Annotated in this window: 105 protein-coding genes and 1 pseudogene (1 of these 106 running past the window's edge); 41 read left to right on the top strand and 65 right to left on the bottom strand. The window is 64.6% G+C overall.

Annotated elements, in window-relative coordinates; translation table 11 throughout:
- Positions 1-334 precede the first annotated feature (334 nt).
- The 4 genes from E4K65_RS49605 (at position 335) to E4K65_RS37985 (ending at position 4370) form a co-directional block, all read left to right on the top strand.
- A complete protein-coding gene (locus E4K65_RS49605; protein ID WP_283813924.1) occupies positions 335-466 on the top strand; it encodes a hypothetical protein in 132 nt (43 codons plus the stop codon).
- A gap of 280 nt (positions 467-746) precedes the next feature.
- The gene (locus E4K65_RS37975) at positions 747-1502 is read left to right on the top strand and encodes a hypothetical protein (protein WP_135178446.1); all 756 of its coding nucleotides are present in this window, start codon (positions 747-749) and stop codon (positions 1500-1502) included.
- Positions 1503-1698: 196 nt separating this feature from the next.
- Positions 1699-2838, top strand: coding sequence for a substrate-binding protein (locus E4K65_RS37980; RefSeq protein ID WP_135178447.1), 1140 nt, complete (start codon positions 1699-1701; stop codon positions 2836-2838).
- 26 nt (positions 2839-2864) lie between these two features.
- Positions 2865-4370: an adenylate/guanylate cyclase domain-containing protein gene (locus E4K65_RS37985; RefSeq protein ID WP_135178448.1), complete on the top strand. Its 1506-nt coding sequence runs from the start codon at positions 2865-2867 to the stop codon at positions 4368-4370.
- 28 nt (positions 4371-4398) lie between these two features.
- On the opposite strand, the gene E4K65_RS37990 is transcribed toward E4K65_RS37985, so the two are convergent.
- From E4K65_RS37990 to E4K65_RS38030, 9 genes are all read right to left on the bottom strand, one after another.
- Positions 4399-5262: a sugar phosphate isomerase/epimerase family protein gene (locus E4K65_RS37990; protein WP_135178449.1), complete on the bottom strand. Its 864-nt coding sequence runs from the start codon at positions 5260-5262 to the stop codon at positions 4399-4401.
- The gene (locus E4K65_RS37995) at positions 5262-6452 is read right to left on the bottom strand and encodes a dihydrodipicolinate synthase family protein (RefSeq protein WP_135178450.1); all 1191 of its coding nucleotides are present in this window, start codon (positions 6450-6452) and stop codon (positions 5262-5264) included. The genes E4K65_RS37990 and E4K65_RS37995 overlap by 1 nt, the downstream gene beginning before the upstream one ends.
- 10 nt (positions 6453-6462) lie before the next feature.
- The gene (locus E4K65_RS38000) at positions 6463-7614 is read right to left on the bottom strand and encodes a Gfo/Idh/MocA family protein (RefSeq protein ID WP_135178451.1); all 1152 of its coding nucleotides are present in this window, start codon (positions 7612-7614) and stop codon (positions 6463-6465) included.
- Positions 7611-9008: an enolase-like domain-containing protein gene (locus tag E4K65_RS38005; protein ID WP_135178452.1), complete on the bottom strand. Its 1398-nt coding sequence runs from the start codon at positions 9006-9008 to the stop codon at positions 7611-7613. Before E4K65_RS38005 ends, E4K65_RS38000 begins: the two co-directional genes overlap by 4 nt.
- A 4-nt stretch (positions 9009-9012) precedes the next feature.
- Positions 9013-9858 (bottom strand): ABC transporter ATP-binding protein, encoded by an 846-nt coding sequence (locus tag E4K65_RS38010; protein WP_135178453.1) that lies wholly within the window; start codon positions 9856-9858, stop codon positions 9013-9015.
- A gap of 151 nt (positions 9859-10009) precedes the next feature.
- Positions 10010-11002 (bottom strand): ABC transporter substrate-binding protein, encoded by a 993-nt coding sequence (locus E4K65_RS38015; protein WP_167771479.1) that lies wholly within the window; start codon positions 11000-11002, stop codon positions 10010-10012.
- Positions 11003-11058: 56 nt separating this feature from the next.
- Complete coding sequence (locus E4K65_RS38020; protein WP_135178455.1) at positions 11059-11868, bottom strand: ABC transporter permease; 810 nt, start codon at positions 11866-11868, stop codon at positions 11059-11061.
- Between the two features lie 282 nt (positions 11869-12150).
- Positions 12151-12810, bottom strand: a complete 660-nt coding sequence (locus tag E4K65_RS38025; protein ID WP_135178456.1) for a TetR/AcrR family transcriptional regulator — start codon at positions 12808-12810, stop codon at positions 12151-12153.
- 366 nt (positions 12811-13176) lie between these two features.
- On the bottom strand, positions 13177-14022 hold the full coding sequence (locus E4K65_RS38030) for a VOC family protein (protein WP_167771480.1): 846 nt from the start codon (positions 14020-14022) through the stop codon (positions 13177-13179).
- Between the two features lie 224 nt (positions 14023-14246).
- On the opposite strand from E4K65_RS38030, the gene E4K65_RS38035 reads away from it, so the two are divergent.
- Positions 14247-15140 (top strand): sugar kinase, encoded by an 894-nt coding sequence (locus E4K65_RS38035; RefSeq protein ID WP_135178458.1) that lies wholly within the window; start codon positions 14247-14249, stop codon positions 15138-15140.
- Positions 15141-15158: 18 nt separating this feature from the next.
- A complete protein-coding gene (locus E4K65_RS38040) occupies positions 15159-16067 on the top strand; it encodes a ribokinase (RefSeq protein ID WP_135178459.1) in 909 nt (302 codons plus the stop codon).
- A gap of 53 nt (positions 16068-16120) precedes the next feature.
- On the opposite strand, the gene E4K65_RS38045 is transcribed toward E4K65_RS38040, so the two are convergent.
- Positions 16121-17341 (bottom strand): NAD(P)/FAD-dependent oxidoreductase, encoded by a 1221-nt coding sequence (locus E4K65_RS38045; protein ID WP_135178460.1) that lies wholly within the window; start codon positions 17339-17341, stop codon positions 16121-16123.
- Positions 17342-17567: 226 nt separating this feature from the next.
- Here E4K65_RS38045 and E4K65_RS38050 point away from each other — a divergent pair, with 226 nt between their 5' ends.
- Positions 17568-18362, top strand: a complete 795-nt coding sequence (locus E4K65_RS38050) for an enoyl-CoA hydratase/isomerase family protein (RefSeq protein WP_135178461.1) — start codon at positions 17568-17570, stop codon at positions 18360-18362.
- Positions 18359-18964: a histidine phosphatase family protein gene (locus tag E4K65_RS38055; protein ID WP_135178462.1), complete on the top strand. Its 606-nt coding sequence runs from the start codon at positions 18359-18361 to the stop codon at positions 18962-18964. The genes E4K65_RS38050 and E4K65_RS38055 overlap by 4 nt, the downstream gene beginning before the upstream one ends.
- Here the strand turns inward: E4K65_RS38055 and E4K65_RS38060 are convergent.
- The 4 genes from E4K65_RS38060 to E4K65_RS38075 all read right to left on the bottom strand — a co-directional run bounded on the left by E4K65_RS38060 (position 18924) and on the right by E4K65_RS38075 (position 23807).
- On the bottom strand, positions 18924-20264 hold the full coding sequence (locus E4K65_RS38060; RefSeq protein WP_135178463.1) for a TRAP transporter large permease: 1341 nt from the start codon (positions 20262-20264) through the stop codon (positions 18924-18926). The genes E4K65_RS38055 and E4K65_RS38060 overlap by 41 nt on opposite strands.
- Positions 20261-20839, bottom strand: a complete 579-nt coding sequence (locus E4K65_RS38065; protein ID WP_135178464.1) for a TRAP transporter small permease — start codon at positions 20837-20839, stop codon at positions 20261-20263. Before E4K65_RS38065 ends, E4K65_RS38060 begins: the two co-directional genes overlap by 4 nt.
- Positions 20840-21031: 192 nt before the next feature.
- On the bottom strand, positions 21032-22027 hold the full coding sequence (locus tag E4K65_RS38070) for a TRAP transporter substrate-binding protein (RefSeq protein WP_135178465.1): 996 nt from the start codon (positions 22025-22027) through the stop codon (positions 21032-21034).
- Positions 22028-22088: 61 nt separating this feature from the next.
- Positions 22089-23807: an IlvD/Edd family dehydratase gene (locus tag E4K65_RS38075; RefSeq protein WP_167771481.1), complete on the bottom strand. Its 1719-nt coding sequence runs from the start codon at positions 23805-23807 to the stop codon at positions 22089-22091.
- 174 nt (positions 23808-23981) lie between these two features.
- Between E4K65_RS38075 and E4K65_RS38080 the strand changes: the two genes are divergently transcribed.
- Complete coding sequence (locus tag E4K65_RS38080) at positions 23982-24662, top strand: GntR family transcriptional regulator (protein ID WP_135178467.1); 681 nt, start codon at positions 23982-23984, stop codon at positions 24660-24662.
- A 41-nt stretch (positions 24663-24703) separates the two neighbouring features.
- Here E4K65_RS38080 and E4K65_RS38085 read toward each other — a convergent pair whose 3' ends face one another.
- Positions 24704-25090, bottom strand: coding sequence for a hypothetical protein (locus tag E4K65_RS38085; protein ID WP_167771493.1), 387 nt, complete (start codon positions 25088-25090; stop codon positions 24704-24706).
- Positions 25091-25162: 72 nt separating this feature from the next.
- On the bottom strand, positions 25163-25426 hold the full coding sequence (locus E4K65_RS38090; RefSeq protein WP_167771482.1) for a GlsB/YeaQ/YmgE family stress response membrane protein: 264 nt from the start codon (positions 25424-25426) through the stop codon (positions 25163-25165).
- A 191-nt stretch (positions 25427-25617) separates the two neighbouring features.
- Here E4K65_RS38090 and E4K65_RS38095 point away from each other — a divergent pair, with 191 nt between their 5' ends.
- Positions 25618-26523 (top strand): transglutaminase family protein, encoded by a 906-nt coding sequence (locus E4K65_RS38095; RefSeq protein ID WP_135178469.1) that lies wholly within the window; start codon positions 25618-25620, stop codon positions 26521-26523.
- 46 nt (positions 26524-26569) lie between these two features.
- Here the strand turns inward: E4K65_RS38095 and E4K65_RS38100 are convergent, their stop codons facing one another.
- The 3 genes from E4K65_RS38100 to E4K65_RS38110 all read right to left on the bottom strand — a co-directional run bounded on the left by E4K65_RS38100 (position 26570) and on the right by E4K65_RS38110 (position 28754).
- On the bottom strand, positions 26570-27310 hold the full coding sequence (locus E4K65_RS38100) for a hypothetical protein (RefSeq protein ID WP_235885916.1): 741 nt from the start codon (positions 27308-27310) through the stop codon (positions 26570-26572).
- 81 nt (positions 27311-27391) lie between these two features.
- Positions 27392-27688, bottom strand: a complete 297-nt coding sequence (locus E4K65_RS38105; protein WP_235885917.1) for a hypothetical protein — start codon at positions 27686-27688, stop codon at positions 27392-27394.
- A gap of 241 nt (positions 27689-27929) precedes the next feature.
- Entirely contained in the window at positions 27930-28754 is an 825-nt protein-coding gene (locus E4K65_RS38110; protein ID WP_135178471.1) for an NAD-dependent epimerase/dehydratase family protein, read from the bottom strand.
- 91 nt (positions 28755-28845) lie between these two features.
- Here E4K65_RS38110 and E4K65_RS38115 point away from each other — a divergent pair, with 91 nt between their 5' ends.
- Positions 28846-29814 carry an SMP-30/gluconolactonase/LRE family protein gene (locus E4K65_RS38115; protein WP_135178472.1) on the top strand — a complete coding sequence of 323 codons (969 nt, stop codon included), beginning with the start codon at positions 28846-28848 and terminating at the stop codon, positions 29812-29814.
- Between the two features lie 263 nt (positions 29815-30077).
- Here the strand turns inward: E4K65_RS38115 and E4K65_RS38120 are convergent, their stop codons facing one another.
- Complete coding sequence (locus E4K65_RS38120) at positions 30078-31508, bottom strand: aldehyde dehydrogenase family protein (RefSeq protein ID WP_135178473.1); 1431 nt, start codon at positions 31506-31508, stop codon at positions 30078-30080.
- A gap of 291 nt (positions 31509-31799) precedes the next feature.
- Entirely contained in the window at positions 31800-34163 is a 2364-nt protein-coding gene (locus tag E4K65_RS38125; RefSeq protein ID WP_135178474.1) for a transketolase, read from the bottom strand.
- Positions 34164-34296: 133 nt separating this feature from the next.
- Here E4K65_RS38125 and E4K65_RS38130 point away from each other — a divergent pair, with 133 nt between their 5' ends.
- Positions 34297-34758 (top strand): Lrp/AsnC family transcriptional regulator, encoded by a 462-nt coding sequence (locus E4K65_RS38130; protein ID WP_027546512.1) that lies wholly within the window; start codon positions 34297-34299, stop codon positions 34756-34758.
- Between the two features lie 89 nt (positions 34759-34847).
- Positions 34848-35768 (top strand): polyphosphate kinase 2, encoded by a 921-nt coding sequence (ppk2, locus tag E4K65_RS38135; RefSeq protein ID WP_135178475.1) that lies wholly within the window; start codon positions 34848-34850, stop codon positions 35766-35768.
- 155 nt (positions 35769-35923) lie between these two features.
- Here ppk2 and E4K65_RS38140 read toward each other — a convergent pair whose 3' ends face one another.
- The 8 genes from E4K65_RS38140 to E4K65_RS38175 all read right to left on the bottom strand — a co-directional run bounded on the left by E4K65_RS38140 (position 35924) and on the right by E4K65_RS38175 (position 46255).
- A complete protein-coding gene (locus E4K65_RS38140; RefSeq protein WP_135178476.1) occupies positions 35924-37003 on the bottom strand; it encodes a zinc-binding dehydrogenase in 1080 nt (359 codons plus the stop codon).
- Between the two features lie 63 nt (positions 37004-37066).
- Positions 37067-38008, bottom strand: coding sequence for a DMT family transporter (locus E4K65_RS38145; protein WP_167771495.1), 942 nt, complete (start codon positions 38006-38008; stop codon positions 37067-37069).
- A 189-nt stretch (positions 38009-38197) separates the two neighbouring features.
- Positions 38198-39037: an aldo/keto reductase gene (locus E4K65_RS38150; RefSeq protein WP_135178478.1), complete on the bottom strand. Its 840-nt coding sequence runs from the start codon at positions 39035-39037 to the stop codon at positions 38198-38200.
- Positions 39038-39232: 195 nt separating this feature from the next.
- Complete coding sequence (locus E4K65_RS38155; RefSeq protein WP_135178541.1) at positions 39233-40129, bottom strand: SMP-30/gluconolactonase/LRE family protein; 897 nt, start codon at positions 40127-40129, stop codon at positions 39233-39235.
- A gap of 235 nt (positions 40130-40364) precedes the next feature.
- Positions 40365-43070, bottom strand: a complete 2706-nt coding sequence (locus E4K65_RS38160) for a nitrate reductase (RefSeq protein ID WP_135178479.1) — start codon at positions 43068-43070, stop codon at positions 40365-40367.
- 28 nt (positions 43071-43098) lie between these two features.
- Complete coding sequence (locus tag E4K65_RS38165; protein WP_135178480.1) at positions 43099-44316, bottom strand: NAD(P)/FAD-dependent oxidoreductase; 1218 nt, start codon at positions 44314-44316, stop codon at positions 43099-43101.
- Between the two features lie 10 nt (positions 44317-44326).
- On the bottom strand, positions 44327-44755 hold the full coding sequence (locus E4K65_RS38170; protein WP_027546519.1) for a globin family protein: 429 nt from the start codon (positions 44753-44755) through the stop codon (positions 44327-44329).
- Positions 44756-44875: 120 nt separating this feature from the next.
- Positions 44876-46255, bottom strand: a complete 1380-nt coding sequence (locus E4K65_RS38175) for an MFS transporter (RefSeq protein WP_135178481.1) — start codon at positions 46253-46255, stop codon at positions 44876-44878.
- A gap of 96 nt (positions 46256-46351) precedes the next feature.
- On the opposite strand from E4K65_RS38175, the gene E4K65_RS38180 reads away from it, so the two are divergent.
- Positions 46352-46618: a hypothetical protein gene (locus tag E4K65_RS38180; RefSeq protein ID WP_135178482.1), complete on the top strand. Its 267-nt coding sequence runs from the start codon at positions 46352-46354 to the stop codon at positions 46616-46618.
- Here the strand turns inward: E4K65_RS38180 and E4K65_RS38185 are convergent.
- Genes E4K65_RS38185 through E4K65_RS38195 form a run of 3 tightly spaced genes read right to left on the bottom strand, consistent with a single transcriptional unit; the run spans position 46594 to position 49676 of the window.
- Entirely contained in the window at positions 46594-47388 is a 795-nt protein-coding gene (locus tag E4K65_RS38185) for an ABC transporter ATP-binding protein (protein WP_135178483.1), read from the bottom strand. The two genes, E4K65_RS38180 and E4K65_RS38185, sit on opposite strands and share 25 nt — an antisense overlap.
- A gap of 12 nt (positions 47389-47400) precedes the next feature.
- Entirely contained in the window at positions 47401-48297 is an 897-nt protein-coding gene (gene ntrB, locus E4K65_RS38190) for a nitrate ABC transporter permease (protein ID WP_135178484.1), read from the bottom strand.
- Between the two features lie 59 nt (positions 48298-48356).
- A complete protein-coding gene (locus E4K65_RS38195) occupies positions 48357-49676 on the bottom strand; it encodes a CmpA/NrtA family ABC transporter substrate-binding protein (protein WP_135178485.1) in 1320 nt (439 codons plus the stop codon).
- Positions 49677-50353: 677 nt separating this feature from the next.
- On the opposite strand from E4K65_RS38195, the gene E4K65_RS38205 reads away from it, so the two are divergent.
- Together E4K65_RS38205 and E4K65_RS38210 are read left to right on the top strand one after the other, a co-directional pair.
- On the top strand, positions 50354-51193 hold the full coding sequence (locus E4K65_RS38205) for a formate/nitrite transporter family protein (protein WP_135178487.1): 840 nt from the start codon (positions 50354-50356) through the stop codon (positions 51191-51193).
- 61 nt (positions 51194-51254) lie between these two features.
- Positions 51255-52994 carry a bifunctional protein-serine/threonine kinase/phosphatase gene (locus E4K65_RS38210; protein WP_167771496.1) on the top strand — a complete coding sequence of 580 codons (1740 nt, stop codon included), beginning with the start codon at positions 51255-51257 and terminating at the stop codon, positions 52992-52994.
- A gap of 15 nt (positions 52995-53009) precedes the next feature.
- Here the strand turns inward: E4K65_RS38210 and E4K65_RS38215 are convergent, their stop codons facing one another.
- Complete coding sequence (locus E4K65_RS38215; RefSeq protein ID WP_135178488.1) at positions 53010-53927, bottom strand: intradiol ring-cleavage dioxygenase; 918 nt, start codon at positions 53925-53927, stop codon at positions 53010-53012.
- Between the two features lie 162 nt (positions 53928-54089).
- Here E4K65_RS38215 and E4K65_RS38220 point away from each other — a divergent pair, with 162 nt between their 5' ends.
- The gene (locus E4K65_RS38220; RefSeq protein ID WP_135178489.1) at positions 54090-55364 is read left to right on the top strand and encodes a serine hydrolase domain-containing protein; all 1275 of its coding nucleotides are present in this window, start codon (positions 54090-54092) and stop codon (positions 55362-55364) included.
- A gap of 42 nt (positions 55365-55406) precedes the next feature.
- On the opposite strand, the gene E4K65_RS38225 is transcribed toward E4K65_RS38220, so the two are convergent.
- The 4 genes from E4K65_RS38225 to E4K65_RS38240 all read right to left on the bottom strand — a co-directional run bounded on the left by E4K65_RS38225 (position 55407) and on the right by E4K65_RS38240 (position 58932).
- Positions 55407-56726: a TRAP transporter large permease gene (locus E4K65_RS38225; protein WP_135178490.1), complete on the bottom strand. Its 1320-nt coding sequence runs from the start codon at positions 56724-56726 to the stop codon at positions 55407-55409.
- Positions 56723-57238: a TRAP transporter small permease gene (locus E4K65_RS38230; protein ID WP_135178491.1), complete on the bottom strand. Its 516-nt coding sequence runs from the start codon at positions 57236-57238 to the stop codon at positions 56723-56725. The genes E4K65_RS38225 and E4K65_RS38230 overlap by 4 nt, the downstream gene beginning before the upstream one ends.
- Positions 57239-57319: 81 nt before the next feature.
- Positions 57320-58318, bottom strand: a complete 999-nt coding sequence (locus E4K65_RS38235; protein ID WP_135178492.1) for a TRAP transporter substrate-binding protein — start codon at positions 58316-58318, stop codon at positions 57320-57322.
- Between the two features lie 380 nt (positions 58319-58698).
- Positions 58699-58932: a hypothetical protein gene (locus E4K65_RS38240; RefSeq protein WP_135178493.1), complete on the bottom strand. Its 234-nt coding sequence runs from the start codon at positions 58930-58932 to the stop codon at positions 58699-58701.
- A gap of 139 nt (positions 58933-59071) precedes the next feature.
- Between E4K65_RS38240 and E4K65_RS38245 the strand changes: the two genes are divergently transcribed.
- The 3 genes from E4K65_RS38245 (at position 59072) to E4K65_RS38255 (ending at position 62477) form a co-directional block, all read left to right on the top strand.
- The gene (locus tag E4K65_RS38245) at positions 59072-59416 is read left to right on the top strand and encodes a DUF1236 domain-containing protein (RefSeq protein WP_135178494.1); all 345 of its coding nucleotides are present in this window, start codon (positions 59072-59074) and stop codon (positions 59414-59416) included.
- Between the two features lie 347 nt (positions 59417-59763).
- The gene (locus E4K65_RS38250) at positions 59764-61221 is read left to right on the top strand and encodes a sensor histidine kinase (RefSeq protein WP_135178543.1); all 1458 of its coding nucleotides are present in this window, start codon (positions 59764-59766) and stop codon (positions 61219-61221) included.
- A 296-nt stretch (positions 61222-61517) separates the two neighbouring features.
- Positions 61518-62477, top strand: coding sequence for a helix-turn-helix transcriptional regulator (locus E4K65_RS38255; RefSeq protein ID WP_167771483.1), 960 nt, complete (start codon positions 61518-61520; stop codon positions 62475-62477).
- 261 nt (positions 62478-62738) lie between these two features.
- Here E4K65_RS38255 and E4K65_RS47885 read toward each other — a convergent pair whose 3' ends face one another.
- The gene (locus tag E4K65_RS47885; protein ID WP_167771484.1) at positions 62739-62891 is read right to left on the bottom strand and encodes a hypothetical protein; all 153 of its coding nucleotides are present in this window, start codon (positions 62889-62891) and stop codon (positions 62739-62741) included.
- A 96-nt stretch (positions 62892-62987) separates the two neighbouring features.
- Here E4K65_RS47885 and E4K65_RS38265 point away from each other — a divergent pair, with 96 nt between their 5' ends.
- From E4K65_RS38265 to E4K65_RS38275, 3 genes are all read left to right on the top strand, one after another.
- Positions 62988-64193 (top strand): NAD(P)/FAD-dependent oxidoreductase, encoded by a 1206-nt coding sequence (locus E4K65_RS38265; RefSeq protein WP_135178496.1) that lies wholly within the window; start codon positions 62988-62990, stop codon positions 64191-64193.
- 92 nt (positions 64194-64285) lie between these two features.
- Positions 64286-65203 carry an MBL fold metallo-hydrolase gene (locus E4K65_RS38270; protein WP_135178497.1) on the top strand — a complete coding sequence of 306 codons (918 nt, stop codon included), beginning with the start codon at positions 64286-64288 and terminating at the stop codon, positions 65201-65203.
- A gap of 148 nt (positions 65204-65351) precedes the next feature.
- A complete protein-coding gene (locus E4K65_RS38275; protein ID WP_135178498.1) occupies positions 65352-66008 on the top strand; it encodes an HAD family hydrolase in 657 nt (218 codons plus the stop codon).
- A gap of 20 nt (positions 66009-66028) precedes the next feature.
- Here E4K65_RS38275 and E4K65_RS38280 read toward each other — a convergent pair whose 3' ends face one another.
- Together E4K65_RS38280 and E4K65_RS38285 are read right to left on the bottom strand one after the other, a co-directional pair.
- A complete protein-coding gene (locus E4K65_RS38280) occupies positions 66029-66760 on the bottom strand; it encodes a cytochrome c biogenesis CcdA family protein (protein ID WP_135178499.1) in 732 nt (243 codons plus the stop codon).
- A 203-nt stretch (positions 66761-66963) separates the two neighbouring features.
- Positions 66964-67230: a hypothetical protein gene (locus tag E4K65_RS38285; RefSeq protein WP_135178500.1), complete on the bottom strand. Its 267-nt coding sequence runs from the start codon at positions 67228-67230 to the stop codon at positions 66964-66966.
- Positions 67231-67712: 482 nt separating this feature from the next.
- Here E4K65_RS38285 and E4K65_RS38295 point away from each other — a divergent pair, with 482 nt between their 5' ends.
- From E4K65_RS38295 to E4K65_RS38315, 5 genes are all read left to right on the top strand, one after another.
- Entirely contained in the window at positions 67713-68759 is a 1047-nt protein-coding gene (locus E4K65_RS38295; protein WP_135178502.1) for a LysR family transcriptional regulator, read from the top strand.
- 29 nt (positions 68760-68788) lie between these two features.
- Positions 68789-69160, top strand: a complete 372-nt coding sequence (locus E4K65_RS38300) for a helix-turn-helix domain-containing protein (protein ID WP_027546544.1) — start codon at positions 68789-68791, stop codon at positions 69158-69160.
- A 404-nt stretch (positions 69161-69564) separates the two neighbouring features.
- A complete protein-coding gene (locus E4K65_RS38305; RefSeq protein ID WP_135178503.1) occupies positions 69565-70914 on the top strand; it encodes a L,D-transpeptidase family protein in 1350 nt (449 codons plus the stop codon).
- Between the two features lie 125 nt (positions 70915-71039).
- A complete protein-coding gene (locus E4K65_RS38310; protein WP_135178504.1) occupies positions 71040-71855 on the top strand; it encodes an enoyl-CoA hydratase in 816 nt (271 codons plus the stop codon).
- Between the two features lie 105 nt (positions 71856-71960).
- Entirely contained in the window at positions 71961-72245 is a 285-nt protein-coding gene (locus E4K65_RS38315) for a hypothetical protein (protein ID WP_135178505.1), read from the top strand.
- A 42-nt stretch (positions 72246-72287) separates the two neighbouring features.
- Here the strand turns inward: E4K65_RS38315 and E4K65_RS38320 are convergent, their stop codons facing one another.
- The 3 genes from E4K65_RS38320 to E4K65_RS38330 form a co-directional block, all read right to left on the bottom strand.
- A complete protein-coding gene (locus tag E4K65_RS38320; protein ID WP_027546548.1) occupies positions 72288-73367 on the bottom strand; it encodes an isocitrate/isopropylmalate dehydrogenase family protein in 1080 nt (359 codons plus the stop codon).
- A 133-nt stretch (positions 73368-73500) separates the two neighbouring features.
- The gene (locus E4K65_RS38325) at positions 73501-74568 is read right to left on the bottom strand and encodes an alcohol dehydrogenase (RefSeq protein WP_135178506.1); all 1068 of its coding nucleotides are present in this window, start codon (positions 74566-74568) and stop codon (positions 73501-73503) included.
- A 148-nt stretch (positions 74569-74716) separates the two neighbouring features.
- A complete protein-coding gene (locus E4K65_RS38330; RefSeq protein ID WP_135178507.1) occupies positions 74717-75913 on the bottom strand; it encodes a CaiB/BaiF CoA transferase family protein in 1197 nt (398 codons plus the stop codon).
- 195 nt (positions 75914-76108) lie between these two features.
- On the opposite strand from E4K65_RS38330, the gene glgA reads away from it, so the two are divergent.
- A complete protein-coding gene (gene glgA, locus E4K65_RS38335; protein ID WP_135178508.1) occupies positions 76109-77524 on the top strand; it encodes a glycogen synthase GlgA in 1416 nt (471 codons plus the stop codon).
- Positions 77525-77809: 285 nt separating this feature from the next.
- Here glgA and E4K65_RS38340 read toward each other — a convergent pair whose 3' ends face one another.
- Both E4K65_RS38340 and E4K65_RS38345 read right to left on the bottom strand, forming a co-directional pair.
- Positions 77810-78754, bottom strand: coding sequence for an oxygenase MpaB family protein (locus tag E4K65_RS38340; RefSeq protein ID WP_167771485.1), 945 nt, complete (start codon positions 78752-78754; stop codon positions 77810-77812).
- Positions 78755-78846: 92 nt separating this feature from the next.
- Positions 78847-79995 carry a patatin-like phospholipase family protein gene (locus tag E4K65_RS38345; protein WP_135178509.1) on the bottom strand — a complete coding sequence of 383 codons (1149 nt, stop codon included), beginning with the start codon at positions 79993-79995 and terminating at the stop codon, positions 78847-78849.
- 198 nt (positions 79996-80193) lie between these two features.
- Here E4K65_RS38345 and E4K65_RS38350 point away from each other — a divergent pair, with 198 nt between their 5' ends.
- Positions 80194-81081, top strand: a complete 888-nt coding sequence (locus E4K65_RS38350; protein WP_167771486.1) for a LysR family transcriptional regulator — start codon at positions 80194-80196, stop codon at positions 81079-81081.
- A 242-nt stretch (positions 81082-81323) separates the two neighbouring features.
- Here E4K65_RS38350 and E4K65_RS38355 read toward each other — a convergent pair whose 3' ends face one another.
- Positions 81324-82040 carry a peroxiredoxin-like family protein gene (locus E4K65_RS38355; RefSeq protein WP_135178511.1) on the bottom strand — a complete coding sequence of 239 codons (717 nt, stop codon included), beginning with the start codon at positions 82038-82040 and terminating at the stop codon, positions 81324-81326.
- A gap of 275 nt (positions 82041-82315) precedes the next feature.
- On the opposite strand from E4K65_RS38355, the gene E4K65_RS38365 reads away from it, so the two are divergent.
- Complete coding sequence (locus E4K65_RS38365; RefSeq protein WP_135178512.1) at positions 82316-82798, top strand: cupin domain-containing protein; 483 nt, start codon at positions 82316-82318, stop codon at positions 82796-82798.
- A gap of 115 nt (positions 82799-82913) precedes the next feature.
- On the top strand, positions 82914-84116 hold the full coding sequence (locus E4K65_RS38370; protein ID WP_135178513.1) for an MFS transporter: 1203 nt from the start codon (positions 82914-82916) through the stop codon (positions 84114-84116).
- Here E4K65_RS38370 and ccoS read toward each other — a convergent pair.
- From ccoS to E4K65_RS38420, 10 genes are all read right to left on the bottom strand, one after another.
- A complete protein-coding gene (gene ccoS / locus E4K65_RS38375) occupies positions 84113-84280 on the bottom strand; it encodes a cbb3-type cytochrome oxidase assembly protein CcoS (protein WP_008138466.1) in 168 nt (55 codons plus the stop codon). The two genes, E4K65_RS38370 and ccoS, sit on opposite strands and share 4 nt — an antisense overlap.
- Positions 84280-86469 carry a cation-translocating P-type ATPase gene (locus E4K65_RS38380; protein WP_135178514.1) on the bottom strand — a complete coding sequence of 730 codons (2190 nt, stop codon included), beginning with the start codon at positions 86467-86469 and terminating at the stop codon, positions 84280-84282. The genes ccoS and E4K65_RS38380 overlap by 1 nt, the downstream gene beginning before the upstream one ends.
- Positions 86470-86480: 11 nt before the next feature.
- Entirely contained in the window at positions 86481-86966 is a 486-nt protein-coding gene (locus E4K65_RS38385; RefSeq protein WP_135178515.1) for a FixH family protein, read from the bottom strand.
- A 15-nt stretch (positions 86967-86981) separates the two neighbouring features.
- Positions 86982-88448, bottom strand: coding sequence for a cytochrome c oxidase accessory protein CcoG (gene ccoG / locus E4K65_RS38390; RefSeq protein WP_135178516.1), 1467 nt, complete (start codon positions 88446-88448; stop codon positions 86982-86984).
- Positions 88449-88559: 111 nt separating this feature from the next.
- A complete protein-coding gene (gene ccoP / locus E4K65_RS38395) occupies positions 88560-89432 on the bottom strand; it encodes a cytochrome-c oxidase, cbb3-type subunit III (RefSeq protein WP_135178517.1) in 873 nt (290 codons plus the stop codon).
- A 6-nt stretch (positions 89433-89438) separates the two neighbouring features.
- Positions 89439-89603: a CcoQ/FixQ family Cbb3-type cytochrome c oxidase assembly chaperone gene (locus E4K65_RS38400; protein ID WP_015687703.1), complete on the bottom strand. Its 165-nt coding sequence runs from the start codon at positions 89601-89603 to the stop codon at positions 89439-89441.
- Between the two features lie 13 nt (positions 89604-89616).
- Positions 89617-90351 carry a cytochrome-c oxidase, cbb3-type subunit II gene (gene ccoO, locus E4K65_RS38405; RefSeq protein WP_027546562.1) on the bottom strand — a complete coding sequence of 245 codons (735 nt, stop codon included), beginning with the start codon at positions 90349-90351 and terminating at the stop codon, positions 89617-89619.
- Between the two features lie 12 nt (positions 90352-90363).
- The gene (gene ccoN, locus E4K65_RS38410; protein WP_135178518.1) at positions 90364-92013 is read right to left on the bottom strand and encodes a cytochrome-c oxidase, cbb3-type subunit I; all 1650 of its coding nucleotides are present in this window, start codon (positions 92011-92013) and stop codon (positions 90364-90366) included.
- A gap of 211 nt (positions 92014-92224) precedes the next feature.
- On the bottom strand, positions 92225-92650 hold the full coding sequence (locus E4K65_RS38415; RefSeq protein ID WP_135178519.1) for a CBS domain-containing protein: 426 nt from the start codon (positions 92648-92650) through the stop codon (positions 92225-92227).
- Between the two features lie 22 nt (positions 92651-92672).
- On the bottom strand, positions 92673-93506 hold the full coding sequence (locus E4K65_RS38420; protein WP_135178520.1) for a universal stress protein: 834 nt from the start codon (positions 93504-93506) through the stop codon (positions 92673-92675).
- A 208-nt stretch (positions 93507-93714) separates the two neighbouring features.
- Between E4K65_RS38420 and fixL the strand changes: the two genes are divergently transcribed.
- The 4 genes from fixL (at position 93715) to E4K65_RS38440 (ending at position 97118) form a co-directional block, all read left to right on the top strand.
- Complete coding sequence (gene fixL, locus E4K65_RS38425) at positions 93715-95232, top strand: sensor protein FixL (protein WP_135178521.1); 1518 nt, start codon at positions 93715-93717, stop codon at positions 95230-95232.
- Positions 95233-95235: 3 nt separating this feature from the next.
- Positions 95236-95853 (top strand): response regulator FixJ, encoded by a 618-nt coding sequence (fixJ, locus tag E4K65_RS38430; RefSeq protein ID WP_135178522.1) that lies wholly within the window; start codon positions 95236-95238, stop codon positions 95851-95853.
- 43 nt (positions 95854-95896) lie between these two features.
- A complete protein-coding gene (locus E4K65_RS38435) occupies positions 95897-96313 on the top strand; it encodes a response regulator transcription factor (RefSeq protein ID WP_135178523.1) in 417 nt (138 codons plus the stop codon).
- Positions 96314-96416: 103 nt separating this feature from the next.
- Positions 96417-97118 carry a helix-turn-helix domain-containing protein gene (locus E4K65_RS38440; protein WP_167771487.1) on the top strand — a complete coding sequence of 234 codons (702 nt, stop codon included), beginning with the start codon at positions 96417-96419 and terminating at the stop codon, positions 97116-97118.
- 63 nt (positions 97119-97181) lie between these two features.
- On the opposite strand, the gene E4K65_RS38445 is transcribed toward E4K65_RS38440, so the two are convergent.
- From E4K65_RS38445 to E4K65_RS38460, 4 genes are read right to left on the bottom strand one after another with little or no spacing between them, the layout of a single operon-like run.
- Positions 97182-98474, bottom strand: coding sequence for an MFS transporter (locus E4K65_RS38445; protein ID WP_167771488.1), 1293 nt, complete (start codon positions 98472-98474; stop codon positions 97182-97184).
- Between the two features lie 23 nt (positions 98475-98497).
- Positions 98498-99031: a PRC-barrel domain-containing protein gene (locus E4K65_RS38450; protein ID WP_167771489.1), complete on the bottom strand. Its 534-nt coding sequence runs from the start codon at positions 99029-99031 to the stop codon at positions 98498-98500.
- Between the two features lie 22 nt (positions 99032-99053).
- Positions 99054-101258: an amylo-alpha-1,6-glucosidase gene (locus tag E4K65_RS38455; protein ID WP_135178526.1), complete on the bottom strand. Its 2205-nt coding sequence runs from the start codon at positions 101256-101258 to the stop codon at positions 99054-99056.
- A 56-nt stretch (positions 101259-101314) separates the two neighbouring features.
- Positions 101315-103078: an ABC transporter ATP-binding protein gene (locus tag E4K65_RS38460; protein WP_135178527.1), complete on the bottom strand. Its 1764-nt coding sequence runs from the start codon at positions 103076-103078 to the stop codon at positions 101315-101317.
- Positions 103079-103356: 278 nt separating this feature from the next.
- Here E4K65_RS38460 and E4K65_RS38465 point away from each other — a divergent pair, with 278 nt between their 5' ends.
- Positions 103357-104427, top strand: coding sequence for a glycosyltransferase family 4 protein (locus E4K65_RS38465; protein ID WP_135178528.1), 1071 nt, complete (start codon positions 103357-103359; stop codon positions 104425-104427).
- Between the two features lie 180 nt (positions 104428-104607).
- On the opposite strand, the gene E4K65_RS38470 is transcribed toward E4K65_RS38465, so the two are convergent.
- From E4K65_RS38470 to E4K65_RS38485, 5 genes and pseudogenes are all read right to left on the bottom strand, one after another.
- Positions 104608-106536, bottom strand: a complete 1929-nt coding sequence (locus tag E4K65_RS38470; protein WP_135178529.1) for an alkyl/aryl-sulfatase — start codon at positions 106534-106536, stop codon at positions 104608-104610.
- A 122-nt stretch (positions 106537-106658) separates the two neighbouring features.
- Positions 106659-107942: a TRAP transporter large permease gene (locus E4K65_RS49850; RefSeq protein WP_027546576.1), complete on the bottom strand. Its 1284-nt coding sequence runs from the start codon at positions 107940-107942 to the stop codon at positions 106659-106661.
- Between the two features lie 243 nt (positions 107943-108185).
- Positions 108186-108551: pseudogene (locus tag E4K65_RS49855) on the bottom strand (TRAP transporter small permease); the annotation flags it as partial.
- A 236-nt stretch (positions 108552-108787) separates the two neighbouring features.
- On the bottom strand, positions 108788-109789 hold the full coding sequence (locus tag E4K65_RS38480) for a DctP family TRAP transporter solute-binding subunit (RefSeq protein WP_135178530.1): 1002 nt from the start codon (positions 109787-109789) through the stop codon (positions 108788-108790).
- A 199-nt stretch (positions 109790-109988) separates the two neighbouring features.
- Positions 109989-110759, bottom strand: a complete 771-nt coding sequence (locus tag E4K65_RS38485) for a methyltransferase domain-containing protein (protein ID WP_135178531.1) — start codon at positions 110757-110759, stop codon at positions 109989-109991.
- A 138-nt stretch (positions 110760-110897) separates the two neighbouring features.
- On the opposite strand from E4K65_RS38485, the gene E4K65_RS38490 reads away from it, so the two are divergent.
- The 4 genes from E4K65_RS38490 to E4K65_RS38505 form a co-directional block, all read left to right on the top strand.
- A complete protein-coding gene (locus E4K65_RS38490; RefSeq protein ID WP_135178532.1) occupies positions 110898-111641 on the top strand; it encodes an SDR family NAD(P)-dependent oxidoreductase in 744 nt (247 codons plus the stop codon).
- 270 nt (positions 111642-111911) lie between these two features.
- On the top strand, positions 111912-112748 hold the full coding sequence (locus E4K65_RS38495; protein ID WP_135178533.1) for a high-affinity nickel-transport family protein: 837 nt from the start codon (positions 111912-111914) through the stop codon (positions 112746-112748).
- 152 nt (positions 112749-112900) lie between these two features.
- Positions 112901-113428 carry a hypothetical protein gene (locus tag E4K65_RS38500; protein WP_135178534.1) on the top strand — a complete coding sequence of 176 codons (528 nt, stop codon included), beginning with the start codon at positions 112901-112903 and terminating at the stop codon, positions 113426-113428.
- Positions 113429-113555: 127 nt separating this feature from the next.
- Positions 113556-114182 carry the 5' portion of an MBL fold metallo-hydrolase gene (locus tag E4K65_RS38505; RefSeq protein ID WP_167771491.1) on the top strand. 324 nt of this gene lie beyond the right edge of the window, so only the first 627 of its 951 coding nucleotides appear in the window; it begins with the start codon at positions 113556-113558; the stop codon falls past the right edge of the window.

Consider the following 114182-nt stretch of genomic DNA (forward strand, 5'->3'; position numbering starts at 1 on the left):
ACACAGGAACTGCGAGGTAGGAGGAGCATGCGATGACGTAACCCCATCAACAGGTTCCAGCCGAGGTCTGCGAGAGGATGAGACGAGATGGAGGTTCGGTCTTCCCGGCGCATGCGAACACTGGTGACCCAAATGGCCCAATCGAGGCCTGTCCGCTAATGAGAACGCACGCGCGCTGATATCCATGATGGCCCGGAGAAAATGCTCCAATCAAAGGCCGGATACATTGATGCAAGACCACTCACCACCTGATCGACGAACCTCTTGCTACGCACGGCCGGACCATACATTCGGGTCATTCGCGACCGGGTCGAGCCGGCAGCAAGTCCGATCAATGCCCGTTTTGCCGGCGACAGCGGAAGTCAAGTCAGAGCATGAGGCCGCGCTGACGGCCGCCAAGCTGGTCGAACCCGCCCTGGACGAGTTCTACGCCACGCTGAGCAGCGAGGCTGCGGCATCGGGGTGATGACATTCTGCCTGAAAGCCGATGGCCGTCCACCTCATCATTGGTGGTACTCACCCAGCTCGCCGATCTGCACGAGATGGCTGCTTCGCAAGACGTGCACCCACGCTTACCTATATTGAGTTCGTCATCCGGCCTCATCTTCGCTGAACCTTTGCGGGATTTCCGGGACCAACCTCTATAGGCTTGCGAGAACGACGGCTTTTTGCCGTGAACCGGCCCGACCATAGTGAAGTGACAGTTTGATTTTTTTGGCGCTGCATTAGCGCAAGAGAGGTCCGTTATGGACCGAACAGCTGGCAAGAAAGTCAGTTGCCATGCCATAGAGTGTCATTCGCCAGGATGGCGCCGCTGTGGCATTCTCATTGTTGCGGTGCTCTGTACCGCATGCACTCTCCTATTTGCGAGCGAAGCCAGAGCTCAATGCACGGCGCGAGATGTCCTGCAGAACCAACTTAGGCTCAAGAAAGCTCCGTCAGCCGACAGGCCGCAGATCCCGATCAAATCCGCCGTCGATGTTTCCGTGTGGAGGACGATCACAATCGGGACGTTTGCAAATGTCTTTGCCCTCAGTACCGCATTGGATGCGGTAGGTTGCGGCATCGGAAACTCGGCTGGCGAAATTCTCGCACGACCGACCTTTACCCTTCGCGGCGCGAAAACAAACGTAGAGCTTTTTACGGTGTCGGTAGCCGAACTCGGCTTTAAGATTGATACTGCGTCGCTGGCGGACATTTTTGCGCGCGCCAAACAGCTGGGTTTCGGACTTGCGGCGGCAGAAGTCGGGCCACAGCTGAGGCTGCAATATATCGACCAGCCGATCGGTGAATTTCTCATCATCGGAATGGAGCCAATCAGGACGTGGACGGGCGCCCCCGTCATCTTGAATGTAGCCAATGGCGGAGCGGGACTCATTCTCATCGGCCAGGATGGCAGCGCCGACGCGCAGATCTCCGTGGCATCCCGTTTTGTATTTGTGCGGACCAATGAGGGCGCGCCTGCCGAGGAACACGAGGCCGTAGCACTTATCGATCGCTGAATTTCCAATCGCTGAATTTCCAAGTGTACGCAGCGGCAGAGCCAGGATCGAGCCTGAAAACTCGCGTCACTTCATCGAGCAAGAGGTTGCCGCCGATCACAAGTTTGCCGAGACCGAAAGACGCTTCGGGTGGGCCTCTCGCGTCGATATAGCCGCACCTCGGCTTGCGGGCACAAAGCTCAGGGGAGTATCTGCCATGACACTAGCGTCCGTCAAAGTCGGCATGATCGCGGAGGAGACCGGAGCACTTTCGTTCATGGGCCGCGCAAACGCCAACGTGGCAAGGATGGTGGTTGACGAGATCAACGCCAATGGCGGCCTGCTGGGGCGGAAGATCGAACTCTACCTCGAGGACGGTGCAACGACCGACGCAGTCGCGGAGGCCAAGGCGGCCAAGCTTGTGTTGCAGGACAAGGTGGATGTGATCTTCGGCGGCATCTACAGCTCCACGCGGCAGGCCATCAAGGGCCCCGCCGTCGTGAAGGGCATGACGCTCTACATCTACCCCGAGCAATACGAAGGGCAGGAATGCGACCCGCTGATCTTCTGCACCGGCCCGGTGCCGGCGCAGCAGCTCGACCCGCTCATTCCCTGGCTGATGCACAAGACCGGTGCCAAGACATTCTACCTGCCGTCCGCAGACTACGTCTGGCCGCACGTGATGAACGAGAGGGTCCGCCAGCTCGTCACCGCCAATGGCGGCCGCATCGTCGGCGAGGAATACCATCCCCTCGATCACATGGAGTACGACGAGACAGTTGCGAGGATCATGTCCAGCGGCGCGGACGCGGTGTTCAACACCATCGTTCCACCCGGGGTCGTGCCCTTCTTCGCCCAACTCCACAACGCCGGTTTTCAGGACCGCGGCGGGCAGTTGATCTGCACCTATTTCGACGAGAACCTGCTCGGTCTGCTGCCCGCGCCGCATGTGGAAGGCCTCTACGGCTGCCTCGACTTCTACCAGAACGTCAGCGACCCCTTCAGCAAGACGCTGCTCGGCGCGTACGACAAGCGCTATCACGGCAAGGAGCAGTTCACGGGCGGCAGCGCCTGCTCCGGCCTCTACCGTGGGATCAAGCTCTGGGCGGCGGCCGTGAACGAGGCCGGCTCGCTGCGCCAGGAGGACGTCATCGCTGCGCTCGATCACGCGGGGATCGCCGAGGGGCCGGGCGGTCCGGCGGAAATGGTACCCGGCCAGCACCACGTCCGCATGAACATGTATATCGCCCAGGCGAAGAGCGGCCGTTTCGAGATCGTCGAGAGCCTGGGGGCTATCGCGCCGGACGAGGCGATGGTGCCGTCCGTCGCGGAGTCCGGCCGGAGGCCAATGGCGTAGTCAGCCCACCAGGTAGGGAGCGTGAGATGAATGTCCGGTCTCCTGTCAACGAGAGTCTCCTGAGCCAGCGTCTCGCCGCGCTCGAAGCGGCAAAAAGCTGGGCACCGAATGTTCTGCCGGAGCTCGAGCGCTTCATCCGGACCGCCGACGATTATGATCTTCTTCGCGTCAATCCCATCCAATACGGCGGCGCCGTCCGCATGTCCGAGGCGGACGCGATCGAGCTGTTCGTGCACGCTGCCAAGGTGGGCCTGTTCGATATGGACTGGCTGCTGATCTGCGCCTATTGCCCGCAGGTCGCCGGCAGCTTTCGCGAGCTCGACCAGGTCCATCCACGCTTTCAGTGCGCGTTCTGCAACGCGATCAACGATGTGGCGCTGGATGACTACATTCAGGTCGCATTTACGGTCTCGAGCGGCGTCCGCGACATCATATTCCGCCATCCCGAAAGGCTGTCGGTCGAGGATTTTTACCTGCGCTACAACTTTTCCAAGGGCTTCATCGCTCCGCATGGAATGACGCATCAGCAGCTCGTTGCTGCGCTCTCACGGGGATTCGCCGATATCGAGGCTCATGAGCACCGCAGCTTCGACTTCGACGTCACAGCTGGCCGTTTCGAGGTGCTGGATTTGAGCCACAAGCTCCTTCTGGTCTTCTTCGCGAACGGGGAGCCGGCAGAGCCGCAAGGGACGCTGGTCCAGCTCGAGTCGGGCCGCTTCCATGTGCCGGACCGGCCGACGGCACCGAAAGACATGGTCCTCGGCGACGGACGCTTTTCGTTCCGGCAGACGGCCGATCTCAGCCCAGGCAAGCACACCATCCGGATCGAGAACCGCACCGACGATCGCGGTCGCTTCTGGTTCGTCCAGTATCCCCCAGGTTTCGCGCCCCATCTGGTCGAGTATGAACCGTTTCTTTCCGGCAAGCGGCTGCTGCTCACCCCGAGCTTCCGCGAACTCTACAAGGCGCAGCTGGTGGATGAGGGCGAGAGCCTCAATATCTCGGACATGACGTACCTGTTCACCGATCTGAAGAAGTCGACCCCGCTGTATGAAAGCGTCGGTGACGTGAACGCGTATTTTCTGGTTCGCCAGCACTTCGAGATCTTGAACAGGATCATCCGGGAACGATCCGGCGCCATCGTGAAGACGATCGGCGACGCAGTCATGGCCGGCTTCGAGCGACCCCAGGACGCCGTTCACGCCTCCATCGAGATGGTCGAAGAGCTGTCGCGATTCAATCGGACCGCTTCGCGGCCGCTGGGCCTCAAGGTCGGCGTCCACAGGGGGCGGGCGATTGCGGTGAATCTCAACGACCGGATCGACTATTTCGGGCAGGACGTGAATATCGCCGCACGCGTGCAAGGTCTCGCCGATGTCAACGAAGTCTGCATCAGCGCAACGGTGATGGAGGCACCGGGCGTCGCTGACATCGTCAAATCACGCTCGGTGTCGTGCAACTACGAGAACCTGAAGGGGGTCGGTCAAAAGATGGAAGTCCATCGCATAACAATCCCGCCGGCGCAGGCATGAAGGACCGCAAGGGCGGCGCTCGCGGGGCCTACACCACCGTCCTGTGCCGCGCGATGCACGTGCGCAGCACCTCGTCCATGGGCTTGCCCCACCAGTCGTTGGAGAAGATCTCGATCTCCGAATAGCCGGCAAAACCCCGCGCTTCGACCGCTTTGCGCACCGATTTGATGTCGATGACGCCGTCACCCATCATGCCGCGGTCGTTGAGGATGTCCCTGGTCGGCACCAGCCAGTCACAGACGTGGAAGGCAAGCAGGCGATCCTTGCCGGCGCGCGCGACCTGGCTCATCAGCTCCGGGTCCCACCAGATGTGATAGACGTCGAGCGCGACGCCGAGCATGCCGCTGCGGCCGGGGTCGAGACGATCGCAGATGTCGAGCGCCTGCTTCGTGGTGTTCACGCAGGCACGGTCGGCTGCGTAAGCCGGATGCAAGGGCTCGATCGCCAGCGGCAACTTTGCCTGTTTGGCGTAGTCGAGCATCTCTGCGAGCGCTTCCTCGACCTGCCCGCGCGCCGCCACGATATCCTTCGAGGCCTCGCTGCCCGGCCGCGAATATTGCGGCAGGCCGCCGACCACGAGGACGATGCAGGACGCGCCCAGCGCCCTGGCCTCGTCGACGCAGCGCCGGTTGTCGTCACGCACCTCGGTGCGGCGCGATGCGTCGGAGGTGAACATGCCGCCGCGGCAATAGCCTGACAGCTCGAGCCCGGCATCGCGCACCGCGCGGGCGGCGCGATCGAGACCGACGGCAGCGACCTGGTCGCGCCAGGGATCGATGGCGCGGATGCCATGCTTTGCACAGGCGTCGATGATCTCGACGAGGTCACCCTGCTTGCGGACCGTCGCCGTGTTCAGCGACAGCCAGCGATGGTCGGACGAAAAATCGCGCATCAGGAGTCCAGTCCGTGCAAGGCCAGCACGGTCTTCATCCGCCGCGTCGCCAGTTCCGGATTGGCGAGGAGACCGGCCTGGTCGGCCAGCCGGAACAGCTCGGCCAGATGCAGCATCGAGCGCGCACTCTCCTGCCCGCCCACCATGGTGAAATGATCCTGATGGCCGTTGAGGTACGCCATGAACACCACGCCGGTCTTGTAGAAGCGGGTCGGCGCCTTGAAGATGTGGCGCGACAGCGGCACGGTCGGCCCCAGCACGTCGTGGAAGCCTGCCTCGTCGCCGGCAGCGAGCCGCGACAGCGCGTAAGACGCCGCCGGCGCGATCGCGTCGAAGATGCCGAGCAGCGCATGCGAGAAACCCCGCTCGTCGCCGGCGATCAGCTCCGCATAGTTGAAGTCGTCGCCGGTATACATCTTGATGCGCTTGTCGAGGCGGCGGCGCATGTCGATCTCGCGCTGCTTGTCGAGCAGCGAGACCTTGACGCCGTCGACCTTGGCGGCGTTGTTGTTGATGATGGCCACCGCAACATCCATGGCCTTGTCGAGATTCTTGGTACCCCAATATCCCGTCAGTGCAGGATCGAACATGTCACCGAGCCAGTGGATGATCACGGGCTCGCGGACCTGCGACAGCACACGGTTGTAGACCTTCGCGTAGTCGTCGGCGCCGCGACCGAGTTTTGCCAGCGCGCGCGACGCCATCAAAATGATGCGCCCGCCGACCTTCTCGACCGCCGAGACCTGCTCCTCATAGGCGCGGATCACGTCGTCGAGACCCCTGGCATCCTCGACCGCGAGATGGTCCGTGCCGGCACCGGAGAACACCAGCGCGTTGCGACGCCTGGCAGCGCCGACCGAGCGCGTGATCAGCTCCAGCGAGGTCGGCCAGTCCAGCCCCATGCCGCGCTGCGCCGTGTCCATGGCTTCGGCGACGCCGAGACCGAGGTCCCAGACGTGCTCGCGGAAGGCGATGGTCCTGTCCCAGTCAACAGCGACGGAGAGCCACGGGTCATTGTCGGCGAAGGGATCGGCCACCGTGTGCACGGCCGAGAATGCGATGCGGTTCAGCGATCCCTCGAGCTTCGCCGGGAACGTTCGCGAGGCCGCGAGCCGGTAGGTCTCGATGGACCGGTCGGCTTTGGGCAGCTTCAACGATAGGGATGACATCGGCAGGACGGGCTTGTTCATACTTCCCTCCTCAGACCTTGATCGGGGCGACGTCGATCCATCGCCGCTCCTTCCAGCTCTTCAGCGCGCATTCGGCAAGCTGCACGCCCTTGGCGCCTTCGAGCAGCGTGAACTTGTAAGGAGCGCCCTCGTAGACGTGACGGATGAACATCTCCCACTGCTCCTTGAAGCCGTTGTCGTAGGAGACATTGTCCGGCAGCTTCTGCCAGTCGCCGTAGAAATCGTGCAGCCGCTTCTCGTCGGGATTCCACACCGGCCTCGGGGTAGCCTGCCGCGCCTGGATCATGCAGTCCGAAAGGCCCGCGACGGCCGAGCCGAGCGTGCCGTCGACCTGGAAGGTGACGAGGTCGTCGCGATAGACGCGCGTCACCCAGGACATGTTGATGTGGGCAATGACGCCGCCCTCGAGCTGGAACGTGGCATAGGCGGAATCGTCCGCAGTCGCCTTGTACTTCCTGCCCTGCTCGTCAAAACGCTCCGGAATGTCGGTGTTGCCGATGCAGACCACGCTCTGGACGTTGCCGAAGAGGTTGTCGAGCACGTAGCGCCAGTGGCAGACCATGTCGAGGATGATGCCGCCGCCGTCCTCGTCGCGGTAATTCCAGGACGGCCGCTGTGCCTCCTGCCAGCCGCCCTCGAACACCCAATAGCCGAACTCGCCGCGCACCGAGAGGATGCGGCCGAAGAAGCCGGAGTCGCGCAGGAAGGCGATCTTCTTGAGGCCCGGCAGGAACAGCTTGTCCTGCACCGTGCCGTGCTTGACGCCCTTGGCGTTGGCGAGCTTGACGACCTCGAGGGCCTCCTCGAAGTTCGTCGCGATCGGCTTCTCGCAATAGACGTGCTTGCCGGCATTGATGGCCTGGGTCAGAAGGCCCGGACGCGCCTGCGTGGTCGCGGCGTCGAAGAACATGGTGTCGTTCTTGTCGGCGAGCGCAGCGTCGAGGTCGGTGGTCCAGCGCGCGATGTTGAACCGCTTGGCGAGGGCCTCGACCTTGTCGGCGCTGCGGCCGACCAGGATCGGATCCGGCATCACGCGGTCGCCGTTCTTCAGGCGGACGCCGCCCTGGTCGCGGATCGCGACGATCGAGCGGATCAGATGCTGGTTGAGCCCCATGCGGCCGGTGACGCCGTTCATGATGAGGCCGAGGCGTTGGGTGGTCATGCCAGTTGCTCCTGAAGTGACTTTGGCTGTTCGAGCGGGCGGAGTGCCGACCAGTCCGGATGGACCGACGTCGCAAAGCCCGTTGCATGAAGCGATCCCGTCAGGAGATCGCCGTCGTGAATGGAGAGCCGGATGCCGTGGCCGGCATCGGCATAGAGATCGGGATGCGCGGCCGCGAAGGCCTGGGCTTCCGCGGCGGGCGTATCGCCAAAGCCGTCGACGTAGTGGTGGCCGTTGCGTTCGGCATGGGCGATGCCGAGGAAGGCGCCGAGCGCGAGATCCTGCTGCACGGCAAGGCCGGCCTGGCAGGTCAGGTCCTCGCCGGTCACGAAGAACGTCCCTCCGTCCGCACTCCACTTCGCCGCGCGCGTCGCGTTGACGACGGACTTGTAGAGCCCCTTGCAGGACTTCGAGGAGATGCCGTGATAGCCGAGTGCCCGAGCGGCTGGGAAGGCATCGTAGGAATCGTCGGCCTCATCGATGATGAAACCGCGCGCGGCGAGCGAGCCGAGCGGCGACTGCCGTGTGATATCACGCGGCATCGGCTGCTCGATATAGAGCAACCGCGAAGCGATCGGTCCAAGGCCGGGGTCACGATCGAGCCGATCGATCAACGCCTGAAGCGCCGCGAGATCGGCGTACTGCTCGTTCGCATCGAGCGTCACCTTGTAGCCGTGTCCGAGCGTATCGAGATCCTTGCCGATCCGCGCCAGCCGCGCTGCGTCGGCTGCGGGATCGCCCGACAGCTTCAGCTTGAAGTAACGCGCACCGGCGTTCTCATGAGCGTCGGCGACGCCGTCCTTACCTTCCACCGTATCGTCGAGGCCGACGGTATGCCTGATAGCAACCCGCGGCAGCGGCTTGCGGCCGGCAAGAAACGTTGTAATATCCGTTTCCTTCAAATCAGGCGACAGCCGCGCATCGATGCCGGCAATGTTGCCGGCCATGCCGTCAAAGAAGTTGGTCTCCACGGCACGCAGCACCGCATCGAGGACCGCCTTGTCGATCTCCGCAGGGCCGTAAGCCGCAGCAAGCGGTGGAATGTTCTTCTTCGCACAGGTCGCAATCTGTGCGCCGATGCACGACGCATGCAGGTCGAACGCGGTCAGATATCCGGTCCGCGCCAAATAAAGACCGCGCGCGATCTCAAGCGAGCGGCGCAGACCGTCGACCGTCTGCGCCGGCGACAGCTCCGGCCGCTTGTCGAACCATTTCGGCACCAGCAGTTCGGCACTGGCACCGACCGCGGTTCCCCTGCCCTCGACCTCGATCTCGACCCGCACGAACAGCTGCGGCGTCGCGTGAAGCGTGATCGCGCCAAAGCGGAACGGCCGCGCGAACTGCACGGGACGTTCGAAGAATGCGATGTCTCGCAGCTTCAGGCGCGGCGCCATGGCTTTAGTCCAGTGCACCTTGTGAGAAGAAATGCTTGCGGATGCGCTGCACCAGCTCGGTGAAGACAGGATCGGCCATCACGTCGAGCGAACGCGGGCGCGGCAGCGGCACGTCGTAGATCGCGGCGACCGCGCCGGGACGCTCGGTCATGACCAGCACGCGGTCGGCGAGGAACACGGCCTCCGGAATCGAATGCGTGATCAGCAGCACGGTCTTCTTCGTCTCGCGCTGGATCCGCATCAGCTCGACATTCATGCGCTCGCGCGTCAGCGCATCGAGCGCGCCGAACGGCTCGTCCATCAGCATGATCTTGGGGTCGTGCACCAGCGCACGGCAGATCGAGGCACGCTGCTGCATGCCGCCGGAGAGCTGCCACGGCAGCTTCTTCTCGAAGCCTTCCAGCCCCACCAGCTTCAGCAGCGCCTTGGCACGCTCGAGATATTTTTGCCGCGGCAGCCGCTTCATGTCGATCGGCAGCATCACGTTGGAAAGGATGTTCCGCCAGGGCAGCAGCAGCGCGTTCTGGAAGACGATGCCGACATTGCCGTGCGGCTTCGTCACCTTCTCGCCCTCGACCAGGATCTCGCCTGACGTCGGCGGCAGCAGCCCCGAGATCAGCTTGAGCAGCGTGGACTTGCCGCAGCCGCTTGGGCCGACCACGACGAAGAACTCGCCCTCGTTGATGTCAAAATCGAGCGGCCGCAGCGACGGCACGTCGCCGTCGCGCGTCCGGTAGGTCTTCGACACACCTGACAGCTTGATGCCCGACGCCTCGCCGGCAGCCCGGTCGCTCACCAGTCTCAGATGCGCGGCCGGCTGTGCGTCGATTGGTTTGGTCGCAGGATTCATCGCACCCCTCTCCGCCCGTCGTCCCGGCGAACGCCGGGACCCATACGCCGTGCCGGCGCGTTTGGGCACGCGGCGAGAGACCTTCCGTAACAAGCATGGACGGTGGTTATGGGTCCCGGCCTTCGCCGGGACGACAGCGGATATTTGTCGCTCACGAGCCGCTCTTCGGCAGATAATCGTTGGTGTAGAACGCCTTCGGGTTATCCTTGGCCTTGGCGTCGAGCCCGCCATATTCGACCAGCAGGTTGACGGTCTCGGTCATGTTCTGGTCGGTGACCTGGAACGGCCGCTTGGTCTTGGTCTCCGCGGTCCGGTAGAGCGGAATGGTCAGTTCGAAGCCCTGCGTCAGCGTGTCGATCTTGCCGCCCTTGGGGTTGGCATCGAGGATCGACTGCGCCGCCACCTTCGGCTCCTTCTCGGCGGCTTCGACCGCCTTGGTCGTCGCCGACATGAAGCGGCGGACGAGATCGGCATTGGCCTTCACATAGTCGGCGTTGGCGATGATGCCTGAGGACACCATGTTGATGCCGTAGTCGGCGAACTTGATCGGATAGACGTCCTTGCCGGTAGCGTCCTTGATCTTCATCGACTGGTCCATGACGTAGCCGAGCAGCAGGTCGGCCTGGCCGTTGATGACGGCGTTGAGCTTGGTCTGGCCGTCGCCCGCCACCGTCTGGAAGTCGCTTTCCTTAAGGCCGGTCTTCTTCAGGAACAGCGGCCAGATCTGGGTCATGGAGTCCGCCGGCGTGATCGCAACCGTCTTGCCCTTGATGTCCTCGGGCTTCCTGATGTTCTTGTCGACGAAGCCCATGGCGGACATCGGCGAGGTCTGAAGCAGCACACCGGTCGCGACCACCGGCGCGCCCTTGATGGCGGCGCGCATCATGGTGGGCACGTCGACATAGCCGAAGTCGGCGGTCTTGGCGGCAACGGCCTGCGTGGTCGCAGCCGAGCCGCGGCCTTCCTGGATCTCGAGGTCGATGCCTTCAGCCGCGTAAATGCCCTTGGCCTTGCCGTAATAGAACGGCGCGTGTTCGCCATAGACGTACCAGTTCAGCATCAGCACGACCTTGTCGGCTGCCTGCGCCGGCATCGCCGCGAACGCCAGCAGCGCCACTGATGCAGCCCCTATCCACCGCTTCATCGTCACTCTCCCTTGTCGTTGTTGTTTCGGCCGTTGGTGGCCGTTCGTTGCTTCGCTTACACAGCGAAAATCACATCCTCGCGCTGGCTGACATGCCAGGGAATGACCAGCTTCTCGATCCGGTCCACGATCCAGAACAGGATCACGCCGAGCAGCGCCAGGATCACGAGGGCCGCGAACATGGTCGGCAGGTCGAACGTGCCGATCGAGCGCTGCATCACATAGCCGATGCCGGAATTGGAGCCGACGAACTCGCCGACGACGGCGCCGACCACGGCGAGCGTCACCGACACTTTGAGCCCGGAGAAGATCGCGGGCAGCGCATGCGGCAGGTTCACCGCGCGGAACACCTGGAAACGGCTGCCCTGCATGGCGCGCGCGAGATCGACCATGTCAGGGTCGACCGATTTGAAGCCCTGAACCGCCGAGACCACCACCGGGAAGAAGCCGAGCAGGAAGGCGGAAATGACCTTGGGAATGATGCCGAAGCCGAACCAGACCACGAACAGCGGCGCGATCGCGATCTTCGGCACGGACTGCGAGAACACCAGCAGCGGATAGACGTAGCTCTCCACCGTCTTCGACCCCGCGATCAGCATCGCGACGGGAATGCCGAACAGCGCCGAGAGCAGGAAGCCGCAGACGGTCGCATAGGTGGTCGGCCAGGCCTGCCGCAGCAATTCCGGCCATTCGGTGCGCAGCACGGCGACGACATCGAGCGGAGCCGGGATCTGGTAGGCGGGAATCCTGAACACCCGGATCGCGAGATCCCAGGCCACCACGATGAAGACCAGGAACAAGAACGGCCGAACCCAGGCCGCGTTCAGCACCTTGGACACCGCACCTTGCTGCTTCGGTTCGGCCAATTTTCACTCCCGGCATTCTTCTTCGTTCTCAGGAGAAATTAACCCGTTGGATAAATACTGTCCAGACCTTTCCCTGTGACGTTTTGTGCGGGGGTTCCGCATATACGGCGTCGTCCCGGCGGAGGCCGGGACCCATAACCACAGGGGGGAATTGGACGAAGACTGGTCGTTCGGGACTAGCACCGCGCGCCGTCGATAGATCACGCGGTATGGGTCCCGGCCTTCGCCGGGACGACGATGGGGAGGGATATCGGGTCAAGCGAAGCGGCGAAGCCGCAGCTCCTACACCGTCTGCACCACGCCCGCGCGCTTCTTCGGCGCGTTGACGATCTGCAGCAGCTCCGCCGACCGCCCCGTCAGCGCGGCCAGCACGAGGCCGGCCATGTGCGCGAGCCGCTCGTCCTTGGCGTCCTTGGCGAGCAGATCGCGGCCGAAGATCACGCTCAGCGTCGCCGAGTTCGAGAGATAGAAGAAGCTGAGCGCCGCGATCGAGATGTAGAGCTGGACGGGATCGACCGCGACCTGGAAGTCGCCGCTCTCGACGCCGCGCCTCACCACGGTGCGGATCATCTCGACGAAGGGCGAGTGCATCGACTTGACCTTGGTCGAGCGCTTCAGGTGCTTTGCGCGCGCGAGGTTCTCGGTCTGGAGCAGCGAGAGGAACTCGGGGTTGCGCAGGAAATAGCCCCAGGTGAATTCGATCAGGCGGCGGATCGCCTCGGGCGGATCGAGATGCTCGAGATCGAGCCCGCGCTCCTCGCTGCGGATCTTGTCATAGGCGCCTTCGAGCACCGCCAGATAAAGCTCGTCCTTGTTGCCGACGTGGTAGTAGAGCATGCGCTTGTTGGCGCCAGCCTTGGCCGCGATGCGGTCGACGCGCGCCCCGGCAAGCCCGTGGGCGGAAAACTCCTGCTTGGCGGCTTCGAGAATGCGCAGCCGCATCCCCTCGGGATCGCGCTGCCATCTCAGATTTCGCTTTGCCTTCGCCTTCGCCAAACCGGTTGCTCGCTGGGTGCTGTCAGGATGTCCTGTAACACGCGCGCACGGGTTTGAGAACGTTTCGTCATTCCGGGGCGCGCCCTCTTGGGCGCGAGCCCGGAATCCATCTTGCCGCGGGGTACGTGGATGAATGGATTCCGGGCTCGCCGCTCCGCGACACCCCGGAATGACGGAGGAAAAAAGCGTCCGCTGCCTCAACACCGTCATTGCGAGCGCAGCGAAGCAATCCAGACTGCCACCGCGGAGACAGCCTGGATTGCTTCGTCGCAAGGGCTCCTCGCAATGACGAGTGGAGAGGTCGGAGCCTGCTCAACCGGGCTTCGGCGAGCGCTCCAGCAGCACCGTCTGGATGCCACAGGTGCCGTCCCTCACCGTCATGATCCGCGTGCCCGGCTTGCGGCCGTTGCGCACCTCGGTGACGTCGAGGCCGGCGGCGATCAGGCGGGCGCGCGTGGCGTCGATATCGGCGACCCGCCAGCTCAGGCCCCAGAGACGGTCATGCGCGGCATCGCCGCCCGCCACGGGGCGGCGCACCACCTCGACGATGAGGTCGCCGCAGCGGAAGAACATGAGCTGGCCCCAGTCCTGGTGCGAGCGGTCGAGCGCGAGATCAAGTCCGAGCCGCGCGCCATAGAGCGCGGCGGCGCGCTCGGAATCCTCGGTGGTGATCACGACGTGGTCGAGCGCGTCGATCGGCGCGATGTCGGTCGGGACCGATCGGGGGCGCTCCTCGGCCAGCTCGAGGAAGAACATGCGCACGCCACGCGTGAGTTCCGTGGCGGCGCGCGTGCGTTTCCAGTGCAGGACGGCCTCGGTGACAGCGTCGCTGCTTTCGACCTCGGCGACCGGATCGGGCTTGAGCGCCACCCGCTCCAGCCGCCGGTGCATCCTGCTCATGTCTGCGACACGAAAGCACAGGCTGGCGAGCACGCCTTCATGGTCGTCGAGCAGCGCGCGCATCCGGTCGGCGGTGACGCTGAAGCCGCTCGGCGCCATCAATTCGATCGTCATGTTCTCGAGGGTGAACAGCACCCGGTCGGCGCCCTCGCCGGAATTCTGCCAGGCCGGCGCGCGTCCCAGCAGCGTCTGATACGCCGCCTTGGCCGCACCGATATCCCGCACCAGAGCGACGACGTGATCGAGGCCGGTGATCATGCTCCCTCCCTCCCGACGGGGCCGGAACCGAACGTCCTGGGGGCGTCGGTTCTGCCCGGGCAACGCTGGCCCTGCCACGGTCGTATTCCGGCCCCATACCGACCTCAAGCGCCTATCGCCATGACTCTGCAAATATTTTGGCTCCGCGAATGTTTTTGGCTCCCGCCGAAGCGGTGCTAAGGTAAGCAGCCGGCCGGGACCACCCAGCGCATCACGGACAAGCAATGCAGGCTCTCTTTATCGGACAGACCTATATCGACGTCGTCTTCATCACCGACCACATGCCGACCGGCGACGAGAAGCACGTGGCCTCGGACTACGCCGTGTCCTTCGGCGGCAACGCGGTCACGGCAGCGTTCTGCTGCGCCAAGCTCGGCATCGTGCCCGATCTGATCGCGACTGCGGCCAATGACTGGCTGGGGCGCATGTTCCAGGACATGTGCGCGAAATACGCGATCTCGCTGCATGCGCGGAAGGTGAACCAGTCCTCGCTGTCCTTCATCATGCCCAAGGACGGCAAGCGCGCCATCGTCCGCTGCCGCGACGATTCCCACATCCATCCCTTTCCGATCCTCAATCTCGGCAATTGCCGCGCGCTGCATGTCGACGGCCACCAGCCCGACGCCGCGATCCACTACGCCAAGGTTTGCCGCGAGGCCGGCATCCTGACTTCGCTCGACGGCGGCGGCCTGCGCACCAACACGCACGAGCTGCTGGAATTCATTGACGTCGCGATCGTCGCCGAGCGGCTATGCGAGCAGATGGACCTGACGCCTGAGAAGATGCTGGACTACCTGAAGAGCCGCGGCTGCAAGATCGGCGGCGTCACCATGGGTGAGAAGGGCCTGCTCTGGTACAACGAGACGGGCACGGTCGAGATCATGCCGGCGATGCCGATCCCGCGCGAGCGCGTGATCGACACCAACGGCGCCGGCGACGTCTTCCACGGCGCCTATGTCTATTCCTACCTCGCCCATCCCGGCAAAAGCTGGCGCGAGCATTTCGACTTCGCCCGCGCCGCCTCGACCTTCAAGATCCAGCGCCTCGGCAACGAGGCCGGCCTGCCGACCCTTGTCGACATCGCCAAGGTCAGGCACGAGTTCGAGGTCAAAGCCTAGTCTTCGGAGAGGTTCAAAATGGGGCGCGTCTACGTCGCCGGAAGCATCAACATGGATGTGGTGGCGACGGCCGACCGCCATCCCAAGGTCGGCGAAACCGTCGCCGGCCAACAGGTGCTGTATTTCCCCGGCGGCAAGGGCGCCAACCAGGCCGTCGCGGCCTCGCGGCTCGGCGCCCGGACCACGCTGATCGGCCGCCTGGGCAAGGATTCATTCGGCGCCGAACTGAAGGCCTTCCTCGGCGGTCAGGGCATCGATCTCGGATATCTCCAGGAGACGGCGCAGGCGCACACGGGCACCGCCATCATCACGGTCGCGGCGGCCGACAACACCATCGTCGTTATTCCCGGCAGCAATGCGCTGGTCAGCGCGGATGACGTCAGTGTCGTCCCGCTTGTCAAAGGCGATGTCGCCGTCAGCCAGTTCGAGATTCCGCTCCCCACGATTGCCGCCTTCTTCCGGCGGGCGCGGGCGGCGGAGGCGACGACGCTGCTCAACCCGGCGCCGGCGCAGAAATTCGGCCGCGAGCTGCTTGAGCTCGTCGACATCCTCGTGCTCAACGAGACCGAGCTCGGCTTCCTCGCCGGCACCGAGCTCTCCGACAGCGACGAGGCCGTGCGAATCATCGACGTGGCGCGGCAGCTTCAGGCGCACGCGGACCAGACCATCTGCGTCACGCTCGGCAAGCGCGGCGTGCTCGCCCTCGCAGGCCAGGAGGAATTTCCAGTGCCGGGCCGCGTGGTGAAGGCGGTCGACACCACGGGCGCCGGCGATTGCTTCGTCGGCGCGCTGGCGGCGCAACTCGCCGACGAAGTTCCCCTGCGCACGGCGCTCGCCTTCGCCAACGCCGCCGCCTCGATCAGCGTGCAGCGCATGGGTGCCGGGCCGTCGATGCCGACGGCCGCGGAAGTGGCCGCTGTCTTATAGGACGGAGCGCGCTTCCTTCGCCTCTCCCCGCAAGCGGGGAGAGGGAGAAGAGTTCACGCCAGCGCGCTCTTCAGGTCAAAGCTTTCATCCGCGGCCTGCTCCGGGGTGATCGAGCGGTCCATGCCCTGCAATCTGCGGCCGAACATGTGATCGCCGGCGCGGTTGATGGACTCGATGCCGACCAGTCTGTCGCCCCTGTAGCAGAACGCCGAGAACGCCTTCCTGGCGGGATCGCCGCGCAGAACGACGCGATCGTAGCCGGTGGTGAGGCCCGCGATCTGGAGCTTGTCGTCACCCTGATCGCTCCAGAACCAGGGATGGCTATCGTAAGGCTTGCTGTCGCCGGTCAGCCGCGCCGCGAGGCAGCGGGCGTGGTCGGTGGCGTTCTGCACAGATTCCAGCCGCAGCGAGCCGCCGAAGCGCGGGCTTGCGAACAGCGCGCAATCGCCGATCGCCGAGATGTTGGGATCAGCCGTCGCGAGATATTCGTCGACGATGATGCCGGCAGCGACCGGCAGTCCCGCCTCGGCCGCGAGCTCGATGTTCGGCAGCACGCCGACGCCGACCACGACGAGGTCGGCGGGCAGATGCCTGCCGTCGCTCAAGGAGACGCCGGTGACCTTGCCGCCCTCGGCCTCGATCGAGGTTGCTTGCACACCGAGATGAATGCGGATGCCGGCCTCGCGATGCCGCGCCTGGAAATACTCCGAGACCTCCGCCGTCACCGCGCGCGCCATCACGCGCGGGGCGAGCTCGAGTACGTCGACCTCCAGCCCCTTGATCCGGGCCGTCGCTGCGAATTCGAGGCCAATGAAGCCGGCGCCGATCACCACCACCCGCGTCTTCGACGCCATGATCTTTCGCAACGCCTCGCTGTCGTCGAGGATGCGCAGATATTTCACATCGGGCAGGTTGGCGTTGGGCAGATCGAGCAGCCGGTTGCGCGCGCCGGTCGCCAGCACGAGGTGGCCGTAGGGAAGCGTCTCGCCCGAGGCGAGGAGGACCTTGCGCCCGGCGCGGTCGATCGACACCGCGCGGCCGGCGATCAGCTCGATCTTCTGGTCCGCATAGAATTTCTCCGGCCGGAACATCAGGCTCTCCGGTCCGGCGGAGCCCTTGATGTAGGCCTTGGACAAGGGCGGCCGCTGATAAGGCAGGTGCGCCTCGTCATTGATCAGGCAGACGCGATCGGAAAAACCGGCCTGCCGCAGGGATGCCGCAGCCTGGTAGCCACCATGGCCGGCGCCGACAATGATCACCGGACCGCCAGTCATTGGAACAGCCCACTTCCGGAGACACGAGCGTGACCCATGTCGTCTCCTCTCACGCTGATATTGGCTTGGCTAGCCCAGGAGGAGCCGGCGCTCGTGTCCGTCCCTCAACAAAGGCGGCCCTATTTGAGCCTATCGCTCCGCCCAGCGCAAGGGCGGCGCGCGGGGATTGTCTCCCCTCGCCTTCTGCGATTTAGTCGCACGAACCACCTCATGCCGGGGATTTCCAATGCCAGCTCCCACCTCCCACCCCGATGATCCCGCCTTGCTGCGGATCGACGGTCCGATCGCGACCATCACACTCAACCGCCCTGCCGCGTTCAACTCGATCAACCTGGCGATTGCACAAAAGCTCGAACAGCTCGCGTCCTATCTCGAAGGCGACGACGCCATCAGGGTCGTGGTGATCGAGGGCGAAGGCCGCGCCTTCTCGGCCGGCGGCGATTTGCAGACGATTGGAGCTGCGGCCGAAGCGGGCACGGTGACGCCGGTGGTCGGCGAGCTGCTCAAGCATTATCACGCCTTCATCGAGACCATCCGGCGCATGCCGAAACTGTCGCTGTCCAGCGTCCACGGCTCGGCCGCCGGCGCCGGCATGGGCCTCGCCTTCGTCACCGATCTCTGCATCGCCGCGGAGGACGCCAAGTTCACGCCGGCCTATGCCAAGATCGGGGTGTCGCCGGACGGCGGCTCGACGGTCGGCATCGTCGGCACGGTCGGCTCCCGCCGCGCGCTCCAGATCTTCTTGTCAGAGGACAATTTCACCGCGCAGCAGGCCTACGAATGGGGCCTGGTCGCGAAGATCGTTCCCGCGACCGAGCTGAAGGCGGCGACGCGGCAGTTCGCCGAACGTCTCGCGCAGAACCCGCCTGCCGCGATCGCCGGCACCAAGTCGCTGGTCTACCAGGCTGCCACGACGCCGGTGAAACAGCAGCTCGACGCCGAGGAGCACAGGATCGTCATGGCGATGAACACGGAGGAGTTTCGGCTCGCCGTGAAGAAGTTCACGAGCAAGTCGAAGTGACACCCGCGCGCACCTTCTACGGCCTTCGTCACGGCGCGACCGACTGGAATCGCGAGGGACGCTTCCAGGGCCGCACCGACAATCCGCTGAACGCGGACGGTCTGCGGCAAGCGCATGAGGCCGTGGATATGCTGCGCGGCGCCGGCATCAGCCGCATCGTCGCAAGCCCCCTGGCGCGCGCTGCGCGAACGGCCGAGATCATCGCGGACGCGATCTCGGTGCCGCTCGCGATCGACGACGGCATCATCGAGTTCGACTTCGGAAGCTTTGAAGGCCTCCCCGTTCGCGACCTCATGATCAAGCACGGCGTCAACTCGGCGACGGGCCTCGTCTCGATCCTGCCCGCCGATGGCGAAAGCTGGGACGCCATGACGGAACGGTCACTGGCTTGCGTCTCGGCGTGGCTCGACGGTCACCCCGACGACAATCTGCTGTTCGTCTGCCACGACGCCGTGATGCAGGGCATGGCAAACGCACTGTGCGGCAGCTATTTCAAGAACAGCCACGGCACGCCGTTCCGTTACGTGCGCGAGCAGGCGCAATGGCGGATCGAGCAGGTCGCTATTGCGGGCAGATATAGCCCGTCCCCGCCGGCGACTTGAAGCAGCCGACCGACTCGGGGAGCACCTGCCGCGGCAGCCACAGCACGACGCTCGGGAAATAGATCGCGAATGTGATCGTTGCCAGGAACACCACATAGATCGGCAACGCGGCGCGCAAGGCCTTGGCAAAGCTGATGCCGACGAATTTCGACGCCATCAGCAGCACCAGGCCATAAGGCGGCGTGATCAGGCCGAAGGCGAGCGTGGCGATCAGCACCACGCCCATATGCACGGCATTGATGTCGCCCGCCTCGGTCAGCGTGTTGACCAGCGGCATGAAGATGATGATGGTCGGCACCGGCTCGATGAAGTCGCCGACCACGGTGAACAGCAGCACCATCAGCAGCATGATCAGGTGCGGATCGTGGCCGGCAATCGAGGTGATCACTTCTGCGATGTAGCTCGCGCCACGCAAGTAAGCGAGCATCCAGCCGAAGGCGTTGGCGGCGCCGATGGTGATCAGCGGCAGCGAGAAGATCAGCCCGGCGAGACAGAAATCATAGGGGATCTTCCTGAAGTGGCCGCGGTTGAGCGCGGGGATGACCACGAGGACGATCCAGACCACGGCGACGACGCCGGCCTCCGTCGGCGTGAACCAGCCGGTCAGGATGCCGCCGAGCAGGATCACCGGGATCATCAGCGGCAGGGCCGCATCGCCCGCCGCGAACACCACCTGCCGCAGCGGCGCGCGCGGCTTGCGCAGGCCCGAGGGGCCGAAGAAATAGCAGTAAATCATCAGGCCGAAGCCGATCATCAGACCCGGCACCACGCCCGCCATGAACAGGCCGGCGATCGAGACGTTGCCGACGGCGCCATAGACCACCGCCGTGATGCTCGGCGGCACCAGCGCTGCGATCGTCGAGGCGGATGCGATGATCGCGGCGATGAAAGCGGGCTCATAGCCCTCGCGCTTCATCGGGCCACCCAGCGCGCGGCTCATCACCGCGACGTCGGCGGTGGTCGAGCCCGACATCTCCGAGAAGAACATGCTGAAGACGACGACCACCTGCGACAGTCCGCCCCTGATATGCCCGACCAGCGACACCGAAAGATTCGCGATCCGCACCACCACATTGGCCGAGCTCATAAGCTCGCCGACCAGCAGGAAGAACGGGATCGCCAGCAGCGCCTCGGAATCGACGCCGTCGAAGATCTTCTGGATGATGGCGGCGAGCGAGACGTCGGACAGGATCGCCCCGATGAAGACGCCGGCCATCAGCGAGAACGGCACGGGCACGCCCAGATAGCCGAAGGACAGGAAGCAGATCGACATCAACGCCAGGACGACAGGTGCGCTCACGGCTGCGCCCTCATCTGTGCGTCGGTCACGACGGGCGCTGTGTCCTCGTCGGGCGGCTCGGGATGGTCAAAGCCGTTGCGCAGGCCGTTGACGAGCTGCTCGATGGTGAAGAGGCCGATCAGCACGCCCGAGAGCGGGATGATCGCATAGAGCGAAGCGATCGGCGTGCCCGACGGCAGGCGAAAACTGCCGAAGCCGCGCAGATAGTTCTGGTAGCCGTACCAGATCAGGCAGAAGGCGACGCCGAGCACGACCAGGCGGATGATGACTTCGACGATCAGCCGCGGCGTTCCATGCATCGCCTCGGAGATCGCGGTGAGATAGAGGTGATCGTTGCGCCGCGTCGCAGCCGCCGTGCCGACGAAGATCGCGTAGATGAACAGCGTCGAGGTCACCTCCTGAAGCCACAGCCAGGGATGGCCGATGGTGCGGGTGACGATGTCGGCGGTGACGGACAGCGAGAAGCCGAAGCACAGCACGCCGCAGAGAATCATCAGCGCAAGCTCGAGCCAGTCGAGCCCGCGCCATTTCAGGTGGCGTTGGCGCTGAACGAGCAGTTTGTCGGCGATGGGCATTTGCGTCCTCGTCATCCCGTAGCTAGCCCGTGTGACAGCTGGGAAGCTGCCGATCGTGCTCGGCCTGCATGGTTCGAGACGCCCGCTTTGGCGGGCTCCTCACCATGAGGGGTCTAAAATCTCGCCGCAAAGCGAGACCTCATCCTGAGGGCCCGCCGCAGGCAGGCGTCTCGAAGGATGGCCGCGGGCGACCTAATTGATCGACCGGATCAAATTCTTGATCTTCTCGGCATGCGGGCCGAGCTCCTTGGCGAGCTTGTCGAGATAGGGATCGGCGATCGTCGTAAAACTCTTCTTGTCGACGTTGTCGACGATCTTGACGCCCATCTTCTTCAGCTTGTCGGCCGCGGTGCGCTCGAGGTCGAACGCCTTCTGCGGCTCCTTGGTGCTGATCTCGTTGGCCGCCGCCTGCACCCACCCCTTCTGCTCCGCCGACAGGCTCTGCCAGAGCTTGTCGGAGATGAACACCAGCGCGTTGTTGGCTTCGTGCTCGGTGATGTTGAGGACCGGCGCGACCTCGTAGTGCTTGTTGACGAGGTAGACGTTGATGCTGTTCTCGGCGACGTCGACCACGCCGGTCTGCAGCGAAGTATAGACGCTGCCGAACGGCATGTGCACGGTCTGGGCACCATAGGCCGGGAACATCAAGTCCTCGGTCGCGGTCGCCTGGACGCGGACCTTCAGGCCCTTGACGTCGCCGACATTGTGGATTTCCCGCCTGCTGTACATGTGGCGCACGCCCTGCGAGCCGGTCGCGATCACGTGCAGGCCCTGCGTGGTCTCGTCGATCATGGTCCTGAGCGCTTCGAACACGCGGGGATCGGCCAGCCCCTTGACCGCGTGGTTCTCGTCGCGGAACAGGAAGTGCAGCGACATCACGCCGGCCTGCGGCGAGATCGTCGCGGTGTTGGCCGAGGAGATGATCGCGAATTCGACGTCGCCGGCTTTGACGAGCTGAAGCACCTGCGGCTCCTGCCCGAGCTGCGCGCCGGGATACTGGTCGATGATCATGGTGCCCTTGCTCAATTCCTTGAGCTTGTCGGCAAAGAGGTCGCCCGCGATCGAATAGCCGGTGTTGCGCGGCTGGTCATAGGCGAAGCGATAATGCTTCACCTCCTGCGCCGACGCGCCCGTGACGAACAGAACAGCGGCCGTTGCCGCCAGCCCAAGCATGGATCGTGCAATCATCGTTTCCCCCTGTTTTATCGCCCGCCGCTTCAGCGGTCTGAGCGTTCGTTCGGGTGGTTGATCACCCCTTCTCGGTCTGCTTCCCAGTCCTCTGCATGAAATCGAAATCGCAGCCCTCGTCGGCCTGCATGATGGTCTCGTTGAACAGCCAGGCGTAGCCGCGCCGCGCCTCCTCGGGCGCAGCCGCCGGCTTCAAGGCGGCGTGCCGCCGTTCCAGCTCGACGGCATCAACCAGCAGCTCGATGCTGCGCTTGGCAACATCCAGCCGGATCATGTCGCCGTTCTTCACCAGCGCCAGCGGCCCGCCGACGGCGGATTCCGGCGTGATGTGGAGCACGATGGTGCCGAACGCTGTGCCGCTCATGCGCGCATCCGAAATGCGCACCATGTCCTTGGTGCCGCCGCGCGCGAGCTTCTTCGGGATCGGCAGATAGCCCGCCTCCGGCATGCCCGGCGCGCCCCTCGGGCCGGCATTGCGCAGCACCAGCACGTCGTCGGCGGTCACGTCGAGATCGGGATCGTCGACCCGCAAAGTCATGTCCTCGACGGATTCGAACACCACTGCCCGGCCCGTATGCTGCAACAGCTTCGGGCTCGCGGCGGATTGCTTGATGACCGCGCCGCGCGGGGCGAGATTGCCGTGCAGGACGGCGAGGCCGCCTTCCTTCTTGATCGGATTGTCGCGCGGACGGATCGCGTCCTGGCCGGGCACGTCTTCCGCATTCGCCGCGATATCGCGCAGCGTCTGACCGGTGATGGTCTTCGCGTCGAGATCGACGAGATCGCCGAGCTGCGCCAGCAGTTTCGGCACGCCGCCGGCGTGATGGAAATGCTCCATGTAGTGCTCGCCCGACGGCTTGAGATCGACCAGTACCGGCACCTCGCGGCCGATCTGGTCGAACACTTCGAGATCGAGCCGGTGCGGCGAGCGATGCGCCATCGCGGTCAGATGGATCAGGCCGTTGGTCGAGCCGCCGATCGCCTGGAGCACGACCTGCGCGTTCTTGAAAGATGCCGGAGTCAGCAGCTCGCTCGGCTTCGGCCCCTTGGTCCTGGCCATTTCGGCCGCAACCCGGCCGCTGGCCTCCGCAAGACGGAAGCGTTCGGCATGCGGCGCCGGGATCGTCGCGCTCATCGGCAGCGACAGCCCCATGGCCTCGATCATGCAGGCCATGGTGGAGGCCGTGCCCATCACCATGCAGGTGCCGACCGACGGCGCGAGACGGCCGTTGACCGCCTCGATCTCGGCGTCGTCGATGTCGCCGGCGCGATATTTCGCCCACAGCCGGCGGCAGTCGGTGCAGGCGCCCAGCACCTCGCCCTTGTGATGGCCGACCACCATGGGGCCAACGGGGATGACCACGGTCGGCAGGTCGGCGCTGATCGCCGCCATCACCTGGGCCGGCAGCGTCTTGTCGCAGCCGCCGATCACGATCACCGAATCCATCGGCTGGGCCCGGATCATCTCCTCGGTGTCCATCGCCATCAGATTGCGCAGATACATCGAGGTCGGATGCGCAAAGCTCTCGGCGATCGAGATGGTGGGAAACACGAACGGCATCGCGCCCGACAGCATCACGCCGCGCTTGGCGGCCTCGATGATCTGGGGGACGTTGCCGTGGCAGGGATTGTAGTCGCTGTAGGTGTTGGTGATGCCGACGATCGGGCGCTCCAGCGCGTCGTCGGAATAGCCCATGGCCTTGATGAACGCCTTGCGCAGGAACAGCGAGAAGCCGGCATCGCCATAGCTCGTCAGACCCTTGCGCAAGCCACTCGTCATCATGCCACTCCATTCACCTTGCCATTGTCGTACAGCCTGTCCCTCGATTGTCAATAAGATAGGCGCGTATCCGGCAATTTCTGGATTTTTGCACCGCCGAACGACCGGATTATTGACAATCTGGGCCTTCCCTGCTCCACAGGACAGACCGGCACGGGGCCGGAGGCCGAGGGGATGCCCGAGAATCACACCGCAGACAGCATGACGGTCCGGCGCGACGATCCGGACGACGTGGTCGCGCGGCTGGAGGAGGACATCATCTTCGGCCGGCTCGCGCCGGGCGCACGCCTGACCGAGGACGCGCTGATGTCGGCTTACGGCACCTCGCGGCACTTCGTGCGGCAGGCGCTGGTGGATGCCGAGCGGCGCGGCATCGTTCGCCGCGAGAAGAACGTCGGCGCCACCGTGCGGTTCTATTCGGCTGACGAGGTCCGGCAGATCTACGAGGTCCGGGAGATGCTGACCCGGCAGGCGGCGCTGATGATCCCCCTGCCCGCACCGCAAGGCCTGATCGACGAGCTGACCGCGCTACAGCGGCAATATTGCGCGAAGGCGGACATGCAGGATCTGCGCGGCATCCACGAGGCCAACGACGCCTTCCACCTCGCGCTGTTTTCCGCCTGCGGCAATCCCTATCTGGTGCGCTCGCTCCAGGACTACATGAACCTGACGCTGCCGATGCGTGCGAAGAACCTCGCCGACCGCGACGGGCTCGCGCAATCGCGGCGCCAGCACGAGCTGATGATCGAGCTGCTTAGGGGACGCGACAGCTGGGCACTGGCCCAGCTCTGCGTCGACCACATGCAGTTCAGCAAGTCGGATTATCTGGCAAGGATTGCGGGGGAGACAACTTAAGCCCCGGAATGGCAGGTTGTTCGCATCGCGCCGCGCGCAGCTCAATACCGCCTCAGCAGCCCTTGCTCCACGCTGGTCTCGCCATAATCGGCGCAGGCCCTTTTCGGGTTTCTGATCAAGTCCGTCCGGACGCGCCTGAACGTTTTGCGGGCCGCGTCGGACACTTCGGGACGGAATTTGCGGGGATCGTAGCTCTCGCCATCGCGGGCCTTGATGGCCGCAGCATAGGCGTCGATCATGGCCATCGCGGCCTCAGGACTGCCGAGCAGCCGGGCGCCGAGTTGAACGCCGCCGGCACCATCAACCTCGTAACCGTCGCATCGTTGCTCCAGCACTACGGATGCGGTGACGAGCTGGTCGAGGAACATCGCTTCGGCATCGCTGAGCATGGCGGCTTGCGCCGGTCCTGATACGATCATCGCGAGCATCGCGACGACTGTCAGCACGATTTCCACGATCGTGTTGCTTGCGGTCACCACGCGGCAGAACATTTGGATTGCTCAGGCGCGCCCCTGACGACCCATGAAAAGGCCGTACAGAAACAGAAGGATGATTGCACCGACCACGCTTCCGATGAAGCCGGCGCCCTCCCCGAACCGGTACCATCCCACGGCCTGGCCGAGCCAGGTCGCAACGAACGCGCCGACAATTCCCAGCACCGTGGTCAAAATGAACCCTTTGGGCTCGGACTTGTCGCCGGGCATGATGAACTTCGCGAGCAGTCCGACGAGAAATCCGATGATGATCGTCCAAAGGATGCCCATGTCCATCGCTCCATTCGGCCAATTCGCACATCAACGTCTGAAGGAATGCGTGATCGCTTGATGGGCCAGACGATGCCGGGAATGACGTTGATCTAGATCAATGGGCCAAAGCAGCCGAGCCGAAAGCTGGAGGCGCTCTTCCTGTGTGAGACGGCGCTCAACGAGCCCCGCAACGCGAAGCGGAATGATGCATGGCGATCATCGGCGAGATCACGCACACGACGACCTATCGCTATGCAAAGCCGGTGACGTTCGGCACGCACCGGGCCATGTTCCTGCCGCGGCGCGGGTCCTCGACCCGGCTGCTTCGCTGGTCCGCCTCGACCAGCCTGCCGTCAAAGGTGCATTGGGTCACCGACTCCCGCTCCAATGCCGTCACCGTGATGGACTTCAGCGAGCCCGGCAGCGAGCTGACATTCACCTTCAAGGTTCGCGGCATCTATTTCGGCATCAAGGGGCTGGAGACGTTTCCGCTGGAGCCGCGGGCCGAGGAAGTCCCCGTGCAGTATACGCCGGACGAGTGGACCGATCTTGCAGGATACCTGCGTCCGCATGCCGACGATCCAGACGGCAGCCATGCGGCATGGACCAAAAGCTTCGTTGCCGGCGATCAGGATCGGACTGCCGACCTGCTGCGCCGGATGCTGGGCACGTTTCGCAGCGACTTCAGCTATCGCGGGAGAGACGCGGAGGGCACCCAGTCCCCTGTGGAGACGCTGCGCACGAAATCCGGCACCTGCCGGGACTTCGCCTGGCTCATGATCGAGACGTTGCGCCGCCTCGGCTTTGCCGCGCGCTTCGTCAGCGGCTATCTCTATGATGCAGCGCTCGATGGCGGCGCCGTGGGGATGACCGGCTCCGGCGCCACCCATGCCTGGGTGCAGGTGTTCCTGCCCGGCGCCGGCTGGCTCGATTACGATCCAACCAACAGGCTGAGCGCCGGCTTCGACCTCATCCCAGTGGCCATAGCGCGGCACCCGGGGCAGGCCGTGCCGCTGGCCGGCTCGTGGTACGGCGATTCCGGCGACTACCTCGGCATGTCGATCAATGTTGCCGTTCACAAGCTCGGCGAAATGCTCGATCCTTCGGAGGGATAGGCGACAGGCGCTGCGTTCAAACGTCCCAAGGCCGGGCGAGGGCAAGTCAGTGAGAGAAAACGCGCGTGCCAGGAGTCCACGGCCGTTGGCTTCCGACCGGACTGGCCCCGATTTCCCAGCCCGCGCCACCCCACAGGGCGTCAACCACGCCAAGATCGCCCGTGCCGTCACGGACGAAGAAGAGGTTCGGAACGGAGCTGGTCTGCAGCGCCCCGCTTTCGCCGTTGGCCTGCTGCTTCAAGAGACACCAGATATCGGCAAGCTTGCTCTCGGCGCGTGGGCCCAGCTCACCGAGGATCTGCACGGCACTCGAGGATTTATTCAGGACATGAGTCTGCAGAGACGTAGCGTCCGCAGCTTCGACCTTCACGGCGAACCGGCGCGCAAAGGTCGCCCCAAGCCACGAAATCTTGACAGTCGCGGTCGGCGCAATGTCTTCCCTGAAATGCTCGCTCGCAACGAAGGATTCGGAACCGGGAATGGCGGCCGTCGACGGGGGATCGAGGGGTTCACCGGGCTTGCGCTTGAGCGAACATTCGATCCTGGCGCGGGGAGCAAGCGACGCCGAGCTGCCGCCATCAGACTTGTTCTCGTCGGCACGCGCGCTGAAACTGGATGCCGCCAGAACAATAACGAGCCACGTGTTGAGCGCTAAGCGGCGCATTGTTTGGCGTCCTTGAATTGCCGATTCAAGAACAAGGTAAACTGTAGATTGCGGCTGTAAATCGAGGATTAGGTTTCTGGTTAAGCTTAAAGCAAGGAACTTATTTGAGAGAAATGCAAACAATCTCCGGAACCATGTGCGCCACCCGGCCGCAGCGCGCAACGTAGCCGGACACCTCCAAAGAGGAACTGACGCGCGCCCCTTCTACTTGCCTGCCAGGCGCGCGACAACCTTATCAGCTGGAGGAACCTGCGAGCCCGGTTCGGACACTGGCTGCGTCGAGATCCGGCAGCATCTTGCCTGTGCGTGAAGCGGATCGCTCCACATCCAGCGCACACGCCAGGCAGGATTGTAGGCGTAGGCCGGGATGCGCCAGAACCAGATGGATTCGTAGACGCTATCTCCGAATTGCCCCACATCCGGGCGTGGCGTTGGCCAGGAGGCTGCTGCGACGAGGACGACCGTCAATACCGCGGCCCCCGACAAAACCATCTTGCGCATCTTGCTTCCACAATCGCTGGAATGAAAAGGCGGTCACTTCCGCGTAAGGCAATGCATAGAAGAAACGCTCACGTGTTCCGACAATAGAACGCCTATTTCCAAAAACGGAAATCCGGAACTCTACGGTGTGGACGCAGACGTTAGTCGCAAGGGCCCTTCAGACCTGCTGCACAAGCGAACCTCTGCCGGCTCCGGAAAGCGGAGCCGGGGAAACGCAGCTACGTTCCTGCGAGCATCGACGCTACCGCTTGGTCCAATCGATGATACGGCTCGCATCGCCGTCGAACTCGTTGCTACAGAACGCGCCGCCCTGGTAGTGGTCGCCGATCGGATCCGGCTTCAGCTTGGCTTGCTCCGCCATCGCGTGCGCCACGTGATCCTCGGAGCGGCCGGTCGGGCGATAGCCGAACTCGTAGGCGCGGTGGTTGTCCCACCAGGCGCGCTCGTTGAGGGAGGCGCCGTAGAAGACCTCGAAATGGATGTCGGGATGTTCGAGCCCGATGCGGCAGAGCTGCACGAGGTCGTCGGGCTTGAGCCAGATCGAGAGCCGGCGCTGGTCGAGCGGCATGTCGCCGAAATTGCCGATGCGCAGGCACGTCACCTTCAGCCCGTGCTTGTCGGCATAGAGCGCGCCGACCGCTTCACCGAACACCTTGCTGACGCCATAGCGGCCGTCGGGGCGCGGGGTGACGTTGGTGCCGATCTTGTGATGGCGCGGATAGAAGCCGACGGCATGGTTCGACGAGGCGAACACCACGCGCTTGACGCCCTTGCGGTAGGCGGCCTCGAACAGATTGTAGCCGCCGATGATGTTGGCCTGGAGGATGTCGTTCCAGGGGCCTTCGACCGAATAGCCGCCGAAATGGATGATGCCGTCGACGCCCTCGCAGATCGCCTCGCACTGCGCGAGATCGGCGAGATCCGCCGCCTTGAATTTTTCGTTCGCGCCGAGATCGGCGGGCGGCTTGATGTCGGAGAGCAGGAGATCCGGATAGATCGGCGGCAGCAGCTTTCGCAGGCTCGTGCCAATTCCGCCCGAAGCTCCCGTCATCAAAATACGCGGCATGTCTTCCCTCGCCTGTGGTGACCGATTTGCGGCCGTAGATAACTGATGCTAGCAGACTTGGACAGAGGGAACGCAACAACGAGACCTGCACATGAACGATGCATCGTCCCACACTCAAGGCTGGCGGCCGGCGACGTATTACCCCGATCCGGCGATAAAAGCACTCGATCCCCGCTTCGAAAAATACTGGCTGAAGCTTTCCGCCGTCGAACGTCTGGCCACCGGCCTGCGCTGGGCCGAGGGGCCGGTCTGGTTCGGCGATGGGCGGTATCTGCTCTGCAGCGACATCCCGAACCAGCGCATCATCAAATGGGAGGAGGAGACCGGCGCCGTCTCGGTGTTCCGCAAGCCCTCCAATTTCGCCAACGGCAACACCAGGGATCGCCAGGGCCGGCTCGTCACCTGCGAGCATGGCGGCCGCCGCGTGGTTCGCACCGAATATGACGGCAGCATCACCGTGCTGATGGATTCCTTTGGCGGCAAGCGGCTGAACTCGCCGAACGACGTCGTGGTGAAGTCCGACGGCTCCGTCTGGTTCACCGATCCGACCTTCGGCCTGCTCGGCAATTACGAGGGCTACAAGGCCGAGCCCGAGATCGAGCCGAATGTCTACCGGCTCGATCCCGCAACCGGCAAGGCGACCATCGTCGCCGAGGGCGTGCTCGGCCCGAACGGTCTGTGCTTCTCGCCCGACGAGAAAATTCTCTATGTCGTGGAATCGCGCGGGGTGCCGAACCGCAAGATCCTCGCCTATGACGTCTCGCCTGACGGCACCACAATCTCCAACAAGCGCGTGCACATCGACGCAGGTCCCGGCACGCCTGACGGCATGCGCTGCGATATCGACGGCAATCTCTGGTGCGGCTGGGGCATGGGCGATCCCGAGCTCGACGGCGTCGTGGTGTTCGCGCCCGACGGCGTCATGATCGGCCGCATCGCCCTGCCCGAGCGCTGCGCCAATCTCTGCTTCGGCGGCGTCAAGCGCAACCGCCTGTTCATGGCGGCGAGCCAGTCGATCTACGCGCTGTATGTGAACACACAGGGCGCGGTGGGGGGATAAGCTTCGCGCCGCCCTGTAGCCCGGATGGAGCGTAGCGTAATCCGGGAACCGTTCCCGCATTACGCTTCGCGCTATGCGGGCTACGATTTCACGAAGTCCCTCCGCCGTCATTGCGAGCGAAGCGAAGCAATCCAGAGTCTTTCCGCGGAGATAGCCTGGATTGCTTCGTCGCAAGAGCTCCTCGCAATGACGACCGAAAAACAAAAAACGCCGGAGCGGTTTCCCGCTCCGGCGTCATGTTCTCGTTCTTCAAGCGATAGAGCTTACGCCGCGTTGAAGCCGGCGACGGCCTTCACCTCGAGGAAGTCCTCGAGGCCGTACTTGCCCCACTCGCGGCCGTTGCCGGACTGCTTGTAGCCGCCGAACGGCGCGGTGCGGTCGTTGGGCACGCCCTGGAGGTTGACGTTGCCCGCGCGGATCTGCCGGCCGACGCGCTTGGCGTCCTCAACCGAAGCGCCCGTGACATAGCCCGCGAGACCATACGGCGTGTCGTTGGCAATGTGCACGGCCTCGGCTTCGTCTTTGGCGCCGATGATGGTCAGCACGGGTCCGAAGATTTCTTCGCGGGCGATCGTCATCTCGGGGGTGACGTCGGCGAAGATGGTCGGACGGACATAGAAGCCCTTGTTGACGCCCTCGGGCAGGCCCGGGCCGCCGGCGACGAGCGTTGCGCCCTCGTCGATGCCCTTCTTGATGAGGCCTTGGATCTTGTCCCACTGGCCGCGGTTGACCACGGGGCCGATGGTGGTGCCTTCGGCGCGCGGATCGCCCGCCTTGGTCTTGTCGGCGACGGCCTTCGCGATCGCGGCGACTTCCTTCATCTTCGAGGCCGGCACGATCATGCGCGAGGGCGCGTTGCAGGACTGGCCGGAGTTGTTGAACATGTGCATCACGCCGCCGGTCACCGCCTTGGTCAGGTCGGCGCCTTCGAGGATGACGTTCGGCGATTTGCCGCCGAGCTCCTGGCTGACGCGCTTCACGGTCGGCGCGGCGCGCTTGGCAACGTCGATGCCGGCGCGGGTCGAACCGGTGAACGAGATCATGTCGATGTCGGGATGCTCGCTCATGGCGGCGCCGACCTCGGGGCCGAGGCCGTTGACGAGGTTGAACACGCCCTTCGGCACGCCGGCTTCATGGAGGATTTCCGCGAAGATCAGCGCCGAGGTCGGGGTGAACTCCGACGGCTTCAGGATCATGGTGCAGCCGGCGGCGAGCGCGGGCGCGACCTTGCAGGCGATCTGGTTGAGCGGCCAGTTCCAGGGCGTGATCATGCCGACCACGCCGATCGGCTCGCGCAGCACCATGGCGGTGCCGACCGGCTCCTCGAAATGATAGTTCTTGAGCACGTCGAGCGTGGTCATGAGATGGCCGAGGCCAGCGCCGGCCTGGAGTTTCTCCGCCATCGGCAGCGGGGCACCCATCTCGTCGGAGACGGCGGCGCCGATCTCCTTGAGGCGGCCCTTGTAGATCTCGATCACTTTCGTGAGCAGCGCGACGCGCTCCTCGCGGCTGGTCTGGGAGAACGTTGCAAAGGCGCGCTTGGCAGCGGCAACGGCCTTGTCGACATCGGCCTTGGAGCCGAGCGCAACCTCGTACATCGCCTCTTCCGTCGCCGGATTGACCACGGCGGTGGACTTCTTGACGGCGGGATCGACCCAGGCGCCGTCGATGTAGAATTGCATGCGATTGACCATCGTTAACCTCTTCTTGGGGGCATGGTGGGGGCGTTTCGGCAGGCATCCTTGCACGAAAGCGCCGGCAATTGAACCCGCCATATGCGGGGCCAGCGTTGCGGCGGACGGAGGGTATATGAGCCGATGGCGGGAACGAGGCAAGGTCTCGCCACACTCACGGTGTCGTCCCGGCGTAGGCCGGGACCCATAACCACAAGATCCAGTTGGTTTGCTCAGGCGTCTACCGTCTGTCGACTACAACGCCCGCCGCGGAGTATGGGCCCCGGCCTTCGCCGGGGCGACGAGGAGTTTCTACACCGCCATCTTCCGATGCAGCACCGGCGCGCCGGTGGTGAGGCTTTCGGCCGCATCGATGATGGCGTTGGCGTCGATGCCGTAGTGGCGGTAGAGGTCGGCGATGGTGCCGGTCTGGCCGAATTGCTCGACGCCGAGTGCCTCGACGCGGTGGCCGCGGACGCTGCCGAGCCAGCCGAGCGCGGAAGGATGGCCGTCGATCACGGTCACGATGCCGCAGTCTCGCGGCAGCGGTGCCAGCAGCTTCTCGATGTGGCTGAGGTGCTGCACGCCGCGCCTGTCACGCCGCAATTTCCGTGCGGCGGTCCAGCCTGCGTGCAAGCGGTCGGCCGATGTGATCGCGAGCAGGCCGATGTCGCGCCGGCTCTCGCCGATGAAGCCGGTCGCCTCGATCGCTTCGGGCGCGACCGCGCCGGTATAGGCGATCACGAGTTCGGCATTGGGGCCCGGCTTACGCAGCCAATAGGCGCCGTCGGTGATGCCTTGCTGAAGCTCCGGCGTCATGATCCGCTGCGCCTGCTCAATGCTGCGCGTCGAGAGGCGCAGATAGACGGAACCGCCCTCGCCCGGATCGCGCTGCATGTGATTGAAACCCCAGCCCATGATCACGGCGAGTTCGTCGACGAAGGCCGGCTCGAACGAGGCGAGGCCATCCTGCGCCATGCCGATCAGCGGCGTCGCAATCGACTGGTGCGCGCCACCCTCGGGCGCGAGCGTGATGCCTGACGGCGTCGCCGCCACCATGAAGCGCGCATCCTGGTAGCAGGCATAATTCAGCGCATCGAGGCCGCGCTCGATGAAGGGGTCGTAGAGCGTGCCGACCGGCAAGAGCCGCGCGCCGTTGATCTGGTGCGACAGGCCGAGCGCCGAGAGCATGATGAAGAGGTTCATCTCGGCGATGCCGAGCTCGAGATGCTGGCCCTTGGGCGAGGCGTCCCAGTTGTAGGTAGAGGGAATTTTCTCGCTGCGGAATAAGTCCGCCTTCTCGGCGTTTGCGAACAGGCCGCGCCGGTTCACCCACGGGCCGAGATTGGTCGAGACGGTGACGTCGGGCGAGGTCGTGACGATGCGCCTGGCGAGCTCGCTGTCGCCGCGCGCGATCTCGTTCAGCACGAGGCCAAAGCCCTGCTGGGTGGACATCTGCGGCGACGGCTTGAAGGCGAGCTGCTGTGGCACCTCGACGACGGGCGCGGTCAGCCGGCGGCCGTCCTGGTTGAACGGCACGCGCGCGAGGAAGGCGTCGAGCTCGGCGGGAGCTAGCGCGAGGCCCTCGTACTTGTCCCATTCGTGGCCGGGCCGGATGTTCTGGCTCTCGCGATATTTCTCCATCTGCGTGACCGTCATCAGGCCGGCATGGTTGTCCTTGTGGCCCTGGAACGGCAGGCCGACGCCCTTGATGGTGTAGGCGATGAAACAGACCGGGCGATCGTGGTCGATGGATTCGAACGCATCCAGCATGCTCGCCATGTCGTGGCCGCCGAGGTTCGACATCAGCGCCAGCAGCTCCTCATCGCTGCGCTTGTCGATCAGCTTGGTGATCGGCCCCTGGTCGCCGATCTCGTCGTGCAGATGCTTGCGGAAGGCCGCGCCGCCCTGGAAGCACAGCGCCGCATAGAGCGCGTTCGGGCAATTGTCGATCCAGCGCTTGAGCGCCTCGCCGCCGGGCTCGGCGAACGCCTCGCGCATCAGCCGGCCGTATTTCACGATCACCACGTCCCAGCCGAAATTGCGGAACATGGTCTCGAACTTCTCCCAGAGCCCTTCGCGCACGACGGCGTCGAGCGACTGGCGGTTGTAGTCGACCACCCACCAGGTGTTGCGCAGGCCGTGCTTCCAGCCTTCTGCCAAGGCTTCGAAGATGTTGCCCTCGTCCATCTCGGCGTCGCCGACCAGCGCGATCATCCGCCCTTCGCGACGGTCCTTCATCCAGCCATGCGCCTTGACGTAATCCTGCACCAGCGAGGCGAACAGCGTCTGCGCGACGCCGAGGCCGACCGAGCCGGTCGAGAAATCGACGTCGTCGACGTCCTTGGTGCGCGAGGGATAGGACTGCGCGCCCTTGAAGCCGCGAAAATTCTCCAGCTTCTCGCGGCTCTGCCAGCCGAACAGATACTGGATGGCGTGGAACACCGGGCTCGCATGCGGCTTCACCGCAACGCGATCCTCGGGGCGCAGCACGCTAAAATACAGCGCCGACATGATGGTCGCGAGCGAGGCGGAGGAGGCCTGGTGGCCGCCGACCTTCAACCCGTCCGCGTTGGAGCGGATATGGTTGGCGTGGTGGATGGTCCATGACGACAACCACAGCGCCTTGCGGGCCAGGGCAGTCAGGGTTTCGAGGCGCGCGGAATCGACGGGCATGGCGATGCTCCGGAAAATGACGCCCCGATGATACGCCTGCCGGCCCCGCCAAACTTCTCAATTTTTCGCGCCATACCTGCCGATATTGGGATATTTTACCAATCGAAAGCCCCCTGACCCAGGTTTCATCCCAATGCCCGAGCTCGACGCCATCGACCGCAAAATCCTCAGCTACCTCCAGAACGACAGCCGCCTGACCATGCAGGAGCTCGCCGACAAGGTCGGGCTCTCGGTGTCGCCCTGCCACCGCCGGGTCAAGCTGCTGGAGGAGCGCGGCGTCATCTCGCGCTATATCGCGACCGTGGACCAGAAGGCGCTCGGCCTGCATGTCAGCGTCTTCATCTCGATCAAGCTGGCGCGGCAGAAGGAGGAGGACCTCAACCGCTTCGCCCGCGCGATCTCGAAATGGGACGAAGTGCTGGAGTGCTATCTGATGACCGGCAACCGCGACTATCTCCTGCGCGTCGTGGCGGCCGATCTCGCTTCCTACGAGACCTTCCTGAAGACCAAGCTGACCCGGCTCGACGGCATCGCCTCGATCGAGTCGAGCTTTGCGCTGAGCCAGGTGAAATATTCGATCGCGCTGCCGGTATGACGGTCTGCCGGGCCGCCGGTGTCACATGGACGCAATAATGCCCGCCGATGGTCGTGGGGACATTGGCATCTCAGCCGAGAGAAGGATCCATGACGACAGCCGACCGCCCCACCGACGCCGCCATGCGCGACCGTTTCTTCCAGGAGATCGCCGACGATCTCGACGAGGAGCTGGAGCTCGAGCTCGACGACTCCAGGCTCGACGGACTGCTGGACGAGACCGGCACGCTCAATCCGACGGTGGACCGCAGGCTCTATTTCAGGGAACTGCTGCGGCTGCAGGGCGAGCTGGTCAAGCTCCAGGATTGGGTGCAGAGCGAGAAGAAGAAGGTCGTGGTGCTGTTCGAGGGCCGCGACTCCGCCGGCAAGGGCGGCGTGATCAAGCGCATCACCCAGCGCCTCAATCCCCGCATCTGCCGCGTCGCCGCCCTTCCGGCGCCGAGCGAGCGCGAGCGCTCGCAATGGTATTTCCAGCGCTACGTGGCGCATCTTCCCGCCGGCGGCGAGATGGTGCTGTTCGATCGCAGCTGGTACAACCGCGCCGGCGTCGAGCGTGTGATGGGCTTCTGCTCTGAGGACCAGTACCAGGAGTTCTTCAAGACGGTGCCGGAGTTCGAGCGGATGCTGATCCGCTCCGGCATCATCCTGGTCAAATACTGGTTTTCGATCACCGATGACGAGCAGCAGTTCCGCTTCAGTATGCGCATCAGGGATCCGCTCAAGCAGTGGAAGCTGAGCCCGATGGACGTCGAGGCGCGCAGCCGCTGGGAGCAGTACACCAAGGCCAAGGAGACGATGCTGGAGCACACGCACCTTCCGGATTCGCCATGGTGGATCGTCGACGCCGTGGACAAGAAGCGCGCCCGGCTCAACTGCATCTCGCATTTGCTCAGCCAGATCCCGTACCAGGAGGTCGGCCGCGTGCCGGTGGTGCTGCCGCCGCGCGTGCGCAATCCCGACTATCACCGCGGGCCGGTTCCGCCGGACATGTATGTGCCTGCGAAATACTGACGAAGTCTCGTAGGGTGGGTTAGTCGAGCAGATGCGCGAAGCGCGTCTGATCGGCGTAACCCACCTCTTCTGTCACCGCTGCAAGAGAAGTGGTGGGTTACGCCGTGCGGACTGCGTTTCGCGCATCTGCTCGACTAACCCACCCTACGAAGCGATCACCGCCACGGCTGCACGATGATCTTGGTGTGCGCCTCGGGATTGGCGAGGTCCGCGAAGGCCTTTGCGACGCCGTCGAGGCCGACCTCGGCCGTTACCATTGCTGCGGCGTCCACCTGCCCTTCGGCGATCAGGCGCAAGGAAGCTGCGAACTCGTCCGGCGTGTAGCCGAGCACGTACTGGACGTTGAGTTCCTTCATGATGCCGAGCATGGGCTCGTTTCTGTCAGTCTCCATGCAGACGCCGACCACCACGATGCGCGCATCACGCGGGGCGCCCTCGAACACCTGCTGCAACAGGCCCGGCACGCCGACGCATTCGAAGATGATTGCGGGCTTCAGCGCCGGCAGCATGGCCTGCAACGGCGGCCGCGCCGCCTTCTCGGCCTCCGACATCTGGGCGTGCTCGGCCCAGGTCGCGTAGGGCTGCGACACCTTGGGATCGACGACGATATCGGCGCCGAGCCTCGCCGCCAGCGCCCGCCGCGCCGGCGAATAGTCGGCGGCGACGATCGGATGCAGACCCCTGATCTTCAGCGCGGCAATCACCGCGAGCCCGACCGGGCCGCAGCCGATGACGAGCGGCACCTCGCCGCCGCTTATGTTGGCTTTTGCCACGGCGTGGACACCGACGGCGAGCGGCTCGGTCAGTGCGGCATGTTCGGGAGCCAGACCGTTGGGCACCTCGAGCAGCAGCGCTTCGCTCAGCAGCATCGCTTCGGCATAGCCGCCGATATTGTCGTTGGAATAGCCGATGCCCTCGATGCCCTGCGGCGTCACCAGGGCCGGCAGCGAGCAGACATGGGTGCCGGGCTTGAGCTTGCGCGCGGTGCCGGGACCGTAGTCGACGATCTCGCAGCAGAATTCATGACCGAACACGACGTCGCGGGCGAGGTCCATAGGCTTGCGGCCGACCTTCCGCGCCATCTCGACCATGCGGTGGGCGTGCTGGCGCGCATGCAGGTCGGAGCCGCAAATGCCGCAGGCGAGCGTCTTGACCAGCACCTGGCCGGGCCCCGGCTTCGGCTCGACCATCTGACCAACGACAATCTCACCGTTCCTGAAGATCGCAGCGCGCATCCGGCTCCTCCCGTATTGTTGTTGGAGCCGTTGATAGCACGACGCGCGATGCGCGAACTTGCGTCAGGCGTTCGGGGAACGCTCTTCCAGCACCAGGAGCTGGGCGCGGCGGACGCGCTCGCGATGGGCGATGTAGAGACCGCTGGCGACAATAAAGGCCGCGCCGACGACGGTCCAGATGCTCGGCACCTCGCCGAAGATGAAGAAGCCGAGAATGCTGACCCACAACAATTGCGAGTAGGAGAACGGCGCCAGCACCGAGGCATCGCCGTAGCGATAGGCGAGCACGACGATCCACTGGCCCGCCGTGGAGGCGACGCCGATGAAGATGCCGAGCGCAATCGCGGTCCAGGACGGTGTGACCCAGACGAACGGCACCATCGCGGTCAGGATCGCAAGACCGGTCAACGAGGAATAGGCCATGGTGGTGACGACCGCCTCGCGACCGCTCATCATGCGGGTCAGGATCAGCGTGCCGGCCCAGCAAGCGGCCGAGATGACCGGGAAGAACGCTGCGAGATGAAACGCGCCGGTGCCCGGGCGCAGGATGATCAGCACGCCGATCAGGCCGAGCGCGGTGGCGAACCAGCGGCGCATGCCCACCTTCTCACCGAGGAAGACAATGGAGAGCGCAGTGACGAACAGCGGTGCGACGAAGCCGGTTGCGGACGCTTCCGCGATCGGGAGGAAGCGCAAGCCCGTGATGAAGAACAGCGAGGAGCCGAGCAGCACCGCGCCGCGCATCACATGCAATCCGAGGCGCTCGGTGCGCATCGCGTAGTACGGCGAGGACCGCAGCATCACCGGCGTGAATATCAGCGCGAAGGTGAGAAAGCGGATCCAGGTGATCTGGATCGACGGCAGGCTGGTCGAAAGATATTTCGCGGTGATGTCGGAGCAGCCGAGAAATACCGTCGACAGCAGGATCAGCGCGATGCCCTTGAAGGGATGGTCGACGCGCGCAGGCGCGCGGCGGCCGACGTTCTTCTTCTCCGGCATAGGCATGGAAATACTGTCGAGCCTTGCGGCTACGGCGGGCGGCGGAGTCACGGCAGAAACTCTGGGAAAACGCGAATCGGGGACGGCTGTAAAAAACGACAAATGCGCCGCTTTCACAACTTCCGAAAACAGGATGCCGATATGCGCTGAGGGCTGCGCGCGTCAATATTCCATTAAGAATGCGCGCTTGCTGCACTACAGCATGGGAAGACCTCGCGGCTTCGGACCGCGCGGAAACGCCGCATCAAGCGCCGCAATCTCCTCTTTCGCCAACACGAGATCGCCGGCGGCCGCATTCTCGCCGGCATGTTCCGCCGACGACGCCTTCGGGATCGCGAACACCGTAGTTGCACGGGTGAGGAAGCTCAGCGCGACCTGACGCGGTGTCACGCGCCGCGCCTCCGCGATGCGCGCCAGCACGGCGCCGCCCTTGCTGTTGCTTGCGGGAAAATCGTCATGGCCGAACGGAGAGTATGCGACGACCGCGACGCCATGCCGCTCGCACCACGGGATCACGGCATGCTCGATCGCACGTTCCTTCAGATGATAGAGCACCTGATTGCAGGCGATGCGGCCCTCGCCCGCGACATCGAGCATCTCGTCGAGATCGTCGGCATCGAAATTGGAAACGCCCCAGGATTTGATCTTGCCGGCCTTTGCCAGCTCCTCGAACGCTGCGACGGTGTCTTCGAGCGGATAGGAGCCGCGCCAATGCAAGAGATAGCAATCGAGCCGATCGGTCTTGAGCCGCTTCAGCGAACGCTCGCAGGCGGTAATCGTGCCGCGGCGCGACGCATTGCTCGGTAGCACCTTCGAGACGAGGAACACGTCCTCGCGCCGGCCAGCGATCGCGTCGGCAATGACGAGCTCGGCATCGCCATACATCTCGGCGGTGTCGATATGGGTCATGCCGAGATCGAGCCCGCGCTGAAGCGCTGCGATCGCGCGCTTGCGATCGCCATGGTCGAGATACCAGGTGCCCTGCCCGATGACGGAGACGTTGGCGCCGGTCTTGCCGAAGGGGTATGTGTTCATGTTCGCTCCGATCTTCGCTGTTCATTCCCCCTCTCCCCGTTCTTACGGGGCCGCGACGAGCTTCGCTCGCGCTGAGAGGGTCGGGGTGAGGGGCTGCGTCCGCAAAGTCTGTGACAGTTAGACTCGCGGAGACTCCCCCTCACCCGCCGCGCTACGCGCGTCGGCCTCTCCCCGCAAACGGGGAGAGGCGAAGGACTACAATCCGCCGATGTCCGCGACCAGCACGCTGCCGGTCGCGGACTCCGTGATATAGAGACGATCCTTGTTTTCGCCACCGATCGCGACATTTGTGCAATTCGGCCCCGCACAGGACTTGATCCGCGCGATCAATTCGCCGTTCGGCGCGAACACGAAGACGTGGCCAAGCGAGGCGTGGCCGACGAACAGGCGGCCACGCGCGTCCATCGTCATGCCGTCGGGACCGCTGGTGCCGAACAGCGAGCAGAAGCGGCCGACCTTCGAGACGCTGCCGTCCTTCATGAACGGCAACCGCCACACCGCGTTGTCGCGTGTCATCGCGACGAACAGCACGGTCTCGGTGGGATCGAGCACCAGGCCGTTCGGACTGATGCCGGTGTCGATGAGGCAGTCGAGCCTGCCGCTCGGCGTCAGCCGGTACACACGGCCGCTCGGATCGTGCAGGCCGGTCTGACCCTGATCGGTGAAATAGATGTCGCCGCTGGAGGCCAGATGCAGGTCGTTGCAGCCGCGGAAGGATTCCGAATTGCGCGCGGTCAGGAAGGGCTTGATGCGGCCGGCCGTCGCATCGAGCTCCATGATGCCGTGCATGTAGTCGGCGACCAGGATGCGGCCGTCGGCCGCGATCTTCAGTCCGTTCGGCCAGCCTTCATATTCGACGATTTGCGACCATTCGCCGTCAGGCGCGATGCGGAAGATGCGGCCGAAGGGAATGTCGACGATGTAGAGATTGCCGTCCTCGTCGAATGACGGCCCCTCGATGAAGCTATCGGTCGCAACACCCGGCCGGTTGGCATCGGCCCAATCCGTCCGCACGCCCTTGCGGCGGAACTTGTCGGGCATGGCGGAGAAGAGTGTCGTCTCGATGAGACGCGGCGGCGTTTCCAGGTACATCATGGTTGTTATGGGTGCTGCTGATGGGGGAGCGCGGCAACATAGGGCACAATCGAGGGCGCGTCGATTGGGGCGGAGGCATGGCGTCCCGCCCTCACCGTCATTCCCCGCGAAAGCGGGGAATCAAGTACGCCGCGGCCTCACCGCATAATCACAGGTGTCTCGGCGTACTGGATCGCCCGGTCAAGCCGGGCGATGACAGCGGAGTCCCCGGCAACGACCGAGAACGTCGCCCCTACCCCGCTGCGCCCGCGACCTTCGCCTGCTTCACCGGCGCTACCTCCGTCGTCGCGATCAGGCGCTTCAGCTCGGGGATGCAGGAGCCGCAATTGGTGCCGGCCTTGAGCCTGGCGCCGATCTCGGCCGTCGTGCGCGCGCCAGTCGCGATGGTGTCGCAAATGGTGCCGCGGCCGACGCCGAAGCAGGCGCAGACGATCGGACCGGTCGCGGCGGCGCCTTCGCTGGACTTGCCGGACAGCAGCATGCGGCGCTGGTCGTCGGTGACCTGATCGGCCACGAACAGACTCTTCACCACCTCCCAGTCGCCGGCATCATGGGCGGGTCCGACGAACAGGCAGGTCTCGATGCGATCGCCCGCGAACGAGGCCGCGCGATAGACGCCGCCGCCGAAATCGCGGTACTCGGCGACATCCTCGCCGGCGACACTCTCGAGCCAGGCGGGCCAGCGCGACAGATCGGCGTTGTCGGCGAAGAGATAGCCGAAGCCGCCGCTGACCGTGACGCGCGTCCACAGCAGATTGGGCGGCAGATCGAGCTGTTTGCGCGACAGCGCGAAGCCGCGGAAGACGTATTCATAGGGCGCGATCGCGGCCGGCGTCGCCTTCGATTCCGGCTGTCCCGAGAACGGGTCGGTGAAGGACTGCACCAGCGCGCCAACGCGGCCGTGCGAGGCGTTCATCGCGCTCCAGTGGATCGGCACGAACAGCGTGCCGCGCTGCTGCCGATCGCTGACGACCACCTTCAGGATGCACTGCCCGTAATCGGTGGTGATGCGGGCATAGCCGTCGTGGGCGATACCGTATTTGCCGGCGTCGCCTGGATGGACCTCGACGAACGGCTCGGGCAGATGCGCGCCTAGCCGCTGGCTGAGGCCCGTGCGCGTCATGGTGTGCCACTGGTCGCGGATGCGCCCGGTGTTGAGCCGCAGCGGACGCGACGCGCCGGTCTCGCCGCGCAGCGACGGCATCTCCGGCGCGACGAAGCGGCCTTTGCCGTCATTGGTGAAGAAGCCGCCTGTCGCAAAGAAGCGCTCGCCGGACGCCCCGCCTTCGCGCACCGGCCACTGCACGGGCTTCAAGGCGTCGAAGGCCTCGTTCGAGAGCGAGGTCAACGCACCGATGTCGAAATCGCGACTGCCGTCGTTCTCGAACGCCGAAAGCGCGGCGTGCTCGCGGAAAATATCGGCGGCGGATTTGTAGTCAAAGCTGTCGCCGAAGCCGAGACGTTTTGCGGTCTCGCTGAGAATCCACCAGTCCGGCCGCGCCTCGCCCGGCGCCGGCAGGAACGAGCGCTGGCGCGAGATGCGCCGTTCGGAGTTGGTCACAGTGCCCGACTTCTCGCCCCAGGCCAGCGCCGGCAGCAGCACATGCGGGCCCGCCTCGACCGTGTCGTTGGAGAGCACGTTCTCGGAGACCACGAACAGCTCGAGCTTCTTCAGTGCCTCGCGCACGAAGTCCGCATCGGGCAGCGACACCGCGGGGTTGGTGCCCATCACCCACAGCGCCTTGACCTCGCCGCGGTTGATCGCCTCGAACAGCTGCACCGCCTTCAGCCCCTCATGGGTAGCGATGCGCGGCGCCTTCCAGAACCGCCTGACACGGTCGATGTCCGGCGGCGTGAAGTTCATGTGCGCGGCGAGCTGATTGGCGAGACCGCCGACCTCGCGGCCGCCCATCGCGTTGGGCTGGCCGGTGAGCGAAAACGGCGAGGCGCCCGGCTTGCCGATGCGGCCCGTGGCGAGATGGCAGTTGAGGATCGCGTTGACCTTGTCGGTGCCCTGCGCCGACTGGTTGACCCCTTGCGAATAGAGCGTGACGACGCGCTCGACGTCACGGAACATCTTGAAGAAGGTCGCGACGTCCTGCTCGGAGAGGCCTGTGGCCAGCGCAGTCGCAGTGACGCTGCCGGCGATGTTGCGCGCGCGCGCCAGCGCGTCGTCGAAGCCCGACGTGTTGGCCGCGATGTAGTCCTGGTCCAGCGCGCCGCTGTCGGCGAGATGGACGAACAGGCCCGAGAACAAGGCGGTGTCGGTGCCGGGCTTCAGCCCCAGGAACAGATCGACATCGCTCGCGGTGTCGGTGCGGCGCGGGTCGATCACGATCATGCGGGCGCCTCGCTCCTGCCGGTTCTTCAGCATGCGCTGGAACAGGACCGGGTGGCACCACGCCGCGTTCGAGCCGACGAACACCAGCAGGTCGGCCTGGTCGAGATCCTCGTAGCAGCCGGGCACGGTGTCGGCGCCGAAGGCGCGGCGATGGCCGGCGACCGAGGACGACATGCAGAGCCGCGAATTGGTGTCGACATTGGCGGTGCCGACAAAGCCCTTCATCAGCTTGTTGGCGACGTAGTAATCCTCGGTCAGGAGCTGGCCCGAGAGATAGAACGCGACCGCGTCGGCGCCGTCGCGCGCCACGATGTGCTGCATGCGGTGGGCGACGTGGTCGAGCGCATCGCTCCAGGCGACGCGCTCCAGCACGCCCTTGCAGCGGATCATCGGGTAGAGCAGCCGGCCCTCCAGCCCGACGGTCTCGCCGAGCGCCGAGCCCTTGGAGCACAGCCGGCCGAAATTGGCGGGATGGTCCGGGTCGCCGGCGATCGCCGCTCCGCCCTTGCCGTCGGGCGTTGCGAGCACGCCGCAGCCAACACCGCAATAGGGGCAGGTGGTCTTGGTGGTCCGGAGCGTCGGGTCGATCGCCGTCATATCGAGCTGCCTTGTCAAGCCGCCTCTATCAAGCCGCTTTGGAGGGACGCGCGAGCGCGCGGCCGAACATCATGTCGGTACGGATCGCCGCCACCTTGTCGCGGTTGCGGATCAGTTCGAGATACCAGAGCGCATCGACGGTATCGCCGATCAGCACCGCGCCGGTGAGCCGGCCGTCGGCGATGACGAGCTTCTTGTAGGTGCCGCGCCTGCGGTCTGACAGCACGAGGTTCTCGCTGCCCTCCCCGCCCATGAAGTCGCCGGCGGAGAACACGCTGACGCCCGAGACCTTCAGATTGGTCGAGACCACGCTGCCCTGATAAGCGGCGGGCCGGCCGGCGAGATGCCGCGCCAGCACGCGCGCCTGCTCATAGGCAGGCTCGACCAGGCCATAGCAGGTGCCGCGATGCTCGGCGCATTCACCGAGCGCGAAGATGTCGGGTGACGCCGTCTGCATGACGTCGTTGACCACGATGCCGCGGTTGACCGCGATGCCGGCGTCCTTGGCCAGCGCGATGTTGGGCTTGATGCCGGCGGCAAAGATCACGGCATCGGCTTCGATGCGGCTGCCGTCGGCGAGCTCGACGGCTTCGACGTGGCCGTCGCCATGGATGCATTTCGTGCTCGCATTGAGCAGGATGCGGATGCCCTTGCGCTCGACCAGCGTCTTGAGCAGGTCGGCGGCCGGCCCATCGAGCTGGCGCTCCATCAGCCGGTCCATCAGATGCAACAGCGTCACCGGAGCGCCGGCCTTGGCAAGCCCATAGGCCGCCTCCAACCCGAGCAAACCGCCGCCGACCACGACGACGCGCTTCTTCGCCGCCGCAAGCGTCAGCAGCAGGTCGACGTCGCGCGTGTCGCGGAAGGTGTGCACGCCGGCGAGATCGGCGCCCGGCACGTTGAGCCGCAGCGGCGTCGATCCCGTGGCGAGCACGAGCTTGGAATATTCCATGCTCTCCTCGCCCTCGATCTTGAGCTCGCGGCGGCCAGTGTCGATCTCGGTGACGCGGTAGCCGTAGCGCACCGTGACGCCGCGATGGCGCCACCAGTCGGCCGGCCGCAGCTCGATCTCGTGCGAGCCGGTCTCGCCGGCCAGCACCGAGGAGAGCAGCACGCGGTTGTAAGCGAGCCTCGGTTCATCGCCGATAACGGCAACCGCGTAGCGGCCAAGCGCGGTCTTGGCGAGCTCGTCGACCAGACGCGCGGCCGCCATACCGTTACCGACGATGACCAGCGGTTCACTCACAAGGCATCTCCTATTCGGCGGCCTGCGCCTGAGCGCCGTAGGCCTCGGAAATCATGTAGCCGGACAGCACGCCGTAGGCGTCGGTCCAGGCCGTGGCGAGTTCGGGCGTCCAGGCTTCGCCGAGACCCTTCTCCAGGGTCCACAGCAAGGTCGCGCCGACGACGGGATAGTGCTCGGCCTTGGCGCCGTAGGCGACGTGACGCTTGGCAAGTGCCGAGGCCGCGGGGAGAATCGAGTCCAGGTTCGACAGGCCGCCGACGACGGCGGCAAGCATGCCCATCAGCTTCTTGCGCTGCTCGGTCATGTCTTCGGGAAACATCGCGCGCACGGACGGCGCCACCTCGAACAGGCGATCGTAGAACAGCACCGCTGCGGTTTCCGAAATCGGCGCGACCTTGGCGAAGCTCTGCTGGACGAGGGCGATCTGTTCTGACGTCATGGTGTTCTCCTGCCTGTTGGGTTTGTCTTGGTGCGCGCCGTTGCGAACCAGGTTCATGGTCAAACTGTCGGGCAATGCTTCTCCCCGCGTACGGGGAGAAGCGAGATTCATACCAAGCGGTCACACCCTTGCTTCGGCGAGGCTTGGCGCGCCTTCACGCTGCGGGCTGCGACGCAGGTAGAACCACCAGGTCAGACCGAGGCAGGACGCGTAGAAGGCGAGATAGATCGCGAGCGCGAGCTGCGGCCCGCCGGTCAGGGCGATCGACTTGCCGAAACCGCTCGGGATCAGATAGCCGCCGACCGCGCCGACCGCGCCGATGAAGCCAACCGCCGCACCGCTCTCGATGCTCGCCGTCTTCAGGGCGACCGCGCGCGCCGCATCGCCCTTGCCACGCACCTTGAACAGGTTCTGCTCGCGGAAGATCGAGGGGATCATGCGGTAGGTCGAGCCGTTGCCGATGCCCGTCGTCACGAACAGGATCAGGAACATCGACAGGAAGCCGATGAAATCCTTGTGCCCGACGAAATAGAGCACGCCGACGGTGGCGCCCGCCATCACGATGAAGTTCCAGAAGGTGATGACCGAGCCGCCGATCCTGTCGGCCAGCCAGCCGCCGAACGGGCGCGACAGCGAACCGACGAGAGGCCCGAGGAACGCGATCGCGATCGTCACCGACGGAAACTGCGTCTTGATCAGCAGCGGAAACGCCGCGGAGTAGCCGATGAAGGATCCGAACGTGCCAATATAGAGGTACGCCATGATCCAGGTGTGCTTGCGCTTGACCACCGCGAGCTGATTCCCGATCGACGACTTGGCCGTGGTCAGGTTGTTCATGAAGAACACCGCGCCGAACACCGCGATCGCGATCGGGAGCACCCACATCAGGCCGGCGTTCTGCAGGAACACGCCGTCGACGGGGGTTGCCTGGAACAGGTTGATGACCGCGAGCGTCATCAGGATCGGGGTCAGGAGCTGCACGCTGGAGACACCGATATTGCCGCCGGCTGCGTTGAGGCCCAGCGCCCATCCCTTCATCTTGTCCGGGAAGAAGAAGGAGATGTTGGTCATGCTGGAGGCGAAATTGCCGCCGCCGAGACCGGCGGTCGAGGCGATCAGCAGCATCAGCCAGAACGGCGTGTCGGGCTGGCTGACGAAATAGGCGAGCGACAACGTCGGAATGAACAGGATGGCCGCGCTGAAAATGGTCCAGTTGCGACCGCCGAACGTCGTCACCGCGAATGTGTAGGGAAAACGCATCAGCGCGCCGATCAGGCCCGGCACGGCAACGAGCTGGAACAGCTGGTCGGTGGTGTAGTGGAAGCCTGCCTGCGGCAGCTTGGTGGTGACGATGCTCCAGATCAGCCAGACCGAGAAGCCGATATGCTCGGCCACGATCGACCAGATCAGGTTGCGTCGCGCGATAGTCTTGCCAGTTGCGTTCCAGAACGCCTCATCCTCGGGGCGCCAGTCTGAAATCCAGGTCGGATTCTTCGTCATTGAGTATCCCTTCTAGGCTCACCGCTGCGTCGTTGCAGGCTCAGCCTCCAGGCATGGAGGCGCGCTCCGAGGCTTCACCCCGGTGGCGAGTTCACGATGCTGATTGATGATGTTGAGGGACGTCGTCGTTGGCGTCGCGCAAATGCATTTCAATTTCCGTGCCAACTGCGCGCGCTCGGGAAATACAGGGAATTCAGTGGCTTGTTCGAAACGCCCGAAATTTTTGCACGACCATTTCGCACGCAAATTTTGCGTTTCGCTCAATCCCTGTGCGCCGCACAAGGATTGAGCTTGATGTCTCAAAATTGGGCGAGACGCATCACGCACCAACGCTTTGTTTACGCGGCCTCGACGAAGCGATGACGCTCGTAGAGGAATTCGAGCACGCGCTGCCGGCACTTCAAATAGGTGGTGTTGGTGGCGAGCTCGAGCCGCTTGCGGGGACGCGCCAGCGGCACCTCCAGCACCTCGCCGATGCGCGCGCTCGGCCCGTTCGTCATCATCACGATACGGTCGGACAGGAGCACGGCCTCGTCGACGTCGTGGGTGATCATCAGAATGGTGTTGCCGAGCTTCTGGTGCAGCGCCATCACCGAATCCTGCAGATGCGCGCGGGTGAGCGCGTCGAGTGCGCCGAACGGCTCGTCGAGCAGCAGAACCTTCGGCTCCATCGCCAGCGCCCGCGCGATGCCGACGCGCTGCTTCATGCCGCCGGAGATTTCGGAAGGTCGTTTGTCCTTGGCGTGGGCCATCTGCACGAGATTGAGATTGTGCATGACCCAGGCGTCGCGCTCGGCCCGCGTCTTGGTCTTGGCGAAGACCTTGTCGACGCCGAGCCTGACGTTCTCGTAGACCGTGAGCCAGGGCAGCAGGCTGTGGTTCTGGAACACCACGGCGCGATCGGGCCCCGGCGAGTTGACCTCGCGGTTCTCCAGCAGCACGCCGCCAGTCGAGGCGTTGGTCAGCCCTGCGATGATGTTGAGCAGGGTCGACTTGCCGCAGCCGGAATGGCCGATGATCGAGACGTATTGCCCCTTCTCGATCGTCAGACAGATGTCCTTCAGGACCTCCGTGGTGGCGGCGCCGCGGGTAAAAATCTTGTCGATGTGGTCGAGCTTCAGATAGGCGGTCATGTGTCCCTCCCCTCAGTTCATCGCGGTGCCGCGGGTGACGATCTTGCCGAGGCCCGCAATCAGGCGATCGAGCACGAAGCCGACGATGCCGACATAGATCAGAGCCAGGATGATCTCGCTGATGTGCGAGGAGTTCCAGGCGTCCCAGATGAAGAAGCCGATGCCGACGCCGCCGATCAGCATTTCGGCGGCGACGATGGCGAGCCACGACAGACCGATGCCGATGCGCAGGCCGGTGAAGATGTAGGGTGCGGCCGCCGGGATCATGACCTTGCCGAAGAACTCCAGCGGATTGAGCTGCACGACGGCTGCGACGTTGCGATAGTCCTGCGGGATGTTGCGGATGCCGACCGCGGTGTTGATGATGATCGGCCAGATCGAGGTGATGAAGATGACGAAGATCGCCGAGGGCTGGCCGTCGCGGAACGCCGCGAGCGAGAGCGGCAGCCAGGCGAGCGGCGGGATGGTGCGCAAGACCTGGAACAGCGGATCGAGCCCGCGCATCGCCCAGACCGACTGGCCGACCAGCACGCCGAGCGCGATACCGGCGATCGCGGAGAGCGAGTAGCCGAAGGCGACGCGCTGAAGGCTGGCGGAGAGATGCCAGAACAGGCCCTTGTCGATGCCGCCATGGTCGAAGAACGGATCGAGGATCAGCTCCTTGGTGTCCTTGAATACCCGCGACGGCGGCGGCAGTGCCGAGCCGGCGCGGCGGCAGACCAGCTCCCAGACCAGCGTCAGCAGCGCGATCACGACGAGCGGCGGGATGACGCGCACAGCGGTCTCACGCACCATGCGCGCGTAAGCCTCGCTCCGCGGCGGCCGCTTCGGCGTCATCGCGACGACGGGCGCGGCGCTCCCCGCGGGCGTCGCGCTCTCAACCTCAATCTTCGTGGCAGGCATGTTCATCGCTATCTCTCTCCGGCTCCGGGACGATGCGGCCGCCTCGCGGCGGCCGCAGGGCTCCATCAGACTTCGACGCGCTTGATCGCGAGCGACTTCAGATAGGCCGCCGGATTTTCGGGATCGAACACCTTGCCATCGAAGAAGGTCTCCTTGCCGCGCGAGGTGGAGGCCGGGATCTCGGAGGCGGCGACGCCGAGCGTCTTGGCGGCGTCGCGCCACATGTCCTCGCGGTTGACCTTCGCGATCAGCGCCTTGGTGTCGAAGTTCGCCTCGTATTTGCCCCAGCGGATGTCCTCGGTGAGGAACCAGAGGTCGTGGCTCTGGAACGGGTAGGAGGCAAAGTCGCGCCAGTACTTCATGATGTGCGGCGAGTTCTCGACCACCTTGCCGGGGATGCCGTAGTCGAACTTGCCCGAGGTGCGATCGAGCACGTCCTCGACCGGGCAGTTCATCCACTGCCGCTTGCCCATGATGGCGGCGAGCTCGGCCTTGTTCTCGGCCTTGTCGGCCCATTGCTGGGCCTCCATCACGGCCATCAGCAGCGCCTTGGCGGCCTTCGGATATTTGTCGACGAAAGCTGCGCGCATGCCGAAGGATTTTTCCGGATGCTTGTTCCAGAGTTCGCCCGTGTTGATCGCCGTGTAGCCGATGCCCTGGTGGATCAGCTGCAGGTTCCAGGGCTCGCCGACGCAGAAGGCGTCCATGGTGCCGACCTTCATGTTGGCCACCATCTGCGGCGGCGGCACGACGATGGTCTCGATGTCCTTGTCGGGGTCGATGCCGCCGGCGGCGAGCCAGTAGCGGATCCAGAGATCGTGGGTGCCGCCGGGGAAGGTCATCGCAGCCTTCACCGACTTGCCGGAGGCCTTCTTCTTCTCCAGCGCCGCCTTGAACGGCGACGCGTCGACGCCGAGCTTGAGGTCGGCATATTCGTTGGCAACCGAGATGCACTGGCTGTCGAGATTGAGCCGCGCCAGGATGTACATCGGCGTCGGCTGGTTGTTCTGCGTCACCTTGCCGGCCGAGATCAGATACGGCATCGGGGTGAGGATGTGGGCGCCGTCGATGCCGTTGCCTTCGGAGCCGAGCACGAGGTTGTCGCGCGTCGTGCCCCAGGAGGCCTGCTTCTGCACGTCAGTGTCAGGCATGCCGTATTTGGCGAACAGGCCCTTGTCCTTGGCGACGAAGAGCGGACCGGCGTCGCTGAGCGCGATGAAGCCGAGCTTGGCGCCCTTGACCTCGGGGCCTGCGTCCTGCGCGAACGCGCCGGCGGGGAAATTGAGCTTGGCGGCGGCAAGAAGGGCAGCGGTGCTGCCGGTGGCCTTCAACAATTGACGGCGGCTGAGGCCAGTCTCGGAGGGCCGGCGGATGCGCTTGGTCATCGGTGATGTCGTCCTTTTGCGTCGTTGCGAATGATTGCGTCAGTGCGCACGAGCAGCCCGTCCGTCCGTGACGCCCGAAAAAGGCGCATGCGAACGCGCGACGGGGGGACCCCCGTCTGGTGGCGTCAGCAAAATCGGATGAGAAGTCTCGCGGGACGGCTTCAATGGCGTCGGCTTGGAACTATTCAAGCTTCATGCCAAGCGCCGGACCTCAGAAAGCTATGATAATTCAACACGTTATATGCGCCGCGCCAGTCTGTCGCAGGGTTGTTGCGCACGCGAAATTTGCGGACTGCTCATTTCTTGTGCGTCGCACAAATCTTATGCAGTCGCCTAAGCAAAAGGCCGCCGAGCGGACAAAAGCCCGATCAAGGCACGCACCATCCATTTGAAATCGCTTACGTTTTCTATCACACCCAAGCGGCACGCGACTTGCATTTCCATTGGCGTCAACGAAGACTGCGGCTTGCCGCATTGTTGCAGCCTCTGGCGGCTGCAAACCGGAAGCTCAACTGCTTCGCGGCCCTTCTCGGCTCAGTCGTCGTGACGCGATTCCCAAGGCTTCCAGACCTCCATAGCCCTCGTGCGCGGCAGAGCTGTCCGCACGGCTCAAGACGTTCAGCCGCGCTCTCTCTGGGGGCGTGTCGATCTCACTTACGAAGCAAAAGGAACCATTGATGTCGTATCTCGCGCCTTCGGAATTCGTCACCAAGATGGTGGATGCGGGCGAGTCCAAGATCTTCATGTCCACCCGGGATACCATCATCCGGGCCTATATGGCCGGCGCCATCCTCGCGCTGGCGGCCTGGTTCGCCGTCACGATCAACGTGAACACCGGCCAGCCGCTGGTCGGCGCGCTGCTGTTTCCGGTCGGCTTCGTCATGCTGTACCTGCTCGGCTTCGACCTCTTGACCGGCGTGTTCGTGCTCTCGCCGCTCGCCCTGATCGACAAGCGCCCGGGCGTCACCTTTGGCGGCGTGCTGCGCAACTGGGGCCTCGTCTTCGTCGGCAACTTCGCCGGCGCCTTCACCGTGGCTTTCATGATGGCGTTCGTCACGACCTTCGGCTTCACGCAGGACCCCGACAAGGTCGGCGCGGCCATCGGCAATATCGGTGAGGGCCGAACGCTCGGCTATGCCGCGCACGGCGCCGCCGGCATGGCGACGCTGTTCCTGCGCGGCATGCTCTGCAACTGGATGGTCTCGACCGGCGTCGTCGGCGCCATGATCTCGACCTCGGTCCCCGGCAAGGTCATCGCGATGTGGATGCCGATCCTGGTGTTCTTCTACATGGTGTTCGAGCACTCCGTGGTGAACATGTTCCTGTTCCCGTCGGGCCTGATGCTGCACGCGAAGTTCTCGATCATGGACTACCTGATCTGGAACGAGATCCCGACCGTGCTCGGCAACCTCGTCGGCGGCCTCGCCTTCACCGGCATGACGCTCTACGCCACGCACGTCATGACCCTGCCGAAGCGCCAGGCCGGCAAGACCACGCGGCCCCGTGTCGCGGCCTGATCAAACAACGTCTCGACAGGGGAGCCTCGCCCGAGCAGGGTGAGGCTCCCCCTTGCCGGTGATGACGATGACCCGCGGACTCCTGATTTCGATCGGCCAGCACTCCGACAGGGGTCGCAAGTCCGTCAACCAGGATTTTCACGGCGTCCTGATTCCGGAGGAGCCGCTGCTCAGCCTGAAGGGCATCGCGGCGGTTCTCGCCGACGGCATCTCCAGCAGCACGGTGAGCCAGATCGCCAGCGAGTCGGCGGTCAAAAGCTTCCTGATGGACTATTACTGCACGTCGGAATCCTGGACGGTGAAGACCTCCGCCCGCCGCGTGCTCGACGCGACCAATTCCTGGCTGCACGCGCAGACGCGCAAGAGCCAATATGCCTATGACCGCGACAAGGGCTATGTCTGCACCCTCAGCGCGATGGTTATCAAGGCGACCACCGCGCACATCCTCCATGTCGGCGACTGCCGCATCTACCGCGTCGCCGGCAAGGCGCTCGAGCAGCTGACCGACGATCACCGCATCATCGTGTCGTCGGAGCAGACCTATCTCGGCCGCGCGCTCGGCATCAACCCGCAGCTCGAGATCGACTACCAGACGGTCGAGATCGAGGCCGGTGACACCTTTATCCTGGCAACCGACGGCGCCTACGAATTCGTCGATGCGCGCTTCATCACGAGCGCGCTCAACGAGCATGCAGCCGAGCTCGACGTCGCCGCGAAGGCGATCGTGGACGAAGCGTACCGGCGCGGCAGCGACGACAACATCACCGTCCAGATCCTCCGCATCGACGCAGTGCCGCAGCGCGACTCGGCCGGTATCTTCAATCAGACCTTCGAACTGCCGCTTCCTGCGCTGCCCGAGCCGCGGGCGATGTTCGACGGCTACAGGATCGTCCGCGAGATTCACGGCAGCAGCCGCAGCCACATCTACCTTGCCGTCGATGCGGAGACCGAGGAGCCGGTCGCGCTCAAGCTGCCGTCGATCGACCTGCGCGACAATGCCGCCTATCTCAAGCGCTTCCTGATGGAGGAGTGGATCGCACGCCGCATCGACAGCCCGCACGTGCTGAAGCCGCTGTCACAATCGAGACGGCGCAGCTACCTCTACGTCGCGACCGAGTTCATCGAGGGGCAGACCCTGAGGCAGTGGATGCTCGACAACCCGCGTCCCGATCTGGAGACGGTCCGCAGGATCGTCGAGCAGATCGCCACGGGGCTTCGCGCCTTCCACCGCATGGAGATGCTGCACCAGGACCTCAGGCCCGACAATGTCCTGATCGACAAGACCGGCACCGCGAAGATCATCGACTTCGGATCGGTCAGGGTCGCGGGCGTCGCCGAGGCGTCGCCGAAATCGGCAGACGAGGAAATTCTCGGCACGGTCCAATATACGGCTCCGGAATACTTCCTCGGCGAGGGTGGCTCGCCGCGGTCCGATATGTTTTCGCTGGCCGCCATTTGCTATCACATGCTCACCGGACATCTCCCCTATGGCGCCCAGCTCGCCAAAATCCGGGGAAGATCGGACGCGTGGAAATTGAGATATCGCCCGGCCATCGATGCCGAGCGGGGCATCCCGGGATGGATCGACGGCGCGCTCAGGAAAGCGCTGCATCCCGATCCCTACAAGCGCCACGAGGACCTCTCCGAATTCGTCTTCGAACTCAGGAATCCCAATCCGGCCTATCTCGCCACGCGGACCACGCCTCTTCTGGAGCGCAACCCGCTGCTGTTCTGGAAGCTGACCACGGCGATCCTGGCCTGCACGGTCATCGCGCTGCTCGCGGCACTTCGGCTGCGATAGCCGGACAAGGTCGGGTCAGGCCGGCTCCGCCGCCTTCACCCCGAGCGGTTTCGGCGCCATGCCGCCGCCGGGCTTGAGGTGGAATTCGTAGGTCATCAGGTGCCACGGCCCACTTGCCTTGGAGCCGTCGGGCATCGCGGGATCGGTGCGCGGCTCGACCTTGGCGACGAGGTCGTCCTTGACGCCGAACACCACGTCGGAATCGAGATATTTGTCGCCGTCCATGAAGACATGCGTGATCAGCGGCTCGTAGCCCTTCGCATTGACGAGGAAGTGTACATGGGCCGGACGCATCGGATGGCGATTGGTCTGCACGATCATCTCGCCGACAGGGCCATCGGTCGGGATCGGGTAGCTGCACGGCAGGATGGTGCGGAAGAAGAAGCGGCCGTCGCCGTCCGTGATGAAGCGCGCCCGCGCCGAGGCGCCGACCTCGTCATAGTTCGGCTTCTGTGAATCGTAGAAGCCGTCGTCGTCGGCATGCCAGACGTCGACGGGAACGCCCGCGAGCGGCTTGCCCTTCAAGTCCGTGACGCGGCTCTGCACGAACATCCGCTCGCCGGCTTGATTGTTCGGCGAGATGTCGGTGCCGTGCGCGGTCACCTTGTGCTCGCCGACATAGAACGGGCCGAGCACCGTGGTCTGGGTCGCGCCCTCGCGATCCCTGTGGTTGACCGCGTCCACCAGCATGGAGACGCCGAGCACGTCGGAGAGCAGGATGAACTCCTGCCGGGTGTCGGTGCATTTGTGGCCGGTGCGGGTCAGGAAATCGATGGCGTATTCCCACTCCTCGAAGGTGAGACCGGTCTTGCTCACGTAATCGTGCAGCGACTTCACCAGTTCCTGGAGCAGGAATTTTGCACGCGGGTTCGGCGTCTGGTCAAAGCTGCGGACGACGGCTTCGGTGAGCTCGGTCTCGTTGAACTGGGTCATGGTGCGTTTGCCCTGAGTTTTCTCGTTGGCCCGGATGGGCTCCTTGGAGGCGTTCCAGAGTGCAGCCTACACCAGTCGGCGGGGCCGCGTTAAGCGCAACCGGCTTGGAATGGGGCCGGCATTTCGCTATCAACTTTCCGACAAAACGCCCCGGAGGAACTGATGCTCGCCCCCACCCCCGCCTCGCCCGAATCCGTCGGCATGTCCAAGGCTGCGCTCGACCGCGTCGATGCGCATCTGAAACGCCGCTACATCGATGCCGGCCGTTTCCCGGGCACGCATCTCTTGGTCTATCGCCGCGGCAAGGTCGCCCACAGCTCGGTGCAGGGCCTTGCCGATGTCGAGCGCAAGGTGCCGGTCAAGGACGACACCATCTACCGCATCTATTCCATGACCAAGCCGCTCACCAGCGTCGCTTTCATGATGCTGGTCGAGGAAGGCCTCGTCGCGATCGACGAGCCTGTCGCCAAATACATTCCGGAATGGAAGGATCTCGGCGTGTTCGTCGCCGGCACCGCGCCGGCCTTCCTGACCCGGCCGCCGTCCCGGCCGATGCTGATCGTCGATCTGTTGCGCCACACCTCCGGGCTGACTTACGGCTTCCAGCAGCGCTCCAATGTCGATGCCGCCTATCGCACCGAGAAGATCGGCGAGGTCGAGAAGTCCGGCACGCTCCAGACCATGATCGAGGCGCTCGCGAAAATCCCGCTGGAGTTCTCGCCGGGCGAATCCTGGAACTACTCGGTCGCGACCGACGTGCTGGGCTACCTCGTCGGCAAGATTTCCGGCATGCCGTTCGAGCAGTTCCTGAAAACACGCATTCTCGATCCGCTCGGCATGACCGACACAGATTTCCACGTGCCAGCGTCGAAAGCCCATCGCTTTGCCGCCTGCTATTCGGCGGACCCGGGCGGCGGCATGACCTTCCACGCCGGCCAGCGCCGCGAGGGCCTGACGCTTCAGGACGATCCGGCGACGAGCTCGTTCCTGTCACCGCCCTCGTTCGTCTCCGGCGGCGGCGGCCTGTGCTCGACGGTTGCGGACTATCTCACCTTCTGCCGCGCGCTGCTCAATGGCGGCGAGCTCGGCGGCGTCAGGCTGATCGGACCGAAGACGCTGGCTCTGATGACGACCAACCATATTCCGGGCGGCCGCTTCCTCCCCGAGGTATCGCGCTCGCTGTTCTCGGAAGCCACCTATAACGGCATCGGATTCGGCCTCGGCTTTGCCGTGACGATGCGCCCGGCCGAGACGCTGATCGCCGGCAGCCCCGGCGAATACAATTGGGGCGGCGCGGCCACGACCTCGTTCTGGATCGACCCGGCCGAGGAGCTGATCACCATCTTCATGACGCAGGTGCTGCCCTCGAGCGCCTACCCGCTCCGGCGCGAGCTGCGCAGCATGGTGTACGCCGCGATCACCGAGAGCAATCTGTAAGACAAACGAAATGATCCCGCGGCTCCGGGGCCGCGGGATCGTTCACTTCAGCATCTCCGGCACGATCAGACGCGGCAGGAACAGCGACACCTCCGGCCACACGATGAGGGCCGCCAGCACGACCAGCATCGGCACCAGCATGATCGCGGTGTCCTTTATCGCATAGCGCAGCCGCACGCCCGCAACCGCGCAGGCGATCATCAGGCACAATCCGTAAGGCGGCGTCACCAGCCCGAACGCCAGCGACACGATCGAGATGATCGCGAACTGGACGGGGTGCAGATCGACGGACTTGGCCAACGGCTCCAGCACGGTGCCCACGATCACGATCGCCGGAATGGCGTCGAGAAAGCAGCCGACGACCAGGAAGCAGAATGCAATGAAGAAGCCGGCTGCAATCGGTCCCATGCCCCAGGTCGAGACGTTGGCCAAAAGCTCCTGCGGAATCTTGTAGTAGGCCAGCAACCAGCCGAACGCGCTCGCGGTGCCGACGCAGAACAACGCAACGCCGGCAAGGCGTCCCGTATCAAGCAGGGCCCTGTACAGTTCGCGCCAACCGGTCTCGCGATAGAAGAACGCCGACAACGCCACGGAATAGAGCACCGCAACGCAGGCGGATTCGGTCGCGGTGAACCATCCGAGCAGGATGCCGCCGACGATGATGAACGGCGTCATCAGCGCCGGTATCGACCGCCAGATCGCGCAGCGCATGTCCCGCCAGCTATCCTTCGGATAGGTCGGATAGCCCCGGCGCACCGCGTAGACATGCACGGTCGCCATCTGGGCGCCGGCGATCAGGAGACCCGGCACGATGCCGGCCAGGTACATCGCGGCAATCGAGGTCGAGATCAGCCCGCCCCACACGATCATCAGGATCGAGGGCGGGATGATGACTGCCAGCACCGCCGATACAGCCGTGATCGCGATGGAGAACGAGAGGTCGTAGCCTTCCTTGGTCTGGGCATCGATGAAGATCTTCGACTGGCTCGCCGCGTCGGCAGTCGAGGAGCCGGAGATGCCCGCGAAGAACACCGAGAGCACGACGTTGATCTGCGCCAGCGATCCCGGCCAGTGTCCGACCATCGATCGCGACAGCGCGACCAGCCGGTCGGTGATGCCGCCGATGCTCATCAGATTGGCGGTGAGCAGGAAGAACGGCACCGCCAGCAGGATGAACGAATTATAGGCGTTGAAGGTTTCCTGCGCGAGCGTCATCAGCGACAGATGCGGCTCGATCAGCAGGATCGGCACGCAGGCAAGGCCAAGCGCGAAGGCGACCGGCACGCGAATGACGAGCAGGCCGATGAAAACCCCGAACAGAACCGCCGCGGCCTGTCCGGCAGAAAGAACATTCCCCGTCATTGCTTCGCCCCAACCAGAATGCGCATTTCGTCGAGTATCTGCTCGCCCGCAAACACGATCCACGTCACGCCGGCCACCGGCCAGGCGACGTGGATCAGCCAGAGCGGCAGATCAGCCAACTCCGACGTCCTGTTCCAGGCAAACCGTGTGAATTCGAGACCGGCCCACACAAACACAAATGCAAGCGCCAGCACGCCGAGACGGGCGAGGATTCGCACCAGAGCCTCCGACCGACGCGACAGATCGGGCCAGACGTCGACCTCGAAATGCTGCGACTCCCGGATTCCGACCATGGCGCCGATCATGATGGTCCAGACGAACAGGAAGCGCGCCATCTCCTCCGTCCAGATGTAGGAGGGAATGAGCGGGGTGTAGCGCGATATGATCTGCAGCGTCACCGGGATGACGAGAATGCCGACACATGCTGCGAGCAGGATTTCGAGCAATTTCGCATAGGCCGCCGTCGCTCGGCGCCATAGCGACGGGGTCGCCGCAACAGGTATTTCGGTCATTGGAGCTCCGCGGTGGCAATCATCACCAAAGGGGCAAGCCGCAAGGCTTGCCCCGATATTCCGTCGGTCGACATCGAGCGGTCAGGCGACGTTGATCTTCTCGAAAATGCCTTCCGCGCCGATTTCCTTGGCGTAGGTGGCCATCACGGGGTCGGCGAGTTTCTTCATGGCGTCCCGCTCCTCGAAGGGAACGCGCTTGAGCTTGCCGGCCTTCTCGAGCGTGTCGAGCTTGACCACCTCTTCGCTCGACTCGAGCTGACGGCCGTAGTCGCCGGCCTCCTTGCCGGCCTTCATGATCGCGTCCTGCAGATCCTTCGGCAACGTCTTCAGCGTCTTCACCGAGAAGCAGATCGGCCGGATCGACACGGCGTGCTGGGTCAGGTTGAGATGCGGCGCCACCTCGTAGAACTTCATCGCCTCGACGCCGGCGGCCTCGTTTTCGCCGGCCGAGATCACGCCGTTCTGGATCGCGTTGTAGATTTCGTTATAGGCGATCACCGTCGGGCTCATGCCGACGGCCGCGAAGGTCTTCGACCAGATCGGCGCGCCCTGCACGCGAACCTTGAGGCCCTTGAGATCGGCGAGATTCCTGAGCGGCTTGTTGGCGAAGATGTTGCGGATGCCGCCGCCGGAATAACCGATCAGGACGACCTCGGCTTTCGCCGCGACCTCGTCGGCGATCGGCGCCAGGATATTGGCTTCGACGACCTTGTTCATGTGCTCGATGCCCTTGAACACGAAGGGCGCATCGATGAACGGAGCCGCCTTGGCGAAGGTCGACATGTGAGCCGGCGAGACGATGCCGTAATCGACCGCTTTGCCCTGCGACATGTACTCGAAATACTGTTTCTCGAGGCCGAGCGAGGAGTTCCTGTGCAGGGTGAAGTTGACGGGCTTGCCGTAGTACTTCTTGACCAGCTCTTCGAACCGGATCAGTGCCCGGTTGAAGGCGTGGTCGTCGTTGAACTGGACCGCGCCGTTCAGCGTGATCGGCGCTTGCGCCTTGAGGATCGACGGCATGCCGATCGTAGCCGCCGCAGTGGTCGCACCGATACCAGCGAGAAATGATCTTCGCTTCATCGTCTCCCTCCCTATGTTGCTCCGCCCCTGTAACCGGAGCGTGAGCGCGGCCGGCATACGGCCAGCGTTCGAGGAGGGTATGAAAAACGACGGCGGGACGGAAGCCAATTCGGATGCGCTGGAGGTACTCTTCGTCGCAGGGCCACTCCTGCGCGACCTGTTGCACTGCAACTCGCGCTCCTCTGGCGCGCGGCAGGCCGCATGGACGGCCCCCCTCCCCCAGGAGACGGAAGACTTGCGGACCCCGTGCGCTGCACGCAGAGATCCGCTCGCCTTCCGCTATAGACCTAGTGCATGTGACCAATCAAATAAATGCCGCCACCGATCACCAACACAGCCGGCACGGCCCACAAAATGAGGACTGGCATTTGTCGTCCTCCTCAGTTTGACGTGCAGACCTTGACGGTCTTCATGCCGCTCTCGGCTTCGGTGCGCGACTTGTAGATCATGCCCGACGGGCTGACGACGGTCACGGACGTGTCCGTCGGCTTCTTGTCGACGATTGTACACTTCTTCGTCTTGACGTCCTGGACGACATAGAACTCGTCGGCCGCGAACGCCGGCAGGGACAATGCAGCAAGCATCAATGCTGCAGATGCGATCTTCAGCTTCATTTTATCCTCCTCCAGTCGCCGGACGTTTCCAGCCCGGCAGGTTCACCAACGGGAAGAAACGGCAATTCGTTCCTAAGCAGGAGGAACGCCGTCCACAGTGAGGTGTTGACGCCGCACTTATTCCAGCGAGGAGGACAAGATGAAGAAGCTGTTTCTGCTTTCCGCCGCGGCGGCGATGATCTCGACTGGCGCGTTCGCGCAGTCCACCGTGGTGACGACCACCGGAACCGGGCACGCGGCCGCCGTTCAGATCGAGCCGGAATACCGAACCAGGATCAAATCCTACGTCACCGAACATCGCGTTCGTCCCGTGACGATGAAAGAGAAGATCATCGTCGGCGCGACGGTGCCGAACGACGTCGAGCTCGAGGCAGTTCCTTCCGACTGGGGACCCTCGCTCACCAAGTACCGCTACGTCTATTCCGGCGAGCGCGTGATGTTGGTGGATCCGGGCTCCCGAACGGTCGTTCAGGAAATCGACTGATAGGACGTGATGGAGGGGGGCCGCCTCAAGGACGGCCACCCTCCCGGAGTTGACGATGAAATCGCATCGAGAGGCCCGGATCGCCGGTGTCAGCCTGGCGGCCATCTACGCCATATGCCTGTTGCTGGCCGCAATCGGCATGACCTGAAGCGCGGACCGCCGCGACCGCGTTGCAACGCTTCCCTTCTCTGATCTGCGCGCTGAACGCAAAAATCATGGCGCAGCGCAAGTCCTGACCGTATGGTCTGACAAAATCATAAGCCGGCGCCGTCGCGCTGGAATCGGGACGACCGCGTTTGTCAAAGTTCACCCTGCCGGTCCGGCTCGCTCTCCTGGTCACGGGAACGATGTTGCCGCTGATCGTCTTCGCCGTTGGCATCGCCGTCTACAACTACAAGCAGGACCGCAGCGACGCGACCCGCCGCGTGCTGGAGAACGTGCGCAGCATGCGCCTGGTGCTGGATTCCGAGGTGCAGCGGATGACCGGCGGCTTGCAGGTGCTCGCGCTGACGAACTCGCTGCGCAACGACGACTTCCCGAACTTTCGCCGCATCGCGCTCGGCTTCCTCGAGCAGTATGGCAAGGGCGGCCTGGTGCTGATCTCCGACCGCAAGGGCCGGCTGCTGTTCTCCTCGGCGACGGAGGACACCGCGAGCCTGCCACCGCGCGGCAATCTGGAGATCGTCGAGAAGGTGTTTGCGACCAGGACGCCGCAATATTCCGACCTGTTCACCGGCCCGCTCAATGGGCGACAGGTTCTCACCGTCGAGGTGCCGGTGCTTCGCAACGGCGAGGTGATCTACGACCTCTGCTTCAGCCCGCCGGTCAGCATCTTTCAGGATCTGGTGGAGAAGCAGCGCCCGGACCGGCAATGGACGGTAAGCCTGCTCGATGCCAAGGGCATCGTGTTCGCGCGCGCGCCGAACCCCAGCGAGACATTCGGCAAGCGCGCTTCGCCGTCGCTTTACACCGAGATGTTCCGCAGCAACGAGGCGGCGCTTCCGACCGTGTCGCTCGACGGCGTCGCGCTCGCCGCCGCCTACACCCGTTCCGGGCTGACGGGCTGGACCGTGGCTGCCGGCGTCGCCGAGAGTTCGCTGATCGCCCCGCTCTGGCGCAACATCGCCATCACCAGCCTGATCGGCGGCATCCTGCTGCTGACCGGCCTCACCTTTGCGGTCCGCATGGCGACAACGATCGCGCGCGGCGAGATGCTGCACGATCTGCTGATCGAGGAGCTCAACCACCGCGTCAAGAACACGCTGGCCTTGATGCAGGCGATCGCGGTGCAGACCTTCCGCAGCGCGAGCCGCGAGGAGCGGGCCAAGTTCGAGGGCCGCCTCGGCGCGCTCGCCGAGGCGCACAATCTGCTCAGCCAGGAGAAATGGGCCGGCTCGGAACTGAAGGATGTGATCGCGCGCGCGGTCCAGCCGTTCCTGCCCAACGCGCCCGAGCGCATCCGGATGAACGGTCCCGCGGTGCCGCTGTCGCCGCGGCTTGCCGTGGTGCTGTCGATGATCGTGCACGAGATCGCCACCAACGCCGCGAAATACGGCGCGCTGGCCAACGAGACCGGCCGGGTGACGCTGGAGTGGGAGGTCATCGCCGACACACCGAAGCCGTGGCTACGGCTGATCTGGACCGAGATCGGCGGACCGCCGGTGACGGAGCCGGTGCGGCGTGGCTTCGGCTCGCGCCTGATCGAGCGCAGCGCCCGCGACCAGCTCGGCGGCGAGGCAACCGTCGATTTTCTGCCGCGCGGCGTGGTCTGCACGGTGACCTGCACGCTGGACGAGGCGCGGTGAATCCAACCGGATGATCATCACCAATGCCGGACTTGCTCGTTAGAGCGATGGCCATGTGACGGCCTGCCGCATTTTTTGGCATGAAGCGTCTTTCACAAGATCTCCGTTCAAGACCTCGACAACTCGCCGCCTCCCGTCGTGCGTTTCCGAAAACGCGCGCCTGCCCGGAGCAGGATCGGACAAAGCATGGCCGCTTCAGGAAAGACGCCATGCCCTCGCGCACATAGAACACGCGCCGACCCGTACAAATACGGGCCCCTGATTTGAAACCAGAGGCAATCAGGAGAACCCACACAATGACCGGGAACACTGCACTCATGCGCAATCCCTCGCACAGGGGCCTGCCACCCGTACCCGGCGCACAGCCCGACGATGGTACGACGCACGAACGGCGCGCCGCGGACGCGGAGATGGCGCGGGTGCTCAGGACCGAACCGGCTCGCATGGCGCTGGACTCCTCCGGAGCCGGCATCGCCCACTGGAAACACGATCCATTGCACGACGTCGTGGAGCCCATGAGCCACCATGTGATCATGGCATACAACGGCGTGATGCAGCGCATGGAGCGACGGTCGGGAAAATCGGTTGCGATCGGCACGTTTCGTCCTGGCGTCGTGATCATCATTCCTGAAGGATCGAGCTCCCGATGGGATATTCCGAAGCCTGTCGATGTGGTCCAGCTCTATCTTCCGAATGCAACACTAAAGCGCGTTGCCGACGAAGCCGGGACCGACAAACCGGCCGACCTGCTGGAGCGGACGGCGCATCCCGATCCCATTACGTCCAGACTGCTCTTGAGCGCAGCGGATGCGCTGGGGGGCAACGGAGCCCTCGATACGTTGTTCCGTCATCAGCTGACGGATCTTCTGGCCACCCGCCTGCTGGTAGCCCACACGGGTTCGCCAACCACGCTCCAACCGACCATGGGTGGGCTGTCGCCGAAGGTCCTGCTCCGTGCGATCGAACGGTTGCGCTCGGACAGCGATGCGGACGTCTCGCTCGATGCGCTGGCTTCCGATGCCGGCCTCTCGCGCTTTCACTTCTGCCGTGCCTTCAAGGAAAGCACCGGGCTCTCGCCGCATGCCTGGCTGCGCCAGCACCGGCTCGAGCAGGCCATGAACATGCTGCGAGACAGCGACGAATCGGTGGTCTCGATCGCCGCGGCGCTCGGCTATTCCTCGCAGACCGCCTTCGCCGCGGCGTTCAAGAAGCTGATGGGAGAAACGCCGAGCGATTGGCGCAGGCGCATGCGTTAGCAGCAATCTCTCGACAGGGACGGCAATCGCTCTGGGGCAGTCGGATATCTGGTTCGCTAAACATCTCGGCATCGCACCACGACGCGGACGGAGACCAACGATGGACTGGAAACACCTTGCAATCGCACCGCGACGGAAAGCCATCGCGACGGCGCTGATGTACGGACTCTCACTGAGCGTGCGTTTCACATCGCCAACAGCCGAAGAAGCGCCGCTACAGGCTGCGCAAAGCGCCAGTCCCGCGACGTCGATCCTGATCAATCAGACCTGGCTGAGGAAGCCCATGGTGCCCGTGGCTCTGCGTGGCTGGCCATCGGGCTCGAGAAGCTGCCAGGCGGCCTGTGAGGGACCTGCGCTGCTGTCCTCACTGCCGAACTGCGCCGCGCCGTAGCGGTCCCGCGGCCTCAGTTTCACCTCTTCGCCTCATCGCCGATCGCAACAGGCCCTGCCGACACCAGGCGGCGGCGATGGCGCGCGCCCCGAGCGAACCAAACCCAGGAGTTAAACCACATGCGACTGCTCATCATCGGCGCCGGCTTCGCCGGCATGTACGCCGCCCTCTCCTCCGCCCGCCTGCGCGACATCCACGGCGTTTCGCCTGACGATCTCGAAATCGCCCTGATCGCACCGGAGCCGACGCTGGTGATCCGCCCGCGGCTCTACGAGCCGAAGCCGGAAACCCTGGCGGCACCGCTGCTCGATGTCCTCAAGGCGATCGACGTCAACTACATCCAGGGTAGCGCCGAGACGATCGACACCAAGGCGCAGATGGTGCAGGTCGCCACTCCCAAGGGCACGCGAAAGACCCTGTCGTACGACCGCCTGGTGGTCGCCTCCGGCAGCCGGCTGTTCCGTCCCAACATTCCAGGCCTTGCCGAGCACGGCTTCAGCGTCGACTCGCTCGATGACGCCATCGCGCTCGACAGGCATCTCCACGGTCTCGCCGACCGGCCGGCCGTGAACGGACGCGACACGGTCGTCGTCGCCGGCGGCGGCTTCACCGGCATCGAGGCGGCAACCGAGTTGCCCGCGCGCCTGCACGACATCTTCGGCAAGGATTCCAGAACGCGCGTGATCATCGTCGAGCGCAACGGCGCGATCGCGCCCGACATGGGCGAAGGCCCTCGCCCGCTCATCGAGGACGCGCTGCGCAAGCTCGGCGTGGAGACCCGGCTCGGGGCCGGCGTCACCTCGCTCGACAAATCCGGAGTGACGCTGTCGACCGGCGAACACATCGAAACCGAGACGGTGGTCTGGGCGGCCGGCATCCGCGCCGCGCCATTGACCGCGCAGATTCCCGCCGAGCGCGACAATTTCGGCCGGCTGCTGGTGGATCGCGATCTGCGCGTGCCTGCCGTCGCCGGCGTCTTCGCCACCGGAGATGCCGCGCGCGCCGCATGCGACGACGAGGGCAATTACGCGCTGATGTCGTGCCAGCACGCCACGCGCATGGGCGCCTTCGCCGGCAACAATGCCGCCGCCGAACTGCTGGGCGTTCCGACCAGGCCGTATCACCAGAAGGCTTACGTCACCTGCCTCGATCTTGGCGAAGCCGGCGCGCTGTTCACGCGCGGCTGGGAGCGCAAGGTCGAGATGGTCGGCGACGTCGCCAAGAAGGCCAAGCAGGAGATCAACACGGTCTGGATCTATCCGCCGAAGGCCGAGCGCGCCGCGGCGCTCGCGTCGGCCGATCCAGAACGCGTGACCGACCTCTAGACGCACGAGACGATGACGGCCGCGTTCTCCTGGCTACGCGGCACGCTCAACCAGGACCAGCCAGGAGCCTTATCAGGAAACAGGAGACCAACATGAACCTGCACAACACCTCATATCCCGTGTCATCGGGCCCCGAAGAGCTCGTTCCGTCGCGCTACGCGCTGAAGGTCGGCGACATCGACGTGCTGGTGGTCAGCGACGGCGTGCTGCCGCTGCCAACCACGATGCTGGCCCACAATGCCGCCCCGGCCGAACGTGAGGCCTGGCTGCACGACATGTTCCTGCCACAGGATGCTTTCGACTGGGCGCTGAACGCGGTCATGGTCCGCAGCGGCGGCAAGACCATCCTCATCGACGCTGGACTGGGGTCCGACCCGAACTTGAACCTGCCGCGGGCCGGACAGTTGATCAAGCGACTGGAGGCCGCCGGCATCGATCTGTCGTCCGTGACCGACCTCGTGCTGACCCATCTGCACATGGACCACATTGGCGGGCTGCTCATCGACGGCGTGAAGCAGCGACTGCGCAAGGATCTGCGCATCCACGTGGCGGCCGCCGAGGTCAAGTTCTGGGAGGCGCCCGATTTCTCGCACACCAACATGCCGCAGGGCTTCCCGGACGCGCTTCGCGCGACCGCCAAGCGGTTCGTGAGCGAGTACGGCAGCCAGTTGCGGCAGTTCGATGAGACGCACGAGATTGCGCCCGGCGTCATCGCCCGTCGCACCGGCGGTCATACCCCCGGACACAGCGTGGTCCGCATAGCGTCCGGCGGCGACGCGCTGACCTTCGCCGGCGACGCCGTGTTCGCCGTCGGGTTCGAGCAACCCGAATGGTACAACGGCTTCGAGCACGATCCCGAGGAGGCGGCGCGCGTTCGTATCCACCTCCTGCGACAGCTTGCCGAAACCGGCGAGATGCTGGTCGCCACGCATTTGCCGTTCCCGTCGGTCGGCCGGGTGGCGGTCGACGGCGATGCCTTCCGCTGGGTGCCGGTGTTCTGGGACTACTGATCGCCAATTGAGTTAGGCCGAACCGGGGCGCGTGCTCATGCTGTTGATGAGCACGCGCCCTGATTCAATCAGCCCGGTATGGCCTCCGCCCACCGACCCGGATATAGCGAGAAGCTCCAATGAACCATGTGCCTGGAGCATCGCAAGGATGACCTGTGCAAGTCCCGAACTCATCATCTTCGATTCGGACGGCGTCCTGGTCGATAGTGAGATCATTGCGCTGACCGTCCTTGTCCGGACAGCATCCGAGGAAGGCGTAGCGATCAGCGTGGAAGACGCGATACGTTCGTTCCGAGGGTTGAAAATGACGGAATGCGTGCGCGAAATCGAGCGCCGGTTAGGCCGCAGCGTCCGAGACACTTTCGTCGCCGACGTTCGGCGAGCGACCGCGCTGGCTTTTGATGCCGAACTGAAGCCTGTCGAAGGAATCCATGCAGCGTTGGCTGAAATCACCGTTCCGGTTTGCGTGGCGTCCAACGGACCTATGTCGAAACTCACGCATGCACTCGGATTGACCAAATTGCTGGAGCACTTCGAAGGACGCATCTTCAGTGCGTATGAGGTTGGCTCGTGGAAGCCGGACCCCGGCCTGTTTCTGCACGCCGCGCAAACATTGGGCGCCCACCCCTCACGTTGCGTCGTTGTCGAGGACTCGCTGTCCGGGATTCACGCAGCAAAGGCCGCAGGAATGAGGGTCCTCGGTTTTACCGCAGGTGATCCGGAAATCGAGCGAGAGTTAGCAGCTGTCTGCGACGACCTCTTTGATCGCATGAGCCACCTTCCGGCTTTGCTGCGCATGGAATGATTGCGGCACTCCCACACGACCTACCCGATCGTCTGCAACGCCGGAAACGTCTCGAGCAGCCAGATGCTCACATTCGAGACCGCGCCGGTGAGAAAGCCGATGCCGGTGATCACCATCAACACGCCCATGGCGCGCTCGACATTGACGAGTTGGCCCTTCATGCGCGCGAACAGCGCGGAGAACTGCTCGATCATCAGGGCGGCGATCAGGAAGGGAATGCCGAGGCCCGCGGAATAGACCGCGAGCAGCCCTGCGCCCTTGGTCACCGTGGCTTCGGCTGCGGCGATCGAGAGGATCGCAGCGAGGATCGGGCCGATGCAGGGCGTCCAGCCGAAGGCGAAGGCGAGGCCCATGATGTAGGCGCCCCACAGGCCGACCGGCTTCGGGATCGGCATCCGGCCCTCGCGCATCAAGAGGCCGATGCGCGTCAGGCCGAGGAAATGCAGGCCCATCACGATGATGACGAGGCCGGCGAGGATCGACAGCTCCGCCGACCAGGCCCGGATCAGGCCGCCGATCAGCGAGGCGCTGGCGCCGAGCGCCACGAACACGGTGGAGAAGCCGAGCACGAACAGAAGCGCCGACATCATGATCGCGCGCTTGGAGGCCGATGCCGGCTCGTCGCTCTCGACATGCTCGATCGTCGCGCCCGTGAGATAGATCAGGTAGGGCGGGACCAGCGGCAGGACGCAAGGGGAGAGGAAGCTGACGAGGCCGGCAATCAGGGCCGCCGGGATCGAAACATTTTGCATGATGCAGTCGGAGCCATCTCAGGCGCCGGCGCGGCGCGCGGGAAATGCGCGCGGCCCGGAGCACCGGCTCTGGTGTAGCCGATGCCGGAAAATGCGCAACAGAGGCGCACAAAACCCAGGCTCCTCCCGATGCCGTCCGCAATCACAGATGCGGCATCGGGACGCGCACAAATCTCGCCAAAAAGCGAGACTCGGCGGCGCGGCTACTTCACCACGCGGAGCAGCGGACGCCGGGGCTGGTCCTGCGTCTGCTTGGAGGGGGGGTGCGGTTCGCTTGCAGCGCTCCGCAGCATTTCGTCGCACAATGCCTTGAGATCGGCACTGTCAATTCCTTTGAGTTTCATCCGCACGTCCAGGATGACGATGGACAGCAGCTCGGCCGACTCACGGCTGTTGCACTCGTTGAGCACCCTGCGGCACTCCTCGAGCGTTTCAAGCACCGACTGCAACTGTTCGTCTGAATGCGACACCGGCGTTCTTTCCGTTAATTCGGCCTGTGAGACGTGTTTGTGACGACCCCCTTGGCCCCCATGGAGAACCAAGGATAACACGAGGCCGTTGCGCCTCTGAACATGATTTCAGTGTGTTTCTGCGTTGAAATTGCGGTTCCGGCCAACATTGCCCCGCTACGCCATTGGTCATTGTCGAAATAACGAAGGGTAGAACGCACGATGCGCTGTGATTGATCCGTCCCGGAGGGCGACAACGCCGCTCTCGCAAGGAGATCCATTGCGGACAGCGCCGACAATCCCGCAGCCATTTCGCGGCTCGCAACGGAACTCACGCGACACCCCTCACTCGGGCGAAAGCTTGCCCGATTCCCAGCTCTTGGCCGCACTCGGATACCACCCACGGGTAGTAAGGATGACGTTCAAAACTCGTCACCCCCGCAACCCGCCGTGGTTGTGGTTTGCGCCAGATTCTGCCACTTTAACGACCTGAAGGGAATTGTATGCACTCCTTGGCGGAAAGGGGCGTTCCATTGGAAGAACGCCCAAAGACAAATCTCAGCGGCCTCTCGGATTGGGATGCCGCCCGCATTTTCCTTGAAGTCGTCCGGTGTGGAAGTTTCCGCTCGGCGGCAGAACGCCTGTCGCTGTCGATCAACGCCGTCCGCCGACGGATCGACGATTTCGAGCGCCAGACCGGCACCACCCTTTTCACCCGCGACGTCCACGGCACCCACCTGACTGACGAGGGCACGGTGGTGGTCGCCGCCGTCGAGCGAATGGAGACGGCTGCGTTCGACGTGCTGCGCACCAGCGATTCGACGGCTAACGTCCTGTCCGGCGAGGTCCGCGTCGCCGTGACCGAGGGCCTCGGAACGTTCTGGCTCGCCCCGCGCCTGGTCGAATTCCAGCAAGCCTATCCGAAGATTCTGGTCGACCTGCATTGCGCGATGCGTTCCGCAGACGTCTCCCGCCACGAGGCTGACGTCGCGATTCACCTGTCGCGTCCCTCCGCGCTCGACGTCAAGCTGGTGCGGCTCGGCCGCATGCATCTGATGTTCTGGGCCTCCGAGAAATACATCGAAAAACATGGCGCGCCGCGCTCGGCAATGGAATTGATCAAGCACCGCCTGGTGCTGCAATTCGCCGACCAGCTCGCCGCCAAGGAAACTTTCGAGAGCTTCTTCCCGGGCGTTTCGGAACGTGACCTTCTGGTCATGAAGACCAACGTCTCAAGCGCCAACTACTGGGCTGTCGCGAATGGCGCCGGAATCGGCGTATTCCCAAGCTACGCCGTCGCGCTTGGCGGGAAGTTGATTCCACTGGAGGTCGAGCTGAACAGACCGCTGGATATCTGGTTGTCCTACCATCCCGGTAGCGGCCGGATTCCGCGCGTGCGGCACATGATTGACTGGCTGATCGAAGCCTTCAATCCGGCTCGCTTCCCGTGGTTTAAGGAAGAGTTCGTGCACCCGCATGAATTCAAGGACTCGTATATGGGCGAACCCCTGACCCAGCTCTTCGGGGGATTTTCAACCGAAGAACGGTGAGAACGAACATGAAAACAGCGGCGAAAAGAATGAAGCAGCGCAGTGCCGGCAAGCCGGACATCGAGCTTGGCAAGCGGATCCGTCTGCGCCGCGTCGAGATGAAGATCTCGCAGGCCGAGCTGGGCGAGAAGCTCGGCGTCAGCTTCCAGCAGGTTCAGAAGTACGAGAAGGGCGTCAATCGCGTCGGCGCGGCTCGGCTTCAGCAGATCGCTTCCGCCCTCGACGTGCCCGTGACCTTCTTCTACGACGGCGACAACAAGGCGCGCGAAGTCGAGAGCCTGCTGTTCCTCGATTCGGCCTTCAGCCTCCGCCTGCTGCGCGCCTACAGCAAGATCAAGGACCAGACGGTGCAGCGTCAGCTCGTTTCGCTGATGGAATCGATCGCGGCCAACGAAGCCTGATCTATCGACGGTCTGGCCTTTACGGCCGACGTTCAATCCACCGCGTCACGGGGCGCGGCCGGATTGAACGAGGCCTGCCGGATCGGATCTCCTTGATCAGACTTGGCCTGCGCGCCGTGCGCGCGGCCTCCGTTTCTCGGGGCGGCCTGACCGCCCCTTTTTCTTAGGCTCTTTCCCTGCCCCCACCCGCGGTTTTTGCGAACCCATCCCCACCCTGCCGCGACCCAATCGGGAGGCTCCGCATTGGACGCGCGGGGTTTTCGACTGCCGTGCTTAATGGGACCTCAACATTGAGGCCCTAGCTTCCCGCCGATTTTGCCAATCGGCGCCCGCGGCACGGCGACCTGGAAATTGCCAATGCTAGCGCCCGTCCGGGCCTCGTCCTCAGGGGAAGAACAAGACAGATGTCGACGCGCCATGCCGTGATCATTGCCATGGGCCTCTTCGCCAGCGCTTCCGCGCTCGCGCAGACCGAGACCACGGGCCAGGCCGGCCCCAAGCCGGCAACATCGGGCGGCACCGTGCCGGCCGCCGCCAATCCGGCCCATGCGGCCGCGCCGAAAACCGCCGCGTCGACGTCGGCCTCAACGCCGGAAAGCCGCTCGGCCGCGGCGCTCGCGATGACGCACGAGCCGACCTATGACGAGGGCTCCGCCCAGCGCATCAAGGACGCGGCGCTCAGCTATTCCGATCTCGCGGTGCGCGGCGGCTGGCCGACGATCCCCGCGGACGCCAAATTCGCGCTCGGCGTCCAGGGGGCCAGCGACGAGCTGCTGCGCCAGCGGCTGATCATCTCCGGCGATCTTTCCGCCGACAAGGCGAGCGGCGCCTTCGACCAGGATCTCGCGGACGCGGTGAAGCGTTTCCAGGCCCGCCACGGGCTGGCGCCGACCGGCATGATGACGCCGCGCACGCTCGCGGCGATGAACGTCTCCGTGCAGAAGCGTATCCGGCAGCTGGAGGCTTCGCTCCAGCGGCTCGAGAACATGAATTTCGGCTTCGGCCAGCGCTATGTCGTGGTCAACATCCCCGCGGCCTTCGCCGAAGCTGTCGAGAACGACGTCGTGGTGCGGCGCTATCGCGTCATCGTGGGCAAGACCGAAAGACCCTCGCCGACACTGACGGCCCAGATCACCAGCGTCGTCCTCAATCCGACCTGGACGGTGCCGTCCTCGATCGCCAAGACCGAAATCTCCGCGCATATGCGCAAGGACCCGACCTACCTGTCGCGCATGCACATGGAGGTGCTCGACGCCCACGACGATCCGATCGATCCGCATTCGGTCGACTGGTCGGGCACGCACACGCCGAACTTCACCGTGCGCCAGCACAACGGCACCTTCAACGCGCTCGGCGCGGTGAAGATCGACATGCCGAACGCCTATTCGGTCTACATGCACGACACCAACCAGCGCAATCTGTTCAGCGACGACTACCGTTTCGATTCCCACGGCTGCTCGCGTGTCGACAATGTGCGCGATCTCGCCGCCTGGCTGCTCAAGGACCAGCCGAAGTGGAGCCGCGCCGCGATCGACGCGGAGATCGCCAGCGGTCAGCACCTCGACGTCGCCATGGCCAGGAAGGTGCCGGTGGCCTGGATCTATCTCACGGGGTGGATGACCAAGGACCAGACCGTCCAGTTCCGCAGCGACGTCTATAACCAGGACGAGCAGTTGCTGGAGGCGACCGCCGAAGAGGCGGCGTTCTTCAGCAATGCCGGCAGCCATCCGCTGACCGCGCACATGACGCGCTAGGACTGGCGCAGTAGCCGCCATGCAATCGCGGCACAGGCGGATGCGGAGCCCCTCGCCTCGCCGCGGTTGACCCGGACCTCGGCCCGGCAGCACATTGCGCCTCGCAAATCACAAGCGAGCGCGCGATGCCCGACATTTCCGATGAAGCTCCTTTCGCCGACGGCAAGATCCTCAAGCACGCCGCTGACGGCGTCGGCGTGATCACCTTCAACAATCCCGACAAGCGCAATGCGATGTCGCTGGAGATGTGGGAGGGATTTGGCGAGGCACTGACGGCCTTGCGCGACGACGACGCGGTGCGCGTCGTGATCCTGCGCGGCGCCGGCGGCAAGGCGTTCGTATCCGGCGCCGACATCAGCCAGTTCGAGAAGACCCGGCACAACGCGGCGGCATCCGAGGAATATGCCAAGCGCAGCGCCGCCCAGCGCGCGCTGCTCGCCGACTATCCCAAGCCGACGATCGCCTGCATCCAGGGTTTCTGTCTCGGCGGCGGCATGCAGGTCGCGATGCTCGCCGACATCCGCATCGCCGCGCATGGCAGCCAGTTCGGCATTCCCGCAGCAAGGCTCGGCATCGCCTATGGCTACGACGGATTGCGTCACCTGGTGTCGCTGGTCGGCCCGTCCTGGGCGCGGCTGCTGATGTACACGGGCATGCGCATCGATTCCGCGGAAGCGCTGCGCATTGGCCTCGTCGAGCGCGTGATCCCGGATGATCAACTCTGGGGCGAGACCATGGCGATCGCCAAGACGATCTCGCAGAACGCCCCGCTCGCGATCAAGGCCGCCAAGATCACCATCGCGCAGGTGCTGAAGGACGAAAGCGGACGCGACATGGACGCGATCAAGGCGATCGGCCTTGCCTGCATGGACTCTGCGGATTTTCGCGAGGGCCGGCAGGCCTTCATGGAGAAGCGCAAGCCGCAGTTCCAGGGGCGGTGAAGGTGAACCGGCATTCAGGAAGATTAAATTCCTCTGTCTCCTGCACCGCGATAGCAACCAACTGATCCGTCGCAAGTTCTTCCGCCACCAACGAGGGAGATTGCGATGAAACTCAAGTTTGCTGTTTTTGGCCTGGCTGCCCTGGGCAGCGCCGCGCTCGCGTCAGGGCCAGCGCTCGCGGCGATGCCGAACGGCATTCCGCAGGCCGATCGCGTCGCAAGCGGCCCGGCCGCTGACGTCGATCAGGTGCGCATGGTCTGTAATCAGTGGGGCCGCTGCTGGTGGCGCCCGAACTATTATGGCGCCTACGGCTATTACGGTGGCCCGCGCCGGTACTATGGCGGCCCGCGCCCATGGGGCTGGGGTCACCGCCACTGGCACCGCTGGTGAACGACGAAGGGGCCGCGAGGCCCCTTTTCTTTTGGCATCTGACTACAGCGCCCCCAGCACCGCTTTCGTGATGTCGGCCGTGCCGTTGCTGCCGCCGAACTCCATCGGCTTGATGCCGCCGGCATAGACCTGGTCCACCGCGCGTTCGATCGTCTCGCCGGCTTCTGCCGCGCTCTCGACGCCGTGCTTGTCCGCGAGCCAGTCCAGCATCATCGCCGCCGACAGGATCATGCCGGTCGGATTGGCCTTGCCCTGTCCCATGATGTCGGGCGCGGTGCCGTGGCAGGGCTGGAACACGGCGTATTTGTCGCCGATGTCGGCCGACGGCGCCATGCCGAGGCCGCCGATCAGGCTCGCGGTGATGTCGGAGACGATGTCGCCGAACATGTTCTCCATCACCATCACGTCGAAATCCCAGGGCCGCTTCACCAGCATCGCCGAGCAGGCATCGACATAGAGCCGGTCGGTCTTCACCTCCGGATGCTTCTTCTCGATCTCGTCGAAGATGCCGCGGAAGAAAGCAAAGGCCTTGAACACGTTCGCCTTGTCGACGCAGGTGAGCATTCCCGGCTTGCCGCGCGCCTTGCGGCGTTCGGCGAGGCGAAACGAGAACTCGAAAAGACGCTCGGAGGTCCGGCGCGTGATCACCATGGTCTCGCGCGCGTCCTCATGGGTGACGACGCCCTTGCCCATCGAGGCGAACAGGCCCTCGGTGGATTCGCGGATCACGACGAGATCGATGCCGCGCGTGTCGGCGCCGACGATCGGGCTCGGCACGCCCGGAATGAGCCGCGCCGGCCGCACGCCGGCATAGAGATCGAAGATGAAGCGCAGTTCGATCTGCGGCGCGATCTCGGTATTATCAGGATAACGCACCGACGGCAGGCCGCAGGCCCCAAGCAGGATCGCATCCGCCTCCTCGCACAGCTTGATCGTGCTCTCGGGCATCGACTTGCCGGTGGCGAGATAATTGTTGGCACCGGCCGGCGCCTCGGTGAAGCGGAAGCGCAAATCCGATTTCTGTTCGATCTTGCGCAGCACTTCGATCGCCGGCGCCATGACTTCGGGGCCGATGCCGTCACCGGCGAGCACGGCAATGTGGAAGGCGTTGTTTGCGGACATGGGGGTTCCTAGGTGACGGAAGGTGTGGCCTCGTCATTGCGAGGAGCTCTTGCGACGAAGCAATCCAGACTGCCTCCGTGGAAAGACTCTGGATTGCTTCGCTTCGCTCGCAATGACGAGGATAGAGTATTGATTACGGCGTCAGCACGGTGCGCCCGACCACGGCGCCCTGCTGCAGCTGCACCAGCGCGTCGTTGGCCTTGGCGAGCGGCTGACGCGTCACCGGGATCGGCGGCACGTTCTTCGTCCGCACGAGGTCGAGCAACTCCTGCGTCTCGCGCAAATTGCCGACATAGCTGCCTTGGATGGTCACCGCCTTGATCGGAATCAGCGGCAGCGCCCAGGTCGCGCCGCCGCCGAACAGGCCGACGATGACGAGCTTGCCGCCCTTGGTCAGGCAGTCGAAGCCGAGCTGCGTCGTCGCGGCATTGCCGACGAGGTCGATCACGGCGCGGATCGGTCCGCCCGCCTTCTTCGCAAGTTGCTCTAGCGCGTCCGGCGCCTTGGGATCCACGGTTGCAAGCGCGCCGGCCTTTTCCGCGGCCTCGCGCTTCCTGGCGTCGATGTCGACCATGATCGCGCCCTTGCCGCCCATGGCTTTCAGCAGCGACAGCGCCATCAGGCCGAGGCCGCCCGCGCCGAACATCACGATCGGTGCATCGAAGTGCTGCTCGACCTTCTTCAGCGCGCTGTAGGTTGTGACGCCCGAGCAGGCATAGGGCGCGGCCGAAGCGGGATCGAGCCCTTTGAGGTTCAGCAGATAGCGCGGATGCGGCACCAGCATGTGATCGGAATAGCCGCCGTCGCAATAGACGCCGAGCGAGCGCGGCGTCAGGCACATGTTCTCGTCGCCGCCAAGGCAGGTCGCGCACTTGCCGCAGCCGATCCAGGGATAGACCAGGCCGATATCGCCGAGCCTGAGATCGCCCTGATCGGTCGGCTTCACGTCAGGACCGAAAGCCAGGATTTCACCGACCGTCTCGTGGCCCATGGTCAGCGGCAGATTGATGCCGCGGTCCTTCAGCGACAGCGGCTTGCGGCCATGGCCGAGATCGTAACCGCCTTCCCAGATGTGCAGGTCGCTGTGGCAGACGCCGGCGGCCTTCACCTTGATCAGCACCTGCGTGCCCTGCGGCTGCGGCGTGGCCTCGTCGAACTCCTGCAACGGCGCCTTGAAATCGGCGACCTTGAAACTCTTCATCGGCGTCCTCCCGCATGCTTCTTGTTGTCACGCCACCATGCCATGGCCGGCGAGGCGAGACAAACGCGCACCTGTCTAGTTTATGCCGGCCGATGGTGGCAAGCAGGCCGCGCGCAAGGCCGCATTGCTCGCCGCACCGAGCCCTCCGTCACCCTTGCACGGCCGTTTTGCCTGACGGAATTGACGCATCATCGGCGAGGCCAATCTCCTCGCGCAGCGCATCCGTGTGCTCGCCGAGCGCGGCCATCGTCTTGGCCGGCGTCGTGTCGGCACCCGACATCCGGAACGGCAGGTTGAGAACCTGGAACGAACCGCCCTCATCTTCCACCGACGAGAGCGCCTGCCGATGCGCGAGCTGCGGATCGGCCAGCGCCTCTGACACGGTGCGATAGGCCGAGGCCGGCACGCCGGCCGCGCCGAGCGCGACGAGGCATGCCTCCGTCGAGAGCTGGCGCGACCAGGCCTCGACGCCGTCCATCATGTCGGCCCAGTTCTCGCGGCGCGCGGCGTAGGTGGCGAAGCGCGGATCGGGGATCCAGTCGGGGCGGCCGATCACGCCCATCAAACCCTGAAACGTCTTTTCGCTCGCAATCGTGATCATGACATAGCCATTGGCCGTCTCGGTCGGCCCGAACATCGGGCGCGGCGGCGGCTTCACCGCAAATTGTGAGCTCTGCAACTCGATCACCGTCAGCGTCAGCATCGACTCCAGCATGGAGACGTCGATGTGCTGGCCGAGGCCGGTCACCGTGCGCTGATACAGGGCGGAGACTATCGCGCCAAAACCGTAGGTGCCGGTGACGACGTCGGCGTGGTAGATGCCGCAATAATCAGGCCGGTTGCGGCCGGGCTGGTAGGCAAGATGCGCCATGTCGTAGCCGGAGGCCGCGTGGATCACCGGCGCATAGGCCGGCAGCTCGGCCGAAGGGCCGGTCTGGCCGTAGCCGGAGATCGAGCAGTAGATCAGCTTCGGATTGACCGGACGTATTCTGTCGTAGTCGAGCCGCAGCCGGTGCATCACGCCGGGGCGGAAGTTCTCGACCAGGATGTCGGCGGTCGCGGCCAGCCGGAGGACCGCCTCCCTGCCGTCCTCGGACTTGAGGTCGAGCACGACGCTCTTCTTGCCGACGTTGAGCTGGCCGAACACGGTGCTGCACCCCTTGCGCAGCGGCGGCCGGGTCCGCATCGTCTCGCCGCCGTCGGTCTCGATCTTGATGACCTCGGCGCCCATGTCGGCGAGCATCCGCGTGCAGTGGGGACCGGCGATGGTGGTCGAAAAATCCAGCACCCTGAGGCCGGCGAAGGCCTTTGTCGTCGCCCCCTCATGCTTATCTGCTAGCTGCATGCGTGCTGCGTCTCCTCGGCGTATCCTGGGAACAATCAATGTTCTCTGTTGTTGTGCGCTCGACCGTAGAGGGCGGCGGCTGAGTAGGAAAGGGTTTACCGAACGGAGGCGCTCCGCAGGCGTGCTTGGGAATTCCGGGGCAATTGGACCCGTTCTTGCATAGCAGCAAACTGGATCGGCAAGGGGCAACTGTTCTTGAAGGTCTTGTTCGTTACGACAGAGATGGACGACTTCGTCCGCGTCGGCGGACTTGGAGCCGTTTCCGCTGCCCTCCCCAGAGCCCTTCGCCCCTTTGCCGATATCCGGATCATGTTGCCCGGCTATCGCGACATCATCGAGCAACTCACGCATATTCAGATCGTTGGCCGCTGCCCGTCGTTTGCGGATATGCCGGCCTGCTCGCTCGGCCGGGCCGCGACCAAGGACGGCCTGCCGGTCTACGTGCTGTTGTGCTCGCAACTCTACGACCGGCCCGGCAATCCCTATGGCGACGAGTCCGGGCGCGACTGGCCGGACAACGACATCCGCTTCGCGCGCTTTGCCTCGGCAGCAGCTGAGCTGGCCATGGGCAAGCTGGACAAGAATTGGGCAGCAGACCTGATCCATGCCAACGACTGGCAGGCCTCGCTCGTGCCGGCCTATCTCGCCTGGCGCGGCGCCAAGCTGCCGTCGATCCTGACCATTCACAACCTCGCCTATCAGGGCCTCTTCCCGAAGGACTCGCTGCGGCGGATCGGCGCACCGGAAAGCGCCTTCCACATCGACGGCCTCGAATTCTACGACCAGGTCTCGTTCCTCAAGGCCGGGCTGGTCTACGCCTCGCATCTCACCACCGTCAGCGGCACCTATGCGCGCGAGATCACCACCGCCGAGTTCGGCTGTGGCCTTGAGGGTCTGCTCCGCCTGCGCTCGGACGCCGCTGAGCTGACCGGCATCCTCAACGGCATCGACGAGAGCTGGGACCCGCGCTCCTGCGCGCAGCTCGCCCAGCAATTCGGCGCCGGAGACTGGGTCGGCAAGAAGGCCAATGCCGACTACGTGCGCAAGCAGTTCGGGCTTGCGGTGTCGCGCGGCCCGATGTTCGGCATCGTCGCGCGCCTCGTGCACCAGAAGGGTATCGACCTCGTGCTGTCCGCGGCCGACGAGATCATCGATGCCGGCGGGCAGATCGTGGTCACCGGCTCGGGCGAGCCAGCGCTCGAGCAGGCGCTGATCGACGCGCATCGCCGCCGCCCCGACGCCATCGGCGTTGCGATCGGATTCAACGACGCCCAGGCGCGGCGCATCTTCGCCGGCAGCGACTTCACCCTGATGCCGTCGCGCTTCGAGCCGTGCGGCCTCAGCCAGATGTACGCGCAGCGCTTCGGCTCGCTGCCGATCGGGCACCAGACCGGCGGCCTGGCCGAGACCATCACCGACGGCGAGACCGGCTTTTTGTTCTCAAGACCCTCGCACGAATCCTTCCTCGGCGGTGTCCGCCGGGCCTTCGAGGCCTTCATGGCGCAGGACCAGCTCGACACCATGCGCCGCAGCGCCATGGGACGGTCGTTCTCCTGGAGCATCTCCGCCGGCAGCTACAGCGCACTGTACCGGAAGCTGGCAGCGGTGTGAGGCGCGACGGCGCTTCCACCTACTCCGTCATTGCGAGCGCAGCGAAGCAATCCAGAATCTTTCCGCGGAGACAGTCTGGATTGCTTCGCTGCGCTCGCAATGACGATGCGGGGAGAGCGCGCGCCTCACTCTTCTCTCGTGCCCCGGACGCAGCGCTGCGCTTCTTCAGCGATGCGCTGCAGAGCCGGGGCCCATGTCGCACAGGAGTCCGTGGCCTCTGGGTCCCGGCTCTGCGCCGCAATGCTCACACGTTGCAGCTTGTCCGGGACACGCCGGGAGCGCTTCTTAGCGGCGCGCGTCCATCTGCGGCCGTCCGATCCAGGCGCGGTTGAGGCAGCGGGTTATCCAGTCCGGCTGCAACTCTCCTCGCAGCCGCGCCTGCGCTTCCTGGTAGGGACCGACATAGCGCAGCCTGTCCGGCAATTTCGGATAGACGCGCCTGATCCATTTCATCGCGTTGTCGGCAGCCCTGATATCGCGCTCGTCCAGCTCGAACCCGAAGCCTGCGCGCAACCGCTCCGGCAGCAGGCTTGCCGTGAGCGCGCGATACCATCGCGGCGGACGCAACCACGGACGCGCGCCGTTGAAGATTTGTGTCGCGATCTCGCGCGCGGCCGGACTGACAGTCAATGTTTCCGACTGCGCCATCGCTGCGGTGTAAGCGGCAAAGCCGGACCAGTCCGCCGGCAGGTCGTCCGCCCTCAACCCGAACAAGGCGCCGAACATCCGGCTCTCGGCCCAGTAGCGCTCGCGCTCCGCCGCCGAGAGCCGCGGCAGGACGAGGTCATGCGCCATCAGCGCAGTCTCGACCAGCGTCGCATGCACCCAGCGCAACGACGGAATGTCGTTGGCGCAGTAGCGCGAGCCGGCCGCGAACGGGCCAACGGTCTCGGGCATCTCTCCGACGATCATGCTGTGGCGCCGGTGCAGCTGCCGCGACGACAGCAAGGCACGGTCGAGCGATCCGAACACCATGGCGAAGACGATGTCGAAGGTGCGATGGAAGCGGCCGATCGGATCGGCCAACGTCCGGGAGTGCTCGGCGATGGCGGCAGCGACCCAGGGATGCGCCAATTGCAGCAGCAGCGCGCGGCCGGCGCCGAGGAAGATGACGGCCTCCCGGTCGATCTGCCAGGTCACCGAGGCCGGACCGAACACGCCGGGGACCGGCCCCGCTGCGTCAGCGCGGACCTGATCGAGCGCCGCCTCCAGATCTTTCTCAACGACCACTTGCGAGCCTCGCGACGAAGATGCCGCGATAATAGCCCAGACGGCGCGCGCGTGATATCGTCACGGCCCAAAACAAGTGACGGAGAAGGCCCCTACTCCGCCGCAATCGGCATCTCGTCCATATGCTCGTGCAGCACCACGCCGGCGAGTGGATCGAATTCGCCGATCCACGGCTTTCGTGCGAGCACGGACTTCGTGTGGGCGTAGCCCGCATGCCAGCGCCGCGTAATGCCTGACGGGCTGAAGTCGATGTCCTTGGTATGGGTCTCGCGGTCGAGCTGCGGCGCCAGCAGCCGCACGACGTGCATGCGGGTCGGACAGCCGTAGCTCATCAGCTCCCTCACGGCCGGATCGCTGCGCTCGCTCTCAGGCAGACGCGCGGCGAGCTGGTTGATGACGTGGCGCAGGCGATGGGCCTGCTGCTGGCGGACGATCTGGCTCGCGATCCGGCTGGAATACATCACATCCTTGTGCCGGTTCAGCACCTCCGCCATCGTGGTTGGCTCGGCGCCGACCGGATTCCATAGATGCACGGAGAAGATCAGCGAATCCCTGCGTGGATTATCGTCGAACACCGCTTCCGTCGGCGTGTTCGAGAGGATGCCGCCGTCCCAATAAAGCTCGCCGTCGATGCGCACCGCCGGGAAGGCCGGCGGCAATGCGCCCGAGGCCATGACATGCTTCACCGTCAGCTCGCCGTCGCGGCTGTCGAAATAGCGCATTTCGCTGGTGCCGACATGGGCCGCACCGACCGTCAGGCGCGGCGCGCAGCGATTGGCGAGATCGAAATCGACCAGCTCGCTCAGCGTCTTCTCCAGCGGCGCGGTCGAATAGAAACCGGCGTGATCGGCGCCCAGCGGATAGGAATCCCCGGCATGCGCCAGCGGGTTGGGCCGGAAGAAGCCGGGAACACCGTGGGTCACGGTCGACCAATAGGCGAGCTTCTCGTTGAAGTCGGGAAACGCAGTGCGCCAATTCCAGACCGGATTCTGCTCCATCCGCTTCCAGAATTCCTTCAGGCGCGCCAGCCGATGCTCCGGCGCGTTGCCCGCGATCAGGCTCGCATTGATGGCGCCGATCGAGGTGCCGATGATCCAGTCCGGCTCGATGCCGGCCTCGTGGAGCGCCTGGTAGACGCCGGCCTGGTAGGAGCCAAGCGCGCCGCCGCCCTGAAGCACGAGGACGACCTGACCCGGCAGGTCCATGCTCTTTCGTTGCCCGTTGTCCTGCATGCCGTTCATATCTTGCTCCTGTCGAGCCTATGGTTATCATTCGTCAGGTGTAAGGCCATTGTTTCGTCCTGCCGTTCTCGGCGATTGTCGGTCGTTTTGGAAATGCCGGTTGGCTTCCGAAACCATACGCACGCGCTATCGCCGCCAGGATATCATTCCCTGTCCCGATCGGTTAGATTTCCGGCCGATCCTGCCGGGAGCCGATCCATGGAAATGCACCAGGTCCGCTATTTCCTCGCGGTGGCGCAGCTCTTGAACTTCACGCGCGCCGCCGAGGAATGCAACGTGACGCAGCCCTCGCTGACACGCGCGATCAAGCAGCTCGAGGCCGAGCTCGGCGGCGACCTGTTCCGCCGCGAACGGCCGGCGGCGCAACTGACCGAGCTCGGCCAGCGCATGCATCCGCTGCTGAAGCAGTGCTATGACGCCGCCGCCGGTGCGCGCTCGCTCGCCTCCTCGTTCAAAAGTGGTGAGGTCGGCGCGCTCCGCGTTGCGCTGACGCATTCGGTCGACCTGGCGCTGCTCATCCCCCACCTCAACGAAATCAGGCGGCAGTTCAACAGGCTCGAATTCCGCTTCCTGCGCGGGACGAGCCGCGAGGTCGCAGAATTCCTGAAGAAGGGCGAGGCCGAGCTCGGCATCGCCGCCGGGATCGACGAGGCCTGGGAACGGCTCGACGTCTGGCCGCTGTTCACCGAGGCGTTCGATCTCATCGTCAGCAGGGAGCACCGGCTTGCCGAGCACGACACGATCGAGCCGGACGACCTGCGCGCGGAACAATTGCTCGGCCGCAGCTATTGCGAGCATTCCAAGCGCATCGCAGCGAGCCTGCGCGAGCACGGCATCGATGTCGATCACGGCCACGAGATTTCGAGCGAACGCGACCTGATCGAACTGGTGGAGGCCGATATCGGCATCGCCATGATGCCTCACACCTCGCCCGTGCCGGAGAGCCTGAAACGCGCCGCGGTCGCCGGCCTCGATGCCCGCCGCACCGTCAGCCTCTATGGCGTCGCCGGCCGCCAGCGCACGGCGGTGGCCAACGCCGTGATGCGCATGCTGCGCGGTGCGGACTGGCGGGCGATTGCGGGGTAGCTGCGAGAACGATCGCTGCTCTTCTCCTTCTCCCCTTGTGGGAGAAGGTGGCATAGGCGGCCTTCGGCCGCCGTTCTTAAGAACGCCGAAGCCGAGCTTCGGCTATGGCGCCGGATGAGGGGTTCTATCCGCGCACTCGACGCAAAAGATTCGCGCGCGGAGAGAGACCCGTCACCCGTCTCGCCGCTACGCGGCGAGCCACCCTCTCCCACAAGGGGAGAGGGTAAGAAAAGTGCGCAGCCTCAGTTCTCCCGGCTCGCGCTCTCCAACGCCTCGAGCAGATCGTCGATCTCCATGCGCTTGCGGAAATCGGGATCGACGAAGCGCGCCTTGACGATACCGTCGCGGCCGACCACGAAAACCGCCGGGATCGGCAGCATCCAGCCGTCATTGCCGTGGAATTTCGCCATGTCCTGATAGGACAACAGTCTCTGGATCTCGGCGCCGAGCCAGATCGCGAGATTGAGCGACAGCGCATAGCCATTGTCGAGATCGGTCAGGATCCGAAATGGCGCACCGGAATCAGCCTTGAGCTGCCGGGTATATTCCTGCGTCTCCGGCATGATCGCAACGATCTGCGCACCCATCGCCTCGACGCGGTCCTGCGCCTGGACCACGGCGCGGACATTGAGCCGGCAATAGGGACACCAGTGGCCGCGGAAGAACATCACCACGACGGGGCCTTGCGCCAGCAGCGCGGGCAGCGTCACGAGACGCCCGCCCTCGTCAGGCAGCATGAATGGCGGCATCACATCGCCCGGACGCGGCGCGTTCTCCCCGCCGCCGTTCCCGTCCAATCGCGCCACCAGGCGATCGACCGCCTCGCCATAGGCCGGAAACACCTGGCGGCTTGCGTCGGCATACGCGAGGAGCTGCTCGTTCAGCGTTCCCTCCATCTCGCGGCAGCGCTGGAAGGCAAGCCTGAGCTGCTCGGCATCAGCTGGTGAGAGAGACGTCATCTTCCGCTCCGGCGTTCGAAGGACGAATATTAGGTTCCTGGTCCGGCCGCCCGCAAGGGGCGGCCGCCGCCAATCGGGCGCCCCACCATCGGACGCCGGATATCCCGAAAGCGGAAATGCCGATGCCCAATCGGTTCGATAGCCGCCGCGCATCAACATAGCACGGGGCTATCGAACCGAAAGCGAAACGGCATTTCACGACGGGCTCGCTCTCGACGAAGCTCCTGCCATAGCTGGCGACCAGCGAGGTTGCGGCCAACAGAGGAGACTTCCCCATGTCTAGGCATCACATATTGTCGCGCGTAGACTTGTCCGGCCTTGCCGTTCTCGGCATGCTGACCTTTGCGGCGCAGCCGGCCTTTGCGGGCGAATGCCCCGCCGACAAGATGAAGCCAAATGCGCATCAGATGGTCGATTACAAACCGGTCGGCGTCACCGACGTCACGCTCGGCGCCATCGACCTCGGCAAGCAGCCGGCGCATATCGAGGGCCGCGAGCTGCGCTTCCGGAAGCTCACCATCGAACCCGGCGGCATCGTGCCCTGGCACAGCCACGACGATCGCCCTGCCCTGATCTTCGTGCAGCAGGGCGAGATCGTCGAATACGCCTCCAACTGCGTCGATCCGATCGTGCACAAGGCCGGCGACATCCGCCCCGAGGTATCAGGCACCTCGCATTGGTGGAAGAACCTCGGCAAGGAGACGGTCATTCTCTATGTCGGCGACGTCCGCAGGGATCCCAACGATCATCATATGTAACGGGCACCCAGAGTGAGCCGTCGTTCCGGGGCGCGAAGCGAACCCGGAATCTCGAGATTCCGGGTCTGGTGCTTGCGCACCAGCCCGGAATGACAGATCAACGGAGAGCCGAGCCATGACCGATCTTTCCGCGTCGATCAAACCGACCGCGATGATGACGGATGAGCATTCCCCGGGCCTTGCGCTTCGTTCGCTCGTCATCGGCCTCACCGCCTTCCTGACCGTCGTCGATCTCTTCGCGACGCAGGCGATCCTGCCATCGCTGACGCGCCATTACGACGTCACGCCGGCAGCGATGGGCTTTGCTGTCAACGCCAGCACCTTCGGCATGGCGACGGCTAGCCTCGTCGTCGGCTTCTTCAGCCCGCGCATCAACCGGCGGACCGGCATTCTGCTCAGCCTCACACTGCTGGCGGTCCCCACGGGGCTGCTGGCGATCGCGCCCAATCTTGCGGTCTTCACCGCCTTGCGGATCGCGCAGGGCCTGTGCATGGCATCCGCCTTCGCGCTCACCCTCGCCTATCTCGGCGAGCAATGCAGCGCGGTGGACGCCGGCGGCGCGTTTGCCGCGTACATCACCGGCAATGTCGCCAGCAACCTTGTCGGCCGGCTGATCTCGGCGGCGGTCGCCGACGGCCTTGGCCTCGCCTGGAATTTCTATTTCTTCGCGACGCTCAACCTCGCCGGCGCGGCGCTGGTCTATTTCACCATCCGACGCGCGCAGCCGATGCACGCCATGACGCCGGCGGGCCTACCACTTGCCGCCATGATCGCGCATTGGCGCAATCCGCGGCTGCGCGCCGCCTACGGCATCGGCTTCTGCATCCTGTTCGCCTTCATCGGCACGTTCACATTCGTCAATTTCGTGCTGGTCCGACCGCCGCTGTCGCTCGGCATGATGGATCTGGGCCTCGTCTATTTCGTCTTCCTGCCGTCGGTGGTCACGACGTTGCTCGCCGGCAGGGTGGCATCGCGGCTCGGGACGCGGCCGACGATATGGGGCTCGCTCGCTGTGGCCGGACTGGGTCTGCCGCTGATGCTGGCACCGCAACTGGGCGAAGTGCTCACCGGCATGGTTCTGGTTGGTGTCGGCACATTCTTCGCGCAGGCGGCCGCGACCGGTTTCGTCGGGCAAGCCGCCACCGACAACCGCGGCGTCGCCAGCGGGACCTATCTTGCCTGTTACTTCTTTGGCGGGCTCGTCGGCACGGCCGTGCTCGGGCGGCTGTTCGACAGTTTCGGCTGGCACGCCTGCGTCGCCGGTGTCGGCGTGGCCCTCGCGGCCGCGGCCATGCTCACATTCGCCCTGAAGCGCTAGCGCTTGACCGGGGCTTCCTGCGGCGGTTCGTCGTCGGCGATCGCGCGCCAGGCGGCGCCGTCGAGATCGTCGTACTGGCCGCTTCTGAGCGACCAGAGGAAGGCGACGAGGCCGGCGCCTCCCAACATCAGCGCCAGCGGGACCAGGATGACCAGGATTTCCATCACACGATCTCCCGCGAGGCGCTGCGTGCGCGCAGCGAATTCAGCATGACCAGGATCGACGATCCGCTCATGGCGGCGGCGGCAATCAGGGGCGTCACGACGCCGCTGATCGCAACCGGCACCGCGAGGACGTTATAGCCGATGGCAAGCCAGAGGTTCTGCCGCATCAGGTGCAGCGCCTTGCGCGCGGAATCGATCGCGGCGACGACGGGCGCCAGCGGCCGGCCGAGGAAGACGAGATCGGCGGTGGCCTGGCTGAGATGCGCGGCCGAGATCGGCGACATCGAGACATGGGCTGCCGCCAGCGAGGGCGCATCGTTCATGCCGTCGCCGACCATCAGCACTCTTGCACCGCGCCGCTTCAATTCCTCGATTCGCGCGATCTTGTCGGCCGGCGTGACGCCGGCGCGCCATTCGGGAATGGAGAGCGCGTGGGCCGCGGCCTTCACCGCCGGCTCGCGGTCGCCGGAGAGGATCTCGATGCCGATGCCCCGCGCCTTCAGCGCCGCGATCACGGCCTGGGCGTCCGGACGCAGGCCCTGACGCACCGAGAGGATGAATTTTTCGGCTCCCTTGCTGAAAGCCACGACCGACGCTTCAGGATCGAGCGTGGCGCCGCCGACCAGCGCCTCGGCGCCGCAGAAGGACGGACGGCCAAGGCGGATCTCGATGCCGTCGGCGACTGCGCGCACGCCCTGCCCGGCCTCCTCGACCGCACCGACGATCGGCGACCTGGCGCCGGCGGCCTGTGCCACCGCGGCGGCGACCGGATGATGGCTCGACAGCGCGAGCCGCCCGGCCAGTTCGAAGATGTCGGCGGGAATGTCAGCCGCGTTCATCACTTCGAGATCGGGCAGCGTCAGCGTGCCGGTCTTGTCGAAGATGACGTGGTCGGCTTCCGCCAGCCGCTCGATCGCATCGCCGGAATTGAGCAGCACGCCGGACTTGAACATCGCGCCCGAGGCCACCGTCTGCACCGTCGGAATCGCAAGCCCGAGCGCGCAGGGACAGGTGATGATCAGCACCGCAACGCCGGTGACGATCGCATCATGCCAGGACGCACCCGCGATGACCCAACCCAAAATGGTGATGAGCGCGGTCGCATGCACCACCGGCGCGTAGAGCCGCGAGGCGCGGTCGGAGAGCCGCATGTAGCGCGAGCGTGCCTGGAGCGCGTTGTCGAGCAGCCGCGTGATCTCGGCGAGCAGCGTTGCTTCGGAAGCCGCCGAAACGCGCACCCGCAGCGTGCCAGAGATGTTCATGGAGCCGGCATAGACCGGCGTGCCCTGCTCGGCCGTGACATAGAGCGTCTCGCCGGTGATCAGGCTCTGGTCGATCTCGGAACGCCCCTCGATCACGGTGCCGTCGACCGCACAACGCTCACCGGGCCGCAGCAGCACGACGTCGCCAGGATTGATCGCGGCGACGGGCACTTGTGAAATCTCGTCAGGCCCGACGAACCTGGCCGCCGTCTCCGCCTTCAGCGCGGCGAGATTGCCGGCGACCGCACGCGTCCGCCGCCGCATGTTCTGGTCGAGGAAGCGGCCGACCAGCAGGAACGTCAGCAGCATGATCGCCGCGTCGAAATAGGCGTGCTCGGCATGGTGGATGGTTTCGACCACGGACATGCCGAGCGCGAGGATCACGCCGATCGAGATCGGCACGTCCATGTTGGTGGTCTTGTTCGACAGCGCGCGCCAGGCGGAGCGGAAGAACGGCTGGCCGGCATAGGCGGCCGCCGGCAGCGCGATCAGGGCCGACAGCCAGTGGAAGAAGTCGCGCTGCTCGGGCAGCATGTCCGAGACGTTGCCCGACCATACCGGGATCGACAGCATCATCACGTTCATGGTGGCGAACGCCGCAACCCCGAGGCAGCGCAGCAGGAAACGGGATTCGGCGACCTCCGCCACTTCCGCGCTCTCGGTCTCGAACGGATAGGCCTTGTAGCCGAGCTCTTCGAGCCGGTCGATGAAACGGCTCGGGTCGAGCGTGCCCGCTTTCCATTCCAGCGCGACGCGGCGGTCGGTGAGGTTCACGCGCGCCAGCGTGACGTCGGGGATGACGGACAATCCGCGCTCGATCTTGGCCATGCAGCCGGCGCAGTGAACGCCTTCGACCGCGAGATCGATGTGCTTGATACCCTCGCCCGCGCTCCGGACGTAGTGCGAGAAATCCCGCGTGACGTGCATGACGAAGTCCTTCAATTCAGGATCACGCGATTGCGCGACAGGAACACGCGCGTGCCGCGCGCTTCGCCTTCGATCACGAGATCCCACTGGCCCGGTGCAACGGCAGCGGCACTGCCGCGATAGATGCCTATGCCGGCCTCGGAGAGTTCGACCGCGAGATCAGCGCGCTTGTCGGTCGGACGCTCCAGGCGCCCGCCGAATTTCAGGCCGCTCATCGGCTGGCCGCTGGCATCGCGTGCCTCAACCTGAAGCACGGCGCCACCATCGGTACTGCGCTCGATATGGGCGTTGACCTTCCATTTACGTGCGGCCTGGTCCTGCGCCGCCGAGATCTCGCGATCATAGGTGAGACCCGCGGCATAGGGGCTGTCGACGTCGGTGCCTGGCAGCGTCGCGATCGCGAGCTTCATCATGGTCATGTTGACGCCGATCACGACGCCGAAGAAGGCGACCAGCATCAGGAAGACTTTTGTTCCGGTCAGCGGCTTGGACGCCATGGCTGTCTCCTGATCCTAGGGCGCGACGAAATTGTCGGTGGCGGACGCGACCTCGCCGAGCCCGATATCGGTGACGTGGAAGTGAACCGGGATCGACTTCTCCGGATTGCCTTCCGCCGGCGCGGTGACGAGCAGGCGCAGCTCGCTGGTGGAGTCGCGGGGGATCACGATCATCGGCCTATCAGGCGTCACCGCATCGATGCCGATGACGTGAACCGTCAAATTGGCCGGACCGTTCGCGTCGATCGCGATGACGCGGTCGTAGCCGCTCTTGTTGAGCAGCCGAACCGTGTAGGCGTTGCGGATCGAGCCGTCGCTGAGCTTGACCGCGACCGGATTGCGGTCATGCAGCACGTTGACGTCGAGCAGGCTGCGGGTCGCGAGCGTATAGATCATGAAGCCACCGACGGCCGCGATGATCGCGCTGTAGACCACGGTGCGGGCCCGGACGATCCGGTAGATCGGCGCCTTGCCTTCCTGGCGGCGATGGATGTTGATGTCGTTGTCATAGCCGATCAGCCGCTTCGGCCGGCCGATCTTGGCCATCACGTTGTCGCAGGCGTCGATGCAGAGCCCGCACTGGATGCATTCCATCTGCGGTCCGTTGCGGATGTCGATGCCGGTCGGGCAAACCGCGACGCACTGGTAGCAATCGACGCAATCGCCGACCTGCTCGCCGAGCGCGCGCAGCTCGGCCGCCTTCTTGACCGAGGTGCGCTTCTCGCCGCGGTCGTAACGGTAGGTGACGTTGAGCGCCCATTCGTCGGTGAGCGCGGCCTGGATCCGCGGCCACGGGCACATGTAAGTGCAGACCTGCTCGCGCATGTAGCCGGCGAGCAAATAGGTCGTCGCGGTGAGGATGCCGATCCAGACATAGGCGATCATCGGCCCCTGGAAGGTCACGAGCTCCTTCACCAGGGTCGGCGCGTCGTTGAAGTAGAGCACCCAGGCACCGCCGGTCCACCAGGCGATCAGCAGCCAGATCGAATGCTTGAGCACGATCTCGGAGATGCGCTCGAGCTTCATCGGGTCGGACGATTTGTCCTTCTTCATCCGCTCGCGGCGGTCGCCCTCGATCAGGCGTTCGACGGCATAGAACAGGTCGGTCCAGACGGTCTGCGGACAGAGATAGCCGCACCAGATCCGGCCGCCGATGGAGTTCATCAGGAACAGCGCGACCGCGGCGACGATCAACAGGCCGGTGAAGTAGTAGACCTCCTGCGGCCACAGCTCGATGAAGAAGAAATAGAAGCGGCTGTTGGGCAGATCGATCAGCACCGCCTGGCTCGGCGCGCCAAGGCCGCGATTCCAGCGCACGAAGGGCAGGAAGTAGTAAACGCCGAGGCAGAACGCCATCAGGCCCCATTTGATCCGGCGAAACGTGCCGGAGACGCTCTGGGGATAGACCTTCGTCCGGGCTGCGTAGAGGGGCCCGACGTCATCGTCCGATGTGAGGTCTTTCGGGTTCACGGTCTTGTTCATCACCTGAAACTTCTCGAGGGGGTGCGATTGAACCTAGACCCGACGTCGCTGCTTCAGTTGATCCAGCTCAAACGGGGGCACTTTTGTTCACCCCCGTTTGCTGGCGATCAGCTATTTTCCACCGCCCAGCGAGTGGACGTAGACCGCCATCGCCTTGATGGTGGCGGGATCGAGCCGCCCTTCCCAGGCCGGCATGACGCCGGCGCGGCCCTGGCTGATGGTCTCGATCAGGGCGGCCTCGTCCGAGCCATAGAGCCAGATCTTGTCGGTCAGATCAGGCGCGCCCATCTCCAGGTTGCCCTTGCCGCCATCACCGTGGCAGGCGACGCAATTCTCGACGAAGATCTTCTCGCCCTTGGCCTTGTCGTAGCCCGCCCGGGTCGGCAGCCCCGACAGCGACCGCACGTAATTGGCGACCGTGACGATCTCGTCGCCCTTCAGCACGCCGTCCTTGCCGAAGGCGAGCATCTGGCCCTCGTGCGTCTTGGCATGACCGGAGCGTACGCCGAACTGGATGGTCTGCATGATCTGGTCGAGCGTGCCGCCCCACAGCCAGTCGTCGTCGTTCAGGTTCGGGAAGCCCTTGGCGCCGGCACCGCCGGAGCCGTGGCACGGCGCGCAATTGTCGCCGAACACGGTCTTGCCCTTGGCGCGCGCAAGCGCCAGCAGGGCCGGATCCTTCTCGATGTCTGCGAGCGGCGCCGCCGCCAACGCCGCCATCTTCTCACCGCGGAGCGCCTCGAGATTGGCGAGCTCTACTGCGAGGCTGGCGCGCGTCGAGTAGCCGAGCAGCCCGGTCGTATTGCTCGAAATCAGCGGCCAGGCCGGATAGACGATCCAGTAGCCGATCGACCAGATGATGGTGAGATAGAAGCTGATCACCCACCAGCGCGGCAGCGGCGTGTTGAGCTCCTTGATGCCGTCCCACTCATGTCCGGTCGTCGTCTTGCCGGAAACAGAATCGAATTCGCTATGATCGGTCATGGTCTCTCACTCCTCCCGCAACGGCAGGTGTGCTGCTTCGTCGAACGCAGCCTTGTTACGGGGCCAAAATGCGTAGGCGATGATCGCGAGAAAGATCGCGACGAACACCGGCGTCCAGATCGTGGTCACGAGACCGGACGCGAGATTGTCGAGTGTCAGGATGGCTTTCATCGTTGATGCCTTCTCAGCGAAGATTGGCTTTCTCGTTGTAGATCTTGAAGTCGACCAGCGTGCCGAGCATCTGCAGGTACGCGATCAGCGCGTCCATCTCGGTCGGCGTACCGGTCTTGCCGTCGAAGTTGCGCACGACGGCCTTGGCGTAGCGCTTGCTGAAGGCGTCGGAGCCGGCATTGTCCGGATCGGCCTGGGCCTTCAGATCGGCGCCCGCGTTGGCGATCTGGTCGTCCGTGTAGGGCACGCCGACGGTCCGGAGCGTACGCATGTGGTCGGCGATCGTGTCCGGATCCACTTCGGTTGCGCTGAGGAACGGATAGCCCGGCATCACCGACTGCGGCACGATCGCGCGCGGGTTGGTCAGATGGGTGACGTGCCAGTCGTCAGAATACTTGGCGCCGACGCGGGCAAGGTCCGGACCGGTGCGCTTCGAGCCCCACTGGAACGGATGGTCGAACATGCTCTCGGCGGCCAGCGAGAAGTGGCCGTAGCGCTCGACCTCGTCGCGCAGCGGCCGGATCATCTGCGAATGGCAGAGATAACAGCCCTCGCGGACGTAGACGTTGCGGCCCGCGAGCTCCAGCGGTGTGTACGGCCTGACGCCGTCGACCGCCTCGATCGTGCTCTTGAGGTAGAACAGCGGGGTGATCTCGACGAGGCCGCCGATCGCGATCACCAGCAGGATGCCGACGATCAGGATGATCGAGTTCTTTTCGAAGACTTGGTGACGTGTCCAGAACGACATTGCTTGAGCTCCTCATTCCGCCGGCTGAAGAGCGACGGGCATCTGGACTTCCGCTTCGCCGACGCGGACGGTCATCCAGAGATTGTAGGCCATGATCAGCGCGCCGATCAGGAACAGCCCGCCACCGGCAGCACGAATGACGTAGAAGGGATGCATCGCCTCGACGGTCTCGATGAAGGAGTATTCGAGGAAGCCGAGCGAGGTGTAGGCGCGCCACATCAGGCCCTGGAGGATGCCGGACACCCACATCGCCGAGATGTAGAGCACGATGCCGAGGGTCGCGACCCAGAAGTGCCAGTTGACGAGCTTCAGGCTGTAGAGGCCCTTGCGATTCCATGCCCACGGCACCAGGCAGTAGAGCGCGCCGAAGGAGACGAAGCCGACCCAGCCGAGTGCACCGGAGTGCACGTGGCCGATGGTCCAGTCGGTGTAGTGGCTGAGCGAGTTGACCACCTTGATCGACATCATCGGGCCTTCGAAGGTCGACATGCCGTAGAAGGCGACGGAGACCACGAGCATGCGCAGCACGGGGTCGGTGCGCAGCTTGTCCCAGGCACCCGACAGCGTCATCAGGCCGTTGATCATGCCGCCCCAGGAGGGCATCCACAGCATGATCGAGAAGGTCATGCCGAGCGTCTGCGTCCAGTCGGGCAGCGCCGTGTAGTGCAGATGGTGCGGACCTGCCCAGATGTAGAGGAAGATCAGCGCCCAGAAGTGGATGATCGACAGGCGGTAGGAATAGATCGGCCGCTCGGCGCGCTTGGGGATGAAGTAGTACATGATGGCGAGGAAGCCGGCGGTCAGGAAGAAGCCGACCGCGTTATGGCCGTACCACCACTGGAACATCGCATCCTGGATGCCGCCCCAGGCGACGTAGGACTTCGAGCCGAACACCGAGACGGGAAGCGCGGAGTTGTTGCCGAGATGCAGCACCGCGATCGTCACGATGAAGGCCAGATAGAACCAGTTCGCGACGAAGATGTGCGGTTCCTTGCGCTTGATGATGGTGGCGAGGAAGACGAGCAGATAGACCACCCAGACGATGGTCAGCCAGAGATCGGCGTACCATTCCGGCTCGGCATATTCCTTCGACTGGGTCACGCCGAGCAGATAGCCGGTGCCCGCGACCAGGATGAAGAAATTGTAGCCGACCACGACGAACCAGGGCGCGAGGTCGCCGGCAAGGCGCACGCGGCAGGACTTCTGCACGACGTAGAAGGATGTCGCGATCAGCACGTTGCCGCCGAAGGCGAAGATCACCGCGGAGGTGTGCAGAGGACGCAGGCGGCCGAAACTGATCCAGGGCAGATCGAAGTTCAGCGCAGGCCAGGCCAGCTGCGAGGCGATGATGAGGCCGACGAGGAAGCCGGCGATGCCCCAGAACATCGCCATGAAGGAGGAGAACTTGATCGGCCCCATGTTGTAGTTGGGACGGCCGTTGATCTCCGCCGGCGGCAGCGCCGCCGGGCGCTCGAAGTAGCGGTTGACGATGCAGAACACCGCAGCCACGCTCGCCGCCGCGCTGAGCGCGGCGTGGAAGGCGAAGGGTGCATCGAGCGCCTTGGCCGCGGCGATCACGCAGAGGAAGGCGGTGGCTGCGAACACGACAGCCAGGCCGCTTTCACCTGATGTCATGGATTTGGAGATGGAGGGCTGGCTCATCGCGGATTCTCTCTGAAAGAACACAGCGCCAGAAACCACATCCACCCTCGCGGGGAATTGATTGAAATCAAGCTAGGTGGATTTCTGTTAATGTGAGGCTGATCGCGGATCAGAGAGCCACATCAATCGCCTGCGGCCGGCGCCGCGCACGCGGTGGCCGATTGCTTCCGTGAAATCACGGAGTTTGAAATCGCGGGAACTGGAGGCGCTGTCAGTCGCGCGCCGTCGCCTTGAGCGCCGCGATGACGTCCTCGCGGGCGATGATGCCGACCAGCTTCTGCGCGCTGTCGAGCACGATGATACTCCTGATGCGATGCTCGACCATGATCTGGAGCACGCGCGTCAGCCGCGTATCGGGGCTGACATAGATGAACTCCGGCGTCATGACGTCGCCGGTCTTGCGGCTCATCAGGTCATGATAGCGCGGCAGCATCTGGCTCGGCGTGAAGGCGAAGCATTTCAGGATATCGAACTTGGTGACGATGCCGACCACCTGTCCGTCGTCCTCGACCGGATAGGAGTTGAAATCGTCGCGCTCGAACATCTCGCTGAGTTCGAGCATGTCGAGGTCGCGCCGCACCGTCTTGACGTTGCGCGTCATGTAGCCGTCGACGGTCTGCTCGAGAAATCTGTACACGGCGCGTCCTCCTCGAATGGCTTCAGTGCGACAGCAGCACGCAGCGGGCGGATTGCGTGACCAGATACTGGGTGACGCCTCCCAGGATCAGCTCACGAAACCTCGAATGACCATAGGCGCCCGCCACGATCAGGCCGGCTCCGACGTCGCCGGCGATTTTCTCCAATTGCGCCGCGGCGGGTTCGTTCCGCACGGCCTCCGAGACGCGCGCGGTCGCGGTGACGCCGTGGCGGGCGAGCCAGGCGGCAACGTCGGTGACGCCGGCCATCACGACCGAGCGCTCATCGTCGCGCTCCGGAATTGCAGCGATGGTGACGTCCCTCGCCTTGCGCAGCATCGGCAGCGCGTCCGCCACCGCCCGCCGCGCCTCCGGCGTATCCTTCCAGGCCACCAGCACGCTGCGCAGGTCGAGCCAGTTGGCCCCGTCGGGGACGACGAGAAGCGGGCGGCCGGCCTGCATCACCAGATCCTTGGGGCTTGCGAGCGCGAAAGCGTCGGAGAAGGCCGGGCTCTGCCCGCCGCTGACGACGATGTCGGCGCAGCGCGCCTGCGCCAGGACGAATCGCGCCGGAAAATCCATGGCGCTGCGCCACTCCGCATGCCCGCCGCGATTCCTGGTGGCGGCGCGGAATTGCGCCTCCAGAGCCGCCAGCCGCCGCCTGACGGACGCTTCGCCCTCGTCGATCAGCCGCTGGGCCTCGGCGCCGTCGGTGAAATAGAGTGGCGGTGTGAACTGCGCCGCGGCAACCCCGACCATGGCTGCCTCGAACCGCTCGGCGAGTTCGCCCGCGACCTGAAGGCGCGCCTCGTTGGACTGATCGAGCGCCAGGCTGACCATCACGGTCGCGTATGTCATCGGGATTCTCCGGAAGGCAATGAACTGCGCGGAATCTAACGCTGCCGACGCGAAGCAGGATGAGATAGATCAAATCGCCTTCTACCCGGGGCCACCGGAATTACGCCAATGGAATCAAACATCGGAACTTGCCTCCGGGCCGGGCTTGGGCGAAGTTGCCGGGGTGGTTGCGGCACCCGGGCCGCGGCACGAGGATGGGAGTGACAGCTTGGCGCCGACCCGTGTAACGCAACCGCCGGACGACGGCCGGGGCGAGCATTTCCGGGTCCGGATCGAGGGATTCGGCGTCGGCACCTGGGATCTCGACCTCAAGACCCGGGCGCTGGACTGGTCGGATACCGCGCGAACCCTGCTCGGGATCGCGCAGGATCAGCCGGCCAGCTACGACCTCTTCCTGTCACGCCTCAGGCCCGAGGACCGCGAGCGCGTGGAGAGCGCGGTCAAGCGCGTCTCCGAACGTGGCGGCGGCTTCGACGTGTCCTTCAGGGTCGCCGGCGCCTCCAACGCAGGACGGTGGATTCGCGCCCGGGCCGGACTCATTCGGGACGAAGCCGGCACCGCCCGCCATCTCAGCGGCATCTTTCTCGATATCGACGAGGAGAAGCAGGTCGAGGAAGCGCTGCGTACCCGCGAGAGCCACCTCCGCTCGATCCTCCACACAATTCCCGACGCCATGATCGTCATCGACGGCCACGGCATCATCCAGCTGTTCAGCACGGCCGCCGAGCGCCTGTTCGGCTGGTCCGAGCTCGAGGCGATCGGCCAGAATGTCAACATCCTGATGCCGGAGCCCGACCGCTCCCGGCACGACAGTTACATTTCGCGCTACCGCACCACGAGCGATCCCCACATCATCGGCATCGGACGCATCGTGACCGGCAAGCGCCGCGACGGCACCACCTTCCCGATGCACCTGTCGATCGGCGAGATGCAGTCCGGCGGCGAGCCCTATTTCACCGGCTTCGTCCGCGACCTCACCGAGCACCAGCAGACCCAGGCGCGGCTCCAGGAACTGCAATCAGAGCTCGTCCATGTCTCGCGGCTGAGCGCCATGGGCGAAATGGCGTCCGCGCTCGCGCACGAGCTCAACCAGCCGCTGGCGGCGATCAGCAACTACATGAAGGGCTCGCGGCGGCTGCTTGCCGGCAGCGTTGATCCGAACACGCCGAAGGTCGAAAGCGCGCTGGACCGTGCCGCCGAGCAGGCGCTGCGCGCCGGCCAGATCATCCGGCGCTTGCGCGACTTCGTCGCCCGCGGCGAATCCGAGAAGCGGGTCGAGAGCCTGTCCAAGCTGATCGAGGAGGCCGGCGCGCTCGGGCTCGCCGGCGCGCGCGAGCAGAACGTGCAGCTCCGCTTCAGTCTCGATCCGGGGGCCGATCTCGTTCTCGCCGACCGGGTGCAGATCCAGCAGGTCCTGGTCAACCTGTTCCGCAACGCGCTGGAAGCGATGGCTCAGTCGCCGCGGCGCGAGCTCGTCGTCACCAACACCCCCGTCGCCGACGACATGATCGAGGTCGAAGTGTCCGACACCGGCACCGGTTTCCAGGACGACGTCATTCCGAACCTGTTTCAGACTTTCTTCACCACCAAGGACACCGGCATGGGCGTGGGACTGTCCATCAGCCGCTCGATCATCGAGGCTCACGGCGGGCGCATGTGGGCCGAGAGCAACGCATCGGGCGGGGCGACCTTCCGCTTCACCCTACCGGCAGCCGACGAGAATTGAAGCATGACGACCAAGGGACATGTCTACGTCATCGACGACGACGCGGCGATGCGGGACTCGCTGAACTTCCTGCTGGATTCCGCCGGCTTCGGCGTCACGCTGTTTGACGACGCGCAAGCCTTTCTCGACGCCCTGCCCGGCCTCACCTTTGGCTGCGTCCTCTCCGACGTGCGCATGCCTGGAATCGATGGGATCGAGCTGTTGAAGCGGATGAAGGCGCAGCAGAGCCCGTTCCCGATCCTGATCATGACCGGCCACGGCGACGTGCCGCTCGCGGTCGAGGCGATGAAGTTAGGGGCGGTCGACTTCCTGGAAAAGCCGTTCGAGGACGACCGCCTGACCGTCATGATCGAATCGGCGATCCGCCAGGCCGAGCCGGCCGCCAGGAGCGAGGCCGTCGCGCAGGATATCGCCGCCCGCGTCTCCTCCTTGAGCCCCAGGGAGCGTCAGGTCATGGAAGGGCTGATCGCCGGCCTCTCCAACAAGCTGATCGCCCGCGAGTACGACATCAGCCCGCGCACCATCGAGGTGTACCGGGCCAACGTCATGACCAAGATGCAGGCCAACAGCCTTTCGGAGCTGGTTCGCCTCGCGATGCGCGCCGGCATGCTCAACGATTGAGGCAAGTCAAAGCCCTTGCCGGCTGCTGTGCTAGCCAAGCAGCATGATCGAGGTCAGTTCACATCATGAGCGGCTGCCGTCCCCCGCAAAACCCACCGTCTTTGTGGTCGATGACGATGCCGCCGTCCTGGGATCCCTGCGGTTCCTGCTGGAAACCGACGGCTTTGCCGTGCGGACCTTCAGGAGCGGTACGGCGCTGCTCAATGCCGGCGGCGCGCCCGGGGCCGACTGCTACGTGATCGACTACAAGATGCCCGACATCAACGGAATCGAGCTCGCCGGCCGCCTGCGCAAATCCGACGGCGACACGCCCGTGATCCTGATCACCGGTTATCCGGACGAGAACATCTCGACCCGGGCCGCCGCAGCAGGCGTAAAAGACGTGGTTTTGAAGCCGCTTCTCGACGAAAACCTGGTCAAGCGCATCCGCCGAGCCATCCAGGACCGGTCTCGGACGTGACCTACGGGGTTCTACGTAGGTAGACCCCCTTAAGATATCGCTCGAAATTTTCGAACCTCCCGATACCGCGTACCAATGTGTCATCACAACGGAGATGGCGCAGATGCTGACCGAGACGCTCAACACCCAGACGATCAAGACTCAGATCAACGGCAGCAAGATTGCTCCGCCCCATCACGTGTCCGACCAGTTCGGTGCGATCACGGGCCATGTCGGGCTCGTCGCCACCGAGTTCTCCTATCGCAAGGACGAGGAGATCTATGGCGAGGACGAGCCGGCCGAATATGTCTACCAGGTCGTGTCAGGCGCGGTGCGCAGCTACAAGCTCCTCTCCGACGGCCGCCGCCAGATCGGCGCCTTCCATCTTGCCGGCGACGTGTTCGGCCTCGAATCCGGCCCCGCTCACCGTCTTGCCGCCGAGGCCATCATCGACACCACCGTGCGCCTCGTGAAGCGCGCCAGCCTCGAGAAGGCCGCCGGCATCGACGTCCAGGTTGCCCGCAAGCTCTGGGCGATGACCGCCGGCGAGCTTCGCCACGCCGAAGACCACATGCTGCTGCTGGGCCGCAAGACCGCGATGGAGCGTGTCGCGACCTTCCTGCTCGAAATGGACCGTCGCCTCGCCGTCGCCGGCATGATGGCGTTGCCGATGTGCCGCCGCGATATCGGCGACTATCTCGGTCTCACCCTCGAAACCGTGTCGCGCGCGCTGTCGCAGCTTCACACCCAGGGCATTCTCGGCTTCTCCGGCGCGCGCCAGATCGTGTTGCGCAACCGCCAGCGCCTGCACAATCTCGACGCCTGATTTTCTTCCTCCCCACCCACTTGGCCGGCCGAACCCGTTTCGGCCGGCCATTTCTTTTGTGGTTCAGAGCCTGCGCCGGGTCTCCGGCATCACGAGGAGGATCAGCAGGAGCCCCGTCGCAGCAACGCCGGACAGGCCGATGAAGGCGGTGGCGTTGCCGAACTTGTCGCTGACATAACCGCCGAGCGCCGTGCTCAGCGACGCACCGATGCCGGTCGCGGTGCCGACGATGCCCTGCGCCAGATTGAAGTGACCGCTGCCGAAGGCGACGTCGGCGACGATCAGCGGAATCATCACCGCGAACACCGCCGCGGTGATGCCGTCGAACACCTGCACCGCGACCAGCAGATATGGATCGCGCACGGTCGCGAACAGCAGGCCGCGGATTACCAGCGCACCGAATCCGATCAGCAGCAGCGGCCTGCGGCCCCATGCTTGCGCCTTGCGCCCGACGGTTGGCGACAATAACGCCACGATCGCCTGCGGGACGACGATGCAAAAGGCGACCAGCACCGTCGCCCACTGGCTCGACCGCGCCGTCACCGCGCTCGCCATCAGCGGCATCATCGCGGCGTTTGCCAGCTGCAACAGCAGCACACTGAGCGCGAAGACGATCAGCGGCCGCTGCCGAACCAGGTGCCAGACATTGGTGTCGCCGCGATCCTGCGCCTCGCGCGGCATCTCGCCGTGGCAGCGCGCGATGTCCACCTCCTCCTCGCGGATGCGCGACAGCGCGATCAGGGTGGGGATTGCGAGCAGGAACGTGACCAGGAAGACCGAGCGGCTCGACAGCAGATAGCCGGCCGTGCCCATCACGGCGGCAGCAACGCCATTGCCGAGGGAGGCAAACCGCGCGTTGCGGCCGAGCCGCTCGCCGATCGCGAGCGGGCCGACGAGGCCGAGGCTGATCGCGGCGATCGCCGGGCCCAGCACGCAGCTTGCCGCCGCATGCAGCGTCGCGGCGGCCACGACCACGGGGAAGATCGGCATGGCGGCATAGGCGAGCGCGCAAAAGCCGATGGTCGCGATGGCAAGGGCGGCGACCAGCCGCTCGGATTTTGCCGCGTCGATGATCGCCCCGCCCGGCATCTGCCCGATCAGGGCGACGATGCCGCCGATCGACAGCACGAGGCCGATCTGGCCCTGCGTCCATTTCTCCGTCGTCAGATAGACCGCGATGAAGGGACCGAAGCCGGTCTGCACGTCGGCGAGGAAGAAGATGAACCAGTCGAGGCCGCGCAGGCTCCGGCGCGACGGCGCCGGAATACCTGCGGCCGACGGCGCGGCAAGGTTGTCCTGCTCAACGCGGCCGGCGCGATCCTCGGCTGCATGGTTCGGCTTTCTCGACAACAGCACCGGCGGCCATCCCTCCCCGCCCCTCACTGAATCGCTTGTAGCGGTTGCAGGCTCCCGGATGCGCCGAGCACCACCATCGGCGTGTCTTCCTTGTATTCCGGCGCGGCCGCGACCTGCGCCTTGGTCAATTCCAGCGTGATGCTGTCCTTCTTGTTGGCGATCTTGCCGAACCGCATCGCGTTCCAGTCCACCACGATCTTGCGGCTGCCGACGCCGAGGAAGCCGCCGAAATCGATCACGGCGGCACGCACGTGCCCGCTCCGGTCGACGATGACGTCGACGATGCGACCCATGTCCTCGTTCGCCGCGCTGAGCACGTCGCGGCCGAGCACACCGTGCGCATCGCTCGCGCCGATGATGGTCACGGATGGCGGCGGCGCGGCATCCTTCGGCGTGACCTGCACCGCCGAGGCCGGCGGCTGTGCCGTCGCCGGCGCGTTCGCTTCGCTCGGGGGCGTACTCGGGGGCGCGGGCTGTTCCTCCGCGGCACGCGATACCGCGACCGTCCATCCCGCGACGATCGCGACGCTCAAGACCAACCATCCGGCGGTACGCATGAACCCTCCTCCCGGCGCGCCGTCAGTGCGCCAGCACGATCGACACCTGGATCTGGCCGCGCGTGCGCAACACCTCCAGCGCCACGTCGTCGCCGTGGCGGCTGACGCGCAGGTCCACGCTGGATTCGCCCAGGCGCAGATCGTGCAGGATGACCTCGTTCAGAAACGCCGGCAGATGCGGATTGCGCAGGCGGATCTCGCCGCGCGCCACGTCGAACTCGATGCCCAGCGCCGCCTCCAGCAGCGTGAACGGCGTCGCGCTGGCCCAGGCCTGCGGCGCGCAGGCGACCGGATAGAGCGTCGGGCCGCGCCGCTTCTCGCGCCGGAAGCCGCAGAACAATTCGGGCAGCCGCCGCAGATCCATGTAGGTCGCGGCGTCGAACAGCCCCTTGAAGACATGCGCCACCGAATGCTTGAGGCCGTAGCGCGCCAGCCCCAGCGCGATCAGCGCGTTGTCGTGCGGCCAGATCGAGCCGTCATGATAGGACATCGGGTTGTAGCGCACCTCGCCCTGCGCGACCGTGCGGATGCCCCAGCCCGAGAAGAAATGCGGCCGCATCAGGTCGGCGGCGACGAGACGGGCGCGGTCCTCGCGGATCATGCCGCTGAACAGGATCTGCCCGGCATTCGAGGTCCGCACCTTGCAGGGCCGCTTCTTGCCGTCGAGGGCAAGCGCGTAGGTGCCGAGCTCCTCGCACCAGAATGCCTGCTCGAAACGTTCGGCCAGCGCCTTGGCCTCGGCCTCGAGCTTGCGCACGCGCTCCGGCTTGCCGAGCCGCAGCGCGCAACGCGCGGCAAGCTGCTTGGCCGCATAGACGTAGCCCTGGACTTCCGCGAGCGCGATATTGCCCTCGGCGAGCCGGCCGTCGGCATGGAAGATCGCGTCGTAGGAATCCTTCCAGCCCTGATTGGCCAGCCCCTTCTCCGTCGCGCGCTGGTATTCGACGAACCCGTCCTGATCGGGATCACCGGGGCCGTCGATCCAGGCAAGCCCCGCCTCGATCGCGGGCCACAGCTCGATCAACGTGGCCTCGTCGCCGGTGCGCTCGAAATAGCTTCCGGCGAGCAGCACGAACAAGGCCGTGGAATCCACGCTGCCGTAATATTGCGAGAACGGCACCTCGCGCAGCGCCGCCATCTCGCCGCCGCGCATCTCGTGCAGGATCTTTCCGGGCGCGGCGTCGGCGAGCGGATCGATCGCCTTCGCCTGGAAATGCGCCAGCCGCCGCAGCACGCCCTTGGCGACCCGCGGGTCGACCCAGAGCATCTGGAGCGCGGTGATCAGCCCGTCGCGGCCGAAGGTCGTCGAGTACCAGGGAATACCGGCATAGGGATAACGGCCCTGCGGCGTCTCCGTCATCAGCATGTTGAGGTCGGCCATGGCCTGGCACAGCACCTCGTTGAAGATGTTGTTGGAGGTCTCGATGCTGGCCGCGCCCATGGTCGACTGGCGCATCTCGCGGCGGTGGGCCAATAGGCCCCTGAAAAAGCGCGCCGGCTTCTCCGCCACCGGCCGGTTGCAGGACGCGGCCACGAACAGCGATTTCGACTCGTGCGGATCCAGCTCGAGCTGCCAGGTGGCGGCGTTGACGGACAGCCGCGTCGGACGCGGATCGAAATGCAGGCCGGTTGTGCGCTCGACATCGTCGAGGCCGCGATATTCGAACAGGACGTCGGTCGGCCCGAGCAGGCGGCTGGCGCCGGTCCCGCGGTGCGGGCGCCGCTCGCCGCGGACCTCGAACAGATCGGCAAAATCATTGTCGAACAGCAGCGTCAGCTCGAAGCTGGCGCGCCGATCGCCATGGTTCTGCACGCCGATGCGCTGATAGGCGGTGCCGCGCCACAGGAAGATCGTGCGCACGATGTGCAGCAGGTCCTTTTGCAGCACGAGGCTACCCTGACGGTAGATGTCGGGGTTGGTGAGGTCCACGGTCAGCGCCGAATTGTCGTCGCGCAGGTTGGAGCCGAGCAGCAGGGGCTGGAGATCGTCGAGCACGAGCTCCAGCCGCGCGAGGTAGCGCGTGTCATGGTGAAACAGGCCGTCCGGGCCGCCGGCCGATGCACCGATGTCGCCGTGGCTGTCGAGCACGATGAAGGTATCGTCGTGCTTGAGCGAGCGTCGCGGCCGCGCCGACGGCCCCGTCATCGGGATGTAGAACGGCTGCTCCGCGACCTGCTCCACGGTCCGCGCCACGGAGACGAACTTGGTGACGACTTCGGCTGGCATAAGCTGCTCCCCTGCGCCTGTTTCGAAACGCAACCAACGCGAACGCGACTGTCGGTTTACGCGGCGAACTTCGCGAGCCGGCTCATCTCCTGCGTCACCAGTTCACGATAGGGTCCGTGACCCTGCATCAGACGATCGGGCGCACCGTCCTCGATGATCTTGCCGGCCTTCAGCACAACCACGCGATCGAAATTGCGCAACGTCGCGAGGCGATGCGCGATCGCGATCACAGTCCGGCCGCGCATCAGGCGCATCAGTGCCTCGCGGATCGCCTCCTCGGATTCACTGTCGAGCGCCGCGGTGGCCTCGTCCAGCAGCAGGATCGGCGCGTCCTTCAGGAAGGCGCGTGCAATAGCGATGCGCTGGCGCTGGCCGCCGGACATCTTGACACCGCGGTCGCCGACCATGGTGTCGAGACCTTCCGGCAGGCTATCGATGAAATCGCAGCGCGCCGCGATCGCCGCGCGCAGCACCTCGTCGTCGGTCGCGTTCGGCCGGCCGTAGCGGATGTTCTCACGAATGGAGCGGTGGAACAAGGAAATGTCTTGCGGCACCACGGAGATCGCCTCACGCAGGCTGAGCTGGGTCACCATCGCGATGTCCTGGCCGTCGACGGTGACGCTGCCTTCGTCGACGTCGTAGAAGCGCTGCAGCAGCGTGAACAGCGTCGATTTGCCGCCGCCGGACTGGCCCACCAGGCCGACGCGCTGGCCGGGCTGGAGCCGCAGGCTGAACCGCTCGAAGATCTTCTCGCCGCCGGGATAGCCGAAGGTGACGTTGTTGAACGCGATCGCGGCGCCGCTCTTGACCAGCGGCTCGGCCTCGGGGTGATCGCGCAATTCGTGCGGCACCAGCAGCGTGGCGATCGCCTCGGTCAGCCGCGCGACGTGCTGGGTGACGTCGACCAGCGCAACTGCGAGATCGCGCGTGGCGTTGAGAATGGACAGGCCGAGGGTGCAGACCAGCACGACGTCGCCGGTGGTCGCCTGACCGTCCTGCCAGAGCGTGATCGCCCAGGCCATCAGCGCAATGGTGAGCACGACAGTCACGCCGGCATGCGTGAGCCGCAGCTTCTCCAGATAGCGCAGGCTGCGGCCGCGCGCGGTGAGTTCCCGGTTCACGGTCGCATCGAACCGCTCATGCTCGTGGCTGATGCCGCAGAAAGCGCGGACCAGCGGCATGTTGCTGATGACGTCGATCATCTCGCCGTCGACGACCGCCGCCTTGTCGGCGAAGTCGTCATGCAGCGGCTTGCCGGCCGCGGCCAGATGGAACATCGCAATCACCATGCTGCCCGCGACCACGATCAGGCCGAGCGCCATGTAGGGGCTGACGGTTCCAATCAGCAGGATTGCCGCAATTGTGGCAATGCATGGCGGCAGCACGTTCCAGACGAACATGTTCTCGACCGTGAACACCGCGTTCGATGTTGCCGTGATCCGGCTGGTCAGCATGCCAGGCATACGGTCGGAGAAGTAGCTCGGCGCGTGTCCGGTCAGGTGGCGAAAGATGTCGCGGCGCAAATCGCCGGTGACGCGGACGAAGGTAAAGCTCGCCGTCCAGCTCGCGATCCGCCACAGGAAGTTGTCGGCGGCGATCAGCGACATGAGCAGAATGAATGCCAGCCATACGCTGCCGCCATGCGCGGTTCCCGCCGACAGACTGTCGACCAGCGATTTGACGCCATACTGCGTGCCCACGGAGCAGGCAACGGCTGCAACAACAGCGGTCAGGATCACCAGGTGGGAGGCAAGCCGACGCCGAAGATAGCGCAATACAAAGGCAAATGGTCTGCGCGCGTATCCAGAAAGATGATCCATGTGGCTGTCGCCCCGTAGTGATGATTACAGTTTTTTCTACCAGCCGACTGAACATCGACCGCTTCGTCCCGGTTCCGGGCCAGACGATCACGACATGCGGATGCGGACGATCTGCGAAGAGGAGATGGCAGCATCGAGACAAGACGCGCGACGTGTCGAATATGTAACGTTTGTTGAGAGGAACTTCGCAAGTGCGGGAACGTTCCCTTCCCTGGCATAGCCGGTGCCGCACAGGCTGGGGGTTTTTCAACGTTCATGATCGCAGAGGAGAAGGTGAGATGCGCATCGCGCAGGTAGCTCCGTTGACGGAGGCTGTTCCACCCAAGCTGTATGGCGGCACCGAGCGGGTGGTGCATTGGTTGACGGAAGAGCTGGTGGCCCTGGGACATGACGTGACGCTGTTCGCCAGTGGCGACTCGCAGACGTCGGCGAAGCTGGACGCCCTCTGGCCGCGCGCGCTTCGCCTCGACGGTTCCGTGCGCGACCCCAACGCCCTGCACATGGTGCTGCTGGAGCGTGTGCGGCAGAAATGTGACGACGAGGAGTTCGACTTCCTCCACTTCCATCTCGATTATTATCCGTGGTCGTTGTTCCACCGGCAGCCAACACCGTTCGTGACCACGCTGCACGGCCGGCTCGACCTGCCGGAGCATCAGCCGGTGTTCAACATCTTCTCCAAGATGCCGGTGATCTCGATCTCGAATGCCCAGCGGCGGCCGGTGCCGCAGGCGAACTGGGTGACGACGATCCATCACGGCCTGCCGGAGAACTTGCTGACGCCGAAGCAGGCCAAGCAGGAATATCTCGCCGTGCTCGGCCGCATCGCGCCTGAAAAGGGCGTCGACCGCGCCATCAAGATCGCGACCCATTGCGGCATCCCGCTGAAGATCGCGGCCAAGGTCGACCGCGCCGACCAGGATTATTACGACGAGCTGATCCGGCCGATGATCGAGAACAATCCGCTGGTGGACTTCATCGGCGAGATTGGCGATCATGAGAAGTCGGATTTCCTGAGCGGTGCGCTTGGACTTCTGCTGCCGATCGACTGGCCCGAGCCCTTCGGCCTCGTGATGATCGAAGCCATGGCCTGCGGAACGCCGGTCGTCGCCTTCAACCGCGGCTCGGTGCCGGAGATCATCGATGAAGGCCTCACCGGCTTCGTGGTCGAGGACGTCATCAGCGCCGCCGGCGTCATCAAACGCCTTCCGCAATTGGACCGCGCGGCGATCCGCAAGCAGTTCGAAAAGCGGTTCACGGCACGGCGCATGGCACTGGACTATCTCGCCGCCTATCGCAGCCTGACCGAAGCGAAGGCGCCGCGGATCAAGCTGGTGAGCAGCGCGGAGTAGCTGCCACAATCTCACCCGTCGTCCCGGCGGAGGCCGGGACCCATAGCCACAGAATGCGGTTTGGCGAAGACTCGGAGTGACCAGTCTCGCGCCACGACTTCTCCCTGGGGTTATGGGTCCCGGCCTTCGCCGGGACGACACAGAGTGTGTTGGGGCTTCAACGCGCCATTACGAGAAGCCCTACCCCACCACCGCTCGCTTCGGCTCCACGATCTCGAACATCCGCGGAAACTCGTCCATCAGGCCCATCAGCTCGGCGAGCTTCATCGGATTGCCTGACAGCGTGATCTTGCCGGCGGCGACCGCCTCCGGAAAGCTCGTGAGCTTCGCGATGACCTCGTCGAGCGTCGCGCGCGCGAGCGTGAAGCTCGCATCGGCGTTTTCCGCCTGCACGCCCTCGCTATAGGTCAGCGCAGAATTCTCCAGGTTGAGCACGAAGGTTTCGCCCGTGTCGGAGAAACGCCAGTTCAGCACGATTTGCTTTCCTTCCGCCTTGGGGCCGTTGAGGCGGATGCCGAGCACGTCCCAGAGCTGCCCGGTGCGCAGCGCCGCCAGCGTCTCGCGCGGCATCGGCGGGCGCGGCGGGGCCTTCGGCATGCCCTGGCGCAATTCCTGGGCGCCGAACAGATAGGCGTTGCGCCAGGTCGCGCTCTCGGCGGCATAGCCGAGCTGCTCCAGCGTATCGGCCAGCAGGCTACGTGCCGCCGCATTGTCAGGCTCGGCGAAGACGAGATGGCCGAGCGCCTGCGCGACGAAGCGGAATTCGCCCTTGTCAAAATCCGTCCGCGCACGGGCGAGGATCGAGTCGGCGCCGCCCATATACTCGACATACTTCCTGCCCGAGGCCACCGGCGGCAGCGGATCGAGATTGACCGGGTTGGCGTCGTACCAGCCGAGATATTTCTGGTAGATCGCCTTCACATTGTGCCGGATGTGGCCGTAATAGCCGCGGCCGTGCCAGGCGCCCTCCAGGCTCTTCGGCAGCTGGATCGTTTCGGCGATCTCGGCGGCGGTGAGGCCATGGTTCATCAGGCGGATGGTCTGGTCGTGCGCGAACTTGTAGAGATCGCGCTGCTGCCGGATCATGGCGCCGATGCGCTCGCGTCCCCACACCGGCCAGTGATGCTGGCCGCACATCGCCTCCGCCCTGCCGTCCCACAGCTGCAGGGCCTCGCCGAGGTACTTCGACCAGGCCAGCGCATCGCGCACGTCGGCGCCGCGGAACGGCAGCAGATTGTGGAAATTGTGGGTGCAGTTTTCCGCGAGGTTCAGCAGCTTGTAGCGCGGGATGAAGAAGTGCATCTCCGCCGGCGCTTCGCTGTTCGGCGCCATCTGGAATTCGAACTCGACGCCGTCGATGACGCGCCTGTCGCCGGTCGCGATGATCAGGTCGGTCGGACGCAGCAGCGCGACCGAGCCCGCCGCCATCGACTTGCCGAGCCCGCAATCGACCTGCCCGCGCACGCCCTTGGCGAGGAACGGGCCGAACTGATACTGCGCCCGCCGCAGCATTGCAGGTCCCGCGATGATGTTCTCGGAGACGGCGTGCTCCATGAACAGGTTCGGCGCGATGATCGGCACGCTGGCCGTGGCGAGCGCGTCCTCCTCCAGCACGCCGCGCGCGCCGCCCCAATGGTCGGTGTGGGTATGGGTGAAGATGACGGCGGCCACCGGCTTCGTGCCGCGATGCCTGAAGTAGAGATCGAGCGCGGCGCGCGCGCCTTCGATCGAGGTCAGCGTGTCCACGACGATGACGCCGCGCTCGCCCTCGATCAGCGTCATGTTGGCAATGTCGAGCCCGCGCACCTGGTAGACGCCCGGCACCACCTCGAACAGCCCATGCTGCATGTTGAGGCGCGACTGCCGCCACAGGCTGGGATTGACCGTGGGCGGCGCCTGTTCAGTGGAGAGAAAGCCGTAGGGCTCGAGGCTCCAGACCGTCCGCCCCTGCGGGTTGGTGATCGCCGCATTCTCGATCGTGCCGAGAAAGCCGCGCGCGGCATCGTCGAAATCCCGCGTGTCGGAAAACGGCAGCGCATTCAGCATCGCCGTTTGCCGCGCGATGACGGACGGTGTTGCGTCCTTCGGTTCGCGGCTGAGTTCAGTCATTTCGGTTTCCTCCGGCCTGTTGCGCGGCATCTAACCGCATCTCGCGGTCGATTGCCATCATTGGCGGAGGCAGCACAGGCGCCCCCACAGGGGGAGAGCGTGCACCGAATTCGCCACCCTCGCTAATGCATCCCCAGCACCCGCGGCAGCCACAGCGTCAAATCGGGCCAGTAGGTCACGATGACGAGGAAGCCGAGCATGGTGATCAGCCACGGCAGCACCGCGACCGCGAGCTCGGTTATTCGCATTCGCGCGATCATCGAGGCGACATAGAGGTTGAGGCCGACAGGCGGATGGCAGAGGCCAACCTCCATGTTGACGTCCATCACGATGCCGAAATGCACGAGGTCGATGCCGAGCTTCTTGGCCGCCGGTGCCAGGATCGGCGCCATGATCAGGATGATCGAGTTCGGCTCCATGAAGTTGCCGGCGAGCAGCAAGAGGATGTTCACCACCAGCAGGAAGCCGACCCAGCCGAGGTTCTGCGCCGCGATCCAGTCGGCGAGCGTCGCCGGCAGGTTCTCGTTGGAGAGCACGAAGGAGAACAGCACCGCGTTGGTGACGATGTAGAGCAGCATCGCGCTGGTATTGGCGGCGCGGAGCAGCACCCGCGGCACGTCTTTCAGCCCGATGGCCCTGTACACGAACACCGCGATGACGAAGGAGTAGACCGCGGCCATCGCCGCCGCCTCGGTGGCGGTGAACAGGCCGCTGTAGATGCCGCCGATGATGATGACGACCAGCATCAACCCCCAGATGCTCTCGCGGAAGGTGCGGACGGTCTCGCCCCAGCTCGCCTTCGGCAGGCGTGGATAGTCGCGTTTGCGCGCGAGCCACCAGGTGACGATGCAGAGCATCGTCGTCAGCATGATGCCGGGCAAGAGGCCTGCGACGAACAGCGCGCCGATCGAGGTATTGGTCGAGACGGCGTAGACGATCTTCGGGATCGACGGCAGCATCAGGATGCCGAGCGAGCCCGCGACCGTGATGATGCCGGCGCCGAAATGCATGGGATAGCCGTGCCGGACCATCTCCGGCAGCACGATCGCGCCGATCGCGGCAACGGTCGCGACGCTCGAGCCGCAGACCAGCGCGAACATCGCGCAGGCGACGATGCCGGCGAGGCCAAGACCGCCATGCCAGTGGCCGATCAGCGAGGTCGCGAAATTGATCATGCGGCGCGCGACGCCGCCATGGGTGAGGAAATTGCCGGCGAGGATGAAGAACGGGATCGCCATGATCTCGAAGCCCTCGATGCCCGTGAAGAGCTTCATCGAGACCGCTTCGATCGGCACCGTGGTCAGCGTGAACAGGAACGTCATCACGGTGAGGCCGAGCGCGATCGAGACCGGGATGCCGGTCAGCATCAGCGCGATCAGCAGCGCGAAGACGGTCGCGGCCCGCATCCAGTGCGGCAGCAGCACCACGCCGAACTTCTCGGCAAGGCACATGGCGAAGATCAGGATCGGCGCCAGGATCAGGATGACGCCGAGCGGCGACACTTTTCGCGCGGCGGCTTTGGTCGCGGCGCCGGCGGGCTGCGGATGCAGCGCGGGCGAGACGTCGGCCTCCACGCCTTCGACACGGGTCTCGTCGTGGTGCGGCAGCTCGCCGGTCCAGTAGTAGAACCATGAGACCTGGAGGAAGCGGAAACACATCAGGCCGGAGCCGAGCGGGATCGCCAGATAGACGAACCACATCGGCGCTTCCAGATCGTTGGACTGCTGCCCGGTGTGGAACATCTCCTTCACGAAGGAGGCGCCGAAGGCGGCGATCATGCCGGTGAACAGCGCGCCGCAGAGCAGCGCGAACAGGATCACGTGCTTGCGCGAATGTTCGGGCAGGCGGTTGACGAGCAGGTCGACGCCGACATGGATGCCGGTGCGCACGCCATAGGCCGCGCCGAACTTCGCCATCCAGATGAACATGTAGATGCAGAGTTCCTGCGCCCATGACAGGTCGAGCTCGGACAGGAAGGTGAACACCGTCATCGACAGCGTCGCGAGCCACGTCATCCCGTGTGCGGCCGCCCAGCGCGACAGGACGATCGACTCGCCCGCGCCATAGCGATGCAGGACCGCGATGAAGATCAGGCCGGTTGCGGCCGCAATGAGCGTCGCGATCAACCATTCTTCGAGATGATTGAGCGCCTGGTTGAGCACGCGAAGCAAATCAAGGTCCCCCTACCGATGCGAAACGGCCGGGAGCGCACATACTCCCGACCGTTTGTATTATTCCTCCGGAAATCGCGTCAGTTCATCTTGACGTCGAGTTCCTTGGCGACGAGATCGAGCACTTCCTGCCCGACCCGGCCCTTCGCCCATTTGTAAGTCGGCTGCATCGCTTCCTGCCACGCCTTGCGATCGGCGTCGGTGAGATAATGCAGCGTGGTCTTGCCCGCCTTCTTGATCTCGGCGAGCGCGTCCTCGTTCTCCTGGCGTGCGATCGAATTGGTGTAGTCGGTCGCCTCGTTCATCGCCTTCTCGAGCTGGGCGCGAATGTCGGGCGGCAGGCCGGACCAGAATTTCGAGTTGACGATCACCGCATATTGCAGATGGGCATGATAGGACACGGTGATGTCCTTCTGCACCTCGTAGAACTTCTGCGTCCAATAGTTGGACGCGGTGTTCTCGCAGCCGTCGACCACGCCGGTCTGCAGCGCCTGGTAGACCTCGGAGAACGCCATGATCTGCGGGATCGAACCCATCAGGCGGAAATACTGGTCCGCGATCTTCGATCCCGAGATACGGAATTTCAGGCCCTTGAAATCCTCCGGCTTCATCAGCGAACGATTCGACGACACCATGTGGAAGCCGTTGTCCCAATAGGCGAGGCCGCTGATGCCCTTGGCCTCCAGCTTCTGGAACAGCCACTTGCCGACCGTGCCCTTCATCGCATTGGCATAGGTCTCGTCGTCCTTGAACAGCCAGGGCAGGTCGAGCGCCTCGAACTCCTTGATGCCGAGCGGCGCGAACTTCGCGGTCGAAGGCGCGAGCATCTGCACCGAGCCGAGCTGCAGCGCCTCGATCTCCTCCTTGTCCTTGTAGAGCGAGGAGTTCGGATAGACTTCGATCTTGACCTTGCCGTCGGTGTACTTCTCGGCGAGCTCCTTGAACTTCAGAGCGCCCTTGCCCTTCGGAGTGTCGTTGGCGACGACGTGGCTGAATTTGATGCTGATCGGGCTCTGGGCCTGGGCGACAGCAGGGGCCATGAGAACAGCCGCAGCGACGACCGCAAGGAGCAGCTTGCGCATGAAGTAACCTCCCAACAACCTCTAAAACCGGGTCTTTTTTGTTTTCCGATTTCAGTAGTGGCAGCAATCCGCCACCCGAACAACTAGACCTAAGCCCAATTTGCCGCAGCCAAGCTATCTTGGCGGCCGTTGCTGACGCAACCCGACACCCGCGCGTGCATCGGGGAACGAGCGCTTATGTCGCATTGCGGCAATGCCATCAGCCCTTGCGCTGGGCGACCATGAACAGACGCCGGAACGGGAACAGCGTCTGCCCCGCCGCATTCTTCGGATACGCCTTCGCCACCCGCATCCCATAGGCCGCCTCAAAGGCAGCCTTCTCGTCGCCCGCGAGCACATCGAGATAGCGCGTCAGCCAGGCGCCCTTGGTCCATTCCTTCACCGGGTTCTCGCCTTCGAGCACCTGAAGATATTCGGTCTCCCAGATGTCGATATTGTCGGACATCGGAGCAAGAAGATCGTGATAGAAGGCCGGCCCCTCGACCGGCGACGGGGTGACGAGATGCTCGACCTTGGACCGCCAGGGGCCGTTCAGGGCGGTCTCGCCGATCAGCACATGCGAGGGGGCCAGAAAGTTGCGTGGCATCTGCACCGCGAGCATGCCGCCGGGCACGACCTTCTCCATCACTGACGGAAACAGTGCCGCATGATTGGGCAGCCAGTGCAGTGCGGCATTGGAATAGATCAAGTCATATCGCTTGGCCGGACGCCACTGGCCGAGGTCTTCATGGGACCATTGCACGTCCGGCGCCGCCTTGCGGCCGGCGGCAACCATCTCCGCCGAGCCTTCGACGCCGGTCACGGTCGCATCCGGCCAGCGCTCCCTGATCAGCCTGGTGACGTTGCCCGCGCCGGCGCCGAGATCGGCGATCTCGCGCGGCGCAAAATCCGGAATCCGCATCAACAGGTCGACGGCGGGCCGGAGCCGATGGCCGGAGAACTTCAGATATTGCTGCGGATCCCAGACCATCGTCTCAGCCTTTTCTTTTTCGTGTTTCCTTCAACGTGGCTCTTGGTTACCACTGCTCGTCCCGCTCAGGCAATTCTCCTGACAGGGACGGGCAGGAAACGAACCGCAACAAGAAACCAAACAAGAGAGCGTGCGACCATGGATCTCGGGCTCAAATCGAAAACCGCTGTCGTCACCGGAGCGAGCATCGGCATCGGCCGCGCCATCGCCAAGGGCCTCGCGGCCGAAGGCGTGCGCGTGGTCGGTGTGGCGCGGCGCACTGATCTCCTCGCCGAGCTGGTGCAGGAGGTCGGCGGCGGATTGATCACGCCGTTCGAGCAGGACGTGATGGCCAAGGACGCGGCAGAGAAGATCGCCGCCTTCGCGCTCAAAGAGCTCGGCCATGTCGACATCCTCGTCAACAATGCCGGCGGCAGCCGCCCGCTGCCGGTCGATGCGCCCGACAGCAAATGGGACGAAGCGATCGCGCTGAATTTCACCAGCTACCGCCGCATCGCGCATGCGCTGCTGCCGCAGATGATCGAACGCAAATGGGGTCGCATCGTCAACATCACCGGCAAATCCGAGCCTGAAGGGCTCAACGCCGCGTTCGCCGCGAAGGCCGCCGTGCACGCCTGGGCCAAGGGCCTGTCGCGCGAGATCGGCGAGCACGGCATCACCATCAACTGCATCCCGCCCGGCCGCATCATGAGCGAGCAGATCCGCCGCAACTATCCGCCGGACTATCGCGAGCGCTTTGCCGAGGAAGAGATTCCGGTCGGCTATTGGGGCGAGCCGGAGGACCTCGCGGCGCTCGCGGTGTTCCTGGCCTCGCCGGTGGCGCGGTACATCACGGGGACGGTGATCCCGGTGGATGGGGGGCTGCGGCGGTATCAGTTCTAGGGCGGGGTTGTTGAAGCCGATCAGGGAGCGAACGCGCGCAGCGTCTGATCTGGTCCCGGAAGCGGACAGCGTCGGCTCGCGCTCTGGCGGGTCGGCCATGGGCCAGGACCCGGACATGAGCACGACAATACGGTTACCCAAGCATGCGGGGCCGGGCGCATGCCCCACACTCAACCGTACTCAGGGCGCGCGCACGCAAACTCGAATTGGTGTCGTCGGGTCGAGACATTGGATGTTACGGCTCGGGGATAGCCATGTTAGCGTGTGCGCATGACCGGAACTGCCCTGAATGTCTTGTCGTTCCTGTTGCTCGGCTTCTTCCTCGGAATGAGGCATGCGACCGACGCCGACCATGTGGTCGCTATCGCGACGATCGTCAGCCGCGAACGCAGCGTGGCGGGCTCGGCGCTGATCGGTGCCGCATGGGGCGTAGGACACACCATCACGGTCATGGCGGTCGGCGCCGCGATCGTCGTGTTCGGGGTCGTTATCCCGCCGCAGCTTGGTCTGTCGATGGAATTTGCGGTCGGCATCATGCTGATCCTGCTCGGCGTTCTCACCTTGACGGGGATCGGGCGCGCGGTCGGCACAGCTCACGTCCATGCCGGCGTCCGCAGCGGACATGCGCTCGATCTTCATGACCACTTGCATGCACACGGCGATTACGTGCACCGGCACCCGCACGGTCACCACCTCGGTGCGCACGGGCACGCTGAGGAGCATACACCATTGGCGCGGCTTGACCGATCCTGGCTCGGGCGGATCGCGCTCTATGAGTGGCTGCGCCCCTTCGCGGTCGGCCTCGTGCACGGCCTTGCAGGATCGGCCGCCGTCGCCCTGATGGTCCTATCCATCATACGCGAGCCGATCGCTGCGCTCGGCTATCTGCTGCTGTTCGGGCTCGGCACCATCACCGGAATGATGTTGATCACGCTGATACTGTCGGCGCCGTTTGTGTTCACGGCGGTCAATCTGCCAAAATTCAATTGGCGGCTCCGGGTGGCCTCGGGGCTCGTTAGCTTCGTCTTCGGGCTGGTGCTGGTCTACGGGATCGGCTTTGCCGATGGGGGCCTGTTCACTGGCGCGCCGACCTGGGAACCCCATTGACCGCAAGTTGACGACGGCAAGGAATTGGTGCGGGCAGGTCTGTTTCGCCGCCGCGTCGGTTGACCGCCGCGGAAACCGAGGGATAGAGTGCCGCAACTATAAATGGAGGATGCGCCATTCAGACGATCGGCACGGCCGGTGGGCGATCCTTGTTGCTGGCGGGCGTCGTTGTGGCGCTCGCGGCAACCGCGGGTGCGGCATGGCTACACGAGATCCGGCCGCGGTCGCAATCAGCGCTGCAAACGTTCAACGCGCGGGCCGAGAAGGCGCAGCTGCCGGCGTTGACGGCGGACGAGGAGCGCTTCGCGACAACCTTGTGGGCCGTCCACCGTGAGGCGACGCGGTCGGCGGTGGCATTGAGCTTTGCCGGCATCACCTATCAGACCGAGGATCGGGACGCACAGGCGTTCGCACGAAAGATCGAGCCGCTGGCGAAATTCTTTCATGATGCCGAAATGCAGGTCCGCGCCATGAGCGCGCCACCCTCGCTATCGAAGACACAGTCGCAGTACGTCGACGCGATGGCACTCTACGCCAACGCCGCGACCGAGATGCTAAAGTTCGCCGAAGACGGCGACTCGCAGCGGCTCCAAGTTGCGCATAGTTTGGATGTGAAGGCTTCGGAGTACATGCTTCGCGTTGGCGAAGTGCTTTGGCCGGGACAATACAAGCCGCACTAGTGGTCGATCGAAGGGAAGCAGCAAGCGAAATCCGTCTTCCAGTCAAAAGGAAATCATGTAGCTGTAACGGAGGAACGCAATGAGAAGATGTGCACCTAGAATCCGTTCGTTTGCGTTGACCGCGGGGATGGCGGCGATGACAAGCCTATTCGGCTTGGCTGCGCAGGCCCAACAACCGGTCTGCTCGGCATGGCTGATCGAGAGCAGCCGTTTCATGAACGTGCCGTTCGGATCCTTCATGCCAGATCGCACTTTCGTGCCTGGCAGCACCAAGCCGGAGAGCAACATTGCGAGCGTCGATCTGCCGGTAAACGTCGGCGTGATCAAATGCGGAAGCGAGTTGATCCTCTACGATACCGGTTGGAAGCAGCAGGATTACCTGAAGATGACCGGGTCGGATCACTGGGCTCCACTGCCGGACCAGCTGAAGGCTCTCGGCTTCAATGCCGCCGATGTCACCAAGGTGGTGATCGGCCACGCTCATTGGGACCACGCCGGCCAATTGTCTGACCTGCCCAATGCCGTGCTCTACGTCCAGCGCGAAGAGCTAAAAGCGATTGAATGGGCCCTCAACTATCCGGAACCGCACATCCGGGCGGTTAACTCCGATCCGGGGGGCTGCAACCGTACGCCTGCTTGCGGCTACATGCCGCTCACCGTCGAGGAGGTCTACGGCAAGGTGCTGAAGGGCAAGGCGGTGATCGTCGACGGCGAGATGGAGATCCTGCCGGGCGTGCGGATTCATCCGGCGTTT

The sequence above is a fragment of the Bradyrhizobium niftali genome, from assembly GCF_004571025.1.
Taxonomy (GTDB): domain Bacteria; phylum Pseudomonadota; class Alphaproteobacteria; order Rhizobiales; family Xanthobacteraceae; genus Bradyrhizobium; species Bradyrhizobium niftali.

Bases quoted from the DNA above. Each gene is read 5' to 3' on its own strand.
- E4K65_RS49605 (WP_283813924.1), top strand. From the start codon at position 335: ATGCCCGTTTTGCCGGCGACAGCGGAAGTCAAGTCAGAGCATGAGGCC.
- E4K65_RS37975 (WP_135178446.1), top strand. From the start codon at position 747: ATGGACCGAACAGCTGGCAAGAAAGTCAGTTGCCATGCCATAGAGTGT.
- E4K65_RS37980 (WP_135178447.1), top strand. From the start codon at position 1,699: ATGACACTAGCGTCCGTCAAAGTCGGCATGATCGCGGAGGAGACCGGA.
- E4K65_RS37985 (WP_135178448.1), top strand. From the start codon at position 2,865: ATGAATGTCCGGTCTCCTGTCAACGAGAGTCTCCTGAGCCAGCGTCTC.
- E4K65_RS37990 (WP_135178449.1), bottom strand. From the start codon at position 5,262: ATGCGCGATTTTTCGTCCGACCATCGCTGGCTGTCGCTGAACACGGCG.
- E4K65_RS37995 (WP_135178450.1), bottom strand. From the start codon at position 6,452: ATGAACAAGCCCGTCCTGCCGATGTCATCCCTATCGTTGAAGCTGCCC.
- E4K65_RS38000 (WP_135178451.1), bottom strand. From the start codon at position 7,614: ATGACCACCCAACGCCTCGGCCTCATCATGAACGGCGTCACCGGCCGC.
- E4K65_RS38005 (WP_135178452.1), bottom strand. From the start codon at position 9,008: ATGGCGCCGCGCCTGAAGCTGCGAGACATCGCATTCTTCGAACGTCCC.
- E4K65_RS38010 (WP_135178453.1), bottom strand. From the start codon at position 9,858: ATGAATCCTGCGACCAAACCAATCGACGCACAGCCGGCCGCGCATCTG.
- E4K65_RS38015 (WP_167771479.1), bottom strand. From the start codon at position 11,002: ATGAAGCGGTGGATAGGGGCTGCATCAGTGGCGCTGCTGGCGTTCGCG.
- E4K65_RS38025 (WP_135178456.1), bottom strand. From the start codon at position 12,810: ATGCGGCTGCGCATTCTCGAAGCCGCCAAGCAGGAGTTTTCCGCCCAC.
- E4K65_RS38030 (WP_167771480.1), bottom strand. From the start codon at position 14,022: ATGATCACCGGCCTCGATCACGTCGTCGCTCTGGTGCGGGATATCGGT.
- E4K65_RS38035 (WP_135178458.1), top strand. From the start codon at position 14,247: ATGCAGGCTCTCTTTATCGGACAGACCTATATCGACGTCGTCTTCATC.
- E4K65_RS38040 (WP_135178459.1), top strand. From the start codon at position 15,159: ATGGGGCGCGTCTACGTCGCCGGAAGCATCAACATGGATGTGGTGGCG.
- E4K65_RS38045 (WP_135178460.1), bottom strand. From the start codon at position 17,341: ATGACTGGCGGTCCGGTGATCATTGTCGGCGCCGGCCATGGTGGCTAC.
- E4K65_RS38050 (WP_135178461.1), top strand. From the start codon at position 17,568: ATGCCAGCTCCCACCTCCCACCCCGATGATCCCGCCTTGCTGCGGATC.
- E4K65_RS38065 (WP_135178464.1), bottom strand. From the start codon at position 20,839: ATGCCCATCGCCGACAAACTGCTCGTTCAGCGCCAACGCCACCTGAAA.
- E4K65_RS38070 (WP_135178465.1), bottom strand. From the start codon at position 22,027: ATGATTGCACGATCCATGCTTGGGCTGGCGGCAACGGCCGCTGTTCTG.
- E4K65_RS38075 (WP_167771481.1), bottom strand. From the start codon at position 23,807: ATGACGAGTGGCTTGCGCAAGGGTCTGACGAGCTATGGCGATGCCGGC.
- E4K65_RS38080 (WP_135178467.1), top strand. From the start codon at position 23,982: ATGCCCGAGAATCACACCGCAGACAGCATGACGGTCCGGCGCGACGAT.
- E4K65_RS38085 (WP_167771493.1), bottom strand. From the start codon at position 25,090: ATGCTCGCGATGATCGTATCAGGACCGGCGCAAGCCGCCATGCTCAGC.
- E4K65_RS38090 (WP_167771482.1), bottom strand. From the start codon at position 25,426: ATGGGCATCCTTTGGACGATCATCATCGGATTTCTCGTCGGACTGCTC.
- E4K65_RS38095 (WP_135178469.1), top strand. From the start codon at position 25,618: ATGGCGATCATCGGCGAGATCACGCACACGACGACCTATCGCTATGCA.
- E4K65_RS38105 (WP_235885917.1), bottom strand. From the start codon at position 27,688: ATGCGCAAGATGGTTTTGTCGGGGGCCGCGGTATTGACGGTCGTCCTC.
- E4K65_RS38110 (WP_135178471.1), bottom strand. From the start codon at position 28,754: ATGCCGCGTATTTTGATGACGGGAGCTTCGGGCGGAATTGGCACGAGC.
- E4K65_RS38115 (WP_135178472.1), top strand. From the start codon at position 28,846: ATGAACGATGCATCGTCCCACACTCAAGGCTGGCGGCCGGCGACGTAT.
- E4K65_RS38120 (WP_135178473.1), bottom strand. From the start codon at position 31,508: ATGGTCAATCGCATGCAATTCTACATCGACGGCGCCTGGGTCGATCCC.
- E4K65_RS38125 (WP_135178474.1), bottom strand. From the start codon at position 34,163: ATGCCCGTCGATTCCGCGCGCCTCGAAACCCTGACTGCCCTGGCCCGC.
- E4K65_RS38130 (WP_027546512.1), top strand. From the start codon at position 34,297: ATGCCCGAGCTCGACGCCATCGACCGCAAAATCCTCAGCTACCTCCAG.
- ppk2 (WP_135178475.1), top strand. From the start codon at position 34,848: ATGACGACAGCCGACCGCCCCACCGACGCCGCCATGCGCGACCGTTTC.
- E4K65_RS38140 (WP_135178476.1), bottom strand. From the start codon at position 37,003: ATGCGCGCTGCGATCTTCAGGAACGGTGAGATTGTCGTTGGTCAGATG.
- E4K65_RS38145 (WP_167771495.1), bottom strand. From the start codon at position 38,008: ATGCCTATGCCGGAGAAGAAGAACGTCGGCCGCCGCGCGCCTGCGCGC.
- E4K65_RS38150 (WP_135178478.1), bottom strand. From the start codon at position 39,037: ATGAACACATACCCCTTCGGCAAGACCGGCGCCAACGTCTCCGTCATC.
- E4K65_RS38155 (WP_135178541.1), bottom strand. From the start codon at position 40,129: ATGTACCTGGAAACGCCGCCGCGTCTCATCGAGACGACACTCTTCTCC.
- E4K65_RS38160 (WP_135178479.1), bottom strand. From the start codon at position 43,070: ATGACGGCGATCGACCCGACGCTCCGGACCACCAAGACCACCTGCCCC.
- E4K65_RS38170 (WP_027546519.1), bottom strand. From the start codon at position 44,755: ATGACGTCAGAACAGATCGCCCTCGTCCAGCAGAGCTTCGCCAAGGTC.
- E4K65_RS38175 (WP_135178481.1), bottom strand. From the start codon at position 46,255: ATGACGAAGAATCCGACCTGGATTTCAGACTGGCGCCCCGAGGATGAG.
- E4K65_RS38180 (WP_135178482.1), top strand. From the start codon at position 46,352: ATGCTGATTGATGATGTTGAGGGACGTCGTCGTTGGCGTCGCGCAAAT.
- E4K65_RS38185 (WP_135178483.1), bottom strand. From the start codon at position 47,388: ATGACCGCCTATCTGAAGCTCGACCACATCGACAAGATTTTTACCCGC.
- ntrB (WP_135178484.1), bottom strand. From the start codon at position 48,297: ATGAACATGCCTGCCACGAAGATTGAGGTTGAGAGCGCGACGCCCGCG.
- E4K65_RS38195 (WP_135178485.1), bottom strand. From the start codon at position 49,676: ATGACCAAGCGCATCCGCCGGCCCTCCGAGACTGGCCTCAGCCGCCGT.
- E4K65_RS38205 (WP_135178487.1), top strand. From the start codon at position 50,354: ATGTCGTATCTCGCGCCTTCGGAATTCGTCACCAAGATGGTGGATGCG.
- E4K65_RS38210 (WP_167771496.1), top strand. From the start codon at position 51,255: ATGACGATGACCCGCGGACTCCTGATTTCGATCGGCCAGCACTCCGAC.
- E4K65_RS38215 (WP_135178488.1), bottom strand. From the start codon at position 53,927: ATGACCCAGTTCAACGAGACCGAGCTCACCGAAGCCGTCGTCCGCAGC.
- E4K65_RS38220 (WP_135178489.1), top strand. From the start codon at position 54,090: ATGCTCGCCCCCACCCCCGCCTCGCCCGAATCCGTCGGCATGTCCAAG.
- E4K65_RS38225 (WP_135178490.1), bottom strand. From the start codon at position 56,726: ATGACGGGGAATGTTCTTTCTGCCGGACAGGCCGCGGCGGTTCTGTTC.
- E4K65_RS38230 (WP_135178491.1), bottom strand. From the start codon at position 57,238: ATGACCGAAATACCTGTTGCGGCGACCCCGTCGCTATGGCGCCGAGCG.
- E4K65_RS38235 (WP_135178492.1), bottom strand. From the start codon at position 58,318: ATGAAGCGAAGATCATTTCTCGCTGGTATCGGTGCGACCACTGCGGCG.
- E4K65_RS38240 (WP_135178493.1), bottom strand. From the start codon at position 58,932: ATGAAGCTGAAGATCGCATCTGCAGCATTGATGCTTGCTGCATTGTCC.
- E4K65_RS38245 (WP_135178494.1), top strand. From the start codon at position 59,072: ATGAAGAAGCTGTTTCTGCTTTCCGCCGCGGCGGCGATGATCTCGACT.
- E4K65_RS38250 (WP_135178543.1), top strand. From the start codon at position 59,764: ATGTTGCCGCTGATCGTCTTCGCCGTTGGCATCGCCGTCTACAACTAC.
- E4K65_RS38255 (WP_167771483.1), top strand. From the start codon at position 61,518: ATGACCGGGAACACTGCACTCATGCGCAATCCCTCGCACAGGGGCCTG.
- E4K65_RS38265 (WP_135178496.1), top strand. From the start codon at position 62,988: ATGCGACTGCTCATCATCGGCGCCGGCTTCGCCGGCATGTACGCCGCC.
- E4K65_RS38270 (WP_135178497.1), top strand. From the start codon at position 64,286: ATGAACCTGCACAACACCTCATATCCCGTGTCATCGGGCCCCGAAGAG.
- E4K65_RS38275 (WP_135178498.1), top strand. From the start codon at position 65,352: ATGACCTGTGCAAGTCCCGAACTCATCATCTTCGATTCGGACGGCGTC.
- E4K65_RS38280 (WP_135178499.1), bottom strand. From the start codon at position 66,760: ATGCAAAATGTTTCGATCCCGGCGGCCCTGATTGCCGGCCTCGTCAGC.
- E4K65_RS38295 (WP_135178502.1), top strand. From the start codon at position 67,713: ATGCACTCCTTGGCGGAAAGGGGCGTTCCATTGGAAGAACGCCCAAAG.
- E4K65_RS38300 (WP_027546544.1), top strand. From the start codon at position 68,789: ATGAAGCAGCGCAGTGCCGGCAAGCCGGACATCGAGCTTGGCAAGCGG.
- E4K65_RS38305 (WP_135178503.1), top strand. From the start codon at position 69,565: ATGTCGACGCGCCATGCCGTGATCATTGCCATGGGCCTCTTCGCCAGC.
- E4K65_RS38310 (WP_135178504.1), top strand. From the start codon at position 71,040: ATGCCCGACATTTCCGATGAAGCTCCTTTCGCCGACGGCAAGATCCTC.
- E4K65_RS38315 (WP_135178505.1), top strand. From the start codon at position 71,961: ATGAAACTCAAGTTTGCTGTTTTTGGCCTGGCTGCCCTGGGCAGCGCC.
- E4K65_RS38320 (WP_027546548.1), bottom strand. From the start codon at position 73,367: ATGTCCGCAAACAACGCCTTCCACATTGCCGTGCTCGCCGGTGACGGC.
- E4K65_RS38325 (WP_135178506.1), bottom strand. From the start codon at position 74,568: ATGAAGAGTTTCAAGGTCGCCGATTTCAAGGCGCCGTTGCAGGAGTTC.
- E4K65_RS38330 (WP_135178507.1), bottom strand. From the start codon at position 75,913: ATGCAGCTAGCAGATAAGCATGAGGGGGCGACGACAAAGGCCTTCGCC.
- E4K65_RS38345 (WP_135178509.1), bottom strand. From the start codon at position 79,995: ATGAACGGCATGCAGGACAACGGGCAACGAAAGAGCATGGACCTGCCG.
- E4K65_RS38350 (WP_167771486.1), top strand. From the start codon at position 80,194: ATGGAAATGCACCAGGTCCGCTATTTCCTCGCGGTGGCGCAGCTCTTG.
- E4K65_RS38355 (WP_135178511.1), bottom strand. From the start codon at position 82,040: ATGACGTCTCTCTCACCAGCTGATGCCGAGCAGCTCAGGCTTGCCTTC.
- E4K65_RS38365 (WP_135178512.1), top strand. From the start codon at position 82,316: ATGTCTAGGCATCACATATTGTCGCGCGTAGACTTGTCCGGCCTTGCC.
- E4K65_RS38370 (WP_135178513.1), top strand. From the start codon at position 82,914: ATGACCGATCTTTCCGCGTCGATCAAACCGACCGCGATGATGACGGAT.
- ccoS (WP_008138466.1), bottom strand. From the start codon at position 84,280: ATGGAAATCCTGGTCATCCTGGTCCCGCTGGCGCTGATGTTGGGAGGC.
- E4K65_RS38380 (WP_135178514.1), bottom strand. From the start codon at position 86,469: ATGCACGTCACGCGGGATTTCTCGCACTACGTCCGGAGCGCGGGCGAG.
- E4K65_RS38385 (WP_135178515.1), bottom strand. From the start codon at position 86,966: ATGGCGTCCAAGCCGCTGACCGGAACAAAAGTCTTCCTGATGCTGGTC.
- ccoG (WP_135178516.1), bottom strand. From the start codon at position 88,448: ATGAACAAGACCGTGAACCCGAAAGACCTCACATCGGACGATGACGTC.
- ccoP (WP_135178517.1), bottom strand. From the start codon at position 89,432: ATGACCGATCATAGCGAATTCGATTCTGTTTCCGGCAAGACGACGACC.
- E4K65_RS38400 (WP_015687703.1), bottom strand. From the start codon at position 89,603: ATGAAAGCCATCCTGACACTCGACAATCTCGCGTCCGGTCTCGTGACC.
- ccoO (WP_027546562.1), bottom strand. From the start codon at position 90,351: ATGTCGTTCTGGACACGTCACCAAGTCTTCGAAAAGAACTCGATCATC.
- ccoN (WP_135178518.1), bottom strand. From the start codon at position 92,013: ATGAGCCAGCCCTCCATCTCCAAATCCATGACATCAGGTGAAAGCGGC.
- E4K65_RS38420 (WP_135178520.1), bottom strand. From the start codon at position 93,506: ATGACATACGCGACCGTGATGGTCAGCCTGGCGCTCGATCAGTCCAAC.
- fixJ (WP_135178522.1), top strand. From the start codon at position 95,236: ATGACGACCAAGGGACATGTCTACGTCATCGACGACGACGCGGCGATG.
- E4K65_RS38435 (WP_135178523.1), top strand. From the start codon at position 95,897: ATGATCGAGGTCAGTTCACATCATGAGCGGCTGCCGTCCCCCGCAAAA.
- E4K65_RS38440 (WP_167771487.1), top strand. From the start codon at position 96,417: ATGCTGACCGAGACGCTCAACACCCAGACGATCAAGACTCAGATCAAC.
- E4K65_RS38450 (WP_167771489.1), bottom strand. From the start codon at position 99,031: ATGCGTACCGCCGGATGGTTGGTCTTGAGCGTCGCGATCGTCGCGGGA.
- E4K65_RS38455 (WP_135178526.1), bottom strand. From the start codon at position 101,258: ATGCCAGCCGAAGTCGTCACCAAGTTCGTCTCCGTGGCGCGGACCGTG.
- E4K65_RS38460 (WP_135178527.1), bottom strand. From the start codon at position 103,078: ATGGATCATCTTTCTGGATACGCGCGCAGACCATTTGCCTTTGTATTG.
- E4K65_RS38465 (WP_135178528.1), top strand. From the start codon at position 103,357: ATGCGCATCGCGCAGGTAGCTCCGTTGACGGAGGCTGTTCCACCCAAG.
- E4K65_RS38470 (WP_135178529.1), bottom strand. From the start codon at position 106,536: ATGACTGAACTCAGCCGCGAACCGAAGGACGCAACACCGTCCGTCATC.
- E4K65_RS49850 (WP_027546576.1), bottom strand. From the start codon at position 107,942: ATGCGGGCCGCGACCGTCTTCGCGCTGCTGATCGCGCTGATGCTGACC.
- E4K65_RS38480 (WP_135178530.1), bottom strand. From the start codon at position 109,789: ATGCGCAAGCTGCTCCTTGCGGTCGTCGCTGCGGCTGTTCTCATGGCC.
- E4K65_RS38485 (WP_135178531.1), bottom strand. From the start codon at position 110,759: ATGGTCTGGGATCCGCAGCAATATCTGAAGTTCTCCGGCCATCGGCTC.
- E4K65_RS38490 (WP_135178532.1), top strand. From the start codon at position 110,898: ATGGATCTCGGGCTCAAATCGAAAACCGCTGTCGTCACCGGAGCGAGC.
- E4K65_RS38495 (WP_135178533.1), top strand. From the start codon at position 111,912: ATGACCGGAACTGCCCTGAATGTCTTGTCGTTCCTGTTGCTCGGCTTC.